Annotated in this window: 92 protein-coding genes and 1 riboswitch (2 of these 93 running past the window's edge); of the genes, 17 read left to right on the forward strand and 75 right to left on the reverse strand. The window is 44.4% G+C overall.

Annotation, left to right across the window (positions count from 1 at the left end; translation table 11 throughout):
- From DXA57_RS01865 to pcrA, 19 genes are all read right to left on the reverse strand, one after another.
- Positions 1-415 carry the start of an oligopeptide/dipeptide ABC transporter ATP-binding protein gene (locus DXA57_RS01865; RefSeq protein WP_117764194.1) on the reverse strand. It extends 1,334 nt beyond the left edge of the window, so the window shows 415 of its 1,749 coding nt (coding positions 1-415); it begins with the start codon at positions 413-415; the stop codon falls past the left edge of the window.
- Positions 416-426: 11 nt separating this feature from the next.
- The gene (locus tag DXA57_RS01870; RefSeq protein ID WP_117764195.1) at positions 427-1,395 is read right to left on the reverse strand and encodes an ABC transporter permease; all 969 of its coding nucleotides are present in this window, start codon (positions 1,393-1,395) and stop codon (positions 427-429) included.
- Positions 1,396-1,400: 5 nt separating this feature from the next.
- Complete coding sequence (locus tag DXA57_RS01875) at positions 1,401-2,972, reverse strand: ABC transporter permease (RefSeq protein ID WP_117764196.1); 1,572 nt, start codon at positions 2,970-2,972, stop codon at positions 1,401-1,403.
- 98 nt (positions 2,973-3,070) lie between these two features.
- On the reverse strand, positions 3,071-5,317 hold the full coding sequence (locus DXA57_RS01880) for an ABC transporter substrate-binding protein (RefSeq protein WP_117764197.1): 2,247 nt from the start codon (positions 5,315-5,317) through the stop codon (positions 3,071-3,073).
- A 771-nt stretch (positions 5,318-6,088) separates the two neighbouring features.
- On the reverse strand, positions 6,089-6,877 hold the full coding sequence (locus DXA57_RS01885) for a hypothetical protein (protein ID WP_117764198.1): 789 nt from the start codon (positions 6,875-6,877) through the stop codon (positions 6,089-6,091).
- A 62-nt stretch (positions 6,878-6,939) separates the two neighbouring features.
- Positions 6,940-7,650, reverse strand: a complete 711-nt coding sequence (locus tag DXA57_RS01890; RefSeq protein ID WP_147345644.1) for a hypothetical protein — start codon at positions 7,648-7,650, stop codon at positions 6,940-6,942.
- A 360-nt stretch (positions 7,651-8,010) separates the two neighbouring features.
- On the reverse strand, positions 8,011-8,880 hold the full coding sequence (locus DXA57_RS01895) for an EamA family transporter (RefSeq protein ID WP_117764200.1): 870 nt from the start codon (positions 8,878-8,880) through the stop codon (positions 8,011-8,013).
- Between the two features lie 125 nt (positions 8,881-9,005).
- Positions 9,006-11,966, reverse strand: a complete 2,961-nt coding sequence (locus tag DXA57_RS01900) for a response regulator (RefSeq protein WP_117764201.1) — start codon at positions 11,964-11,966, stop codon at positions 9,006-9,008.
- Positions 11,963-12,802: a substrate-binding periplasmic protein gene (locus DXA57_RS01905; RefSeq protein WP_243005684.1), complete on the reverse strand. Its 840-nt coding sequence runs from the start codon at positions 12,800-12,802 to the stop codon at positions 11,963-11,965. Before DXA57_RS01905 ends, DXA57_RS01900 begins: the two co-directional genes overlap by 4 nt.
- 405 nt (positions 12,803-13,207) lie before the next feature.
- A riboswitch (cyclic di-GMP riboswitch) is annotated at positions 13,208-13,300 on the reverse strand.
- Positions 13,301-13,621: 321 nt separating this feature from the next.
- Positions 13,622-14,050: a hypothetical protein gene (locus tag DXA57_RS01910; RefSeq protein ID WP_117764202.1), complete on the reverse strand. Its 429-nt coding sequence runs from the start codon at positions 14,048-14,050 to the stop codon at positions 13,622-13,624.
- A gap of 28 nt (positions 14,051-14,078) precedes the next feature.
- The gene (locus DXA57_RS01915) at positions 14,079-14,306 is read right to left on the reverse strand and encodes a hypothetical protein (RefSeq protein ID WP_117764203.1); all 228 of its coding nucleotides are present in this window, start codon (positions 14,304-14,306) and stop codon (positions 14,079-14,081) included.
- A 458-nt stretch (positions 14,307-14,764) separates the two neighbouring features.
- Complete coding sequence (locus tag DXA57_RS01920; RefSeq protein WP_117764204.1) at positions 14,765-15,802, reverse strand: helix-turn-helix domain-containing protein; 1,038 nt, start codon at positions 15,800-15,802, stop codon at positions 14,765-14,767.
- Between the two features lie 211 nt (positions 15,803-16,013).
- The gene (locus DXA57_RS01925; protein ID WP_117764205.1) at positions 16,014-18,458 is read right to left on the reverse strand and encodes an ABC transporter permease; all 2,445 of its coding nucleotides are present in this window, start codon (positions 18,456-18,458) and stop codon (positions 16,014-16,016) included.
- On the reverse strand, positions 18,455-19,129 hold the full coding sequence (locus tag DXA57_RS01930) for an ABC transporter ATP-binding protein (RefSeq protein ID WP_117764206.1): 675 nt from the start codon (positions 19,127-19,129) through the stop codon (positions 18,455-18,457). Before DXA57_RS01930 ends, DXA57_RS01925 begins: the two co-directional genes overlap by 4 nt.
- A 136-nt stretch (positions 19,130-19,265) precedes the next feature.
- The gene (locus tag DXA57_RS01935; protein ID WP_117764207.1) at positions 19,266-20,531 is read right to left on the reverse strand and encodes a sensor histidine kinase; all 1,266 of its coding nucleotides are present in this window, start codon (positions 20,529-20,531) and stop codon (positions 19,266-19,268) included.
- On the reverse strand, positions 20,507-21,196 hold the full coding sequence (locus DXA57_RS01940; protein ID WP_008120506.1) for a response regulator transcription factor: 690 nt from the start codon (positions 21,194-21,196) through the stop codon (positions 20,507-20,509). The genes DXA57_RS01935 and DXA57_RS01940 overlap by 25 nt, the downstream gene beginning before the upstream one ends.
- Before the next feature lie 277 nt (positions 21,197-21,473).
- A complete protein-coding gene (gene rlmD, locus DXA57_RS01945) occupies positions 21,474-22,829 on the reverse strand; it encodes a 23S rRNA (uracil(1939)-C(5))-methyltransferase RlmD (protein ID WP_199612653.1) in 1,356 nt (451 codons plus the stop codon).
- A gap of 77 nt (positions 22,830-22,906) precedes the next feature.
- On the reverse strand, positions 22,907-23,173 hold the full coding sequence (locus DXA57_RS01950; RefSeq protein WP_117764403.1) for a hypothetical protein: 267 nt from the start codon (positions 23,171-23,173) through the stop codon (positions 22,907-22,909).
- Between the two features lie 111 nt (positions 23,174-23,284).
- On the reverse strand, positions 23,285-25,501 hold the full coding sequence (gene pcrA, locus DXA57_RS01955; RefSeq protein ID WP_117764208.1) for a DNA helicase PcrA: 2,217 nt from the start codon (positions 25,499-25,501) through the stop codon (positions 23,285-23,287).
- A gap of 188 nt (positions 25,502-25,689) precedes the next feature.
- Between pcrA and DXA57_RS01960 the strand changes: the two genes are divergently transcribed.
- The gene (locus tag DXA57_RS01960) at positions 25,690-26,277 is read left to right on the forward strand and encodes a DUF1836 domain-containing protein (RefSeq protein ID WP_117764404.1); all 588 of its coding nucleotides are present in this window, start codon (positions 25,690-25,692) and stop codon (positions 26,275-26,277) included.
- 54 nt (positions 26,278-26,331) lie between these two features.
- On the opposite strand, the gene DXA57_RS01965 is transcribed toward DXA57_RS01960, so the two are convergent.
- Positions 26,332-27,135, reverse strand: coding sequence for an MBL fold metallo-hydrolase (locus tag DXA57_RS01965; protein ID WP_117764209.1), 804 nt, complete (start codon positions 27,133-27,135; stop codon positions 26,332-26,334).
- 51 nt (positions 27,136-27,186) lie between these two features.
- On the reverse strand, positions 27,187-27,552 hold the full coding sequence (locus DXA57_RS01970) for an ACT domain-containing protein (protein ID WP_117764210.1): 366 nt from the start codon (positions 27,550-27,552) through the stop codon (positions 27,187-27,189).
- Between the two features lie 147 nt (positions 27,553-27,699).
- On the opposite strand from DXA57_RS01970, the gene DXA57_RS01975 reads away from it, so the two are divergent.
- From DXA57_RS01975 to DXA57_RS02000, 6 genes are all read left to right on the forward strand, one after another.
- Entirely contained in the window at positions 27,700-28,701 is a 1,002-nt protein-coding gene (locus DXA57_RS01975; RefSeq protein WP_117764211.1) for an ABC transporter substrate-binding protein, read from the forward strand.
- Positions 28,702-28,826: 125 nt separating this feature from the next.
- Positions 28,827-29,549 (forward strand): phosphatase, encoded by a 723-nt coding sequence (locus tag DXA57_RS01980; RefSeq protein WP_117764212.1) that lies wholly within the window; start codon positions 28,827-28,829, stop codon positions 29,547-29,549.
- A gap of 112 nt (positions 29,550-29,661) precedes the next feature.
- Positions 29,662-29,955, forward strand: a complete 294-nt coding sequence (locus DXA57_RS01985) for a YerC/YecD family TrpR-related protein (protein WP_117764213.1) — start codon at positions 29,662-29,664, stop codon at positions 29,953-29,955.
- Positions 29,956-30,313: 358 nt separating this feature from the next.
- Positions 30,314-30,784 (forward strand): RNA polymerase sigma factor, encoded by a 471-nt coding sequence (locus DXA57_RS01990; protein ID WP_117764214.1) that lies wholly within the window; start codon positions 30,314-30,316, stop codon positions 30,782-30,784.
- A 6-nt stretch (positions 30,785-30,790) separates the two neighbouring features.
- Positions 30,791-32,035, forward strand: coding sequence for a hypothetical protein (locus DXA57_RS01995; RefSeq protein ID WP_117764215.1), 1,245 nt, complete (start codon positions 30,791-30,793; stop codon positions 32,033-32,035).
- Between the two features lie 180 nt (positions 32,036-32,215).
- Complete coding sequence (locus tag DXA57_RS02000) at positions 32,216-33,730, forward strand: polysaccharide deacetylase (protein WP_117764216.1); 1,515 nt, start codon at positions 32,216-32,218, stop codon at positions 33,728-33,730.
- Between the two features lie 22 nt (positions 33,731-33,752).
- Here DXA57_RS02000 and DXA57_RS02005 read toward each other — a convergent pair whose 3' ends face one another.
- Complete coding sequence (locus DXA57_RS02005) at positions 33,753-34,622, reverse strand: amidohydrolase family protein (protein WP_117764217.1); 870 nt, start codon at positions 34,620-34,622, stop codon at positions 33,753-33,755.
- A 90-nt stretch (positions 34,623-34,712) separates the two neighbouring features.
- Positions 34,713-36,845: an anaerobic ribonucleoside-triphosphate reductase gene (nrdD, locus tag DXA57_RS02010; protein ID WP_117764218.1), complete on the reverse strand. Its 2,133-nt coding sequence runs from the start codon at positions 36,843-36,845 to the stop codon at positions 34,713-34,715.
- A 260-nt stretch (positions 36,846-37,105) separates the two neighbouring features.
- Between nrdD and asnA the strand changes: the two genes are divergently transcribed.
- Entirely contained in the window at positions 37,106-38,116 is a 1,011-nt protein-coding gene (gene asnA, locus DXA57_RS02015; RefSeq protein WP_117764219.1) for an aspartate--ammonia ligase, read from the forward strand.
- A 71-nt stretch (positions 38,117-38,187) separates the two neighbouring features.
- Here the strand turns inward: asnA and DXA57_RS02020 are convergent, their stop codons facing one another.
- Both DXA57_RS02020 and dapF read right to left on the reverse strand, forming a co-directional pair.
- Positions 38,188-39,000, reverse strand: coding sequence for an alpha/beta hydrolase (locus tag DXA57_RS02020; RefSeq protein ID WP_117764220.1), 813 nt, complete (start codon positions 38,998-39,000; stop codon positions 38,188-38,190).
- 17 nt (positions 39,001-39,017) lie between these two features.
- Entirely contained in the window at positions 39,018-39,869 is an 852-nt protein-coding gene (gene dapF, locus DXA57_RS02025; protein ID WP_117764221.1) for a diaminopimelate epimerase, read from the reverse strand.
- Between the two features lie 232 nt (positions 39,870-40,101).
- Between dapF and DXA57_RS02030 the strand changes: the two genes are divergently transcribed.
- Positions 40,102-40,764, forward strand: coding sequence for a lysozyme family protein (locus tag DXA57_RS02030; RefSeq protein ID WP_158571208.1), 663 nt, complete (start codon positions 40,102-40,104; stop codon positions 40,762-40,764).
- 181 nt (positions 40,765-40,945) lie between these two features.
- Positions 40,946-41,884, forward strand: a complete 939-nt coding sequence (locus DXA57_RS02035) for a putative ABC transporter permease (RefSeq protein ID WP_117764223.1) — start codon at positions 40,946-40,948, stop codon at positions 41,882-41,884.
- Here DXA57_RS02035 and DXA57_RS02040 read toward each other — a convergent pair.
- The 6 genes from DXA57_RS02040 to DXA57_RS17430 all read right to left on the reverse strand — a co-directional run bounded on the left by DXA57_RS02040 (position 41,869) and on the right by DXA57_RS17430 (position 50,583).
- Positions 41,869-42,594 carry a polysaccharide deacetylase family protein gene (locus DXA57_RS02040; RefSeq protein ID WP_158571209.1) on the reverse strand — a complete coding sequence of 242 codons (726 nt, stop codon included), beginning with the start codon at positions 42,592-42,594 and terminating at the stop codon, positions 41,869-41,871. The two genes, DXA57_RS02035 and DXA57_RS02040, sit on opposite strands and share 16 nt — an antisense overlap.
- Positions 42,595-42,688: 94 nt before the next feature.
- Positions 42,689-45,205, reverse strand: coding sequence for an HD domain-containing phosphohydrolase (locus DXA57_RS02045; RefSeq protein ID WP_117764225.1), 2,517 nt, complete (start codon positions 45,203-45,205; stop codon positions 42,689-42,691).
- A 4-nt stretch (positions 45,206-45,209) separates the two neighbouring features.
- The gene (locus DXA57_RS02050) at positions 45,210-46,829 is read right to left on the reverse strand and encodes a GH3 family domain-containing protein (RefSeq protein ID WP_117764226.1); all 1,620 of its coding nucleotides are present in this window, start codon (positions 46,827-46,829) and stop codon (positions 45,210-45,212) included.
- Positions 46,826-47,410, reverse strand: a complete 585-nt coding sequence (locus DXA57_RS02055; protein ID WP_117764227.1) for a hypothetical protein — start codon at positions 47,408-47,410, stop codon at positions 46,826-46,828. The genes DXA57_RS02050 and DXA57_RS02055 overlap by 4 nt, the downstream gene beginning before the upstream one ends.
- Positions 47,355-47,549: a hypothetical protein gene (locus DXA57_RS17155; RefSeq protein ID WP_117764228.1), complete on the reverse strand. Its 195-nt coding sequence runs from the start codon at positions 47,547-47,549 to the stop codon at positions 47,355-47,357. Before DXA57_RS17155 ends, DXA57_RS02055 begins: the two co-directional genes overlap by 56 nt.
- 166 nt (positions 47,550-47,715) lie before the next feature.
- The gene (locus DXA57_RS17430; RefSeq protein WP_117764229.1) at positions 47,716-50,583 is read right to left on the reverse strand and encodes a hypothetical protein; all 2,868 of its coding nucleotides are present in this window, start codon (positions 50,581-50,583) and stop codon (positions 47,716-47,718) included.
- A 331-nt stretch (positions 50,584-50,914) separates the two neighbouring features.
- Here DXA57_RS17430 and DXA57_RS02070 point away from each other — a divergent pair, with 331 nt between their 5' ends.
- Genes DXA57_RS02070 through DXA57_RS02085 form a run of 4 tightly spaced genes read left to right on the forward strand, consistent with a single transcriptional unit; the run spans position 50,915 to position 53,766 of the window.
- Positions 50,915-51,853: a glycosyltransferase family 2 protein gene (locus DXA57_RS02070; protein ID WP_117764230.1), complete on the forward strand. Its 939-nt coding sequence runs from the start codon at positions 50,915-50,917 to the stop codon at positions 51,851-51,853.
- Positions 51,853-53,088, forward strand: coding sequence for an ATP-grasp domain-containing protein (locus tag DXA57_RS02075; RefSeq protein ID WP_117764231.1), 1,236 nt, complete (start codon positions 51,853-51,855; stop codon positions 53,086-53,088). Before DXA57_RS02070 ends, DXA57_RS02075 begins: the two co-directional genes overlap by 1 nt.
- Positions 53,085-53,435: an EamA family transporter gene (locus tag DXA57_RS02080; protein ID WP_117764232.1), complete on the forward strand. Its 351-nt coding sequence runs from the start codon at positions 53,085-53,087 to the stop codon at positions 53,433-53,435. The genes DXA57_RS02075 and DXA57_RS02080 overlap by 4 nt, the downstream gene beginning before the upstream one ends.
- On the forward strand, positions 53,428-53,766 hold the full coding sequence (locus DXA57_RS02085) for an EamA family transporter (protein WP_117764233.1): 339 nt from the start codon (positions 53,428-53,430) through the stop codon (positions 53,764-53,766). Before DXA57_RS02080 ends, DXA57_RS02085 begins: the two co-directional genes overlap by 8 nt.
- A 63-nt stretch (positions 53,767-53,829) precedes the next feature.
- On the opposite strand, the gene rpoD is transcribed toward DXA57_RS02085, so the two are convergent.
- From rpoD to rfbB, 20 genes are all read right to left on the reverse strand, one after another.
- On the reverse strand, positions 53,830-54,963 hold the full coding sequence (gene rpoD / locus DXA57_RS02090) for an RNA polymerase sigma factor RpoD (protein WP_117764234.1): 1,134 nt from the start codon (positions 54,961-54,963) through the stop codon (positions 53,830-53,832).
- A gap of 145 nt (positions 54,964-55,108) precedes the next feature.
- Positions 55,109-56,563 carry an ATP-dependent Clp protease ATP-binding subunit ClpX gene (gene clpX / locus DXA57_RS02095; RefSeq protein WP_117764235.1) on the reverse strand — a complete coding sequence of 485 codons (1,455 nt, stop codon included), beginning with the start codon at positions 56,561-56,563 and terminating at the stop codon, positions 55,109-55,111.
- A gap of 181 nt (positions 56,564-56,744) precedes the next feature.
- On the reverse strand, positions 56,745-58,250 hold the full coding sequence (locus tag DXA57_RS02100; RefSeq protein ID WP_117764236.1) for a S1C family serine protease: 1,506 nt from the start codon (positions 58,248-58,250) through the stop codon (positions 56,745-56,747).
- A gap of 159 nt (positions 58,251-58,409) precedes the next feature.
- On the reverse strand, positions 58,410-59,333 hold the full coding sequence (locus tag DXA57_RS02105) for a glycosyltransferase family 2 protein (protein ID WP_117764237.1): 924 nt from the start codon (positions 59,331-59,333) through the stop codon (positions 58,410-58,412).
- Complete coding sequence (locus tag DXA57_RS02110; protein ID WP_117764238.1) at positions 59,333-60,772, reverse strand: LCP family protein; 1,440 nt, start codon at positions 60,770-60,772, stop codon at positions 59,333-59,335. Before DXA57_RS02110 ends, DXA57_RS02105 begins: the two co-directional genes overlap by 1 nt.
- Before the next feature lie 25 nt (positions 60,773-60,797).
- Positions 60,798-62,198: an undecaprenyl-phosphate glucose phosphotransferase gene (locus DXA57_RS02115; RefSeq protein ID WP_117764239.1), complete on the reverse strand. Its 1,401-nt coding sequence runs from the start codon at positions 62,196-62,198 to the stop codon at positions 60,798-60,800.
- Positions 62,199-62,578: 380 nt separating this feature from the next.
- Complete coding sequence (locus DXA57_RS02120; protein ID WP_117764240.1) at positions 62,579-63,544, reverse strand: glycosyltransferase family 2 protein; 966 nt, start codon at positions 63,542-63,544, stop codon at positions 62,579-62,581.
- A 19-nt stretch (positions 63,545-63,563) separates the two neighbouring features.
- Positions 63,564-65,366, reverse strand: a complete 1,803-nt coding sequence (locus DXA57_RS02125) for a glycosyltransferase family 2 protein (protein WP_117764241.1) — start codon at positions 65,364-65,366, stop codon at positions 63,564-63,566.
- A complete protein-coding gene (gene rffA / locus DXA57_RS02130) occupies positions 65,359-66,486 on the reverse strand; it encodes a dTDP-4-amino-4,6-dideoxygalactose transaminase (RefSeq protein WP_117764242.1) in 1,128 nt (375 codons plus the stop codon). The genes DXA57_RS02125 and rffA overlap by 8 nt, the downstream gene beginning before the upstream one ends.
- Positions 66,483-68,918, reverse strand: a complete 2,436-nt coding sequence (locus DXA57_RS02135) for a YfhO family protein (protein WP_117764243.1) — start codon at positions 68,916-68,918, stop codon at positions 66,483-66,485. Before DXA57_RS02135 ends, rffA begins: the two co-directional genes overlap by 4 nt.
- Before the next feature lie 22 nt (positions 68,919-68,940).
- On the reverse strand, positions 68,941-71,355 hold the full coding sequence (locus DXA57_RS02140; protein ID WP_117764244.1) for a glycosyltransferase: 2,415 nt from the start codon (positions 71,353-71,355) through the stop codon (positions 68,941-68,943).
- Positions 71,352-73,850 (reverse strand): glycosyltransferase family 2 protein, encoded by a 2,499-nt coding sequence (locus DXA57_RS02145; RefSeq protein ID WP_117764245.1) that lies wholly within the window; start codon positions 73,848-73,850, stop codon positions 71,352-71,354. The genes DXA57_RS02140 and DXA57_RS02145 overlap by 4 nt, the downstream gene beginning before the upstream one ends.
- Before the next feature lie 2 nt (positions 73,851-73,852).
- A complete protein-coding gene (locus DXA57_RS02150; RefSeq protein ID WP_117764246.1) occupies positions 73,853-76,396 on the reverse strand; it encodes a glycosyltransferase family 2 protein in 2,544 nt (847 codons plus the stop codon).
- Positions 76,397-76,416: 20 nt separating this feature from the next.
- On the reverse strand, positions 76,417-77,709 hold the full coding sequence (locus DXA57_RS02155) for a hypothetical protein (RefSeq protein WP_117764247.1): 1,293 nt from the start codon (positions 77,707-77,709) through the stop codon (positions 76,417-76,419).
- Positions 77,706-78,635 carry an SAM-dependent methyltransferase gene (locus tag DXA57_RS02160; protein ID WP_117764248.1) on the reverse strand — a complete coding sequence of 310 codons (930 nt, stop codon included), beginning with the start codon at positions 78,633-78,635 and terminating at the stop codon, positions 77,706-77,708. Before DXA57_RS02160 ends, DXA57_RS02155 begins: the two co-directional genes overlap by 4 nt.
- Positions 78,636-78,649: 14 nt before the next feature.
- Positions 78,650-79,906, reverse strand: a complete 1,257-nt coding sequence (locus DXA57_RS02165) for an ABC transporter ATP-binding protein (protein WP_117764249.1) — start codon at positions 79,904-79,906, stop codon at positions 78,650-78,652.
- Positions 79,907-79,929: 23 nt separating this feature from the next.
- The gene (locus DXA57_RS02170; protein WP_117764250.1) at positions 79,930-80,754 is read right to left on the reverse strand and encodes an ABC transporter permease; all 825 of its coding nucleotides are present in this window, start codon (positions 80,752-80,754) and stop codon (positions 79,930-79,932) included.
- A 9-nt stretch (positions 80,755-80,763) separates the two neighbouring features.
- Positions 80,764-81,324 carry a dTDP-4-dehydrorhamnose 3,5-epimerase gene (gene rfbC, locus DXA57_RS02175; protein ID WP_117764251.1) on the reverse strand — a complete coding sequence of 187 codons (561 nt, stop codon included), beginning with the start codon at positions 81,322-81,324 and terminating at the stop codon, positions 80,764-80,766.
- 95 nt (positions 81,325-81,419) lie between these two features.
- Positions 81,420-82,289, reverse strand: a complete 870-nt coding sequence (gene rfbA, locus DXA57_RS02180; protein ID WP_117764252.1) for a glucose-1-phosphate thymidylyltransferase RfbA — start codon at positions 82,287-82,289, stop codon at positions 81,420-81,422.
- A gap of 15 nt (positions 82,290-82,304) precedes the next feature.
- On the reverse strand, positions 82,305-83,387 hold the full coding sequence (gene rfbB / locus DXA57_RS02185; protein WP_117764253.1) for a dTDP-glucose 4,6-dehydratase: 1,083 nt from the start codon (positions 83,385-83,387) through the stop codon (positions 82,305-82,307).
- Between the two features lie 221 nt (positions 83,388-83,608).
- Here rfbB and DXA57_RS02190 point away from each other — a divergent pair, with 221 nt between their 5' ends.
- From DXA57_RS02190 to DXA57_RS02200, 3 genes are all read left to right on the forward strand, one after another.
- The gene (locus DXA57_RS02190) at positions 83,609-84,898 is read left to right on the forward strand and encodes a fibronectin type III domain-containing protein (protein ID WP_117764254.1); all 1,290 of its coding nucleotides are present in this window, start codon (positions 83,609-83,611) and stop codon (positions 84,896-84,898) included.
- Positions 84,899-84,979: 81 nt separating this feature from the next.
- Positions 84,980-85,900 carry a nucleotidyltransferase family protein gene (locus DXA57_RS02195; RefSeq protein WP_117764255.1) on the forward strand — a complete coding sequence of 307 codons (921 nt, stop codon included), beginning with the start codon at positions 84,980-84,982 and terminating at the stop codon, positions 85,898-85,900.
- A gap of 21 nt (positions 85,901-85,921) precedes the next feature.
- Positions 85,922-88,006, forward strand: a complete 2,085-nt coding sequence (locus tag DXA57_RS02200) for a lectin like domain-containing protein (protein WP_117764256.1) — start codon at positions 85,922-85,924, stop codon at positions 88,004-88,006.
- A gap of 57 nt (positions 88,007-88,063) precedes the next feature.
- On the opposite strand, the gene DXA57_RS02205 is transcribed toward DXA57_RS02200, so the two are convergent.
- The 24 genes from DXA57_RS02205 to DXA57_RS02320 form a co-directional block, all read right to left on the reverse strand.
- Positions 88,064-88,993, reverse strand: coding sequence for a glycosyltransferase family 2 protein (locus DXA57_RS02205; protein WP_117764257.1), 930 nt, complete (start codon positions 88,991-88,993; stop codon positions 88,064-88,066).
- A gap of 15 nt (positions 88,994-89,008) precedes the next feature.
- The gene (gene rfbD / locus DXA57_RS02210; protein ID WP_117764258.1) at positions 89,009-89,944 is read right to left on the reverse strand and encodes a dTDP-4-dehydrorhamnose reductase; all 936 of its coding nucleotides are present in this window, start codon (positions 89,942-89,944) and stop codon (positions 89,009-89,011) included.
- Positions 89,945-90,063: 119 nt separating this feature from the next.
- A complete protein-coding gene (locus tag DXA57_RS02215; RefSeq protein ID WP_117764259.1) occupies positions 90,064-91,131 on the reverse strand; it encodes an acyltransferase family protein in 1,068 nt (355 codons plus the stop codon).
- A 12-nt stretch (positions 91,132-91,143) separates the two neighbouring features.
- Complete coding sequence (locus DXA57_RS02220) at positions 91,144-91,683, reverse strand: hypothetical protein (RefSeq protein WP_117764260.1); 540 nt, start codon at positions 91,681-91,683, stop codon at positions 91,144-91,146.
- Positions 91,680-92,978 (reverse strand): AAA family ATPase, encoded by a 1,299-nt coding sequence (locus DXA57_RS02225; RefSeq protein WP_117764261.1) that lies wholly within the window; start codon positions 92,976-92,978, stop codon positions 91,680-91,682. Before DXA57_RS02225 ends, DXA57_RS02220 begins: the two co-directional genes overlap by 4 nt.
- A 90-nt stretch (positions 92,979-93,068) precedes the next feature.
- Positions 93,069-95,498: an LTA synthase family protein gene (locus DXA57_RS02230; RefSeq protein ID WP_158571210.1), complete on the reverse strand. Its 2,430-nt coding sequence runs from the start codon at positions 95,496-95,498 to the stop codon at positions 93,069-93,071.
- Positions 95,499-95,505: 7 nt separating this feature from the next.
- Positions 95,506-95,868, reverse strand: coding sequence for a DUF2304 domain-containing protein (locus DXA57_RS02235; protein ID WP_117764263.1), 363 nt, complete (start codon positions 95,866-95,868; stop codon positions 95,506-95,508).
- Positions 95,869-95,886: 18 nt separating this feature from the next.
- Positions 95,887-96,582, reverse strand: a complete 696-nt coding sequence (locus tag DXA57_RS02240) for a glycosyltransferase family 2 protein (protein WP_117764264.1) — start codon at positions 96,580-96,582, stop codon at positions 95,887-95,889.
- 17 nt (positions 96,583-96,599) lie between these two features.
- The gene (locus tag DXA57_RS02245; RefSeq protein ID WP_117764265.1) at positions 96,600-97,385 is read right to left on the reverse strand and encodes a glycosyltransferase; all 786 of its coding nucleotides are present in this window, start codon (positions 97,383-97,385) and stop codon (positions 96,600-96,602) included.
- A 40-nt stretch (positions 97,386-97,425) separates the two neighbouring features.
- Positions 97,426-98,658, reverse strand: coding sequence for a lipopolysaccharide biosynthesis protein (locus DXA57_RS02250; RefSeq protein WP_117764266.1), 1,233 nt, complete (start codon positions 98,656-98,658; stop codon positions 97,426-97,428).
- Between the two features lie 39 nt (positions 98,659-98,697).
- A complete protein-coding gene (locus DXA57_RS02255) occupies positions 98,698-100,620 on the reverse strand; it encodes a DUF2142 domain-containing protein (protein WP_158571211.1) in 1,923 nt (640 codons plus the stop codon).
- Positions 100,601-101,254 (reverse strand): hypothetical protein, encoded by a 654-nt coding sequence (locus DXA57_RS02260; RefSeq protein WP_117764268.1) that lies wholly within the window; start codon positions 101,252-101,254, stop codon positions 100,601-100,603. The genes DXA57_RS02255 and DXA57_RS02260 overlap by 20 nt, the downstream gene beginning before the upstream one ends.
- Before the next feature lie 14 nt (positions 101,255-101,268).
- Entirely contained in the window at positions 101,269-102,576 is a 1,308-nt protein-coding gene (locus DXA57_RS02265; RefSeq protein ID WP_117764269.1) for a hypothetical protein, read from the reverse strand.
- Between the two features lie 79 nt (positions 102,577-102,655).
- Positions 102,656-103,612, reverse strand: a complete 957-nt coding sequence (locus tag DXA57_RS02270) for a glycosyltransferase family 2 protein (protein WP_117764270.1) — start codon at positions 103,610-103,612, stop codon at positions 102,656-102,658.
- A 56-nt stretch (positions 103,613-103,668) separates the two neighbouring features.
- Entirely contained in the window at positions 103,669-105,540 is a 1,872-nt protein-coding gene (locus tag DXA57_RS02275) for a DUF2142 domain-containing protein (protein ID WP_117764271.1), read from the reverse strand.
- Between the two features lie 129 nt (positions 105,541-105,669).
- Positions 105,670-106,854, reverse strand: coding sequence for a polysaccharide pyruvyl transferase family protein (locus DXA57_RS02280; RefSeq protein ID WP_117764272.1), 1,185 nt, complete (start codon positions 106,852-106,854; stop codon positions 105,670-105,672).
- Between the two features lie 23 nt (positions 106,855-106,877).
- Positions 106,878-108,101, reverse strand: coding sequence for a Coenzyme F420 hydrogenase/dehydrogenase, beta subunit C-terminal domain (locus DXA57_RS02285; protein ID WP_117764273.1), 1,224 nt, complete (start codon positions 108,099-108,101; stop codon positions 106,878-106,880).
- A gap of 27 nt (positions 108,102-108,128) precedes the next feature.
- Complete coding sequence (glf, locus tag DXA57_RS02290; protein ID WP_117764274.1) at positions 108,129-109,229, reverse strand: UDP-galactopyranose mutase; 1,101 nt, start codon at positions 109,227-109,229, stop codon at positions 108,129-108,131.
- A 12-nt stretch (positions 109,230-109,241) separates the two neighbouring features.
- Positions 109,242-110,462 carry a polysaccharide pyruvyl transferase family protein gene (locus tag DXA57_RS02295; protein WP_117764275.1) on the reverse strand — a complete coding sequence of 407 codons (1,221 nt, stop codon included), beginning with the start codon at positions 110,460-110,462 and terminating at the stop codon, positions 109,242-109,244.
- Positions 110,463-110,485: 23 nt separating this feature from the next.
- On the reverse strand, positions 110,486-112,309 hold the full coding sequence (locus DXA57_RS02300; RefSeq protein ID WP_117764276.1) for a glycosyltransferase: 1,824 nt from the start codon (positions 112,307-112,309) through the stop codon (positions 110,486-110,488).
- 37 nt (positions 112,310-112,346) lie between these two features.
- Positions 112,347-113,120: an ABC transporter ATP-binding protein gene (locus DXA57_RS02305; RefSeq protein WP_117764277.1), complete on the reverse strand. Its 774-nt coding sequence runs from the start codon at positions 113,118-113,120 to the stop codon at positions 112,347-112,349.
- 12 nt (positions 113,121-113,132) lie between these two features.
- Positions 113,133-113,924 carry an ABC transporter permease gene (locus DXA57_RS02310; protein WP_117764278.1) on the reverse strand — a complete coding sequence of 264 codons (792 nt, stop codon included), beginning with the start codon at positions 113,922-113,924 and terminating at the stop codon, positions 113,133-113,135.
- Between the two features lie 2 nt (positions 113,925-113,926).
- Positions 113,927-114,931: a glycosyltransferase family 2 protein gene (locus DXA57_RS02315; RefSeq protein WP_117764279.1), complete on the reverse strand. Its 1,005-nt coding sequence runs from the start codon at positions 114,929-114,931 to the stop codon at positions 113,927-113,929.
- Between the two features lie 391 nt (positions 114,932-115,322).
- Positions 115,323-115,343: the end of a glycosyltransferase family 2 protein gene (locus DXA57_RS02320; protein WP_117764280.1), read on the reverse strand. Its footprint extends 1,278 nt past the window's final position; 21 of the gene's 1,299 nt are visible here — the last part of the coding sequence; its start codon lies beyond the right edge, outside the window — the gene reads right to left on this strand; the stop codon is at positions 115,323-115,325.

Consider the following 115,343-nt stretch of genomic DNA (forward strand, 5'->3'; position numbering starts at 1 on the left):
CTTCTTTTTCCTTATCAGCGGCACTTAACGTACTTTTCTCCCGCATTTCGGATTCCAGCTCCAGCATTTTGCGGTAAGTTGCAGAACCAAGCTCCAGTCTGGAATTCTCATCCAGCTGTTTTTTATAGGAATTGATGAATTTCCAGGCTGTAGAATTTAATTTCACCACAGTATCGGAAAGCTCCGGATCGTTAAAAATAATAGAACCGTTGCTCACAAAACCATTGCTGTCCAGCATACCGGCAAAAGCTTTCGTAAATACCGATTTACCTGCACCGGACTCTCCTACGATGGCAATGGACTCATCTTCATAAATATCCAGAGAAACTCCGCGGATGGCAGAAAGGATCCTGCCGCGGACACGGAATTTCACTTCCAGATCTTTGACTGATAATAATACATTTTTCTTTTCCATTCTGCCACCTCTTACATATGTGTTCTCGGATCGGAAGCATCACCAAGATTCTGTCCGACCACGTACAGCACGATGGTAATGATCGATGCGACAGCTACCGGGCTCCAGAACTCAAAGCCCCAGCCCGGAGTCAGCATAGCACCCTCCGCCTCATAGATCAGACGGCCCAGAGACATATCGGAAAGTCCCATTCCGATGTATGCCAGGAATACCTCATAAGAGATATAGGAGGGGATCTCCGTTGCTGCCAGGGTCACGATGACAGAGGTCATGAACGGAAGGATGTTTTTCAGCGCAATCCGGAAAATCGAGGTACCAAGGCATTTGGAAGCCAGATTGTACTCTCTGTCACGGATGATGATAACCTGTGTACGGATGAAGTAGGCGATGGTCAGCCAGCCGGTAACGGTCAGGGCAAATACCATGGTCCAGAAGCTCGGGGTGAACAGCATCACCAGTACAGAAATCAGCAATACATAAGGGATATTTCCGATGATGTTGTAAAGGGCCATCATAAAGGTATCAAACTTTTTGGAGAAGCCCCAGAGAGCTCCGATCACAACACCTACGGTCATATTGATCAATGCACAGACAAATGCCAGAGATACGGAAATCCTTGCTCCTGTCCAGAGTGCATCGAATGTGGACTGGCCGCTGGCTCCTGATCCCAGGATCCAGTGGATACTCATTCCCATCTCTTTTAAAGCCTTGGACGGTGAGAGATGCTTGGCTGCGCTGCTTAAAAGGTTCGTGTAACGGTCATATTCCACCAGAAGCGGATAACCGTAAGTCATCAGAAGGATGACGCCCAAAAGGATCAGGATCACAATATTGATCTTTTTCTTAAAAAACACGCGGAATACGGAATGCCAGTAGGAATATCTGGGAGCCGTGATCTTCTCAGACTCCAGACTGCTGTGATCGACCCTGGCAAACAGTTCCTCTTTGGACAAACCATATTTATCTAAATCATAATTCATAACTTTTACCTGTCCTTCGTAGAGAATGAAATACGCGGGTCCACCATGGACATCAGAATGTCACCAAGAATGATCGCCAGAACAGAAAGCAGGGCATAGAACAGTGTCACACCTACGATCACTCCGTTGTCATACTGGTTGATGGCCTCAGTCAATAAGTTACCGGCACCGGGAACCACATACACACGCTCGGTGATGATGGCTCCGATCAGTGCACCCAGCACACTGGCGGGAACTCCCTGTACGATCGGGATCGCCGCATTTTTCAGGATGTGCTTCGTGAAGATCTCGTTCTCGGTCAGACCACCGGAACGGGCAAATTTTACATAATCGGAATTCATCTGGTCGATCATATAACGGCGCAGCCATTTCATCAGGTTTGCCACCTGCGGAAGGGCTAGGGAAATGATCGGCAGGATATACATCAGCTTGCTTGAGGACTCCATGTCAAAGGTCGTGGGAAGCCCCATGCTTCCACCGATGGCTTTAAACAGGAAAATATAAGCAAGGGACGGAACTGCGATGATGAATACAATATAGAGGGTTCCGATCTGATCGATCAGCTTGTCTTTCTTTCTCGCCATCAGGATTCCCAGCGGGATCGCAAGGACGTAAGAAAGAATCACTGCAATGATACCAATGGTAAAGGAATAGCCGATCTTGGATTTTCCGGCTTTTACCGTGTCCACATTGGTGTAGTCATCCACGAAACGGGTCTCATTTACCATGCTGGCTTCTCTGGAGTCTTTCAGATAAGTAGCTGTATGAAGATCATCTGCACTGTTTTCCGTCAGACCACTCGGATAAGTGATCTCCGATTTCAAAAAGGATCCCTGTGCGCGGCTCATGGTTGTAGCCACGTCAATGCCCTCATTGACTGAGTAGGATTTACCCAGATTGATTTCAATGATATTCTGGTGGATATACGGGAATTTGTTGTCAAAATACAACAGATATTTGTGTGTGGTACCGTTCCCGATGATCGCCGGGGAGAATTTTTCTCCGCCGTAGACAGGATCATGAAGGGTGAAGCTGATACCTCTCTCTCCTTCCACCTCCGGTACGTCATGAATGCTTTCTACTGTAATCAGGTTTGAAAAATATTTTGCCAGACGGGTCGTCAGCGGAATGTTCTTGTATGCAAAAAGCTGCTGCTGACCGCCTGCGGCATATTTCTTTTTATTCATCATAACGGCATCCAGACGGATTACCGTGTAACCCTTTGACTCATAAAAGTCAGTGAATTTCTGAACATATTCTTTTACAAGATCGGAATCTTTCTTTGCTTTTCTTCCGATGCTTACAGCGCTGGATCTGGTGTCCTCATCGATCTCTCCCTTTACGGTAAGATCGTTCAGATAATCTGCATAGGTCACATAGTCCAGATAGCCGTATGTTTCCCATTTTTCATAACGGTAAGCTACTTTCTGGTTGTTGCTCTGGTGGGAATAGTTGGTATCCTTCGCAAAGATCAGCGTACGGTCCATCAGGGAATAGATCATTACCATGACGCAGGCAACTACAATCACCACAGAAACCAGACCTTGCAGCAAACGTTTAAATAAATATTTTACCATATTTTTCCACTCATCAGATATGGCAGGGAGTCAAGAGCCACCCCCTGCCATTCTCTTATTTGCTGTCACTGATACCGGAGTATCCGGTCAGTTTCTGATTAATAGATACCGATGCATTTTACCATATATCCAGCATAATCCGGAAGGAAGGTATCCAGATATGTGGACGGATCACCGAAGTCAGGGCTCCATCCGGATACATCGTAAACATCGTAGTTTGCTTCGTAACCATAGTCAGTGTAGTATCCTGCATAATACCAGCCGTCGCTTGTTACGCAGTCAACAAGGTTTACGATTACTTTTCCACCGAGAGAAGCCTCGATGGACTGTTTGTAAGCGTTTGCCTGGTTGCTGTAAGCCTCAAGAGAGGATGCATACGGCATATCAATGTAGATCGGGTTCTCTTCATCAATGGTGATTCCGTCAGCAGAGAGCTCTTCGATTGCGGTATCCAGCTCTGCTACTGCGTTGTCTACGTTGTACCAGCCGTCGAAGCCATCGCTGCTGCCTGCTCCGTCGTTTCCGTCCGGATCCCAGACTTTGATCGCTACGCCGTCCGCATCAATCTGAGCCTGCTCGATTGCTCCGAAGTAGGTGCCTGCCGGGAAGGTGGTGTCAGTTCCGTTGATGGATACGGTAGTATCCTCTTCAAGAGCTACGAAGTTGCCCGGTACATAGCAGTTTCTCAGGGAGTTGACCTTCAGTTCCTCGCCGTTTACCTGTGCGTTGTAGGAAGCTCTGTCCAGACCGAAGGAAATGGCTCTTCTGAAATGAACGTTCTTCATGGCTGCAGCCGTTCTCTCCTGCTCTTCCTCGCTCTTTGTGGAAGCTCCGGTGGTGTTGTCGTTTACGTTTACATAAGCCTCACGGTTGAGGTTGTAGAAGTTCATGAAGGAAGTAGAAGTTGTATCACTCACATAAGAGTAGGTGTCAAACAGATCATCGTTCTTGGCAGTAACAGTGGTAGCCGGAGTCAGGGCAACCCAGTCAACGGTACCATTCTTCGCATCGTTGTACCATTTGGTCACATCGGAACCGTCATCATACAGCCAGTTAACGTTCTTAATGTTGATGTTGTCCTTGTTCCAGTAGGACTCATTTGCCTTGAATACGATCGTATTCTTTTCGGTAGCATTCGTCACTACATAGGGACCGCAGTATGCAATGGAATCCGGTCCTTTACCATAGAGATAATCAGATGCGGAAGAATCAAACTCTGCTCCGAATTTACCGCCTTCAGACTCATAGAAGTCTTTGCTCATCGGTGCAAAGATGCTGTAGCCAAGCATAGTCATGAAGTAGCTGCAGGGCTCCTCAAGGGTGTATACCAGTGTGTAATCATCCGCTGCCTCTACGCCTACCTGAGCGAAATCGGTAACACTGCCGTCAATGTACTGGGAAGCATTCTTGATCACACCTTCCACCAGATATTCCAGACCGCCCTGTGCATCCATCATGTGCTGCATTCCTGATACAAAATCATTTGCTGTCAGGTCAGCCACCTTTCTGCCCTGGGAATCTACCCATTCCAGACCCTGACGGATATGGAAGGTATAGGTCAGACCATCTTCGGAAACCTCATAGCTCTCTGCCAGTGCCGGCTGAAGAACGCCCTCATTGTCGTACTCTACCAGACCATCATAGGTATTTACCAGCGGACGCACCTCGGTTGCTCTGGAGCTTGCCAGAATATCCCAGGTAGCCGGATCTGCCGTATAGCGGTAGTTGTACTCATCTTTCAGAGTATAGCCTTTCTCTTCCAGATATTTTTTAGCCTCTGCCTCGTAAGTGCCGGTTCCTTTCAGCTCTGCCCATTTCTCTCTCAGTGCAGCTACATCCTCAGCTTTGATGAAATCGGTAGCGATCAGTGCCTGGTGGATACGATACTCATCACTTCCCCAAAGGCTGTAGTCGGTGGTATGCGGAGCCATTCTGCTCAGTCTGTAGTCACCGCCCTGGGTTTTGGTCGGAAGCATAACAGCAGACTCCATCAGTTTGGCTTCTGCCTGAGCCATCATGGCATATCTCTTGGAAACGTTGGTCTCCTCTTTTGCTTCGCTGTACAGGCTGTAGAACTCACCCAGCTCGGAATTATAGATTTCAGAAGAAGCGGTGGTATACTCATCGGAAACATCGTCCTCATCATCGTCTTCCTCGTCTGCGTCCTCGGCATCCGCATCTTCAGCGTCTGCCTCATCGGCGTTTTCTTCTTCTGCATCCTCAACGGCTTCGGTCTCGGCAACGGTCTCGGTGCTTTCCTCAGCAAAAACTGCCATGGTCGGAGCGCCGCAGGTTCCTGCAACAGTAGCTACTGCCAGAAGTATGCTTACTAACTTTTTCTTCATCTTTCTTCTCCTTTCGTTTTTCCCGGTTTACAAGTTACATTCTGCTGGCTCATGGAAATCGGTTCAGCATTCAACAAATGGCTGTCGTGCAGGTTTCTCCGACACACAGCTGTACAGCCATTTATTTTACGCTGTACCGGACAGTAGCTTTGAAAAGCATTTGTTTTTCAAGCTTTACAAAGGCTGTCATAAAACCTGTCAAACCTGTATTCTTACGGTGAAATTCTTCCAGAAACTATCTTTGCACCAGAAATAATATCTCAAGGTAAAAAAAATAGAAACTATTCCGAATCTTCCTGTCAGCTACCGTTCAGCATATTTTCTGTCTCAATCTCTTCTGCTTCATTGCGTCACTGCCTCAATGCGTTCAAGCCAAGAAAAAAGCCCCAAACGCAGTGGCTTAAATAAGAATACAGTTGTCCGTCTTCCACTTACAACATACATCTAATTATACACACTGCTGATAATTTGTCAATAGATTTTTGGCTCCTGGTCATAGCAGATATTGCCAGATGCCAGACCGCACTTCGACCGATCTTTTTGTGGCAGCTATATGAAAAGTTTTTTATGCAGGATTTTTCCTGTGTCCCGGAATTGTGAATTTGCCCCCAACTGATGTCTGCGAATTGCTCCGCTGCAAGCAGTCCTCACAAGGTCTCCGCTCCGCTTCAGTCAGTGCAAAACGTGTGTCACTGGCACACAGCACCTACAAACAGTAAAGCGGACATTCCATTACTCCATTCGATAGGGTTTGAAATCTGCTCAATTCTGTTACATCAGATATTTCTCTATCAGATTTTCAACTATTCTGAAATTCAAAGGACATTGTTCTGTCTCAAAGGTGAGAATCAGCCTGTCTCCCGGATAAATATGACTCGTTTGATAAGATTCTATTTTTTTTACTGCTGTTTTTGCATACTCCTGCCTGTCCATCATCCCTTCGTGCTCCCAATAGATTTCCTTTCCTTTTTTTCTGGAGAGAAATGTAAAATCCGGATACACGATACCATAACCTTTTAAATGGAGCGGTTTTTCATATTTGTACGGGATATTTTTTCTATAGAAAGAATCCGCAAGTATCTTTTCTGACTTGGAACGTACCCGTTCTCCTTTTTCCGTCAGGATCACTGCTGTTCCTTCTCTGAATTCTTTTCCATCGTATTCTTCTTCATACCACTTTTTTATCCGCTGATTCCACGTTGCCTCTATTGGAGTTACCAAGGCTTGCCGTTCTTTGTGCATGGATGTATAGATTTTTTCAATTTCATCATCCGAATAATCCTGCATTATTTTCTGAATTTGTTTGAGTCTTGTTTCTACTTTTTTTATCACCGCTTTGTTATAATCTTTCTGTGCCAGCTGTTTAGGCAGTTCTTTTTCGGTTCTTGAAATATAAATTTCATTACCGCCTTCCATACATTGATAGTAACGAGGGTTGTATTTACTTTTTGAAATCCGGAGACGCCCTTCTGGTACTATAAGTGAACTTTTTCTGGCAGCATCAGCAATTTTTTCCAGATATTTCTGCTCTTCTACAAGCATTTCTTTTAAACCTTGCATTTTTTATCCTTTCTGGTATTGGCCTGACTACTAAGTGGAAATCTTTTCAGACCTGCATTAACCTATATGAGACAATATGTTTGACTTGTTCTGCGTTTTGGGAGATTTGAGGCAACCATTTCCTGCCGGGTGATTGACTTGTTTTGCGATTTTGGAGATTTGGGGCAACCATTTCTTGCCGGGTGATTGACTTGTTTTGCGATTTTGGAGATTTGGGGCAACCATTTGTTGGCGCTTGATTGACTTGTTTTGCGATTTTGGAGATTTGAGGCAATCATTTCTTGACGCTTGATTGACTTGTTTTGCGGTTTTGGAGATTTGAGGCAACCATTTCTTGCCGGGTGATTGACTTGTTCTGCAATTTTGGAGATTTGAGGCAACCATTTCCTGCCACTTGATTGACTTGTTCTGCGATTTTGGAGATTTGGGGCAACCATTTCCTGCCGGGTGATTGACTTGTTCTGCAATTTTGGAGATTTGAGGCAACCATTTGTTAGCGCTTGATTGACTTGTTTTGCGATTTTGGAGATTTGAGGCAACCATTTCTTGCCGGGTGATTGACTTGTTTTGCAATTTTGGAGATTTGAGGCAATCATTTCTTGACGCTTGATTGACTTGTTTTGCGGTTTTGGAGATTTGAGGCAATTTCTTAATTTATTATACTTACCTTTTCCATAAATGTCTATTATTATTTTGCTTTTCTTATGAAGTCTTTTGTTTTTGCAGGCAGATGAAAACTCTCTAATCGTTTTTCCAGGGGCAGGCCTTCCCATTCCCGAGACGCGCAGGTGCCAGGGTAGTGTAAATTATTCGTAACTATTCAGCAGCCACTGTCCCGCAAGGTGTTTTGGCATGAATACGCCAAAATCCCGAAAGCTGCATGCAAAATCCCCATCGCCGAGGGCGATTTTTATTGGCTTTTTGCCCATAACTGTGAAGAACTTCCGTCTTTTTATTCAATGTGGAAAACGGATCATCCGTTGCTCCACTTCGTCCTCAAAACACACAGCCTTCAGATATGGCATTTCTCCTGCAAAACAGATCAATTTTCCACAGAAATACTCTCCAAAAAGCGCTTCCTATGGTCTTTTTCCCCAATGCACCCGTTCCTGTGACATGAAAATACAGCTCCTTCAGGCGGTAATTGCCAGCATCAACGTTCCCACTGTAATAAGTAAAACGCCAACCGCTCCTTTCTTTGTCAGCCTCTCGTGAAATACCAGCCACGAAAAAGCAATCGTTACCAGCATACTGAGTTTGTCAATCGGTACTACCACGCTTGCCGGTCCCTCCTGTAATGCCCGGTAATAACAGAGCCACGACGCTCCCGTTGCCAGCCCCGACAGGCTGATAAAACAGAATTCTTTCTTCTCTATCTTCTTTATTTCTTTCTGTTTTCCGGTAACAAACACCATGATCCACGCCATAAACAGCACTACCGTGGTGCGGATCGCCGTACCGAGATTGGAATCAATCCCTTCGATCCCAATCTTTCCCAGGATAGACGTCAGACTTGCAAATACTGCTGACAGCACCGCATAGATCAGCCATCCACCACTCTTTTTTCCCTGATCGGTCTCTATGTCTTTTTTCGTTATCATCATCATCGTGCCGCTTCCGATCAACACCAATGATACTATTTTTGCCCCGGTCACCCCTTCGTGAAGGAAAATAAGTGCCAGAAGAATCGACAATACTGTGCTGGACTTATCAATGGGCACAACCTTATTAATGTCTCCTTTCTGAAGGGCATGGAAATAGCACAGCCACGATGCGCCTGTCGCCATACCTGATAAGATCAAAAACAAAAGCGTCCTGCCATCGATCTGCATGATTCCTCCCCATGTTCCTGTGATCAGCACCATAAGCCACGAAAACAACAATACCACCACAGTCCGGATCGCTGTTGCCACATTCGAATCGGTTTTCTTAATCCCGCATTTTGCGAGAATTGCTGTGATTCCCGCAAAAAACGAAGAACCTATTGCATAAAATATCCACATACCGTAAATCTCTCCTGTTACATGAAAATGGTTATTGCCTACAGATGATTACATCCGAGCAAAACAGCTGTCACTACAAGAATCCTTTTCCTTCTTCTTTTCGGATAAAATCACAGAATCCGTTTTTATCTCCCGAAAATTTGATCCAGGTTTTCCAGGATCACATCCGCATTGATCGGTTTTGCAATATGACCGTTCATACCTGCCTTGATCGCTTTTTTACGGTCTTCCTCAAAAGCATTTGCAGTCATTGCGATGATTGGTATATTGGCACATTTCGGATCATTCAACGTACGTATCTCCCTGGTTGCCGTGTATCCATCCATCTTCGGCATCTGAATGTCCATAAAGATCAGATCATACTTTCTGCCTTCTGCAGATGACATGATATACACGGCATCTGTGCCATCCTCCACGCTATCCACATCCAGACCAATTTCTTCCATGATTGCGGTTGCGATCTCACGGTTCAGTTCATTGTCCTCTACAAGAAGAACTTTCTTCCCTTTATAACTCCTCCGGCTTTCTGCACAGGTCTTCTGCTTCTCATTCTTGAGAATTTCTCTTTGCTCCGAACTCATCAGGACTTCCCGCAGTTCTGAAAGAAACAGTGGTTTCGACACAAATGCAGTGACTCCTGCTTCCCTTGCCTCCTGCTCAACATCTGCCCAGTCATAAGCAGTCAGTATGATGATCGGATACTCTTCTCCAACCACCATACGGATTCTTCGGACTGTCTCGATCCCGTTCATATCCGGCATCAGCCAGTCAATGATGTATACTTTAAATTCCTGATTCTGCTCATAAGCTTCTTTTGCCCGGAGTACCGCTTCTTTCCCGGAAGTCGTCCAGTCTGCCGTCATTTCGATCTCTCGCAGCATCCTACTTACACTCATACAGGTTTCCGCATCATCATCTACCACAAGTACTCTGGCGCCTTTCAGTTCCGGAACAGGTTCCCGTTTCACGGTCTCTCCTGCTGCTTCACATTCCAGCATAACGGTAAATTCCGTTCCTTTTCCGGCTTCGCTTTCAACGCGGATCGTGCCTCCCATCATATCCACGATATTTTTGGTGATTGCCATTCCGAGGCCGGTTCCTCCGATCCCATTTTCCGTAACGGTATGTTCTCTGGAAAAAGAATCAAACACATGCTCCCGGAACTCCGGTGACATCCCGATCCCATTGTCCTTCACACGGAAGACTATCGTTGTATAGCCGGCTCTTCTGCATGTTTTCTCCGAAACACGAATGTTGACTGTACCGCCGACCGGTGTAAATTTCACTGCATTACTGCTGATATTCAGAAGCACCTGTGTCAGACGCAGTTTGTCGGTAATGACGTCTTCATGAAGTACATCCTGTGTATCAATATAAAGTTCCTGTTGTTTCGAATGTACATATCCCTGAATGATCGTTCTCAGATCGTGCAGAACATCCGGCAGATGTACCGTTGTATATTCAATCCGGACAGAACCACTCTCGATCCTGCTCATATCCAACACATCATTGATCAGGCTGAGCAGATGCTGACCGGATGTATGGATCTTTTTCAGATAATCCAGAACAAGCTCTTTACTGCCAATATGTGCTGTTGCAAGTGCAGTAAATCCGATGATTGCATTCATTGGTGTACGGATGTCATGAGACATATTATTCAGAAATGCTGTCTTCGCCTTGTTCGCATGTTCTGCAGCCGCAAGCGCATTTCTCAGATTCTTATCCTGCTCTATCTCTCGCTCTTTTTCTTCTGTCACATCACGGTTCGCAATCAGGACTGTACACAGCTTTCCTTCTTTATCATATCCCTGCGGCACAATGATGAGCGTCAGCCATCTTCCATCCACCGTCTGAGTTGTAAAACTCAGTGTCTCACGTTCCTCCAGACGCTTCGCCACCGTGCTCATATCAACGAATTCCCAATATGCTTCCTGAAATGGTTCTGCAATGACCTGCTGTATCACTTCTTCCAGGTGTGCTCTGGAAAGCAGATCTCCTTTCTGATCCGACTTCATGTATCTTGAAGATTTTACAATTTCGATTTCCTCTGTTTCTATGTTCACAAGGGAAATAAAAGCATAGGCATGACCAAGAGCATTGATCACTCGAAGTCTTTTCTGATCCTGAAGGATGCTTTTCTTTTCTGTTCTGCTCCTGCTTACCCGATAAAGGGAGAAAAGAAGCAGTGCAAGCAGCACATAGATCACACATACCGTATTTCGTGTGAGGTACACCTGATGCTCCGGAAAAAAGATATATGCGTTATAATCTTTGATTTTCTCCCGGCGCCCATACCAGTTTCCACTCTTTGAGTGAAGGTATACAATTCCATTTTTATCTGCCTTGAATTCATTTTCATACAAACTCTTTGAGTCTTCTACAGAACGAGAAGTGAGATCCTGTTTATTTGCGCTGACAACTTTATCCCCATCACAGATCGCAACACTTCCATTCATCTCAAAAGGAAACTCTGAAAATAACGATGCCATCGTCAGATCTCCGTTAAGCTCATTTACCTCCTCTTTCTGTGCATATGCAATCAGGATCCCAAGATCATCCTGTCTTGCCACCGCCGCAAAATCATAGATTTTTCCTTCATTTCTCAGTCGGGTCGTATAAGTCTTTTCCGGATGCTCTGCAATATCATGTACATAATCACTTTCAATCAGCTTCTGCCACAACGTCACTGTATTTCCATCTTTCGCAGTCTGTTCTATCACCTTCTGGTTCTGATCCAGTACCAGTATCCCTGTCAGCCGCTGTTCCCTTGCGTATTCATCCAGCATTTCCGCACTGAGATTTTTTTCCTGTGCTATGACCCTGCTCAGTTCTGTTGTTTTGTCCATAAGACGTACCAGACTCTTCACCTGATCATTCGTATTATAAATCTCATACCTTTCAATCCGATTTTTCACAAAATCAAAGGTCTCATCCAGCGTACTGTTCAATTTTTTATTATCGCTCGCTGTCAGCAGAAAAAATATCAGGATTCCGGAAAAAATCTGGATAAATACCAGCAAACATGCATTTTGGTCAAACTTCTTTTTCTGTGTCTGCGGCACCCGTGTCCTTATCTGTCTGCTCATTTACGTTCTCCTCCCGGCAGAATTTTGTCCGCATCCAGTCCATATTTTGTAACGATTTCTTTTGTGACGCCCTCATCCTGCATTTCTTTGAGCGTTTCTGTAAGATCTGCTGCCAGTTCCCCGTGAGTTTCTTTTTTGAAAGCAATTCCAAGCTCTGATTTATAAGGACTTTCCTCCAGCATACGGTAAATCCCCTTACCAGACTGCACCAGACTGCCCAGCATTGCTTCATGTCCCGCAATTACATCTACATAATTTTTTCTAAGTGCAGCATAAAGTTCATTCGTCGTAGAAAAGCAGTTCACCTGCTCCATCTGTGGCAGATCTGAGGCTATATTATGAAGGAAGAGATCCTCTGCTTTTGTGGTTGCCTGAACTGCAACCCGCTTCCCTTTCAGATCCTGAAGCGTCTGGATTTCGCTTTCGGCTTTTACAACCACCATCTGACGGCTGTACAGGTATGGTCCTGCCCACTGATATTTGTCTTCTCTTCCGTTCATGGAATAACTGCTCCACAGACAATCGATAGTTCCATCTGCCAGAAGTTCATCTTTGTCTTCCCAGACGATATTCTCAAACTTTGGCTGATACCCAAGTCTCTGCAATGCCTCTTCTGCAAGTTCCACATCAACACCTTTATACTCACCGTCACTCGTCTGATAACTGTAGGGTTCAAAATAATCCATTCCGATAACAAGCTCCGGCAGTTCACTGTCCGCAGCTTTTTCTTTCTTTTCTCCACATCCTCCCAGCACAAGACTGCCAGCCAGAAGAAATGCCATCCTGCAAATTCTTTTTCCACGGGTATGGGAGCTGTTCTTTCGATTTTTTCTCATATCCATTTCCTTTCCATTTTATCACTGTTCAATGGCTTGCATTTCGCCTCCCCCGCCAGATTTTATGATCCTTATTGTTTTTCCAGGGTCTTCATATTCAAAACAAGACATGCACTCACTGCCTTTTTCTTTTTCATTTTTCTTCCAGCGAACAAAAAAGTTCCACGTAAAAAATATTTACCGGAACTTTCATTGCAAATACAAGGTAGTAAAGCGGACATTCGCAATCCGCTTCGCTACTTGCTCATGAACGCAGTCGCTTCGCGATCTGTCAGTGGGAGTTTTCAACTCCCACTGACATAAGCATCCCCCCTCACCCGCCGCTTAGTGCTCCATGCACTTGAAGCTGGGGAATGCTTATCTGCGTTCAATCTAACATTTATCGTAATTGTTCAGTACCTTCAAAATGGCAACCGGCTGGCATGGTCAGATATCTGTCTAACTTTAGCTCCTTTGGCTTTGCGTCTCAGATTTTCATCTGATTTGCCCACAAATATATATTATACGCTTCCCCCTTTGTTATGTCTATAAAAATTCGTAACTGTTCAGGACAGTAAAGCGGACAGTAAAGCGGACATTCGCAATCCGCTTCGCTACTTGCTCATGAACGCAGTCGCTTCGCGATCTGTCAGTGGGAGCTTTCAACTCCCACTGACATAAGCATCCTCCCTCACCCGCCGCTTAGTGCTCCGCGCACTTGAAGCGGGAGAATGCTTATCTGCGTTCAAAATCTGGTCGGTGCCAAACGAGTCCCACCGGGACTCAGCGCCCAACGCATTACATGCGCTCTCGCTGCATTCTTCGAATGATATAAGTCCATCATTTCAGTTCCAGTGCAGAAAGGATTCTTTCCACTCTTCTTATTGCCTCTCCCACTTGTTCTCTCGCCCGATTGATTCTATTCTGTACCAGCCAGTCTACCGCAAACCCGTCAAAGAACCAGTCTGCAAATGTCAGGAAATCCGCTGTATTGATATGAAGATCCACACCTCGTTCCACATCCCGCAGTTCCTTACTGAAGTTTTGCAGATCATACCTTGCCTGCTCCATATGATTCTGCGCAGTGTTCATCTTTCCCTGTTTCAGCATAGAAGATATGAAACCGCCTCCAAACAGATCCACCAGCCCCCAGTTTCTGGCACTTTCCAGCTCTTTCTGTGCTGCACGAAGACTGTTTAGTGCCCTTTGTCCAGCCTCTATGGCTTCTCTTCTTTCTTTTTCATAATTGTAATCATATCTGTCATTCATTGTTTTTCCTCTTCCGTCTTTATATCTGTTACATTCTTTTTCCAAACAGCTCTTTCACTACGGTACAAATACCGATGATCACTAATAATGGCATCGTCAGCTGTATCATACCTACGATCAGAAGAATCACGATCATAACAGGCAGGAACACAACGGACAACAGGATTTTGAAGATCCCCCAGCCTGCTCTGATCGCAAAAACGGCCAGTTTCCACGTTACATACAACAACCATACAGAAAATAATAATGTCAGCATATTCATCTCTCCCTTTCTACTGACGTTTTTCTGAGATAAAAAAAGACCTATATCATGACCACTGTCACAATATAAGTCTTGCCTTCTCATTTGATACGGATGCCTCATCAGCATCGGCTGTCGATTTCAAACCTCATCTTTTCAGATGTTTGGCTACTCCCTCGTATTGGATTGGACTTATATTACCACCAGGCGGATCGAATGTCAATAGATATCGTAAAGCGGACATTCAACCTCCAGAAAGTCCCATCTTTTTTGCCTTCCGTTAAAAGAAAAGGACACTCACCTTCCAGAAGTTCTGAAAAAAAGTGTCCTCTCGGCTTTTATGCTATTGAATAAAAACTACTGATGCATTTTCTCACATTCTGCGAAGACAACAAACCGTCTCACAGAACATATTTTATCGCAAGGCTTTTAAAAATGGAATAGATTTTACCAAACGACAGTTTTCAAAAAACTTATCTGTCAAAAATTAATTTCTCCCACGGTTCATATCCTGCCATGTAGCCGAATTCTTCCTCATTTCTGAATCCTTCAAGAAGTTTTTCTTTTACACCATCTAATATAGCTTCATCAATATCTCTGAACTTCATATGCTTATATAAACCGGACTTTCTAAAATCATACATAGTACCCACATTATCAAGAAGATGTTTTACCACCTTATATGTTCCCTCTACATCTTTCCCTGCACATACAATATCAAGCATTGGCGAATACTCATTATATTTTCCCATTTCCAATGTATGTGCAACCGCCTGTACCTTCCCTGACAAAAATCTCGCATAACCGATATCATTTTCCCGCAATGCCAGTCCCGCCATTGTGGAAAGAACAAAATTAAGTGTACTAAAGCCGGAAAAAATAATATTTTCATATTTTTCATATGCTTCTTTGATTTTTCCCTGCTTCTGGAGTAATCTTCCCTGATAATAACTTTTCATAGGATCGTATTCTGAAAAATAGTCCAGATATTTTTCTGCCTTGGTGTAATCCTTCTTACGTAAATAAAATCCAAATAAGGAATCTGCTGCATGATGCTGTATCTCTTCATTCTCATCATGTAGTGCCAGCTCATACCATGCGTTAATCTGCTTATCATATTTTTCCGGATTCGTGCATTTATCCGTTATTCTTCTTGCATCAAGCATTACCGCAGTCTGCCAGATAAGCATGTTACAATTCGGATATTCCTTTATAAGTCTCAATGCCCATTCATAAGTCTTTTCATAGCCTTCTTCTGAAAACATCCTGTCCATCTTCCTGATAATTTCTTCGATTTCAGTATCTGAAAGTTTTTCATGAAAAGAAAGTAATGTATCAAGTGAAATATCAAGCAGTCTTGCAATTGGTGCCAGCAGTTCAATATCCGGCTTGGAATTACTATTCTCCCATTTGTTTACAGCCGGTGTCGTCACGCCTAATCTGTTTGCCATCTCCTCCTGCGTCATACCAGCTTCTTTTCTATATTTTTTTATAACAACGCCTATATCCATTTGCTTCATCTCCTAAAAAATTCAAAAGCTTTTGTATACTCAGCATATCAGATTCATATAGATTGCACAATTGAACAGTGTTTAATTTCTATTCAATTTAATTAACCAGTAGGAAATGTTGCTAAAATACTGTTTAGATTTATCATACATACAAAATGGAAGTTACCTATTTCTCCTCTTCGTTAAGACCTAGTTCATTACATATTACTTGCTATCCCTGATACCTTATTCTTTCTACCAGCGTTTCCTTTTTCAGATTACTGCTTAAAACGCAGGAAAGTACAATCTGCAACAGACCGACCAAAAAAATCATAATAAAAATTGGTACGATTGGAACATGATAGATATTCATTCCAAATATTCCATTATGTTTTGCATAGGAAAAAAGTGCATAGCCGAGCGGCAGACCAATGATCAAAGCTACGCATATGGTACCAACCGTAAACATCAGTCCCTGTAACTGCAAGCATAAATTTAATTGTTTATTTGTCATACCCACAGCCTGTAATATACCATATTCCTGCTTTTTTGTCGTAATATTCATGATCATGGTATTCGCCATATTCATAAACCCGATGAGTCCTACAATAGCCATAAACAGATAACAGCCAAGCTTCATCATGCTGCTTGCAAATTCGGCAGATTGTAACTGCGCATGATAAGTATCCATTTTTATATGCGAAGTATTAGAAATCAAAGTATTCAGACTTTGTTCTACAGATGCCACATCTTTTTTATCACAGTCCACCCACAGATAGCCATAGGCTGTTCCTCTCGGATTCATGGAACGATATACACCTTCCGGAATGACAAGATAAGTGTCCGCACTCACAAAAGATCCTGCAATCTTTCCCTGATAGGTATAGGTTCCACTTCCATTCTCAAAGTCAAATGCAATGGATTCACCCGGAGCATATCCATCTTGTTCCATCCACGTTGACCAGCCAAAAAAAATATCACCATTCTTTACCGCCTGATCATAGTCCATAGAGCCAATATCCCCTTCTTGGCGCATAGAATCAAAATCCTTTTTACTCACAATATCAGCCGGAAATCTTGTTCCGTTCAGATTTACAGAGACAATCTCTCTCGTCATGACATCTGTTACTCCCGGAATGCTTTTGATTTCTTCAATCAGCGAATCATTCAATGGATCATCCGTCAGAATCGTATCCAGATTATTCTCCGGATATCTTTCATCATACTCAGCAGAATAGTCAAGCTGCAGTTCAAATTGTCCATGATTAACGGAAAGACGTGCTTCATGCTCCGTGTCAATATTTCCCACATAATTAGAGATAATCACAAACAATACGCAAGAAAAACCCATTGTGAGGATAGTACCAATAGTTCTTTTGGGATTACCCGTTACATTTGCCATTGCCATAGAAAACACGGTGACATTTTTTCTGCCATTTCGTTTTCCTTTTTTTTGTGTTTCTGCATTTTCTAAATACCGTGTTGCTTCGATAGGTGAAATCCGTGAAACAATTTTCATTGGTTTACGCAGTGCCAAAGCAACGGTAAGAAATGATACGAAAATACAGAGAAGCATAACAGGCAGGGAAAACAGAGGCACCTGCTGATTTTGAACTCCCATAGAGCCAGTTCCGGTTGATACAAGGTTCCCCTGTTCTACCAGCCAGTTAAAACCGCATTTTGCAATCAGAAAGCCAAAAAGCAATCCAACTGGTATTGAAAAAAATGTCAAAAAAATGCCCTCTCTGAAGATCAGTTGTTTCATCTGCTTTTTTGTCGCTCCCAGAGCCTTGATTTTTCCATACTCCTGTATCTTGTTGGCAATACCGACCTGAAAAATATTATAAATGACCACAACAGAGAAAAGTACAATTGCAAGAATCAGCATTCCACATACCGCAATCGTTTCATAATTCGGCTGCAAGACCCATTGCAAATAGAGATCATTGACTATAACGTTTTTTTCTTCGATCCCACAAGCTGCTGCAATCTGCTTTATAACCGAATCAATATTATTCATAGATACATTTGCAGAATCATTTAAAGTAAAATAAATATTATACTGTCTGTCATTCTCTGCGACGTGCTCATCATAAAACTCCTGTGACCCGAAAGCAACATAAGATGCCTCGATGGTATACTCATCCCGATCATATAGGATTCCGCTGACAACAAATTCTTCCGGCTTATATTCTGACTGCATCCCTGCGCGGTAATCCAGTGTAACCGTATCTCCGACCTTTACATCATCATACCCCATTGCACGAAAAAATGCTCTTCCTGCGACAATTTCCTGCGTTCCCCCCGGATACTTTCCTTCCTTTAACTCATATTCCTTATTATAGGGAAGCATTTTTCTTGCAGTCTCATCCATGCAGACAAAACCACCGTTTTCGTTGCCTTTAATTATGCCTTCTGTACACATAATTCCTATTGCATCTATTTCCGCACGGCGGTTTACTTCTTTTAACTGCGATCCGTCTGCTGCGACAAACAAACCATAATTGCTTCCATATGAGCCTGCCGCCTGACTTTTCTGTAAACGGATCATTCCATTTCCCACAGTACTGATAATCACAAGCAGCATCGTAGTCAGACATATGGACATCATAATCAGTATGCTTCTTGTCTTGTTCTTTTTGTCATTGCTATATGCAATCCTGCTTATTGTCTTCATCTAAAATCCACCACCCGTCCATCCTCAATTACCAGAATACGATCAGCGACCTGTGCAATTTCGTCATCATGGGTAATCATTACAATTGTCTGTCCATATTTTTTTGCTGTCATCTTAAGCAGGGCGATTACCTCATCACTGGTCTTAGAATCAAGATTTCCTGTCGGCTCATCTGCAAATATAATTTCCGGACGATTCACCAGTGCTCTTGCAATTGCTACTCTCTGCTGCTGTCCTCCGGATAACTGATTTGGCAGATTATAAATCCGGTTTTCAATCCCCAAAGTTGCAATGATATCATTTACATACGCTTCATCCACTTTTCTTCCATCCAGCCCCAGTGGCAGTACAATATTTTCCCAGACATTAACAGATGAAACCAGATTAAATGCCTGAAAAACAAATCCGATTTTTCTTCTGCGGAAAACAGCAAGGGCATCTTCCTTCATCCTGTATAAATCTTTCCCGGCTAAAGTAACACTGCCTTTTGTCGGGGTGTCTAGCCCTCCAAGCATATGAAGTAATGTACTTTTACCGGAACCTGACTTTCCAACAATTGCGACAAATTCTCCCTGCTCAATCTGAATGTCCACCTGATTGACCGCTTTGACCTGATTCTCACCTGCGCCATAAAACTTACAAAGCTGCTTGGTTTCTAATATCACACTCATGTGTTGCCTCCTTTTCAATTCTGTAAAGCGTACCTTTTCAACCTACATCCAAATTATATCAGGACAATCTTTCATTTCACTTTCAAAAAACGAGCAGAAATCTTACAGAATTGTAAGATTTCTGCCCACTTAAAATTTAACCAACATATGGTAATTGAATCACAAACGTGCTTCCTTTTTTCTTTTTGCCGGAGGTTACCGTAATCGTACCTGCGTGTTTTTCGATAATTTCTCTCGATAGAAAAAGTCCGATTCCTGTACCACTCTTTTCCATGACCTCCTTGGAACTTCCTCTGTAAAATCGTTGAAAAATTTTGTGATACTCATTCTGCGGAATACCAATTCCCTGATCCTCAATTTCCATTCTTACAAGATCGTTTCTTTTTTGTAACCGGATAAATATTTTTGAACCACACGGACTGTACTTGATTGCATTATCCAGAACGTTGATCACAGCTTCACCAAGCCACCTTTTATCCTGCATAACCATGCATGTTTCCAGCTCTTTTTCATAGTCAAAAACGAATTCCATTTCTTTCTCATCCGCTTTAGGATAAGTGCGGTTCACAGCAGATATGACAGTATCCATAAGCGGAAGTTTTTTCTTATTAATCTGAATCAGTCCAGTTTCCATCTTGGATATTTCAAGAAGCGACTGCAATAATGTCTCCAGTCCATCCAGAGCACTCCGACAACGGATACGAAACTCCTCCTGTTCTGTGGCACTTAAGTCATTCTGCATCAGCACACTAAAACATGTATCCAAAGCTGCAACCGGTGTCTTTAACTGGTGAGAAATATCAGAAACCATTTCTTTCGTGTTCTCCTTTTCTGCCCTTGCTTCTTCCTTTATCAACTGAATATGATGTCCGATTGCTTCAAGCTGGTCATTCAATTTTTCCAGTTCTGCATGATTTTCCGTTTTCAGTAAATCATCAAATTTATTTTCACGGAATCTGATCAGAATTTCTTCCAACTGGTCTAAAATTTTCTGATGACACGCATCTTCTTTTTTCTTCCAATAAAGTAAAAAAGTCAAAAGAAGCACGCATATCACAGTGCTTACAGCACCGGTCACCATAACCTGATGCCGGAATTGCGAATAAAATGCATTCCCTTTATTCCCCCAGTATCCATATTGCTCCAATAATCGCCTTCCCTGTTCATTCGTTTCAATATCCTTATCCTTAAGCAATTCCGAAGCAGCATCCAGCCCGGAAAATTCTTCCTTTGCAGCAATCTCTGTCATAAGATTCATTTTATATTTATAATCTTCATAAAACACATATGTGGTAAAGCAATTTAATATTGCAAACAATACTATGACAGGCAAAACCAAGGAGAGCACTTCTGTGATCTTCTTGCGATATCTCTTTGTCACTGCCTTACCTCCTGATTCCATATATACCCAAGACCTCTGATATTCTTTATATAGACCGGTGCAGCCGGATTGTCTTCGATTTTCTCACGGAGTCTTCTGATATTGACAGCGATTGTATTTTCATCCACAAAATCCCCTTCCAGATCAAACACATTTTCCAATATTTGTGTTTTTGAAAGAATCTGTTTCGGATTCTGAAGAAAAAAAGTCAGCATTTTCAACTCCGTTTTTGTCAGACTGATTTCACGGCTCTTTATCAGGACTTTCATTTCTCCTGCGATAAATACGATATCTCCCGAAATCATCTTTCCGGCTTCCGTTTTCTCCTGTCTGCGGCGGAAATGTGCTTCTATTTTCAAAAGAAGTACCGAAAGACTAAACGGCTTTGTAATATAATCATCTGCCCCTGCTTCATATCCCATGACCTGATCCATCTCCTGATCTAGTGCTGTAAGACAAATAATGTATGTATTATAATTGCATCTCATCCACCTTACAAATTCCAGTCCATTCCCATCCGGAAGATTCACATCACAAATGGTAACATCCACATTATTATCACTTGCAATTCTTTTCGCTTTTTTCACTGATTCTGCTGAAAAAACCTCATATCCGGATTTTTTCAGCGAGAATGTAATTCCACGATTTAAATTTTCATCATCTTCAACCACGAGTATACCTGGCATAGCATCTGCACCTTTCTTTATTAACTATTCATCTTAAAATGCTTCAATGCCTCCACAATTGCACTCTCTTTATCTTCTGAACACTGCGGTTGTCTGCTATCTTCATTTTTAGGTAAATTAGGACTTGGAACAAGTTCCAAGTCTGTCGCGGCAGTCGTCGAATTGCCCTGCAAGCAGTCCATTCTCCTCGTTGCAACGCGCAAATTCTTTCCAACCTCAATTCTGCATTTTCTCTTTACCTGTGAGATATACAGATTGGAAACCTTCATGCCGGCTTTTATTTCAGTTGGGACAAAAGAACAACCGTCTCCACATGATAAGTTGACGGAAAAAGATCAATACAGCAGCATTTTTCCACCTGATAACCGCTGCTTTGAAGTGTGACCAGGTCTCTTGCGAGGCTGGTAGGTTTACAGGAAATATATACCATACGTTCCACTCCGAAGCGGATGATTTTTTCAAGGGCTTTGGGATTGATACCGTCTCTGGGCGGATCCAGGACGATGAGATCCGGAACTTCAGAAAGTTCATCAATGACCTTCAGCACATCTCCGGCATGAAAATCACAATTGTCCAGCTGATTCAGTCCCGCATTCACCTTTGCAGCCTCTACCGCTTCCTCTACGATCTCCACACCGACCACTTTTTTGGCCACAGGGGCCAGGATCTGTGCGATCGTACCGGTACCGCTGTAAAGATCATAGATCACCTTATCTTTCGTTTCTCCCACATAGGCTCTGGCTGTCTCATAAAGCACCTCCGCCCCAAAGGAATTGGTCTGGAAGAAGGAAAACGGAGAAATCTTAAAACGAAGCCCCAGCAGTTCTTCATAGAGGAAATCCCGTCCCAAAAGAATGCGGCTCTCATCACACTGAACCACATCTGCCAGGCTGTCATTGATGATATGAAGCACACCGACCAGAGAACCCTCCAGATCAAGAGCCTTGAGGTGTTCTGCCAGTTCCATCATATTTACCTGCGCCTGAGAACTCGTCACCACTGCTACCAGGACTTCTCCCGTTTTTAAGCCTTTCCGGACAAGCAGATGACGCCAAAAGCCAGTATGACGAAGCTTATGATAATATGGAAAACCTGTTTTTGCCGCAAAATCCAATACTGTCGTAAGAATTTTCCGGAAATCCTCATCTACGATCTGGCACTGATCCACCGTTACGATATCATAAAAGCTTCCTCTTTTATGCATGCCAAGAGCCAGCGGTCCATCTTTATAAGCATCTCCAAAGGAAAACTCCATCTTGTTGCGGTATTCTTTTTCTCTTGGGCTTCCCTTGATCCCTTCAAAATTCAGTTCCGGACATACCTCCCGCAGAAGGCGTTCCACCTCCATGCGCTTCATGGCAAGCTGCTGCTCATAAGGCAGATTCTGGTAAGTACAGCCTCCACAATCCTGAAAATGCGGGCAAGCCGGTTCGATCTCTCCTGGTGCTTTCTCCAGCACTTCCAGAAGACGGCCTTCTCCACGCCCCGAACGGGCTTTTGTCACAGAAAAACGGATTTTCTGACCCGGAACTGCATTTTTTACGATCACCGGTGCACCTTCGATCTCCAGGATTCCTTTATTCGGGAAACGGACATCCTTTACAACACCTTCTAAAATTTCACCTTTTTTCATCTGTTTACCTTTCTCTTTCATAAAAAAGGCAGGTGCCTGTCTGACAGACATCTGCCTTTTTTTCTCTTTTCCGGATATTATTCTTCCTCAGAAGCTTCCTCGTCCTTCTCTTCAGACTTCTTGTCTTCTTCTTCGTCATCGAAATAGTCATCGAAATCATCATCAAAATCGTCATCGAAATCTTCCAGATAATCCGGAGTAAAATAACGATATACTGCATATGCAATGGCTGCTACGGCTGCCACGGCACCGATCACTGCCAGGATCCAGAGAACCACGTTCTTTGGCTTCTCTTCTTCTTTCTTCTGAAGACTGTTTAATAATTCTTCTAATCTGCTGTTCATATTCGCCACGTCCTTTCGCTCCTTTTCACAGACATAATGGAAAACTCCACTGCCGCTTTTACTCTCACGAGTAGTATATCACTTTTCGACTGATAATACTATAACGTTTTTCTAAATTTTCTTCAGTTTTGCAAAACCGGCAAACATTTTTTTCACACCGTATTTGTCAAAATTTACCGTTACTTCAAAGTCTCTGCCGCCGTCTGTGATCGCTTCCACGATCCCCACACCGAATTTAATGTGTTTTACGCTGTCCCCTACCGTATAGTCCAGGCTTCCTGCCTTTTCTACCTTGAACTGTTTCGGATCCAGTGCCTTGCTCTTGAAAGCATTTTTTGCATCTTGATAAGCCATTTTCCTCTTAGTCGGCTGATTTACCTCTGTCTTCGGCTTTGCCGGCTGACCGATGCTCAGATACTCATCCGGGATTTCCTTGATAAAACGGGACATCCGGTTATACTGAATCTCACCTCTGGCCATTCGCTGGCGGGCACAGGTCAGGGTCAGCTGCTTCATTGCACGGGTGATCCCCACATAGCAAAGACGACGTTCCTCTTCCAGATCGGAAGGGTCTTCGGAAGAAACGGTCATATAACTCGGGAAAATACCATCTTCCATACCGGCCATATAAACATTTGGAAATTCCAGCCCCTTGGCACTGTGAAGCGTCATCAGAGTTACGTGATCGTCACTATCATCCATGGAATCAATATCTGCCACCAGAGCCACATCAGCCAGGAATCCACTTAAAGTGGGATTCTCTGTATTTTCCTCATAGGCAGCCACTTTGGAGATCAACTCATCAATATTTTCCAGACGGGACAAGGCTTCATCCGTTGCTTCTGCGCGAAGTTCCCGCATATAACCGGTTTCTTCAATAATCTCTTCCAGGAGTTCTTTTACAGAAACGTGTTCCACCTTACTCTTTAAGGTCTGGATAAAGGTCACAAAGGGTTCTACCTTCATATAGCTCCTTCCAAGAGAAGGGATCGCGGAAGCACCTTTCAATGCCTCATAAAAACTGATTCCATGTTCTCCCGCATATTCCTGCACCCGGTTCAGAGTCGTTGCTCCGATTCCGCGTTTGGGAACATTGATGATACGCCGTACCGCCAGGTCATCTCTTGCATTATCCACAGTTTTCAGATATGCCAGAAGATCCTTGATCTCTTTTCTGGCATAGAAATTGACGCCGCCGATGATCCGGTAGGGAATGCTAGCCATGAGCAGTTTTTCCTCAAACATACGGGACTGAGCGTTCGTCCGGTACAGGATCGCACAGTCTTTATAATGAAATTCCCCGGTCGAGATCCGCTTTTCAATGTTTCTTACCACATAATCCGCTTCCTCGTAACCGGTAGTAAACTGGCGGAGCTTGATGGGTGTACCCTCCGGATTATCCGTCCAGAGACTCTTGACCTTCCGGCTCTGGTTATTCTTGATCACGGCATTGGCCACATTCAGGATGTTCTGGGTGGAGCGGTAATTCTGCTCCAGTTTTACGGTATAAGCTCCCGGGAAAACATGTTCAAAATTCAGGATATTTGCGATATTGGCCCCGCGGAATTTATAGATAGACTGATCGTCGTCTCCTACCACGCAAAGATTTTTATATTTGGAAGCCAGAAGGCTCACCAGCATAAACTGTGCGGTATTGGTATCCTGATACTCATCTACCATGATATAACGCAGACGTTCCTGATATCCCTCCAGGACATCCGGATGATTTTTGAAAAGTTCTACTGTCAGACAGATCAGATCATCAAAATCCACGGCATTGTTATGTCTTAATACCTTCTGATATTCCTTATAAATAGCAGCGATCCGTTCTCCGTTCATATCCCCGCGGTGATCCAGTTCGTACTGCTCCGGCCCGATGAGTTCATCCTTTGCCTTGGAAATGGCTGCCAGAAGTGCTTTTTCTTTGTATGTCTTTGTATCCACACACAGACGCTTGCAAACGTCTTTCATCACACTCTTCTGATCATCTGCATCATAGATCACAAAATTAGTGTCATAGCCCAGACGGTCAATGTAACGCCTGAGGATCCGTACACAGGAGGAATGGAACGTGGATACCCAGATGCTCTCCGAACCAAAACCAACCAGCTTATCCACTCGTTCGCGCATCTCTCCCGCCGCTTTATTGGTGAAAGTGATCGCCATGATATTCCATGGATTTACGCCTTTCTCTTCAATCAGATATGCGATCCTGTGCGTCAGCACTCTTGTCTTTCCTGAACCGGCTCCTGCCAGAATAAGCACCGGTCCTTCCGTGTGCAGTACAGCATCTTTCTGCTGTTCATTTAATGTATCGTAGATACTCATGTATTCTTCCTCTCTCAATTATCCTAACTCCGTACCTCTTTCTGGCCGGAGCTTTTTTGCCAGCGTTTATTATATCGCAAAACTGCCGTTCTGTCATCCACCTTCCAACAAAACTCAAAAAAACTCTTGACATCTGGTTTTAAAAACCAGATAATGGGTTTATGAAAAAGAAATCCGAGGTGAATTCTATGACAGTCGATACATCTGACATGCTGAAAAGCATTTTTGATACTTTTTCCGGTCTGGATTATATCCGTCCGGAGGATATCCCGAATATTGATCTCTATATGGATCAGGTGACCACGTTTATGGAAGAGCACCTGAAAAAGACCAGGCGCCATCCTGGAGACAAGATCCTGACCAAAACCATGATCAATAATTATGCGAAAAATGATCTGCTCCCACCGCCCACCAAAAAGAAATATTCCCGTGAGCATATGCTGGTCCTGATCTTCATTTACTACTTCAAAAATCTTCTTTCCATTACCGATATCCAGGCACTCTTAAAACCGCTGACGGAAAAGTATTTTAAAAATGACAAAGATTTCGGCATGGAAGAAGTCTATAAAGAGGTTTTCAGCCTGGAAAAGGGTGAGCTTGAGAAGCTTCAGAAGGATATGGAAGAAAAATATGCCGTCTCCAAAGAGACCTTCAAAGGTGCACCGGAAGAAGACCGGGAATTTCTCCAGCTTTTCTCCTTCATCTGTATCCTTGCTTTTGATACTTACATGAAGAAAACACTCATCGAAAAACTTGTTGATTCTCTGAATTCCTGACGTAAAACTCCCTGACTCCTATGATGGTCATAGGAAGATCAGGGAGTTTCTGATTCAGTCCAGCTTCCACTCTTCCAGATCTTTCGGCACATATAAATTTCCGCTGTAGTATTGTCTGCCTTCTTCCAGATAAAGTTTTTTGCGTTCTGTGATATTCCGGTCCTCCGTATGATATAGCAGAAGATTTTCCACTCCGAGGCTTTCTGCCAGTTCACAGGCATCTTTTACGGTAGAATGATGTTTTTCATAGGGTTTGAAAATATCTGCCTGCGAATAGAGACAGAAGGCTTCATGAAAAAGCCAGGTGCTGTTTCGTGCGTATTTCTCCTCACATTCGTTGTAGGGCTCATCTCCGCAGCAGGTCAGTTTCTTCCCTCCGCTCAGTTCCATAGAAAAACCGAACTGTTTGGCCTTGGTAGAATGAATATCAAAAAAAGTCACTTTTTTCCCCAGGATTTCTTTTGACTCTCCGTCCTGAACGGTGACAAGATGCAGACGTTTGTCAAGAAATGCGGCTTCTTTTTTCTGCAGCAGGTTTTCTGCCATGCTGCGCAGAAGACCGATCACTTCCTCATGGGCATAGATCACCGCATCCCCTTCATACTGACCACGGCTGATGTTCTGACAGATCATACGGATCATCCAGACGATTCCCATGATATGATCCAGATGTTTATGTGTGACAAAGATGTTCCTTATCTGCTTCCAGTCGATCGCTGCATGCTTCAGCTGATGCAGAATCCCGTTGCCTCCACCACCATCTACCATAAAATATCCGTCATTTTCACTGAGCACAAAGCAGGTATTGTAACACTCCGTCACTGCTGCATTTCCTGTTCCAAGTATTGTCAGCTTCATCTCTTTTCCTCCGTTACCTATAAAAATTCCGTCTTGCGTCAACCGGTCTTATCACACAATTTTATACCCTTCCGCATCCAGAAGTTCAAGCGCTTTTTCATAATTTTCTTTTTTTATCAGTATGTAGTCCGTATGAAAAGTAGAAACAACACGCATGCTGATCTTGTTTTCTGTCAGGATTTCCACGATTTCAGAAAGAATGCCAACCATGGAAAAATCCAGGATTCCCTGAATGCAGCAGACCTTCCAGCCGTCATCCCGCTCCAATGTATTGGATGGCACGTCTGACGTAAAGCATACCAGTGAGTTTTCTTCATCCGTTTTTCCCGTAAAGCAGTATTCTGTCTCTGCATTTACTTCGGAATAATCTGCCACTTTGCAGACTGAAAAATCATACTCTATTTTTTTGATTTTCATGATCAAGATCTCTCCTTTTGTTTTTACAGCATTTTTAGCATCATTATAATTTTATTCCCTCTGAATACCGCCTGTCAATCCCTTCCATTCTTCACCTTTTTCTCTCTGTCTGCATACTCTGACAGTATCAAGATCAGGGAGGTTTTTATGAAAAAAAGCTGGAAAAAAATTGCTGCTGCTCTTCTTGCCGCAGCCATGCTTCTCACCAGTGGCTGTGGAAAAAAAGAAAACACGGAGGAGGCTGCCAGAGTCACATTAAACGAGGTAGCCCACTCCATTTTTTATGCACCGCAATATGCAGCCATTGAATTGGGATATTTTAAAGAAGAGGGCATAGATCTCACTCTCGTTACGGGCTTTGGAGCCGACAAAACGTTAACTGCCGTGGTGTCCGGTGAAGCCGATATCGGCTTTATGGGAAGTGAAGCTTCCATCTATGCCTACAGCCAGGGGGCTTCCGATTACGTCATTAATTTCGCACAGCTGACTCAGCGGGCCGGTAATTTTCTCGTTGCCCGCGAAGAAATGCCTGCTTTTACCTGGGATGATCTGAAAGGAAAGAAGGTACTTGGTGGACGAAAGGGCGGCATGCCGGAAATGGTGTTTGAGTATATTCTCAAACAAAAAAATCTGGATCCGGAAAAAGATCTTTCCATTGATCAGAGCATCGATTTTGGATCCACAGCTGCTGCTTTTTCCGGCGGGGCAGGTGATTTTACGGTAGAATTCGAACCGGGTGCCACTTCTCTCGAAAAAGAAGGAAAAGGCTATGTGGTGGCTTCTCTCGGTGTGGAATCCGGCTACATCCCCTACACTGCCTATTGTGCCCGTGAAAGTTACCTGAAAGAGCAGGAAGAAACCGTTCAGCATTTTGTCAACGCCCTGAAAAAAGGAATGGTCTATGTAAATACCCACACACCGGAGGAAATTGCAAAAACCATTCAACCCCAGTTTCAGGAAACAGAACTGGATGTGATCACCCGCATCGTCAGACGTTATGCAGAACAGGATACCTGGAAAAGTGATCTGAATTTTGAAAAGGAAAGCTTTGAGCTTCTTCAGGAGCTTTTGCTCGATGCCGGTGAGCTGAAAGAAAAGGTTCCCTATGAAAAACTGGTAACCACAAAATATACAGAAAAACAGAAATAATGACTGACAGAACTTTACTTTTTCTCCTATTTTGTTTATAATGGCTTTACAGAAACAAGGTTCCTGATGGGGTATTGATCACTGACTCATTGCCCACAGGATCAAAAAGAGAAGGTATGAAACTTATGAAAGACATTTTGGATTCACACACCCACACGACAGCCAGCGGCCACGCCTACAGTACGCTTCATGAAATGGCACAGGCAGCGGCTGACAAGGGGCTGGAGCTTCTGGGGATCACCGAGCATGCCATGGCCATGCCGGGAACCTGTCATGAATACTATTTCATGAACATGCGGATTCTTCCCAGAACCATGTACGGAATCGAAATCCGCCACGGTGCCGAAGTCAATATTCTGGACACGGAAGGGCGCCTCGACATGGATGACTACTTGCTGAAGCAGATGGATGTTATCATTGCCAGCCTTCACACGCCCTGTATGCAGAAGGATGCCGGAAAGGCCGGGAATACCAGGGCCGTCATCAAAGCTATGGAGAACTCTTATGTGAATATCCTCGGGCATCCGGATGACAGCCGTTTCCCGTTGGATTATGAAGCAGTTGTCCGTTCTGCCAAAGAGCAGGGGGTACTCCTTGAATTGAACAACAACTCGCTCCATCCACTGGGAGCCCGACAGGATCCACTTCCAAATGACATCGAAATGCTGGAATACTGTAAAAAATACGGTGCACCCATTATTCTTGGAAGCGATGCCCACACTCAGGAGGATGTAGGAAACCACACTTTCGTCCGGATCCTTCTGGAAGAACTGGATTTTCCGGAGGAACTCATTGTCAACCGTTCCGTTGCGGAATACCAGAAATATATCAACAGAAAGTGCGTTTAAAAACCTCACTTTACATCACTTCTGTGATGTGTTAAAATATAATATATGAAAAGAGAAGGCGTTTTCTGTATTCCTGCGGAAAGACGCAGCAAAAGGAGATTATAGGGGTAACATGAGCAAAAACGTAAGAACAAAAGAAGTAAATGATTTATTTGATGCAGTACTGAGCCTGAAAGATCGTGAAGAATGCTATCTGTTCTTTGGAGATGTCTGCACGATCAACGAATTACTCTCACTTTCACAGAGATTTGAAGTAGCAAAAATGCTCCAGGAAGGAAAAACTTATCTGGAGATCGCAGAGAAAACCGGTGCATCCACCGCTACGATCAGTCGTGTAAACCGTTCTCTGAATTATGGAAACGATGGCTATGCAATGGTTTTTGAACGCACGAAAGACAAAGAATAAAAAGAGTTTCACCAAAACTGCCGTATGGATTTCCATGCGGCAATTTTTATTTTAAAAAATTTCCAACACTTCCCCTTCTTCATTCGTTATATAAGTGAAAACAAAAAACAGAGGAAGAAATGGTACCTTTTCTCCAAAAATACTCTCTGTCAAAGAATTTTTTTGGAGGCTTATTATGAAAACAGATAAAAAATCCCTTGCGTCACAGCTCGGAAGCTTTTTCCGACCTTCACATTATGCTATTATTCTCAGAAAACATGAGTCAGACATACTTTCTGTTTCCAGGAATCTTTTTTATTTTTATTCCGCTTTCGGACAAACAGAAAACAAGAATCGTTTTTTATAGAAAGGACACTTTATGACCATGCTCGAAGCGCTTTACCGGGATTACCGGGATGAACTGATCCGTTGGTGCAGCACTATGACACAGGATCGTTCCACTGCGGAGGATCTGGTGCAGGAAGCCTTCTGGAAAGCTATGAATCATGAAGCTATGCTCCAGACTATGACCGTTTCCCAATGCCGTGCCTGGCTTTATCAGGTTGTCAAAAACCTCTTTATTGACCGTACACGGCATGCTGCCTATGAAGCAGTGATGGATGAACTTCCAGAAACTGCTGATGAAGTTTTTCCTTCCGCATACGATTCTGTTATCACGCAGGAACTGCTCCGCCGCCTGCCGGAAGAAGAACGTGTACTTTTTATTCTGCGCTATATCGAGGGCTATAATTCCACAGAACTTGGAAAGCTTTTTTCGCTTTCTCCCGGCGCTGTCCGTGCCAGGCTCTCTTCTGCACGCCATCATTTAAAGAAAGAATTGGAGGATTAAACCATTATGGATAAACAGGATCTTATCGTCAATTGTTCCATTTGCGATGCCAGAAACGTAACCGAAGAAACGCTTGCATCTTATCAGTCTCTCTCCATAAACACAGGAGTCCTTTTAAGCAGTGACAGAAGCCGTCAGCTTTTTGCTCGTTATCCGATCACTTTAAATTCTGCTACTGTTATTGACTGGAAAAGAACGGAAGATCCTGTCATTTCCACATACAATGGGACTTATGAACTAATGGCGGACAATCAGCCGGCTCAGCCCACGATCCTTATCGTAAATGGAAAACTGACCATTCATCCGGTTGCTGCTTCTGTCCTTGCTTCTTATGTCAAGATCATCGTGAACGGTACCGTTTACTGTCCGGAAAGCCTTTCTTCTTCTCTTGGAAATGCGGAAATCAATGGCAAACTGATTTCTTATCCGGATTCTTGTGTTCTGACAAAATCGGTATTTTTTCCCAATCGCTATTTTCACCGGACTGTCCGAAAGGAAGCTCTTTATTTTACTCCAAAGCTTCTGGTCCTTCTGGATCCACAACTGGAACTTTCTACACTTTTGGAAAAACAGGTTCGTTTTTCCTGTCAAAGAGTTCTTCTCCATGACAAGGATCTGGAACTCGTTCTGGAGCTCCTGGAGAACAAAGACACTGCTGATCTTGTGATCCTGCCTGATAACGGCACTTATGTGGAAGAAGACGCGGTACTGGATGAGGCTTTTTTCAAAAAATACGGTCCTTCTTTTTATGTAAACGGAAATCTAACTCTGAACCGCGATTCCACGCCCCTGATCTCCAGACTGATAAATCCATACATCAACGGAAGCGTTGCTCTGTCTGCTGAACAAAAAGATGCTTTTCTTGCCACCGGACCCGTTTACAAAAATCTGAAGATCCTGCGTGGTCAGATTTTTAAAGACCGCCTTTCTGTTACGATCGATCGAAGTCTTCTCTCTCACTCTACAGACGGTATTTCCTGTACAGACTGTGTAAAGGTTAAAATCGACCCCGACCTTACACCGGAAGAGATTCTGAATTATCTCCATTTTTCCGACTGCGTAAACATCAGTTGTACAGAAGAACAGAAAAGTGCAGTGATCTCTGTTGCAAAAGACTGTGTTTCCATCGGTTCATCTCTGACTTCACGGACCGGTTCCATACTCGGAAACCTTTTTGGAAAAAGCAAAGAGCCGGAAGAAAGCAGCCCCCGGCTCCCATGTATCATCAACACTACCACCTATGTTCTCTGATCCCATGTGATCCCCCTTCCCCGTTCTTAAAACGTGGAAAGGGGGATTCTGCGTTCAGAAAAATTGTGTGGTATTTTCTGGACAACGGCATAAAATGACATTATACTGAAGGTATTGGAATTTTCTGTCGGAGCAGATGAACTCCGTCATTCCACATTCATCCAAAGGGGGCTATAAATTATGAATCCATCCGATTACGAGCGCAGGGCCGCACGCCGCCGTGCACTCCAGAAAAAAAGACGCCGTCAGGTAATGATGATGAAGGGCATCATTCTGGCCATTTTACTTGTGATCCTGGCACTTTCCTGCACGGCTGCCTGGCGTATTTTTTCACCTTCCGGTGACGCCGGCAAGAATCCAAAAAACAAGGATCTGACTGCCAGTGCAGACACAGAGGCACCGGAAAAAAGTTCCTCCGTGGAGACGGAAACGGAATCCGAGACTTCAGCAGATGCTTCGGAGGAACTTCTGAAACAGGCCCGGCTTATGGCTGCCGGTTACGATTACGACGGAGCCATTGCACTTTTGAAAAACACAGCATCCTATGAGTCCAACGCTGAGATCATGGCCGCGATCCAGGAATTTGAGACCACAAAAGCTTCCTGTGTCGCTGTGGATGTGACAACCGTTCCTCACATCTTCTACCATTCTCTCCTCAATGATACGACCAGAGCTTTTGATGTTTCCGTTCTCGGTCAGAGTCAGGTGGATGGCATGAACGCCTGGATGACCACCGTAGAAGAATTTGACAAAATCACACAGGCGATGTATGACAACGGTTATGTCTTCGTCCGGCTTCGTGATCTGGTGACGGAAACCACAGATGAAAACGGCAATGTCACCTTTTCCCCCAATCAGAATCTGATGCTTCCTCCGGACAAGAAGGCCGTCGTACTTTCCGTTGACGACCTGAGCTATTATCACTCCTATCAGAAAGCCGGTTATCCGGACAAACTGATCCTGGATGAAAACGGCGATGTGAAATGTCATTATGTCACGGCTGACGGCACCGAGGAAGTCGGCGATTTCGATGTGGTCCCCCGGCTTAATACGTTCCTGAAGGCGCATCCGGACGGTGCTTACAAGGGAGCACGGGGGCTGATCGCTCTTACCGGATATAACGGTGTCTTCGGTTACCGGACAGACTCTGATTATGAAACAAAAACCAATCTCCAGGAAGACCAGGCCAAATGGCTGGAAGAACATCCTGATTTTAACCGTCAGACGGAAATCCAGGAGGCAACCGTGATCGCTGATGCCTTAAAGGAAGAAGGCTGGGAATTTGCAAGCCATACCTGGGGCCACTTAAGCGTTACGGATAAAAGTGTAGAAGGTCTGAAAAATGACAACGAAAAATGGGTTGCCAATGTGCAGAACATCGTCGGTCCCGTCGATACCATTATTTTTGCCCATGGGAACGATATCGGCGACTGGCACGACTACAGCGACAGCAACGAAAAATATCAGTATTTCAAGAGTGTCGGTTACAACTTCTTCTGCAACGTAGACGGTTCCCAGCCTTACTGGGTACAGATCCGCGAGCATTATGTCCGTCAGGGCCGCATTGACCTGGACGGTTACATGCTTTACAAGGCAAGTACTGGTCAGACCACCGTTCTGGACAACATGTTCAAGGCTTCCGAAGTCTTTGACCAGCGCCGTCCGACTCCGGTTGTCGCCCACGGACAATCCTGATCCGGAAAGCCAACAAAAAAGCTCAGGAACGCAAAAAGCGTTCTCTGAGCTCTTTTTCTCCTCTTTCAAGGTACTCATTCCATTCTTCAGATTCCCCGAAAATATCCTGAAACGTCCGGTATTCATCCTCCAGCCCTTTTCCGTGCGGCACCATGTAGGCTCCTGCATCACTTCCAAGTGCCAGTGTCACTCCTTTTTCTTTTCCAAGCCTGATATTCCTGCAGTCTGTCTCATAAATTTTCCGGACGATCTCATCCGGAAACCGCCCGCAGCCGATCAGGTTCCTTACCGTCACTACCGTCGGCACCCAGATCGTATGTGCCTCCGCCATGGCTTCTATGGCCTCTTTATCCACATAGCGGCCATGTTCTATGCTGTCTGCTCCACACTCCGCCGCATTCCGGACAGTTTCAGCTCCATTGGCATGGACCATGACTGCCATGCCTTCCTCGTGGGCGAACTGAAACAGTTCTTTCATCTCATCCCGGGAAAGAGGCGTGGACGTGATCACTCCGTATTTTGAAAAATCCACCAGACCGGAGACCATAAGTTTGATGAAATCGGCTCCCTGTCTCTTTGCTTCCCGCACCAGGTTTTCATATTCTTTCACGCTATCAAAGCCTTTTCCTACAATAGAGCCATAGTGTCCATTTTTGTGGATGGCAAAAACCGGTGTCCGGTAATCGATGCCGTATTCTGCCGCTATATTTTTCACAAAAGAAGAAACGCCCAGATTATCTCCTCCGTCTCTGATAAATGTAATCCCTCTTTTCCGGTATTCTTCCAGATAGCCCCGGAGAATATCTTCGCGTATATGGCCTTTATGCGTTTCTACTGCCTTCCGGTAATCATAGCCGTTCATAAAAAGATGCGCATGGCCTTCTCCAAACATGTTCCTTCCTTCTTTCGCTTTTCTTATCCTTTTCTGCAGATATTTTCACCAAAGAAACAGGCAGCACAAAGTCTGCCTGTTTCAAAATATTTACATTGATTTCCGCTCTGCGATCTCTGCCATTTTAGCTTCATTCAGACGGGTATCTCCATGCACACGGCTGTAGGAAAGATAGCCGTTCATCCGGTCGATCTTCGTCAGGTTGCTTGAACCGCAGACCGGACATACATCCATCTCCAGCTCCTGATGGCCACAGTCATCACAATATGCCAGGGATAGGTTGACACCCTCGTAATATCCGAGATACATGGCTCTGCGGATCAGACTCTTGATCGCTTCAATGTTATAATCGATCGGATAACGGACATACTGGATCTTTCCTCCATTGCAAAGCTCCCAGAAACGTCCCTCCAGATCCTGTTTTTCAATGGGAGTCAAATCTTCCGTCACATGACAGTGAAAACTGTTGCTCACATAGGGACGGTCGGAAACATTCTCCACGATACCGTACATTTTACGGAACTGCTCTACCTGAAGGCCGCACAGACTCTCAGCCGGTGTTCCGTAGATGGCATAAAGCCAGCCGTCTGCTTCCTTGAATTCATTGACTTTTTTGTTGATATATTCCAGTACTTCCAGCGCAAACTCTCCGTCCTCGGCGATCGATCTGCCATTATAGAGCTCCTGCAGTTCATTTAATGCGGTAATGCCAAAGGAAGCAGTCATAGGCTTCAGCAGGGGTTTGATCCGGTCTCCGGGTTTTAAATGACCGCCGTAGAAGCCTCCCTCACAGTAAGCCAGCGGATTGGTGGACGCTTTCATATTTCCAAGATAATCATAGGTCCTTTTATGGAGATTCCGGATCATTTCCAGATAATAATCCAGCACCTCGTAGAAATCCCTGCTTTCGGAACGGGATTTTGCCAGGATCATGGGCAGATGCAGGCTCACTGCACCGATGTTGAAACGTCCCACAAATACGGGCTTGTCCTCGTCATCTGCCGGATGCATGCCGCCACGCTCATACCAGGGGCTTAGAAATGCACGGCAGCCCATGGGGCTGATAACCTTTTTGTATCTTTTATACATACTGGAAATGTAACCTTTTCCACTCATGGACAGCCAGTCCGGATACATGGTCTTGGACGAACAGGCCACACCGGCTTCAAAAACATCCTCACAACATTTTCCGGGTCCATGGATATTTTCATCATACAGGAAAACGATCTTTGGGAAAAGTACAGGCTTCTTATTTCCGGGTTTTCCCTGGCCTCCCATGTGCACATTCAAAAGTGTGACGGAAGCCATTTTCTCAAAACGCTCCGTACCCAGACCGATGGTCACTGTGACAAAGGGATAGTCTCCTCTGGAAGAACCAACGGTATTGAGCTTGTACTCGATCCCCTGCCAGCCCTGGTCAAAGTCTCTTTTCACCTTATCCATGGCATACTGTTCTGCCTTTTCCTTTGTTCCCTGCCAGGACGGATCTGCGTATTTCAGGAACTCTTCCTTATATTTCTGATAGCTTTTCTCCGCATAAGGAGCCAGAACCTTATCCGCCTCCGGCACGGTAAAGCCTCCGTACTGCTGTGCTGCTGTACTTAGAATGATATCTCCCATCACATCAAAGGCCGTGTCCAGCGTCTTGGGCTCATTATACCAGACGTTTCCCATCTCAAAGCCACCGCTTAACACATTTCCGATATCAAACAGACAGCAGTTCATGGTATCCAGCCGCGCAGACTGGTCATGGATATAAATATAACCGTCCTTGCATGCCTGAAGCTCATCCCGGTTCATGAAAAACTTGCGGTAAAGCTCCTTGTTCAGCTCATTGAAGATCAGACTTCTCTTAGTCGCCACCAGCGCACTGTCCGTGTTTGCATTGCTTTTGTCGCCAATGTAGCGGATCGACTGGCTCTTTGTGTAAACCTCATCCATCATATGGATAAAGTCTTGCTTATAGTTCCGGTAATCCCGATAACTTTTGGCCACGGAAGGATTTACCTGATCAAGCGCACCCTCCACGATATTGTGCATCTCCGGGATCGTGATGCCGTCCTCACTTCTCTCCTTTGCCTTCTCCTTGGCATACTCACAGATAAAAGATATCTCCTTCTCTGTAAAACGGTACATGATACGGCTGGCAGACTTATTCACAGCGGCAATGATCTTGTCCACATTAAATTCTTCTTTTGTGCCGTCTTTCTTGATAACGTACATGGCAATCTCCTTCAATTCTACTATATCTTGTGTATTTCAAGTATATTTTACACTAATTCTTGAACAGTCTTCTATATCATATAACAAAAACCCTCTATCGTAAAGAGGGTTTTTTTAAAAAAACATCTCGACGATTTTGAAATTTCCGGTTTACACCTTTTTCCTGGTATGCTAACATGTACTGTAGCGGTTCAGAACGTCAGCGAACGCAAGTATGCTGCCGTCTCTACCTTTGAAAAAGAAAACAAAGGAGGGATTTTATGAGCAAATCCATTTATCCTGAAAACTACCATTCCGATCTGAATCTTCACGATACCCAGGTTGCCATCAAAACCGTAAAAGATTTTTTCCAGCGTGCACTCACCGAGCGGCTGAACCTCTTACGTGTGACGGCTCCCCTTTTTGTTGAGCCTTCTTCCGGTCTGAACGATAACCTGAACGGCGTAGAACGTCCGGTAAGCTTTGATATCCGGGGCATAAAAGGCTCCAATGCCGAGATCGTTCATTCTCTTGCCAAATGGAAACGTTATGCGCTGAAAAAATACGGTTTTTCTTATGGAGAAGGTCTTTACACCGACATGAACGCCATCCGCAGGGATGAAGAGACCGATAATATCCATTCCATTTATGTAGACCAGTGGGACTGGGAGAAAATCATCACCAAGGAAGACCGCACAGTGGATACCTTAAAGCAGGTGGTCCAGGAAGTCTATCAGGCCCTGAAAAAAACCGAGAAATATATGGCCATCGAATATGATTACATCGAAGAGATCCTGCCGAAAAATATCTTCTTCATCACCTCCCAGGAGCTGGAAGACAGGTATCCGGACTGTACGCCCAAGGAACGTGAATATAAGATTGCCAAATTGAAAGGTGCCGTCTTCATCATGCAGATCGGCGGAAAGCTGAAATCCGGTCTTCCCCATGACGGCCGTGCACCGGACTATGATGACTGGTCCTTAAACGGTGACATCATCGTTTACTATCCCGTTCTCGATATCGCCCTGGAGCTTTCCTCCATGGGTATCCGTGTGGATGAGGATTCCCTGAAAAAGCAGCTGGAGCTTGCCGGCTGTCCGGAGCGGGCAGAGCTTCCTTTCCAGAAGGCCATTCTGAACAAAGAGCTGCCCTACACGATCGGTGGCGGAATCGGTCAGTCCCGTATCTGTATGTTCTACCTCAGAAAAGCCCATATCGGCGAGGTACAGGCTTCTCTCTGGCCCGAAGAAGAAACCAAAGCTGCCGCTGAACACGGCATCGAGCTTCTGTAAAGCAAAAAAGCTGCGGTCTGTCAGTTTCCTGACACCGCAGCTTTTTTATCTTTTGACAGGCAGAACATCCATCAGAGCTTTTTCATCCAGGTCTTGGCATGCTCGATCCAGGTCGCACACTCCGGCTGGATCCCAAAACCGTCCCCGCCAGCAGTCAGCTCATTTGCAAGCCCCAGTCCATGGGGACCATGAGGATAAATGTGCATTTCCACAGAAATCCCCTGATCATGAAGTGCCTGATAGAACAGCAGAGAATTCTCTACCGGTACACAGTCATCTTCTGTCGTATGCCACAGGAATGCAGGCGGTGTGTCCGCATCTACCTGATTTTCCAGTGACATTTCCTCGATCAGTTCTTCATAACGATCACCAAGAAGATTTTCAAAAGAACCTCTGTGGGCTTTTGGTCCGGAAGTGATGACCGGATAGCTCAACATCATGCCGTTTGGCTTTAACAGTTCCGGAGTGGTATGAAGCATCTCTGCCAAAAAGGTCTTTTTCTTCCAGAAAACACCATAGGAAGCTGCCAGATGTCCGCCTGCGGAAGCGCCCTGTATCACGATCTTGTCCGCATCAATATGGAATTCCTTCGCATGCTCTCTTAAATATTTAAAACCGGCTGCCACCTGAAGAAGTGCCGTCGGATAACGGGCCGGAGCCACACTGTAACGAAGGACTGCCGCATGAAAACCGGCTGCCAGAAACTGCAGGGCAACAGCTTCTGCCTCACGGTCAGAGGTCATTGCATACGCACCGCCGGGGCAGATAAAGATCAACGGTCTTTTGTCAATAGCGATCTCCGGAGATTTTTCCTGAAGATAGAGATATAGTTTTGCAGGCTCTTCATACGTTTCTGCTTTGATGTCCATTACCTGATAATTCATGATTTCCTCTCCTTTTCTTATGCGATTTCTTCCGGCAGGCGGATCTCTCCGTCAAAAACAGTAGTTGCCGGTCCGGTCATATAAACCAGATTTTCCTTTCTGTCCCAGAAGATCTTCAGATCTCCACCCAGAAGTTTTACCGTCACTTCCTCTTCCGTAAAGCCATTTAAAATGCAGGCCACTGCCACAGCGCAGGCTCCCGTCCCGCAAGCCATGGTTTCTCCGGAACCTCTCTCCCATACACGCATTTCCACTGTTTTCCGGTCCAGTACACGAACAAACTCCGTATTGACCCGGTCCGGAAAGCACTTATGATGTTCAAAAGAAGGTCCGATCTTTGTAAGATCCAGTTCCTTTGGAGAATGATCCAGAAAGACCACTGCATGAGGATTTCCCATGGAAACACCAGTTATACGGTATTCTTTTCCATCCACCTCGATCGGCTCATCGATCACTTTTTCTTTCCCGGAAAGGATCGGGATATCTTTTGCATTCAAGATCGGTTCTCCCATATTGACCCGCACTTCCGATACTTTTCCGTCTTTCAGTGTCAGATGAAGGTATTTCATGCCGGCCTTCGTTTCCACTGCAATATCCGTTTTGTCCACAATCCCATAATCGTAGGCATATTTTGCCACACAACGGATACCATTTCCGCACATGGCTCCCTGAGAACCGTCCAGATTGTACATATCCATGGTGCAGTCTCCTTTTTCAGAAGGACGGATCAGGATCAGACCGTCGGAACCGATCCCGAAATGCCGGTCACTGACAAATCTAGCCACAGCCGCCGGATTTTTCACCTCTTCTTTAAAACAGTTGACATAAACATAATCGTTGCCGATGCCATGCATTTTTGTAAATTTCATCTTCTGCCTCCTACATCTGCCGTGGTACGATATCACGATACCGGCCATTTTTCTGTTCTCTTATTTTACCACGACTGTTTTTATTTGGGAATCCTGATTTGACATTTATCTCTTCTCTGTTATACTGATATAGCGTTTTCGAGATGCCCAGACCATTGACTTGTCTGAAAATCCGATCGCACGGTTGAAAAAAACGGATCCCGTGAAAAAAAATCTGACAATGAGGAAATTTATGACAACTGACAAAAAAAAGAGAAAAAAACAACCCACCAGGCGAAAGCGGCGCACGCTTACACAGGCAGAACGGAAACGACAGCTTCATTTCCGTATCGGACTTTCCGCTGCCGGGATTTTTATCGTATTTCTCCTGTTTTTCGCGCCTTTTGGCCCACATCTGCTCTCCGGCTCCGGAAAAGGCAGGGCGGTGGATCTCTCGGATTCTGTCCTGCAGTATCAGGAACAGGTCCTTCAATATTGTGAAGAGTATTCCATTCCTGCTTTTTCACAGATCGTTCTGGCCATCATGCAGCAGGAAAGTGCAGGTTCCGTGCCTGACGTCATGCAGGCCTCGGAAAGTCCCTTCAACACCTGGTATGCCAATACACCAAACAGCATCCCGGATCCGGATTATTCTATCCGTGTTGGAGTGGAAACCTTTGCTTATTGCCTGGAGGAAGCCGGCTGTGCAGCTCCAAACCAGAAAGAACGGCTCAAACTGGCCCTTCAGACTTATAATTACGGAAATTCCTATGCCTCCTGGGCACTCACCAATTACGGCGGCTATTCTCCGGACAACGCCCTGGAATTTTCCGAGAACATGAAGATCAAACTGGGATGGAATCAATACGGCGATCCGGAATATGTTTCCCATGTGCTCCGCTATTACCGCTCCTGAAGATCTCACGGTCCGGAGTGCTTTCCCGGTGTCATCGCAAATATAACTGGATTTTTTTTCATTTATCCACTACAATACAGATTAGGAGCAAAATTTTTTACGCCGGCAGTCATCTTTGTCTTGCTTTCCTGCAAGGCAGCTTGCAAACTTTCGCCACTTATCATTCAAAAGGAGTCATTTTATGAACTATGAAATTTATACCACCGTGGACTGGCTGATGTTTTTTTACATCTATTGCTTTCTCGGCTGGTGCTTTGAATCTACCTACGTTTCTCTTCATCAGAAAAAATGGGTCAACCGCGGCTTTATGCGTGGTCCCTTCCTTCCTCTCTATGGTTCCGGGGCTGTCATCATGCTTTTCGTGACCATTCCGGTTCGTGACAATATCTTTCTGACCTTCCTTTTCGGCGCCATAGGAGCCACGATTCTGGAATATTTTACCGGAGCTGCCATGGAAGCACTCTTCAAGGTCCGCTACTGGGACTACAGTGATCAGCCTCTGAACCTGAACGGACACATCTGTCTGGGCACCAGTATTGCCTGGGGCTTTCTCACACTGGCCATGGTCCATGTCCTGCAGCTGCCGGTGGAAACGGTCGTAAATGCCATTCCTCAAAAACCAGAAGGGATCCTGGTTCTTGTGCTGTCCATCTACATTGCAGCTGATTTCTCCCTTTCCTTCAAGGCTGCTCTGGATATCAAGGATGTGCTGACAAAGATGACCGCTGTCAGAGAAGAGATGGAAAAGGTCCAGTCCCGTCTGGATGCCATCATCGCTTTCACCGGTCAGACCGCAGCTGTCCAGACACTTTCCAATTCCAAAGACCGCCTGTCCGGCACTTTGCAGGCAGTTAAATCCAAACTGGATTTCCTGCAAAAGCATGAGCCTACCGAAGAAAACCGCTCCGGCAGACAGCTGACCGGTTTCCGCGAAGAACTGGATCAGCTGAAAACCCGTTATATCGTGGATAATGAATACCGCAAAGCACTGGCAGAGCGTTTTGGCTCTTTCCGCAAAGCAATGCTGGAAGCGCATCCGACCATCTCTTCTCCGAAGTTTCAGACTGCTCTTAACGAATTAAAGGAGATCATGTCTGAAAAATCTCATAAAGAAAAGTGAAAAAGCCCCCCGACGGGCACCATGTCATATCCCATGGCTCCGAGCTTTGGAATCAGTTTTTCCAGAGCCGGAGCCATATTTTTTGCCCCGGTATGGAAAAGCAGTAAAGCTCCCGGGCAGAGTTTTTCATTTCCGGCCACCATCTGAAAAATAACATCACTGTCATAATCTTTCCAGTCTTCTACATCTACAGACCAGCCCACAGGAATTGCTCCGGCCATCTGAACGGCATTTAAAAGGCCTTCCCCGTAACGGTTGCCTCTCTCCTGAAACAACTGGATTTTTTTCCCGGTAAGCCCCATAAGCCGTTCTCCCGCCTGTTCCAGCATACCGGCTGCCTCTTTCCTTGTAAGCAGGTCCGAGCGTTTGCCTTCCTGGCTCAAAATCCCCAGCTCATGTCCTTCCTGTACGATCTCCGTTACCAGCTCCGGCCATTGCTCTCCCCAGGCTTCTGTCACGAAAAAAGTGGCTTTTTTCCCTTTTTCCCGAAGGATTTTTAAGACCTCTTCCGTCTGTGCTCCGCTTCCTGTCACCTGAAAAAGCAGGCCGATCTTCGATTCTTCCGTATCAACCGCATTCACCGGCCCTGTGTTCCCAACCGTTCTCACTGCCACGTTCTGACTGGTCTGGCGAAAATTCCAGATCCCTGCCGCCGTCAACAACAGACAGAGCAGCAGCACTCCTGCTCCGCGGAATTTTCTTACATCCATTTGATCCGCTCCCTTTTTATTTCTTCTCTTACTCATTTTATGAAAAGCAGAACAAGATATGCGGTTTCTGTATAAAAGAAGAGCCCTGCGTTTTTTACACACCGGACTCTTTTACTACACGGATCGTTCCATTCTCGATCAGTTCTTCAAATGTTCTGGCCAGTTTCGGATCAAACTGGTGCCCTTCTTCTTCCCTGAGGATCTTTAAGACCCGTTCCAGAGGCATTCCTGCTTTATAGCAACGTCTGGATGTCATCGCATCAAAGGAATCTGCCACACAGAGGATTCGGGCTGTCAGAGGAATATCCTCTCCTGCGATCCTTCTGGGATACCCTTTTCCATCATAACGCTCATGATGACCGATGACGGCCGGGATCACATAATCCAGAGACGGCAGATGACGGATGATACCGATGGAAGCTTCTACATGACCTTTGATGACCTCATATTCCTCATCCGTAAGCTTTGCCGGCTTATTCAGGATCGTCTCCGGAATACCGATCTTTCCGACATCATGGAGAAGAGCCGCCTGACGGATCACCTCTATGACATCCGGATTCAGATGCAGTGCCTTTGCAAGCTCGGTAGCATAATACGCCACATTTTTGGAATGTTGGAAGGTATAATGGTCCTTTGTATCAATCGCTGCTGTCAGGGCATAGATCGTGGATTCATATTCCTGATAAATATGCTCATGGTCGGACTTGCCTTCCTTTCCCGACAGTTCTTCCTGTACCAGCGTATCAAAAACTTTGATGCCGTTTTTGCCGTTCCGCTTCACATGGTAAACTGCCATATCCACATTTTCCAGAAGTTCCTTCACATTCCTGGCCGCATAGGGAGCCGCACTGATGCCGGCACTGATGGTCAGTACCTTCAGCTTACAGTCTGCCGAATCACGGTTCATGTTGAAAATCTGTTTCTGAATGGCTTCTGTCAGCCCTCTGGCAGCATAGACATCATATTTCGGAAGAAGAATGGCAAATTCTTTTCCTGTGTAGCGTGCCACATAACCATTCGCACCTACGCTGGCGCGGATGATATCTGCTACCCGTTTTAAGGCCTGATCGCCCTGACGGGTGCCGTAAAGCTGGTTATAAAGCTTAAAATCATCCAGATTGATGATAATGAGTGCCAGCGAACCTTCTTTGTTTTTCTCAAATTCTTCATTCAGTACTTCCGTAAAATACTTCCGGTTCAGAAGACCGGTAAGTTCATCCGTTCTCGCCTCATGATAAGCCTGTTCATAAAGCCGGGCGTTTTTGATGGCAATGGAAGCAACAGATGCGATGGAATTCAGAAGCTTCAGATCGTTATTGTCCAGCTTCTTCTTTCCTTTTTTCTCTCCGAGAAGAAGTACACCAACCAGCTGATCGCCATCTTTTAACCCAATACAGGCTTCGACCTTTTTCTCTTGCAGCTGATTTTTTTCCTCTTCCCACATTGCCTTATATTCTACTGTTGTGCGGAATTCCTTCATAAGGATCCCTTCTCTGCTTTTCAGCCAGCGGACCAGAGGATTGTCTTTTTTCATGAAAAAGGACAGGTCATTCAGCGGTCGGTCACTATGCTCCGTCCGATAGTCACCATTCGTCTGCTGGATGCAGATATAAATACCCTCCACCTCCACGGTACGCTGGATCACCCGGACGATCTCTTCCAGGATATCTCTGACACAGAGACTCTTTGATACCGCACTGCTGAAATTTTTCAGATCTTCCGCCTGCTGAAGCTCTTCTTTTACAAAAACGTTTTTCATGATCTCTCTCCAGACCAGAGCCAGCACCATGGCTGTTCCCAGGAAACAGATGGAAAAGACCAGGGAATAATAGCTTGAAGTCTGAGGAAGGATCTTGTTCATCGCCTCCGTGATATAGGGCGAAAGATTAAAATAAAGGACAAAGTTCAAAAGAAGACCAACGCCGTAACACAAGCCCTCAGAGGCAAGCAGCCGAAGCTGGAACAGCCTTCTTCTCATCAGGGCATACATGATCAGACATGCATTGACCAGTCCTCCAAGAATATCGATGGGGAACCCTTCAAAAGCAGGGATCAGCAGTGCCAGCTGACCGGCAAAAAGGAAAAAGATCCCCACAACGATCGGCTGAAACTGTTTGCCCATGGTCCTGTTTTTCCTGCTGAAGTGCAACAGAACACTTAAAACATGAATCACCGTAAATCCTCCTGCCAGAAACAGAAGGATCGTATGCCAGTTCATGTGATACACAAATGACACCGTTCCATTATGATCCAGAAGCTCCGGCGGAGCTAGGAAAAAGCCACCGGGTACATTGAAAACAAACAGAAGCAGATAAAACAGACCGTAGAAAATACAGCCTCCCGTCTTCGGCTTTCCCGCAAATTCTGTAATGAATCGGTAATATCCGAGCGGCAGGGCAAACAGTCCAAACAGCGATACATGATACCAGAACACATAGCCCGGCCAGATCAGATTTCTCATGAGCAGAGAACCGCCCGTCCAGCAGATCATACCGATGAGAAGGATCAGAAAGCTGTTTGCGATCCGGTTTCTCCGTGCCGCCAGCATAAGCAGCAGCATGAAAATATAGCAAAAAAGTGCAATACACGAAATATATCCATAAGTTCCCATCTTTTTATCTCCATCCGTACGTTTCTGGCCGCTCCTGCATCCGAATCAGTTCCGCAAGTTCTCTGCGTGACGGATTCATATGCCGGAGTGTTTTTCCATATTTTTCACTATAAGCATCAAAACTTCCGCATTTCAATATGGTAACCACCAAAGGATCCATACCCAGGATCTTCTTGAGATCCCGGTAATCCTGATCAATATATTTAAAATACGTGGAAAGAATCTCTTTTAAGATTTCGGAACTTACTGCTCTTTCTGCAAGTGCCCCTTTTTCCACTTCTACATACATATGTAAAAATGGGCGGTTGTTTTCATTGAATTCCTTCGCTGCCGCCCAGTTGTGGACAGGCAGGCCGGAAAGCCGGATGGCACTTGTGATCCCGTTTTCTGAGATCCTGGTAAAACCGGCAATATCAATAATCGAAGGAACTCTGTCAATATATTCAAAGCGCGGGATCCTGGTTCCGTCCTCCCGATTGCTAAGCCCAACGCAGCGATACATATCTCCGCAACGGTATCTTGCAAAGGCTCCTCCCTTGAGGACAGTCAGCACCAGTTCATAAATTTCTCCCGGTACTACTTCGTCCATCAGAAGCGTATGCGGTACAAAAGAAGGATTTTCCTCATTTTTTTCCATATCCGCTTCTGTGATAAACTCATAAAAACAACTGTCCGGGAAGAAATACATCCCTTTCCGCGTCCAGCTCTCTGTTCCGATCAGGGAAGGTTCCGTCCCGGCAAAAATCTCCATGGGACGGATGCCCCAAAGCTCCTCCAGTTCATCCTTATAGCAGCGGTTATCCGTTCCTGCCACCATAAAGCCCTTCAACCCAAACAGATCCTTCGGGCGAATGGGATGGTTTTCCTTCTTGCTGAGGCGTTTTGCTTTCGCCATCCGGTAAAGCATATGCGGGTCGCACTTCAAAAGACTGGCCAGATCCTTACTTCCTGCCCCGGAAGAAGCCAGGCTCTGACTCACGGCATAAGCGACACTCCCCAGGCCGAAAAAGAGCTCTACGTCTTTTTGCAGAGCCAGCTTAAAGCCCAGCTTGTTCCTCTGGCTGAAGCTCATATTCACTGCTTCTTTTACTTCCGGAAGGAAACGGATATCTGTTTCTTCTCCCAGAAGTAGTGGAAGAAGCCCCGTTGCATAGGGAAGCGGCGCCAGACCATAAAGCATTTTGTCTCCTTCTTCATAAGAAAACTTTCCTTTTTCCTGGCTGGTCGCCAGAAGAAGGCAGGCTACCACATTATTCCTGAAGGTATCCAGCATACTCCGGGTATAAGGTGCCACTTTGATGGGATGTTTTCCTCCTTCCCAGGTCGTCTGAATCCAGATCACCGGATTGCCCGGAAGACTATCTCCATCTTTCCGGAGAAGGATATCCGCATAATCTTCATAATCAGTCAGCGGCACCATTTCCCGGAATTCTTCTATGTTTCCGGGAGTTTTCCCTTTCAGGATCGTTTTTCCAATGATACTGTTGCTCCAGAGGGAGATCTGTTCTTCCATCAGCCGCTTCTGAATATTCATATACTCTTCCATATTCAGATCCAGGAAACCACAATACTGATTCCAGATTTCCTGATACTGCTGTTTCTGCAGTTGTTCACTGAGACTCATGACCTACCTCCTTTCCCTTTGAAAAATCGCAGGCATCGCCCAAGACTTTCCCTGTCAGGAAACAGAAAAGGCGTTGTCTCTCTGTACTTGCCATAATCAGAAAATGTCTGCGGAAAGATCACCCGATCCTGCAGACAGATATAAACGGTATTCCAGAATATCAAAAGACAGCTGTCCCCTGCTGCGCGCAGAGTTCCGATCATTCCGGCCAAAGCCAGATAAAGCAAAGCAAACCAGAGAACCCCCGGATGACGGCACAATGCATACATGCCCTCCGTATAGGTTTTCCTCTCATGATTTTCTTCTACGTAAGTTTCTTCAAATGGCAGTGCAAAAAACAACGTATAGACCAGCAGGCAAAAAAGCACCAGTGCGGCGGTTCCGAACAGGACCGCCTGCAGAGGATGGCTTACAATTGTCTTCCAATCGCGGACAACCATACCACCTGTAGCAAACGCTACCAGCAGTGTCCCGACAAGAAAAAAGCGCTGCAGGAATTTATTTTTCCATGTCACGCTGTTGATATCATAAAGGAAGTAACAAAAAAATCCCATACTTCCGATGATTTCTGTCCAAGTCATCGATCATTCTTTCCTTTTCATCCAGATAATGTTCTAAAAAAAACTCTTTTTCCGGAACATTTTTATTATATAATACTCTTTTTCCTTCCGCAAGCGATATCCTGTTCATTTCTTCTGTTTTTTTGATACTTTCTTCCATTTTTTTCTTTTTTTCTTTTCTTTACTCTTTCTTCCTCTGAAAAATCGTCTATTAAAGCCGTTTTACGAAAGAGTTGACAAAAGCGTGTCTGTTAACTACGCACAAAAAGAAGCCGGACATTTTTCTTTCAATGTCCGGCCTCTGTCGTTTCAGATCCTGTTACTTATTATTTATTTTTTTTCTTGCGGTATACTCCCAAAATGATCAACAGTGCTGCTGCAATTACCAGAACGGTAACCAGTACTGCGATCGGAGAATCATCTCCTGTCTTTACTCCACCGCCAATAACTTCATCCGGATTCTTGGTGTTTCCTGTACCATTTCCGTTTTCATCCGTAAACTGACCTTCTCCTGCAATGGTAAAGTCCTGCGTGCTGACAACAGTTTCTCCGGAATCCACCCAATTGCTACCATCATAGACCTGCTTCATAAAGGTAACCTTCAGTGTGTAGTTTCCGGCTTTGGTAATACGGAAGCTGGCTGTATAACCGTTGTTGCCCCATTTATAATCATTGACCAGATTCCATGTGGATGTCGGTACATAACGTACATCTCCGCTGATCGGCTCTTCATTATCTGTGCCGTCGCCAATGGCTTCAAAAGTGATCACGGAATTTACCGGATATTTTGCCGGATTAGTAAAGCCCCAGATATAGTTGTTGGAAGCATTGCCGATGATATTCAGACGCTGGATTTCCTTCGTTTCTGTCGTTCCGCAGCGTTTACAGGTACGTTCCTGTTTTCCCTTGCTGGTGGTCGTCGGCTGAACCGTCGTCTTCCAGTCACTCCAGTCATGACCGAGAGCCTCGAGTGTTTTCTTATCTTTGATCTCGCTGCATCTCGTACATTTCTTGTATTCTTCTCCAGCCTCGGTACAGGTAGGCTCTTTGGTAATGGTCTCCCATTCATGGCCAAGTGCTTTGATGGTCTTGGTATTTACAACCTCTCCGCAGACGGTACATTTCTGTACTTTTTTTCCTTCCTTGGTACAAGTTGCTTTCTTGGTCGTTACCCATTCCTTGCCAACAGTATGACCTTTGGCCGGGATCTCTTTTGTTTCCACGGTTCCGCAAACACTGCAGGTTCGGCTCTCCTCACCTGCTTCTGTACAGGTAGCCTCTTTGGTCACTGACCAGTCACCAAAGCTGTGAGCAGCCTTTGTAACGGTTACCTGATAGGTTTTCACAGTAACACCGTCCTCTGCAGTAACCGTAATGGTCTTTGCAGCACCATCAGAGAAATCCATGACAGTTCCAGATGCGGGACTTACGCTTGCTTTTTCGCTGACTGTGATCACCGGTGTGATATTTGCCACATCTAATGCAGAATTACAGGGAAGTGTGATATGGATTTCACCATTCTCCGGTACTGCACTGATATCTCCCACTGCAAAACTTAACAGCTCCGCTGCACTGCTTCTGGCAGAGGTATAAGAAACGGCTGCCGAAGTCAGTCCGTCAAGACTTACCTGAACCGTGAAGCTTCCTGCTTCTTTCACACGCAGGAGCTGGCTTCCGTCTTCTGCTTTGACGATCTCTGCAAGGTTTGTATCTGATACGCTGTAAACTGCAGACACGCCCTGAGGGATCTGATCCTGCAAAACAGCAGAACCATCTGCAGCTGTCAGAGTGTAACCAAGAGGATAATCCGTTCCCACTGCCAGACTTCCTTCACCGGATCCCGGTGTACTGATGGCAAGTGTCATACCGTCATACCAGTGTGTTTCCGGGGTTGCTGGGGTTGTAGGAGCTTCCGGCGTCGTCGGAGCCGCTGGATTTTCCGGTGCTGCCGGAGCTGCTGGATTTTCCGGTGCCGCCGGCGTCGTCGGAGCCGCTGGGTTTTCCGGTGCTGCCGGGGTTGTCGGATTTTCCGGAGTCGCCGGATCTTCTGCTACCGGCTTCTGGTCATCGCCATCCATGGGCAGTGCTGTCGGATCATCCGCAATCGAAGGATCCTGTTCATCCGGAACTTCTGTTGCAGGAGTTTCTGCTGCTTCTGCCGGAACGGTCTCGCCCTGAGCATATGCCTGAAGCTCTGTTCCGTTTGCAAGAACAACATTTACCTGAAAAGCCACGGTTCCTGCACCAAGTACGGTAAAGTTTCCGCTCTGATCCGGCATATCCACAAATTCGCTGCCATCCTGTACACTGTAGCTGACACTGGACTCACCGGCAGCTGCCAGTTCTTCGTTGGAGATCTTGTACTGGAGCTGATAAGCCTTGCCCACTTCCATTTTTTCCGGAAGTACCAGACTTACCATCGGTGCATCGTTTAAAGCCCCCAGATCGGAAGCCGGAGTTTCCTCTGTATCCAGGACCTCCTTTGCCGGTTCTGTCACTTCTTCAGTTGGGGCTTCCGTTGCCGGTTCCGTCACTTCCTCAGTTGGAGCTTCCGTTGCCGGCTCTGTCACTTCCTCGGTCGGAGCTTCCGTTGCCGGTTCTGTCGCTTCCTCGGTCGGAGCTTCCGTTGCCGGCTCTGTCACTTCCTCGGTCGGAGCTTCCGTTGCCGGTTCTGTCGCTTCCTCGGTCGGGGCTTCCGTCGCCAGTTCTGTCACTTCCTCGGTCGGAGCTTCCGTTACTTCTTCCTTCGGATCAATGGTCAGATCCACTTTCGGAAGTTCCTTTTCCTCACTGTCCTCTGCGGGTACAAATTCGTACTCATCAGAAAGCTTTAAGGTGAAAATGTATTCGCCCGGTTCTGTAACCAGCGGATCGTATTTGACTGGTTCTGCATCCATGTCTTCCTTTCCGTCCTCGGCTTTTACCGGACGGATCGTCCATTTCAGCTCCGTCAGTTCATACTCCGTTCCTTCTGCATCGTATGCCTTGATCTTTTCCGGAAGACTCAGATCCTTTTCTTCCGTTCCCTGTTCAAAATGGTCTTTTTCTGGTTTTTCCAGTTTTTCAAAAGATGTAAGAACGATCTTTCCGCTGCCGTCTTCTGCCGCAAAAGCAGTGGCTGACGGAACCATTGTCATAAGAAGTACCAGTGACATCATCATAGAAAGATACTTCATCCAGTTCTTTACTTTCATAAAAATCCTCCTCCCATAGATTCTGTTGAAACTTGAACGGCCGCGCGGGATATACGACCTTTTTCTGACAATATTATAGCATGAGGGATTGCAAGTTACCACTTAATTTTTTCTTATGAAAACCTGCTTAGAATATATGTTTTCTCTTATATTTTTGTAAGTATCCGGAATATTTGCAAGAAAACGACTCTTTTTTTTTCCAACAGTTTGTAGTATGATAAAAAGATGTTGGGTGAAAATTTTTTGCCCACAACGGATGCTTACGAATTGCTCCGCTGCAAAGCAGCTCTCGCAATTCTGCATTTATAGAAATATATAAAGGAGAAAGACCATGCTGATTTCTGTTGTCGTTCCCTGTTATAACTCGGAACACACCATCACGGAGCTGGTGGAGCTTACTTTAAAAGAGATCCGGAAATCTCCGGAATATGAAGCGGAGTTCGTTCTTGTCAATGATTATTCCAAGGATAATACCTGGGATGTTCTCTGCAGTCTGGCGGAAAAATATCCCTTCGTCAAAGCCATTAACCTGGCCAAAAATTTCGGTCAGCACAATGCCCTTATGGCAGCGTTCCACTATGCGGACGGTGATCTCATCGTGGGCATGGATGATGATATGCAGACTCATCCCTCACAGCTTCCTATTCTGCTGGAAAAGATGAAGGAAGGCTACGATGTGGTCTACGGCCAGTATCCTTACCGGAAAAATTCTTTTATCAAAAATCTGACCAGCAAGTTCAATGCCTATACCTCCCGTGTTCTTTTAGGACGCCCCAAGACTATCGTATCCAGCAACTACTGGGTCATTACCCGCATGGTGCGGAATGAGGTCATCAAATATACCAGTTACAATCCATATGTGGACGCTATTTTTTACCGTGTGACACACAATATTGCAGACGTTCCGATCGAGCATTTCAAGCGTGAATATGGAAGTTCCAATTATACCTTCCGTAAACTGGTGCGCCTGTGGCTGGCTTATTTTAACTTTTCCACAATTCCTTTACGGATTTCCTCCTATCTTGGAATCCTGTTCTCTGTCACTGGTTTTATAGGAGCCGTGGCTGTGATCATCCGCCAGATCATTGCCCCCTCAGCTCAGATCGGCTGGGCTTCCCTGATGTGTGTCATGTGCTTTTTCTTCGGCCTTTCCATGCTGGCGCTCGGAATTCTGGGCGAATACATGGGAAAGATCATGCTGAGCATCAGCCATACACCTCAGTACATTGTCCGTGAGGTCAGAAATACGGAAAAAAAGGATGAACCCTGATGAAAAAGATCATGATCCTGGGAGCCGGTATCTACCAGGTTCCCCTTATTTTAAAAGCAAAAGAAATGGGGCTTTACACGCTGGTCGTCAGCTACCCGGGCCCCTATCCGGGCTTTGCCCTCGCTGACGAATGCCTTTATCTGGATACCAGAGATGAAGCCGGTATCTTAAAGGCAGCCTGCGAAAAAGAGATCCAGGGCATCTGCACCACCGGAACAGATGTTGCCATCCGTACGCTCGGACGTACAGCTGAGCTTCTTCATCTTCCCGGTCTCTCTCTGGCAGCCGCAGAACATGTAACGGATAAACTGACTATGCGGGAAGTTTTCCGAAAAGCATCCGTAACAGGAAGCATCCCCTTCTGCCGTGTCACTTCTCTTGCGGAAGCCCGGGCTTTCTTTCAGGAACAGGCTTCTTCCATTATGCTGAAGGCCACAGACAGTTCCGGAAGCCGCGGCATTGTAAGAGCAGATTCCCTGGAAGAAGTAAAGGAAGCTTATGAAGCTGCCTGTTCCGTCACTCATCTTCCTTATATTCTGGCTGAAAAATATGTAGCCGGAGAGGAGATCGGTGTAGATGGTTTTGTCTTGGACGGCGAAGTAAAGCTTCTCCTTCCTCATAAAAAATTCGTGGTCACTGCCGGTCATACGACCCTGCCGGGCGGTCATGCTTTTCCTTATGAAGCAGACACAGTTCTTCTGACAGCCATTACTGAGGCTATTACAGAAGCGATCCGGGCTACCGGGCTGGATAACTGTGCGTTCAATGCGGATGTTATGATTTCTGATGGTGTTCCGTATATTCTGGAGATCGGAGGGCGCTGCGGTGCCACCTGTATCCCGGAACTCATTTCCATGTACTGTGGCTTTGATTATTACCGGAAAATGCTGGAAGCCGCCCTGAGTGAAAAGCCCGATTTTTCTTACGAACATACTACGCCCTGTATGGCAAAGCTTCTCTTTTCCCCGGTAGATGGCATCATTACTGCGATGGATGAAGAGCGGCTTCACAATCTCCGAAATGAAGGGATTTCCTTCTCTCTCGATTACGGAGTTGGAGATTCCGTTGAAAAAGTCAAAAACGGTACCGACCGCATCGGACAAGTGATCCTTGCTGCTTCCAGAGAAGCAGAACTGGATACTTTGATCACTTCTATCCAGGATGCCATTGAAATCAACGGAACATCCCTTTCCCGCCTTTGGGAGAAGGAAACTTCAGAAAGGAATCTCTCATGAACCGATGGAAAAAATATCTGCAGCTTCATCTGAATGTTCTCCTGTTTTCTTTGACAGGAGTTTTCTCCAAGGCTGCATCGATCCAGTATAATCAGCACGGACTGCAGGCACCGCTTCTTTACCTTTTTTTGTTTCTGATGCTTTTAAACTGCGGTATTTACGCGATTGCATGGCAGATGGTCATGAAAAAATTCGATCTTTCCACTGCCTATGCTAACAAAAGCGTTTACCTGATCTGGTCACAGCTCTGGGCTGTGCTGATTTTTAAAGAGTCCCTGTCAATCAACAATATCATCGGCATGCTGGTGGTATTTCTCGGAGTAATGGTGGTGTCCGGCGATGAATAATCCTTTTATCCTGATCATGGCAGCGGGAGCCTTTCTCACTGCTGTTTCCCAGCTTCTCTTAAAAGAGAGTGCCAACCGGGAGCACAAAAATTTCCTGGCGGAATATCTGAACTGGCGGGTGATTCTGGCCTACGCTATCTTTTTTGGTGTACTGCTTTCCAACACTTACGCCTATACCAGAGTCGATATGAAATATGGTTCCATTATTGATACTCTGGCTTATGTTTTTGTTTTTCTTCTCTCTGTCTTCATTCTGCACGAGAAGATTTCAAAAAGGAAACTCATCGGAAACCTGCTGATCATTGCAGGCATTCTGATCTACAGTCTTTAAGAAAAAAACAGGCTATGGCAAATTGCCACGCCTGTTTTTTATTTACGATCTGAGCAACACCTGTCAGATCAGAAAATCTTTCAGTCTCTTACTTCTGGAAGGATGTCTCAGCTTCCGGAGTGCCTTCGCCTCGATCTGACGAATACGCTCACGGGTAACGTTAAACTCCCGGCCAACCTCTTCCAGTGTACGGGCTCTTCCATCTCTTAAGCCGAAACGGAGTTCCACCACCTGACGTTCTCTGTCTGTCAGAGATTCCAGAGCGGTATTCAGTTCCTCACGCAGCATGGAGAATGCGGCGGAGTCAGCCGGAGACAGTGCGGAATCATCCTCAATGAAATCACCTAAATGGCTGTCATCCTCTTCACCGATCGGTGTATCCAGAGATACCGGATCACGGGAAATCTTCAGTACTTCTCTTACACGGCTCACTGGAACATTCAGACGTTCTGCCACCTCTTCCGGGGTTGGTTCACGTCCCAGCTCCTGCAAAAGTGTTCTGGTCATACGAAGAGTTTTGTTGATGGTCTCTACCATATGTACCGGCACACGGATGGTTCTTCCGGTATCCGCGATTCCTCTGGTGATTGCCTGACGGATCCACCAGGTCGCATAGGTACTGAATTTATAGCCCTTGGAATAATCGAACTTATCCACGGCCTTCATCAATCCCATATTTCCTTCCTGGATCAGATCCAGAAACGGCATGCCGCGGCCCACGTATTTCTTTGCAATGCTGACGACCAGTCGAAGGTTTGCTTCCGTCAGCTTTTTCTTCGCTGCCTCGTCTCCTTCTTCCACTTTTTTCGCCAGCTCGATCTCTTCTTCGGTGCTCAGAAGCGGTACATTACCGATCTCCTTTAAATACATGCGGACAGGATCCTCGGTGCTGACACCTTCCAGTACGTCCACATCATCGATGATTTCCACCTCATCCTCTTCGCTGAGAATGATATCATCCTCGTCGCCAAGAAGCAGATCATCTTCTTTTCCAGTTTCTTCAATACTGGAATTTACCACATCAATATTGGCCTTCTCCAGGTACTCCAGGATCAGATCCATTTTATCTTCTGTCAGGTCAAAGCCCCGGAATGCATCATTGATCTCATTGTACTCCAGGACATTTTTCTTGGTCTTTGCCAGTTCTACCAATCCGGTCAGAGCCTTAGTAAACTGTTCCTGCTGCATTTCATCCATAATTATTCTCCTCACCATAATCTCGTTGATAACATACCATCTTGGGTGTTTTCTGTCAACTTTCGCGCATAATTCCGGAAGAAGTCCGGTTTTTCTGCTCTTTTGTACTTATATGGCAGCTTTTTCCGCGCAGACGAAAGTTCTGTCAGTTCCTGCTCTCCAGAGCCGGAATCCCCCGCATGGTAATCATCGGGCCGCCTTTATGCTCGATGTAATCGCTGGTAATGGTTACTTCGCCGATATTGTCATCCTTTGGTATCTCATACATGATGTCCAGCATGAAATCCTCGATGATAGCACGCAGTGCCCGGGCTCCCGTCTTTTTCTCCATCGCTTTCTTCGCGATCGTATGGAGCGCCTCCTCATCAAATTCAAGCTGTACCTCATCCAGCGCCAGAAGTTTCTGATATTGCTTCAGGATGGCATTTTTCGGCTCCTTCAGGATCTTGACCAGCATATCCTCATCAAGTCCCCGAAGGGTAAATACGATTGGAAGTCTTCCGATAAATTCCGGTATCATGCCGAAATTCCGGATATCCTCCAGAGTCACCTTCTCCAGAAGATTCGGATCCGCATCGTATTTATCCTTCAGATCTGCCTGGAAACCAATAGAAGCCTGCTTATTCAGCCGTTCCTTAATGATATCCTCAAGGCCTGGAAATGCACCTCCGCAGATAAAAAGGATGTTCTTTGTATTCATAGTTGTCAGAGGTACCATGGCGTTTTTACTGTTTGCTCCTACCGGGACTTCCACTTCACTGCCCTCCAGAAGCTTCAGCAGACCCTGCTGTACGGATTCGCCGCTGACATCTCTCTGACTGGTGTTTTTCTTCTTTGCGATCTTATCAATCTCGTCGATAAATACAATGCCTTTCTCCGCTTTCTCCACATCGTTATCCGCTGCAGCGAGAAGCTTGGAAAGTACACTCTCGATATCATCACCGATATACCCCGCCTCCGTAAGAGAGGTGGCATCCGCGATTGCCAGTGGCACATCCAGAAGACGGGCAAGTGTCTTTACCAGATACGTCTTGCCGGATCCGGTCGGACCGATCATGAGCATGTTGGATTTTTCGATCTCGATCTCGTCCATGGTATCTGTCTCCACCCGTTTATAATGGTTATAGACAGCTACGGAAATAACCTTTTTGGCATATTCCTGTCCGATGATATAATCGTCCAGCTGAGCTTTGATCTTATGCGGTGCCGGTATAGACCGGATATCGAACGCTTTCTTCGGTGCCTCTTCTTTCTTTTTCTTCTTGATCTTCTGACGTTCCGGAATCTGCTGGTTCATCAGATCGGAAAGATTGATCATACTGATATTCGGCATATTGGACGTCAGGTTTTTCAGATCCTCCGGTCGGATATTCATCATCATATCCCCATAAGGAAAGGCCCCATTGTTCATGGTATCAAAAGCCTTCTGCATACAGTCGGAGCAGACACAGATATTCTGCGGAAGATGTACCATCTTTCCGGCCTTACTCTCAGGCCGGTGACAAATAAAGCACACATCCTCATGGATATCCTGATCCTGATTCTCTGTGCTTTCGTTCTTTTCTCTATCGTCAACTAAAATTTCTTTATCGTCTGACATTCATTTCTCCTTCATTTATGACAGCCGTCCTGTCACAGACGACTGCAAAAATCTGCATATGTTCTAATTATATCCCAGAATCCGTCAACACACAAGTGAAGATTTTGTAAACATGCAAAAAAGAGGCAGGGATTTTTGCATCCCCGTCTCTTTTTGCTTCTATTTTCTTTCGTTTGCCGGATTATCTTCTGAAATATTCCGGGAAGATCTGGCTGAAGGGATCCTGCATGGAATCGTCTCCGCTTTCACCCTCGCTGTCATCACCATTCTGATCATTGTCATTCTGACCATTTCCGTTCTGACCGTTATTTCCCTGCATATCCTGTCCACTGGTGGAAGTCTTTGCGGATTCCGGTTTTTCGTCAAGAGTCAGTGTAAACTCCTGCTCTTTATACTCGCCGCCCTCAGCTCTTTCGACTGTCAGCTTCATCTCATCACCTGCTGCATAATACTGCATACGCTCATACAGATCCTCAGCAGAAGAAATGATCACACCATCCATCTTTGTGATGATGTCGCCTTTCTTTAAGCCTGCTTTCTCAGCAGCAGAATCATTGGTCACTTCATATACGAAAGCACCGGATGGCATGTTATAGATCTGTTTTGCTTCGCTGGTGATGTCCACCGGTTTGATACCCATGAAACCACGTTTGTCTTCATCCACAATATCTCTGCTCTGGATCTCTTTCAGTTCTTCGAAGATCGGCATTGCCGTATCGATCGGAATGGCATAACCCATACCTTCCACGCCGGTAGCAGATGCTTTTACAGAGTTGATACCAATCAGCTGACCCTTCATATTCAGAAGTGCGCCGCCGCTGTTGCCCGGGTTGATCGAAGCATCCGTCTGGATCATATTATTGGTAACGGTATTTCCGTCATCTGTCTCAACAGTAACCTCACGGTCCAGAGCGCTGACGATACCGGTCGTAACAGACTGACCATAGCCAAGCGCATTACCGATGGCAACTACCTGCTCACCAAGAGCCAGGTCATCCGAGCTTCCGACCTCCATCACTTTGATCTTACTCTTTACATCATCCGAAATATCAGACATTTTTACGGTAACGATTGCCAGATCATGGTTCGGATCGGTACCCTTTACATCAGCAGATACCACCAGGTCATCACTATCCTCCGCATCAACGGAAAAGCAGACAGACAAGGTCTGTGCTCCGGATACTACGTGATTATTCGTTGCAATGAGAAGTTCATCATCCGTCTGGCCGATGATCACACCGGAACCTGTGCTCTCGGTTTCCTGCTGATAGGTCTGTCCGTAGAAGTAGCTCTGTACCTCCTGAACGCCTTTATTTGTAATAGCTACCATGGACGGCATGGCATTTGCCACGATCTCCTGTACACTGTAGGTCGTTCCATCTGCTGCACTGGCGGTTGCCACGGTGGAAGCCTCTGTTCCTTCGGTCTCGCTCTCGCTTTCCGTCTCAGATGCCTGGGCTACTGCACCGTAATGAGTGCTTACATAGCTGCCTGCTCCGAAAGAGCCGCCTACCAGAGCAACTGCAAGTGCAATGGCAGCTGCACGTTTCATCATTTTTCTCAGATCCTTGTCATGCTTCGGGCTCTTTCCAAAATTGCTGCTTTCACTGTTGATATAATTGTAATGGTATACAGAACCGTTCTCCTCAAGGTTCTCATCCTGGTTGTTTCTGAATTCTTCTGACATGGTCAATTCCTCCTCTGTTTTCCTTTATATCAATCTTTGTTATTGTTTTGATCTTTTATAGCTTTTCTTTTTTGCTATGACTAGAGTGTACCAAGGAATTGTGTTTATTCTGTGATAAGTGTTTTAAGAAACTTTGAAAAACCCTTGTCGCTTCTGTGTTCATTTTTCCCAGTAGCTCTTGTTCATGGAAAGTCTTTTTACCAGGCTTTCCGGCAGCTTCCGGTATTCTTTCCCGAGCCGGTAGCCGATAAATTTAAAACCGCTTTTGACTACCAGTTCAGGAAGCAGCCAGGGATGACCACTTTTCACCAGATACTCTGCCGTCTGTTTTACCAGTTTCATACCTTCACTCTCAGAGCTTGCCAATGCAAAAATCTCCGGATGCTCTGCCTGGGAAACTGCCAGATCAAAGTTCCGGCGAAGCTGCTCCAGATTTCCATAATTATGAGAATGGATGACCCTGGCGGCTGGCACATAAGCGATGCTGCCGCCGTTCAGGATGATCTTTCCAGCAAAAATCATGTCTTCATTAAAAATAGTCTTTTTCTCAAATCCTCCAAGCTTCTGATATGTGGATGCCCGGTACATGGCACAGACATTGGAACAGAAAAAGGTCTTGATCCCATACTTTGGAAGATCTGCCTTTGTCTTCACTGACGGCGTATCCGGATAGTTGAAGCTTCTGGTATAACGCTCAATCAACGCACAGTCCGCTGCCGGAAGCTGCCTTGCATAAGCTGCATCGATATCCGGAGATTCAAAAGCTGCTGCCAGATTTTCCACCAGATATTCATCTGCCGGCACCGCATCCTGCGTCATAAAAAGAAAAAAATCCCCGGAAAGAAGTCTGGCAGCCTTGTCTCTGGTGCCGCCGTGGTCGAACTCCTCCCGGGTCACATGCTCCACACGCACGTTCGGAAGCCCCGCAACGGAGGCCTCCGGAAAATATGCTTTCTCTGTATTCATGATCAGGATCTCATGAACCGGATATGTCTGCTTCTGAAGCATTTTTATGAGTTTTTGAAATTTTTCTCCCGGCTTGTAAGCCGGGATCACAACATCAATTTTCTTCTGTTCTGTCATTATTGCGCCCCTGTTTCGTTGATGATACGGTCGCTGATCTCCTGCACGGTACTGGAAACACTCTCATAGCTGTCACTTCCGTACATCCACTGATGAAGCTGCAGAACATTGTTTGCCAGATTGACCGGAACCACACAGTCGCCTCCTGTAGGAAGCGTCATCGGTGTGCTGTTGAAGGGGAAGCCGGTCGTATCAACCAGATTATAAGAAGCCACATCCTTTGCAAGATCTATGATCTCCGTCAACGTCAGTGAGGTACTGATGTGATCGAACATGTCATTGACAATGCCGACAAGCGTGGTCACCGGCATAGTCTTCACCTTCTCCAGGATCCTGTTCAGCACATCTCTCTGACGCTCCGTTCTCTTATAGTCATCACCTGTCGTGAAACGGATACGGCAGTAGGAAAGCGTCTGCAGTCCATTCAGGGTCTGCGGACCGGACTGTGTCACTTCTACGATCTCCTTTCCGGTCACCTGGGATCCTTCCGTCTGATAACCATTGATCCACTGGATCTCCTCCGGCTGTACATCAATCTCGAGACCGCCGATGGCATCCACCACATCTGCCACTACGTTAAAGTCTACGGTTACGTAATCCTGGATATCCAGGTCCAGATTCTTGTTCAGCATGCTGATGGAACGTGTGGGACCGCCAAAGAAATAACACTCCGTAGCCTTCCGGTATTCACCGTTGGTATTATCCAGATACGTATCACGGTAAACAGACAACAGTTTGATATCTTTTGTCTTGTCATTGATGCTTGCCACCATGAGCGCATCACTATGCGCATCGATGGTGAGCTGTCCTTCACGGGAGTCCACACCATAAAGTGCAATGTTCGTATAACTGTTTGCTACTTCCGGCTCTTTTTCCTGTACTTCTTTGTTGACGATCACATCACCGGGTTTGATATTTACCTGCTGCATTTTATTCAGTTTGGAGAAGACATAGAGACCTCCTGCAAGGATTACCAGTACCAGTACTTCCAGTACAAAAAACAGCTTTCTGTGACCCTTTTTCTTTTTCTTCGGAGGCATCTGTCCGGGATAAGGAGCCCCCTGACGGTTCTGATAATAAGGATTCGGTCCGCCCTGACCGCGATAAGCTCCCTGTTGGCGCGGCTGTCCATACCCCGCTCCTGCCTGACCACGGTTCTGTCCATACCTCGGATCCCCCTGAGGTCCGCCCTGTGGTCTGCCCTGACGGTTCTGATTCGGATCGGCGCCATAAGCATTCTGACGGTTCTGGCTATACGGTCCCTGCTGATAACCATTCTGACCTGCGTAGGGATTTCCCTGCTGCGGATGACCATAAGGACCATAGTTCTGACCGTTTGGTGCTCCCTGCTGGTGATAAGCTCCGTTTCCTTCCTGATTTGCCGGTGTATAATTCTGGCCGTTTTCTGTTGTTTCTCTTTGATTTCTTCTCTCTGACATAATATCCCCTTTTCGATGGATGTTTTCAATACGCGTTTTTATTGATAAAGCCTTTAAAACAGGTCAGAAACAGGATTTTAAGATCCAGTCCAACTGTCCAGTTTTCAATATAATAAAGATCATACTCGATCCTCTTCCGGATCGAAGTATCTCCCCTGTAACCATTGATCTGTGCCCATCCGGTCATGCCCGGACGAACCTGGTGTTTCACCATATACCGCGGAATCTCTTCCCGGAACTTTTCCACAAACTGAGGTCTTTCCGGCCTCGGTCCAACAAGACTCATATCTCCTTTCAGCACATTAAAAAGCTGAGGAAGCTCGTCAATGCTGGTTTTTCGCATAAATTTTCCGATTCCTGTCACTCTTGGGTCATTTTTCACTGTCCAGCATTTCTGTTCATCCCGTTCTTTCTGTACTTCCATGGAACGGAACTTATACATCTGGAATGGCCGGTTATGAAGGCCGACTCTCTCCTGTTTGAAGATCAGCGGTCCCGGTGAGGTCAGCTTGATGAGCAGTACCATCAGAAGCATCACCGGCGAAAAGACTACGATCGCCGCCAGGGAACCGCAGACATCCATACAACGCTTTACCATCATATTGAAGGTGTTGCTTAAAGGCACATGGCGGATGTTGATGACCGGAAGTCCCAGAAGATCTTCTGTATAAGGCTTGGTCGGAATGATATTGTTATAATCCGGAATGAATTTTGTGTGGACTCCTGATTTTTCACAAAGTCCCACGATCCGTTCCAGCTTGTAATACTCGTTCAGACCAAGGGTAATGGCGATCTCATCCAGATGATTCTGCGGCAGGATCACCAGCAGATTATCGATCCTGCCGATGACCTTCACTCCTTTGTACATCGTTCCCCGTTCAATACTATCATCCAGGATTCCCCGGACCACATACCCCCACTGGGGATTGGAATTGATCCGGTCGATGTATTCCTCTGCCGCCCGGCTGTATCCCACCAGCAGGATCCTTTTCAGGTTCATGCCGTTTTTCCGCATCCTGACCAGTACATAACGGATCAGAAAACGAACGATCACCTCCAGCACGGTGTCGATCCCGTAAAACAGGAAAACCAGCTGACGTGAGAAATCGTCCATGTGGCTCAGCATCAGAACAGAAAGGAAGATCAGAAGCATCAGGGAATTGGCTTTTACAATGTTTCCGATCTCCAGACGCCGTCCCTGGATCCGCTTTGACGTATACAGATTAAATGCATAATAAAGCAGAAGAAGCCCCGGTACCACGAAAAGCAGCGGCAGAAGGTATTCCTCTGTGGTCAGACGTCCGATGTCTTTTTGAATGAAAAAACCCAGCTGCAGGAAACACGCGAAGAGATAAGATAATGCGATCACAAACGCATCAATGACAACGTGGATACGGTAAAAAAACCGCTCGTTATCTTTTATCATTCCCGTTCCTCCCGTATATTTCTACATTTTATTGTAACAGTTCAGAACATCAGCAAAATGAAAAATCAGACTATGCAAACTCGTTTGCAATAGAATGAATTTTCATTTTGGAATGGGCGGAACGGCGCTGAGTCCCAGTGGGACTCGTTTAGCGCGGACCGAAATGGCAATGTAGACCCATTAGCCTCAGACAGAAGCTGCGAACGCAGCGATAGCGCATGCAATGCGCGTGTCTGTGGCCTGTTGGGCTGAACGTCCTGAACAGTTACCATTTTATGATGATGCCAGAATTGTGATAGGCTGCTTTGCCGCGGAGCAATTCACAGGCATCCGTTTTTCTGTTATAATACACTAAAATACCGCAAAGGGCAACCTATATTTCATCGAAACTCCATGGCTCTTCTTATAATATTCCCCCAGAGTTCCATCTGAATCCGTACATAGTGAGGAAAATTTTCAGGTCGGAACCGTACTTTTTTTTCCGGTTTCATCAAAGGAAACGCTTCTCTCAGGCCACGGAAGTACTCACCGCCCATCTCTCGTTTCCGGAAAAAGAAATATTTAATGATACCGCCCGCCAGAAGAAACGGAAGATTCAGCAGCAGCTGAAAAACAGGCATATTTTTATAAACCACATAAAGATTATTCCTGGCAGAATAACGTACCTTGAACTCATTGTAGCGGGAACCGGTCGTTCCGCTTCCCATATGATATACAATGGCTTTCGGCTCATAGCGGTTCTCATAGCCGAAGATCCTTGCCCGGTAGCCAACATCCAGATCCTCCAGATAGGCAAAATGGATCTCATCAAAATATCCGATCTTTTCAAAGACTTCTCTTCTGTAGATCGCAGCTCCGGCGCAGGAGAAGAAGATTGCTCCCGGCTTTGTGTATTTCTCATAGGGCTTGTCTTTTCCTCTGGCAAAGGCCCAGCCAAGCGCACAGTAAAAATCGCCTCCGTCATCCATCCGGGACGGATCTGTCATTTTTCTCATCTGGGATGCGCAGGAAAACACTTTTTCTTTTCCTTTGATCGCCTCATAAAGAGTTCCCACAAAATCCGGATCCACCACGGTATCATTGTTCAGAAGAAGCACAAACGGAGCACGCGAGGCTTTGATCCCCTCATTCACAGCCCGGCAAAAGCCGAAATTTTCAGAAAGAAGGATTTCTTTGATCGCCGGACAGAGTTCTTTTGCCAGCGACAGGCTGTCATCTGTAGAGGCATTATCCACCAGGATCACTTCAAAATCCCGGAAATGCTGCTGATTCAGGGAAGCAAGGCAGTCCTTCAGATAATCTCTCCCGTTGAAATTTGGAATAATGACAGATACTTGTTTCTTCATGCTTCTCTCCATTCTGCTGTCAGCTCCGAAGGGAATAATCACTGGCCTTCAGAGACAGATTCTCATTATAGTAGGGATCTCTTAAAATATCCGGCATCCAATGGCAGCGCATATACTCAATCTCCTCCTGGAAACGGCGCTTTTTGGCTTCCGTATTTTCATAGCCTCTGGTCTTGGATTCATGGTGATAAAGCTCTGCATAAGGATCATAAACCACAAGATAACCGGCATGGCGGACCTTCAGGCAGAAATCCACATCATTGAAGGCTACCGCCAGTTTTTCCTCAAAGCCTCCTACTTTCTCAAAGACTTCTTTTTTTACCATAAAGCAGGCTGCCGTCACTGCACTCAGATCCTGCTGGAGTGCTGCCTTGTGAAGATAACCGCCTCTGCTTCTCGCCAGACCAACAAAAAGACTTCCCGCACAGCCGCCCATGCCGAGAACAATGCCTGCGTGTTGGATCGTATTGTCCGGATAATAAAGCCTAGCTCCCACGATCCCCACCTCCGGCCGCTGGCAGTTTGCCAGAAGTTCTTCCAGCCAGTCCGGAGAGATCACCGTAATATCATTGTTCAGACAGAGGATATACTCGCCTTTTGCATAGGAAATGCCAAAATTATTGATCGCAGAATAATTAAACTCTTTGTCCCAGTATACAACCCGTACCCGTTCCTTGCCATCCAGTTCTTTATAGTAGTCCCGGATTTCCTGCGTCGTACTGTTGTTTTCCACCAGAATGATCTCATAGTTGGAATAGGAGGTCTTCTGCCAGATCGATTCCAGGCATTTTTTCAAGGTTTCTTTTTCATCCTTATTCGGGATCACGATGGACACCAGTGGATTTCCCTGGACCTGATATTTCACCCGGTAAAAGCCAAGATCCTTTGTATGGCTGACCTCCGCTTTTGCTCCGATTCTTGCAAGGTGAGCCTCGATGGCCCTTTTTCCCGCATCAAACGCATACAACTTACTGGAAGGATTGTCCGCTGTAGAAGCCTGATGTACTCTCCAGTGATAAAGAATTTTAGCAACATGGACGATTTTTTCCGCATTTTCCGTACAACGGAAAATGAAATCATAGTCCTGTGCTCCGTCATAAGCCGGATCCTGACCGCCCAGCTTCAGCGCAAGGCTTCTTTTCACTACAAAAAGATGACAGATATAATTGTTTGCACAAAGAAGATCCGGATTGAAATCCGGCTTGAAATGCGGCTGAAAATGCTCTTTCAGATCGGAAGTCACCTTGTCTTCATCCGTATAAATCACATCGGCTTTTTCTTTTTCAATGGCAGAAGCCACCTCAAAAAGCGCATTGGGAGAAAGAAGATCATCATGGTCAAACAGTGCCAGATATTCTCCGGAGGCCATTTCGATCGCTGCATTGGTATTTCCTGCAATGCCTTCGTTTTTCTCCAGACGCCTGTAGCGGACCCTGGGATCCTTTTTCTGATACTCTTTCACCACCTTTTCCACAGAATCATCCGTTCCGCTTCCATCGGCAATGCAGAGTTCCAGATAAGGATAGGTCTGAAGCAGCACCGATTCCATCATCTGCTTCAGAAAAACCTCCGGTGTCCGGTAAGCCGGCACCAGTACGCTGATGACCACAGGATCTTTCCACTTTTTCTTTCGCTGGCGGGCTAGCTCTTCTTCGGAAGGCTTATTTTTCTCATACCACTCCTGATATTCCACTTCCCGCTCTTCAAAGCGCTCCAGAAGGCGGGCGTAAAAACCTTTCACTCCGTAATGTTTCAGATAACGGACGCCTTTTTTGATATTATAAGGTGTCAGTCGTTTAAAAATCTGTCCTGCTTTACTCATAAAATTCCTTTACGGCCTTTACGACCTGTTCCTGATCTTCTTCTTTCAGCTGATAATACATGGGCAGACGCAGCAGACGTTCGCTCTCCTTCGTCGTGTACCTATCCTCTCCATGGAAACGGCCAAACTTCTGTCCGGCAGGTGCCGAATGAAGAGGTACATAGTGGAAGACTGTATGGATCTCCCGTTTCGCCAGAAAATCGATCAGTCTTCCGCGAGTCTCCAGATCCTTCGTCTTGATATAGTACATATGTGCATTGTGTTCCGCATAATCCGGGATAAACGGCTGCTCGATATAACCGGCATCTGCCAGTGAACGAAGCTCCTCATGGTAATAGTTCCAGCTTTCCAGACGGTCTTCCCGGATTTTTTCTGCCATTTCCAGCTGTGCCCAGAGATATGCTGCATTCAGATCGCTGGGCAGATACGAGGAACCGTAATCCATCCAACGATATTTATCCACCTGACCACGGAAGAATTTGCTGCGGTCTGTTCCTTTTTCCCGGACGATCTCTGCTCTCTCCAAATAATCATTGTTCTGGAAGACCAGTGCACCGCCCTCTCCCATAGAGTAGTTTTTCGTCTCATGGAAACTATAGCAGCCGAAATCGCCGATCGTGCCCAGTGCTCTTCCTTTATAGTATGCGTAGACACCCTGGGCTGCATCCTCCACCACCATCAGATGATGGCGTGCTGCGATCTCCATAATTTCATCCATGGCACAGCCGACTCCGGCATAATGCACCGGAACGATGACTTTTGTCTTCTCTGTAATGGCGTCCTCGATCAGTCGCTCATCCAGGTTCATGGTTTCCGGACGGATATCCACAAACACCAGAGTTGCTCCTCTCTGGACAAAAGCATCCGCAGTAGAAACAAAGGTGTAGGAGGGAAGAATGACCTCATCTCCCGGCTTCACCTGGGTCAATACCGCAGCCATCTCCAACGCATGGGTACAGGACGTCGTCAGAAGTACATGGTTTGCCTGAAATTTTTCTTCCATCCAACGGCTGCATTTCTTGGTAAACGCGCCGTCTCCGCAGATTTTTTTATTTTTTATCGCCTGCTGCATATACTCCAGTTCTTTTCCGGTAAACGGTGGGATATTAAAATCGATCATGATATGTTCACTCCTCTTTTGTTTTTTCTGCTGTTTCGTGCTCCTGCTGCCAGATATGATAAATAGATCAGCCAGCCGATCAGGCTGAGAATGCAGCCTTCCTTCAGAAGCGGCGGATGGTAATCCAGGGAAAAGGTATGGCTTCCTGCACGGACACGAACCCCCATAAATCCAAGATCCGCTTTGAGAATTTCCTGCTTTTCTCCGTCCAGTGTCAGTTTCCAGCCGCCCTCATAGGGAACGGTGATGAGAAGATAACCGTCAGAAGGCACCTCTGCTGTTCCGGTCAGATGGGAATCGTTCCCTGCTTTTTCCAGGGTAAAGGTTCCCCGGTCTCCTGCATAGTTGTCTTCCGCTGTCTTTTTTACCGGATCGGTGGAGCCTTTCGCCTCAGCCTCAGCCTGATAAGCAGCTATCTCTTCCTGCCTTTCTTCGATACCAAGCCTTGCAAGCAACACCTGATTCAGACTCTTCTGATTTCCACGGCTCTTGCACTTTGTCTTAAAGTCTTCATTTGTCATGGCCCGGCTGGCATTGTAGAAGCTTACGATACCGGCGTACTCTTTTGCCTGATAGACAGAGATTATACCGAAAGAGCGGACAAACACATACGTATCCGGTACCGGATCGCCTTCTTTGGAAAGAAGATACCGGACTCCCAGAAAAGCCGGAAGTCTTCCATCCCCCGGATGTTCACTGTAGCAGTAGTAATTCAACCCGTCAAAAAGAAGATCCGGTGCACTGCTGAAAACAAAGTTCTTCACATTACCGTTCTGCATGGAATTGTAGGTACTGATGCTGCTGTAATCCTGTGCAAGCGAAGTCATGGAAGCAATTCCTTCCAGATATGTTTTTTCCACCCGGTAAAAGCCGGTGTCTGTTTCCTTCAGCCAGGCAAGGGCATTTTTAACATCCTCGTTGTAAAGATCCAACAGGCAGGTGGTATCGTTCTTCTCCACAGCTCCGCGGTCGGTGACGGTTCCTTTTCCTTCCATACACATATCGGCCACTGCCAGAAGAAGCAAGACTGTACAAAAGCCCTTCTGGTATTTCGGATCTTTCAGCCACTGCCCGGCCAGAAGGACAGCCATTGCCAGCACGCTCACGGCCAGCATCCCAAGGATCAGCTGCTTCTGCGGCGGCTGACTGGTCAGCTTCCAGCCGCTTATGTAAATACAGACACTCAGAGCTCCCGTAGCGATCAACGCCGGAATACAGAGCTTCTCTCCTGCCAGAATAAAATCGGTCATCCAGGCAATGAGCAAAGCAACGAACGGCAGGAAAACAAAGGTAAAACGGCTCATATATCCGCTGCAGCCGTTAAAGATGATACCAGCCAGTGGAAAGAGCAGACAAAAAGCGATCAGAACTGCTGCTCCGTAAAAAACACACTTTTTGTAGTGGCTCATCCGGCTTCTCCATAGCACACAGAGATACTGCACGCCAAAGATCACCAGGAAAATCGACGCAAATACCGAAGGATCCTCATAATAATTGCTGTAGCCCTTATAATCTCCGTTCTTGTTCAGCAGATTGGCGGAGAAAAAGCGATAGAGCAAGGTCAGATAACTGTCTTCCTGCATCGGCCGGAATCCCTCTAAAAGACGCTGCACCAGCGTACTGTCACTTTCCATACGGGATGTCACACCAAAGATCACATAAGCAGACGGAAGCAGCACACAAAGCCCCATAAGAACGCCAAGGAACATCCCGAGACACACTCTCAGAAAGCGGTTCAGCCGTTCCTTTACCGGAAGTTCCGTCACCAGAAGCACCCGGAAAATAAGATAAACGCCCGTCGTCAGACAACTCATGTAAGCAAGGTATGTACTGTCGATCACTGTCAGAAAAACGATCAGCGGCAGCAGGCTCCGGTATCTCTTTTTCCGGAAGGTCCGTTCTGCAAACAGCAGCAGCAGCGGCAGATAGATGGTGATGATACCAAACTGGTAATGCTGTCCCCATACCATGAGAAACCCGTTAAGTCCGTAGATATAAGCTGCCAGAAGCTTACTTCGCTCAGAAAACTGAAATTCGGAAAGAAAAAGATAACCAGCCAGGCCAGCCAGCAGAATTCTTAATATCTGCACATAAACCAGTGCTCCCCAGATGTGATTGGCTCCGCGGATAAGGCCGATGAGGTAAAGCAGGATCAACGTCGGATCAAACAGGTTCATCTGAAATACATTAATGCCAAAACCATTGTTAAAGTCCCAGAAACTCACGTTTCCATTCCGTATATGATTGACTACGGAATGATAATGCATCAGATACTGCTGCACCGTATCGCTGCCCACATCCGCAAAGGTTCCGAATGCCAGAAAATGATTACCGAAAACATAATCCCAATAGACCAGAAATCCACTGAAAAACAGCAACACTTCCAGAATCAGTACGGTCCTCATCTGCTGTACATGATCTTTTTTTTCCATAAATCCCAATTACCTTTCTGCCTTAATTCCTTTTCAGGGAGAAATCTTCTTTCTCCAGTGTCAGATTCGGATTATAAAAAGGATCGCCCTTTCGTATCAGCTCCGACCAGCGTTTTTCAAAAAGTGCAATGGCCTGATGAAATTCTTCCAGTTTTTCTTCGGCTTCCCTCTGTTTTTCCTGTCTGTCCCCATAATGATAAAACTCTGCATATGGCTCGTAAACAACCCGTTTTCCGTTTTTTCCTGTCCTGAGACAAAAATCCAGATCAGCAAAGGCTCTTCCGAATTCTTCTGAAAAACCACCGACAGCTTCAAAAATACTCCTTTTTACCAGCATACATTTTCCGGTTACAGCACTGTAGCCTTGACGGCAGAGGATCCGGCTGTAAACATCCTCTTCTGTCTTTGGAAAACCGGAAAAGGCATCTCCGGCAATGCGGTGAATACCGATGATCACACCGGCATGGGCGATCCGCTTTTCTCCGTCATAAAGCCTTGCTCCCACAATACCGTTTTTCTCTCTCATGCAGCAGCCCAGCATTTCTTCCAGACTGTCCGGCTCAATGAGTTCGGTATCCACATCCAGAAAAAGAAGGTATTCTCCACCTGCACGCTGAACCGCACGATTGCGGCAGGCTGCCGTATTTTCACCTTCCTCACAGTGGATCATCTGAAGTGTTTTTTCTGTCAGCCCCGTTTCCAGTGTCTCTTCCTCTGTCAGGATCAGGTATTCATAGTTCTGATATGAGGATTTCCGGTCGATAGATGCAATGCAACGCTTCAAAGCTTCTTTTTTCCCACGGGAAAGGATCAGGATCGAGATCAACGGACTTTCCTTCCGTACAAAACGAGTCCGGAACAGTCCCGGATGTTCCCCTTTCTGTACCAGAGCTTTCTCGCCCAGACGCTCATAATGCGCCTGCAAAGCCAGTCTTCCCTTCTCCCATTCTTCCTCTGCTTCGATCAAAGCTCCCTCCGACATCCGTATATGACAAAGGATCCGTGGAATATGCACGATTTTCTCCGCTTCCGCCGCTTCTGTCAGCCGAAGAAGGAGATCATAATCACAGGCTCCGGAAAAATCCGTATCCACTTTTCCCTCTTTTTCAAAGAAGGAACGTTTCACCATAAAGAAACGGCCCATATAATTGGTGCTTTCCAGAAGCTCCGGATCAAAATCCGGTTTCAATTCCGGCTCAAAAAAGTGATTGCCGTCCGGTGTCATCCGGTCATTGTCCGGATAAAACAATACGCCCTCCGGGTGCTCATTGACCGCCTTGGCAAAAACAAACAAAGCATCCGGTGTGGGAAGATCTTCCTGGCGCAAAAAGATCAGATACTCTCCTTTCGCTAGGGAAAGTTCTGCCTGAACGCCTTCTGCGATCCCGGTATGCTCCGGCTGCTCCGTCACATGAAGACGTTCTTCCTCTTTTTCAAAGGTATGCAGCACTTCATGAAGGCGCAGATTCTCCGTTTCATCCGCCAGACAGACTTCAAAATTCCGGTAGGTCTGGTTTTCCAGATTCCGGAGAAGCTGCTTTAGCTGCCGTTCTCCCATATCTTTTACCGGAAGGATCAGACTGAACTTCGGCATGGCAGGAAGCACCGTGTTCCGCTGGCGTTCCAGTTCTCCCGGTCCGGGGATATGCCTCTGGATCCATGCCGGATAATCCACAGCTGCTTCTTCCGACGCCGGGAAAAATTCCTTTGCCACCCGGGCAGTCAATGCCTGCATTCCGTGGAGCTTCCAATAATCCATGCCGCGTTTTACATATTTTTCCATTTTTTGTTTCAGGATCATGGCCGGAGCCAGATTCACGGGATACACATTTTTCCCTTGTGCGCCGACTACCACCAGATAGGCGACTCTCCCGGAAACCCCTTCCGCTTCGATCGTAAAACCACAGTTTTTCTCAATCTCCGTTTCAAAATATACGGCCTGTATATCCAGTCTGGCGTTCCTTCTGAGCTTACACGGAAGCTTCTTCTTTTTTTGATCAAAAAGCCCGATCTTCAGAAGCTCTGTATCGGCTGCCCAGCCTCGAAGATAAAGAGTTCCTTTTTTATTGTCTGCAAGCTCTTCTTCCAGATAAATGGCAGGTCTCTGTCTGGCCTCCTTCAGGCGTTTCACAGAGCTTTCATACCAGAGAAGTCTTTCTTCTCCTGCTCTTGCAAAAACACAAAGATGATGATGCTTCTCCCAGTTTTCCGGAAGCGTCAGAAACACGGTAACCTTTTCCCCCTTGGAAATTTCCGTGTTCCCAGACATTTCCAATGCTCCATTATACTCCCAGTTTTCCATTTCCGCAGAAATTTTTTCCTTATCCAGAAAAACTTCTATGCTGCGGCCGCTCGGAAAAATCCCCTGAAGGATGTAAACCTGCTCATCTTTCAGGCTGAATCTGGCCCGTTTTACTTCCCATTCCTGTACTTTCATTTTTCTGCTTCCTCACCGTGTGGAAAGAGTTTTTTCCATTCCACCGGAACTTCCTTCTCTTTACGTAACTGACATTCGCCGTTCATCAATGACAGATTCGGACTGTAATAAGGATCTCCCTGATCCAGAAAAGACTTCCAGCGTCTTCGGAAACGAAGGATCTCCTGTTTAAAACGTTCCTTCTTTTCCGGTGTATTCTCATAACCTCTGGACTTTGATTCATAATGATAGAGCTCCACATTCGGATCCTGCACGATGAGTTTGCCGGCTTCACGGATCCTCAGACAGAGATCCACATCATTTAAAGAAACCACAAAGGACTCATCGAAACCGCCGATGGCATCAAAAACAGATTTTTTCACCAGCATGCAGGCTGCTGTCACCGCACTGATGTCCTGTACCGCCTTTAGCCTTCCGAAATAGCCTGCATCCTGCCGGGTATGGAAATTCTGAACATGACCTGCAAAATTTGCGATTCCGACCACCACCCCACAGTGCTGGACCAGACCGTCCGGATAATAAAGTTTCGCCCCCACAGCGCCTGTATCCTCTCTCTGGCAAAAGCCCACCATTTCCCGGATCCAGAAAGGACTGATCACCTCGGTATCATTGTTCAGAAGCAGGAGATAGTCGCCCTTTGCATGGCGGGCGCCGAAATTGTTGATCGCAGAATAGTTAAATCCGCCCTCATAGCGTACCACCCGGAAATTTTCGTGTTCTTTTTCCATTTTTTCATAATAAGCAAAGGTTTCCTCTTTCTCACTGTTGTTCTCCACAATGAGGATCTCAAAATGAGGATAATCCGTTTTTTCGTAGATGGATCTCACACAGGTATCCAGCGTTTCTGCCTGATCCTTATTCGGGATCAAAATTGTCACCAACGGCTCTCCTTTGACCTTCAGACGCATTTTATAAAGGATAAAAATACCGGTGTATTCCACCTCTGCCTCATATCCCAGACGGGCATAATGCTCTGTAAGTGCCTTTTTTCCTGCCTCTATGGCATAGGTTTTGCTGTCCTGATTACCTGCTGTAGATGTTTCGGAAGCTCTCCAGTGATAGAGGATCTTCGGAATATGGTAAACCCGGTCGGTCTTCTCGATACAGCGAAGCAGAAAATCATAATCCTGTGCTCCGTCACATTCTTTACGAAGAAATCCCACTTCCTCTGCCAGACTTCTTCTCACCATCGTCAGATGGCAGATATAATTGATGCATCTTAAGAAATCAGGGTTGAAATCCGGCTTCATCCTGGGTGAAAAATAGTGTTCTCCGTTTTCATCTGAAAGGTCCTCATCGGTATAGATCAGATCCAGCGTCGGATCCTGGTTCAGTGCCTGCACCATCTCAAAAAGTGCATTCGGCTCCAGAAAATCATCATGATCCGAAAACAAGAGAAACTCTCCGGAAGCCATGCGAATGGCTTCATTGGTATTCTCGGAAATCCCTCCATTCACTGTCAGCCGTTTCAGACGGATCCTTTTATCCGATCCATACTGTTTTTTCACAAAAGCCGCCGTCTTTTCGTCCGTGCTTCCATCTGCCAGGCAAAGTTCAAACTTTCCATAGGTCTGTACCGTGATGGAATCGATCAAAGCTTTCAAAAAAGGCTCCGGCGTATTATAAAGCGGCACCACAATGCTGATCAGCGGCTGATAATCAAAAACTGTTTTTCGTTCCCTCTCCAGCTCTTTTTTATCTGCTGCATGAAGACGGAACCATTTCCCGTACTCGATCGGACGCTCCTTTAAGGAGCGCAATTTTCCGGCTGTTTTCGAGACAAAGGCCTCTGTACCGTGAGCCCGCCAGTAGCTGAGTCCTTTTCTGGCATATTTTTCCACTTTGTTTTTCAGGATTACCGGTGCTTTCAGACTGACCGGATAGACATTTTTTCCGTTTTTTCCGGAGAATACCAGATAAACGGCATCCCCGCAAAGATCTGTGGCATCCAGAGAAAAACCACAGTTTGCTTCTACGGCGCATTCCCCGTACATACTCACCACATCCGGTCTTGCATTCCTGCTGATGCGACAGGGAAGTTTTCTCTTTTCACGGTCAACAAGTGCGATCTTCACCGGTCCCTGATCCACCGCCCAGCCACTGATATGAATCCTTCCGGCCCTGGCATCGATGACCTCCTCATCCAGATAAAACTGAGGATTTTTCTGTTTTTTCTTCAGTTCCCGCACGGAAATCCGGAACCAGATGTTTTTTCTGTCTTTTTCCACCGCATAAACCGTCAGCTGTCGGGCTTTCTCCCAGCCTTCCGGCAGCTGGATCGTAAGGATCTTTTTTTCACCGAGAAGACGGATTGCTTCTTCCGAACGGCTCAGTTCCTCTTCTTTTTCCCCGCTCATAAGCTCTGCCTGGATCCTGTGCCTGTCCAGACAGACTTCCGAAGCCGCTCCGGAAGGCCAGTTTCCTTCCAGGATATAGGTATTTTTTGCTCCGAGCAGAAAGCGTTCCCGTTCCGCTCCAAGTACCTGTGCCAGCATCTTCAAACCTCCTCTCCGTCAGGGAACAGTTTTTCCCATTCCTCCGGGATCTCATGTTCCTTTCTCAGCGTACATTCTCCATTCATCAGCGTCAGATTCGGACTGTAATAGGGATCTCCCTTTTCCAGAAAAGCTTTCCAGCGCTTCCGGAAACGGATGACTTCTCCTTTGAATCTGGCCAGCTTCTCCGGCGTATTCTCATAGCCTCTGGATTTGGATTCATAATGATACAGCTCCACATTCGGATCCTGCACGATAAGTTTTCCGGTTTCCCGTATCCGGAGGCAGAGGTCCACATCGTTAAAGGCTACCTCAAAGCTCTCATCAAAACCGCCAATCTCTTCAAAGACCGAACGTTTCACCAGCATGCAGGCCGCCGTCACTGCGCTGATGTCCTGCACCGCACGAAGTCTGCCAAAATAGCCGTTGTCCCGTCTGGTTTTAAAGTTCTGTACATGACCGGCATAATTGGCAATGCCAACCACCACGCCGCAGTGCTGCACCAGCCCATCCGGATAAAAAAGCTTCGCTCCTACTGCTGCCGTGTCCTCACGCTGACAAAAGCCCAGCATTTCCCGGATCCAGAAGGGGCTAATGACTTCCGTATCGTTATTGAGAAACAGAAGATACTCCCCTTTTGCATGGCGGACACCAAAATTATTGATCGCAGAATAATTGAACCCTCCCTGATAGGTTACCACATGGAAGTTCTCATGCTCCTGCTTCATTTTTTCATAATAAGCAAAGGTTTCCTCTTTCTCACTGTTGTTTTCCACCACAAGGATTTCAAAATACGGATAATCTGTCTTTTCATAAATGGAAGACAGACAGTTCGCCAGGGTTTCCGCCTGATCTTTGTTCGGGATCAGGATCGTCACCAGCGGCTGGCTTTTCAGTTTCAGACGCATGCGATACATGATAAAGATCCCCGTATACTCCACCTCTGCTTCATAACCAAGTCTCGCATAGTGCTCGGTAAGTGCCAGTTTTCCGGCATCAATGGCATACGTTTTGCTGTCCTGATTGCCCGCCGTGGAGGTTTCTGAAACTCTCCAATGATAAAGCACCTTCGGGATATGATACACCCGATCGGTCTTTTCGATGCAGCGGAGCAGGAAATCATAATCCTGGGCTCCGTCACACTGCTTCCGAAGAAGTCCGACTTCCTCCGCCAGACTTTTCCGTACCAGGACCAGATGGCAGATATAGTTGATGCTCCGTAAGAAATCCGGATTGAAATCCGGCTTCATCCGTGGAGCAAAGAAGCACTCTCCCTTTTCATCACAGAGATCTTCATCCGTATAAATAAGATCCAGCTCCCTGTTTTCGTTCAGTGCCCTGACCATCTCGTAGAGGGCATCCGGCTCCAGAAAATCATCGTGATCTGCAAACATCAAGAACTCACCGGTAGCCATACGGATCGCTTCATTCGTATTCTCGGAAATCCCTGCATTGAGCTTGAGATGCTTCAGCCGGATCCTCGGATCATTGCCGTAAAACTTCTTCACAAAGGCGGCAGGTCCTTTTTTCGTGCTGCCGTCCGCCAGACAAAGTTCAAACTTTCCGTAACTCTGTGCAGTAATGGACTGCAAAAGCTTCCGCAGATACTCCTGCGGCGTATTATAAAGAGGGATCACGATACTGATGAGCGGTTCATAATCAAATGTTCTTTTACTCTGCCGGTGAAGTTCCCATGCAGAAGGTCTTTTCTTCTTCAGCCACCGCTGGTACTGTTCTTCGTCTGTAAAATAGTTGTCCTTTACATGATCCAAAAGACCGGTAATCCCGCGTTTTTTCAGAATCTCTTTATTCTCTGCCAGTTTTCCCCTGCCGATGGCTTTTTTCAGCCTTCCGGCCTTAGAATATTGGAAATCAATTTTTTTCATGGAGATCTCATGGCATTTCTCGACAAGCGTATTTTTCATATGAAAAACCAACTTTTTTCCCTGAAACTCAGATCTTGGACAGGAGAAAACAAAACCACTTTCCGTATTTTCCGGCACCCTTCCTTCCAGGCCCAGATTTTCCGCCACATCGGGACGAAGGGAACGATTCAGCACGCCAGGAACCTCATTCCCATTCTCGTCGGTAACTGAAAGATCATTTTCTCCGGTGAGATCAAGCATCCATCCCCTGATCATGATCCTTCGATCCTCCAGCCCGCAGAAGTCCACATAATACTGGATGGAAGCTGCTTTCCAGCCTTTTTCAAGCTCTGCCGCATCTCTTTCCAGAAGAGTTTTTTCTTCATTTCCGGCTTTCAGAAGGATTTTTATGCCTTTCCCGGCTTTTATGAAATTCTCAAGTTCATCAAGCTTCACACGAAAACCCAATTCGTCAGCCTGCGCCGCATAAGCCGGATAACGTTTTACCACATCCGGCCGCAGAAAAAATGTCACCTCGGTCTTCACCGGCTCCCCTTTGTCATCCAGAACCTCAATCGCGGCTTTCTCTCCCTCAACGGCCTTCCAGCCCTGCACCGTCAGGCTTCCTCCCGGAACCCACTGATACTCTTCCCTGTCCACTACTACTTTTTGAATGCTCATCGATACTCCTCTAGCTCTTCTTATTTCTGATGCTGTTCTCTGTAGCCTCTGTATTTCTCATATGCTTTCCATACTTTCGTATGCTTCATCGCGCTGATCGTATTCTCGGCCTCGCGAAGCTGCTCCCGTAGCTTTCTCAGTTCCTCGCTCCGGCTCACATAAGCATCTGCCAGCATACCAAGTTCTTTTCTGGAGCCCTCATCAAACGGGAAAACAGCCAGGTCCACCTCAAGCTTCTTCGCTCCCTCGGGAATCTCTGTCACATAAAAGTTCGGATCATCCTCCGCTAAAAAGAGCCAGTTTCCCATGGAACTTCCTTTTGCCAGGGTCACAGGCGCCTGCCCGCTCTGTTTGTCGAAAGAAAGCTTTCGGATCTCCGTCATGCAGGCCCTGTAACCGGGATCCAGACGGAGACTTTTCACTCCTTCCGGAAGCGGAATTTCTTCTTCCAGCTGCCAGCAGTCTCTGTGCTTCATCTGGAAAAGCCTGGAATTTTCTTCCGTATAGCCATTTCCACAATTAAAATAAACCTGCAGCATCTCCTGAGGGAAACGATCTGCCACCCGAAGAGAACCGGCGCTGATATCCTGATAAAGATCCCGGATGGGCGTATGCCTCCGACAGACATATTTCTGAAAAGAAGTTTCCATGGCTTCATAAGCTCGCCGTTCTGCTTCTGTAATTCCCATTTTTCCATAGAAATCAAAAGGCTTGAACTCCTCGCCACGATCCGCATGATCCGTAAAGTAAAAAATGATCCGGTAGAGGATAAAGTTTACCGGAATCGGGAAATCAAAGCTCCACTCATAGTCAATGGCAGTCCATATTTCTCCGGTGAGAAGTATATTCCCGCAGACCAGATCAATATTGGAAAAAGGTGCACAGATCGTCCCTTCTGGAAGCTCTGGTTCACCAAAAATCTCCCGGAAGCCTTCCGTGATCTCAAAGACCGCCCCTTTGTGCAGAGACTTTACAAATTCAAGATACTCCAGAAGCTCCTCCGCACAAGAGCCGATACCCTGTTCCTTTTCCACTGATAAGAGATGCTCCTCCAGTGTCTCCCCTGTCAGGTATTCCAGCTCTACACCACCGGGAATCAGGCTGCACACATTATAGGAAAGCTTCGTTCCTTCCAATTCTCTCGAAAATGCCTGATACCAGTGATAGATTGCCTCCACATGGAGCTTTCCCTCCGGGAATTCCGGAAGCTTCTGCACATAGCGGACACCGTCCTCGTCCTGCAGAATGTCCGTGCGGATAGCGAGACAGTGATTTCTCTCATTCGAATATTTGGAATAAATAACCTTCTTCATGACTCCTCCTTCCCCAGCAGTACCAGAAAGGAATTGGAAAATTCCGGAAACAGACCGTTGTCGATGATGCTGTCAAACACCTTTGATTCATCGAAAAGCAGAAGCCGCCTCTGGTCATAATTGCAGATATTTTCTTTCAGATCTCCTTTTCTCGGAAGGTAGGCATCCGAATAGACAGAAAACGGGAATTTATAGTCCGGATATGGGTAGTAGAACTCCGGTCGGAAATTTCCCGCCTCATGGAAGAGACGGATCAGCTCCGTTCTGGAAAACGTATGGACGTCTTTTGTGTTCGGATAGCCTTCCAGTCCCTCAAAGAAACGACCCACATGATCCTCTGCACAGCCTGCCCAGTATTTGAGACCCAGACGGTTCTCTATGGCAATGACAATCTTTCCGCCGGGAGCCAGATGACGTTCAACCAGCTGAAGCATATAGACAAAGGGGTTCTCATTGTCCGTATAGCAGGCCGCATACTCAAAGACACCGATAAAAGTGATGTAATCATACTTTTCCGTCAGTGTCTTTTCCACTTCTTCAAAGGCACCCAGAAGGATTGTCACATGATCGCAGTCCTGGTTCCGGTAAGCATTGATGAGACTCCGCTGTCTGGAAAGTTCCACACAGGTCACGCTCCCTGCTTTCTTCGCCAGTGCCCCGGTGATGGCACCGCAGCCGGCTCCGATCTCCAGGACTTTATCCTCCTTTGTGATGGGCAGCCAGCTCACAATATTCCCACGGATATGAGAAAAATGGTACATCACCGGCCAGCTTTTTCTCTCCGCAATGACCTGATTATACTCTTCCGGCGTGTGACAGCTTTTCGCAATCTCCAAAAGTTCTTCTTCCACAGGTCCGTCACTGTACAGGTCGCTGCCTGAATAACAGGTGTCGTCCAGTGTGATTTTTCCGATCTTCTCCCTCATAGAAATATCCTTTCTTATTTCGTTACCTCTACCTGAATTCTGGAATTCATGTCATAGAATCCCACCGTATCTTTCATGGAGACCACATTGACGCTACAGGCATCATAAAGGCGGTGGAACACATGGAAATCTCCCTCCATATAGCCGGTACAGCCAAAAGAGAGCAGATAGCTTCCACCCTGAAGATCCATCTTCTGGGTGAAAGAAACCTCCACCACTGTGTCCTTTTTCGCCGGAACCTCGATCTTCTCGTACATGGTGTTGGTCCCTGTGATCTCCGTTCCCTTCATATCCTTGATCGTGAAGGCTACGATGGGCTCCTGGAGATCTTTATGAAACTCGATCTTCATCTTGAAGGTACAGGTACTTCCTTTTTCGATCGTGTTGGTCAGCTTTCCATTCTTATCCGCCACTGCAAAATCAATGATCTCCGCCAGTTTTTCTCCATACTCCAGAAGGTTGGGATTGACCTGGATCTTGCTTCTCCATTCGCCCTCTCTGGCGATGTGCTTCTCCGGCTCCCCTTCCTGATGGACCAGGAAACGCTTATAGAGATCCACCATGGCTTTGGGAGTGCCTTCGTCTACTTTCACTCCCTGATTCAGCAGCACAACCCGGTCACAGTATTTGCTGATACTGCTCAGGTCATGGCTTACAAAGAGGATCGTCTTGCCCTGTTTTTTGAATTCTTCAAATTTGTGATAACATTTTGCCTGGAAAAATACATCTCCTACGGACAGGGCCTCGTCCACGATCAGGATCTCCGGATCGATATTGATGGCCACGGCAAAAGCCAGACGGACAAACATACCGCTGGAATAGGTCTTCACCGGCTGATTGACAAACTCGCCGATATCGGCAAATTTCAGGATCTCCGGAAGGCGTTCTTCGATCTCCTCTTCCGTAAAGCCGAGCATCGTACCGTTGAGATACACATTCTCCACACCGGTATACTCCATATTAAAACCGGCACCTAACTCCAGAAGAGCAGAAATCCTGCCGTTTACCTCCACATTTCCGGTTGTCGACTGCAGAACGCCGGTAATGATCTTCAGTATCGTGGATTTACCGGAACCATTGGTTCCGATGATGCCTACGGTCTCTCCTCGGTGCACATCAAAGCTTACCTGATCCAGAGCTCTGTGTTCCCGGTATCTTTTTTCTTTCGTAAACCCAAGCGCCTCTTTTAAGCGGTCTGAGGGTTTGTTGTATAACCGGTAGATCTTACTTACGTTATCTACACGGATCGCAATGTTCTTATCCTTATCCAAAAATCCATCCTCCTGCTCTTCTCTTACAGTACATCAGCAAAGTGGCCTTTCAGCCGGTTGAACACCCAGGTGCTGAACACATAGCACACGATCAGAAATGCCCAGAAATATATGGTCAGGAGCTTATCTTCCCAGAACCAACGCTGCTCGATAAAGGCATTCCGGTAGCCGTGAACGATGTAATAAAACGGATTCAGCTTCAGGATCCGCATAACCGTGCTTCCCCAGGAATAACCATTGAGGAAAGAAAGGTCCCACATAACCGGAGTCAGCCAGACACCGATCTGCAGAAGAATGGAGACGATCTGTCCCATATCCCGGAAAAAGACGATGACAGAGCTCGTCGTATAAACGATAGCCAGGATCAAAAAGAAGAGACAGATCATGTAATAGAGAATTTCCAGATAATAGATGTCCGGATAGTACCCATAGCAGGCAAACAGTATCATCGCAAAGGCCACGAAAAACAGATGGATGACCAAAGCTGAAAGAAGCTTTACCACCGGCAGAACACTGATGTCAAAAACTACCTTCTTTACCAGATAACTGTATTCCAGAAAGGCATTGGTCCCGTTGATCAGCCCCTCCTGAAAATACATCCAGGGAACAATACCAGAAACCAGATAAAGGACGAAAGGCGTTCCGTCTCCAGAAGCAGCTCCTCCCCGCATGGCGATGCCAAACACGAAATAGTAGACCAGAATCGTCACGATAGGCTGTATAAACGCCCATACGGTTCCGAAATAAGAACCTGCAAAGCGGCTTTTCAGGTCATTTTTTGCCATTTTTTTAACGAGCCGCCGGTTGCGATACAAGGCAGACGGCAAAGTACACAGTTCTTTCAGCATATGATTCTCCTACTTATTTTTCTCCTGGTATTCTCTGAAGGAACCCCAGTTCTGATCTTTCTCTGAAATGGTCAGCTCCATGCCCTCCGGAATGGGCCACTGTACGTTGATGTCCGGATCTTTCCAGGAAAGTCCGCCCTCATCGTTCGGATGATAAAAATCGGTACACTTATAAACAAACTCCGCATAATCGGAGAGCACCAGAAAACCATGTGCAAAATTCTTCGGAATAAAGAACTGCTTTTTATTCTCTGCGGAAAGCAGGACACCAAACCACTGTCCGTAGGTTTTGGAGCCTTTTCTCAAGTCTACCGCCACATCATAAACCTCACCGGAAACCACGCGCACCAGCTTGTCCTGCGGGTAATTGATCTGAAAATGAAGACCGCGGAGCACGCCTTTTTTGGAAGCGGACTGGTTGTCCTGAACGAACTCCATATCAATACCGGCTTCCTTATAATCGTTATAATTATAGGTTTCCATGAAATAACCTCTCTCATCCCCGAAAACAGTAGGGGTGATGACCTTCAGACCTTCGATTGCACAAGTTTCCACTGTAATTTTTCCCATTTTTTTGTCCTCCTGATTTTATCATAATTTTTCCTTTATAACGTTGAAAACCAGAAGGTCCCAGTCTCCTGGTCCCTTCTGGTCACTGAAGGCTCTCAGAGTCCTTCTGCTATCTCTACCAGATACTGGCCGTAAGCGGTCTTCATCAGCGGTTTTGCCAGCTCCAGAAGCTGTTCCTTATTGATAAAGCCCCTGCGGTAAGCGATCTCCTCGATACAGGAAATGTAGAGTCCCTGGCGTTTCTGGAAGGCCGCCACAAAGTCAGCCGCATCCAGAAGGGAGTCATGATTTCCGGTATCCAGCCATGCAAAGCCTCTTCCCAGAGTCTCTACATGAAGTTTGCCCCTTCTGAGATATTCATTATTCACACTGGTGATCTCGATCTCACCTCTTGCGGAGGGTTTTACATTCTTTGCGATCTCTACCACGTCATTGTCATAGAAATAGAGTCCCGGTACTGCATAGTTGGACTTCGGATGCTCCGGTTTTTCCTCGATGGAAAGAGCCTTTCCGTTCTCGTCAAACTCTACCACGCCGTATTCCCGCGGATCTCTTACATAGTAACCAAAGATGGTGGCTCCGTCTTCTCTTGCAGCCACACTCTGAAGCACCTTTGAAAAACTCTGTCCGTAGAAAATATTGTCACCGAGGATCAGTGCCACACGGTCATCGCCGATGAATTTTTCTCCGATGATAAACGCATCTGCCAGTCCTCGCGGGCTCTCCTGAACCGCATAGGAAAGCTCCAGTCCCAGCTGTTTTCCGTCTCCCAAGAGCTCTTCAAATACCGGAAGATCTCTCGGAGTGGAAATGATCATGATCTCTCTGATGCCGGAAAGCATCAGGATAGAAAGCGGATAATAGATCATGGGCTTGTCATAAACCGGCATGATCTGTTTGGAAATGGCCTTGGTCAGCGGATACAGACGTGTTCCGGAGCCTCCGGCTAAGATAATACCTTTCATAAGTAATTACTCCTTTTATCTATGGCTGTACATGTCCTCATAGTATTTCTGGTAGTCACCGCTGGTGATGCGCTCCATCCAGTCTTCATGCTCGAAATACCATTTGATGGTCTTCTTGATCCCTTCTGCAAAGCAGGTCTCCGGATACCAGCCCACCTCGGCTTTGATCTTGTCCGGTGCGATGGCATAGCGGCGGTCATGACCCTTCCGGTCTTCCACATAGGTGATCAGATCCTCACTTACGAGTGCTTTTCTCGGATCTCCCTCCGGAAGCATCTCCTGCAAAGTATCCAGAATGATATGAATGATCTCAATGTTCTGTTTCTCGTTATGTCCGCCGATATTGTAGGTTTCAAAAAGACGGCCCTTCTCCTGTACCATATCGATTCCCTTTGCATGGTCTTCCACATAGAGCCAGTCGCGGACGTTCTTACCGTCGCCGTATACCGGCAGTTTTTTGCCATGAAGGGCATTGTTGATGATCAGCGGGATCAGCTTCTCTGGGAACTGGTAAGGTCCGTAGTTATTGCTGCAGTTGGTGATGTTTGCCGGGAAATGATAGGTATCCATGTATGCCTTTACCAGCATATCTGAAGAAGCCTTACTTGCGGAATAAGGGCTGTGCGGTGCATAGGGCGTGGTCTCATAGAAATAGCCGCCGTCCTCGCTGAGAGAACCGTACACCTCATCGGTGGAAACATGAAGGAATTTTTTACCTTCTTTGAACGTGCCGTCCGGCAGCTCCCAGGCATTTTTTGCCGCATTCAGCATGTTCAGTGTTCCCAGAACGTTAGTCTTTACAAAGACGTCCGGATTCTTGATGCTGCGGTCTACATGGCTTTCCGCTGCGAAATGAACCACACGGTCAATATCGTTCTCCTCAAAAATCTGAATCATCTTCTCTCCATCGCAGATATCCGCTTTGATAAAGGTATAGTTCTCTTTCTCCTCGATATCCTTCAGATTCTCCAGATTACCTGCGTAGGTCAGGCAATCCACATTGATGATGCGGATGGTGTCGCCGTATTTTTTAAACATATAATGGATATAGTTGGATCCGATAAATCCGGCACCACCGGTAACCAAATAAGTTTTCATTGTTTTCCTCCTGTTTTTTCTGCACTTGTGCAGACTTTTGGGATATTATATCAAATTTCCTGTCCATCAGCAAGCCCCAGTGGACTGTTTTTCCGTTTTTGTCCGTTTCTTTGTCTGTTTTGTCCGTTTCTTTGTCCGTTTTGTCCGTTTTTTCATCTCCGGTTTACAGTTTTCAGCAAATATGATAGACTGGATATATCTATGTCAAGGAGGAAGACATTATGAAAAAAGTCAGAAATTTTTACGCTTCCCTGCTTCTTTTTACCGCTGCCCTTTGTCCCTTATCCGGTAATCCGGATTTCGGCGCAGGTCCGGCAAAAGCTGCGGAAGCCACCGTTTCCGTTCCAAAAAAACTCCAGGCAACAGTAAAAAAAGGCTATGTGAAGCTTCGCTGGACGAAGACTGCCGGTGCGGACCACTATATCATCTATCGAAGAGCCGGTTCCGGCTCCTACCGGAAGCTCACCACCGTCAAAGGTACCGTGACCTCCTGGATCGACCGGACTGCTCCGGGCGGCGGAAAATATACCTATGCGGTTTCCGCTGTGAAAAACGGAAAGACAAGTCAGAAAAAAACGGCAACCAGAACTCTGGCAGCCCGTCCCTCCCAGCCGAAGCTTAACAGCCTCATCTACACGAACAACGCACTGAAGCTTACCTGGAAGAAAGCTACCAATGCTACCGGTTACCTTGTTTACCGGAAAACCAGCGGTGGCAGATTTGTGCAGGTGACAAAAACACCTTTGGACGCTTCGATCCTTTCCTATACAGATTATAACGTCCAGAAAAACAAAACCTACAGCTACACGGTTCAGGCGGTAGCCGCCGGTGTCCGGAGTACCTACAGCAAGACCGGCCTCACGCGGACCTGTTCGGGATATCGGTCCATTGAGAATACAGCTTCCTCTTATTCCATCGAGGCCGATGTAAAACTCACCGGAACCGGCAGCGGCTACCACGCCAAGCTCGTGGCCTGTACGCCGACTTCCGCCGTCAGCTTCGGGATCCAGTTCGATGAATTCGGTATCCCTCCCTACACAAATGAGACCACTTTCATTGTAGAAAATGTGATTTCCAACAGCCCCGGTGACCAGGAATACTTCCGCACCGGCTACGCGGCCCGCAATAAGACCTTTCATCTGATGCTCACGATCCGTAAAAACGGTCTCTGTGAGTTTTATGTAGACGGTGTCCGGGTCGGAAAAACCACAAATAAAAAGCTGGCCAACCAGGAGGACATTGCGCTTCGCATCGAGGGCTCTGCCCGCTTAAACGGAGACAGCGTCAACGCCAGGTTCAGCAACATCCGCATCAAGAAAAACGGAAAATACGATGCCGGGCGGATCTGGAACACCCATCCTTTCATTACAAACAAAGGGCTCAAGGCTGATACCAGCCGTTTTGATACCGCCCGTACCATCACCATCAGCGGAAAAATCAAAGGGCTGACCAAGGATCAGGACTGGGACAGCGCTTACGGCGATGTTTCCGGCATCATTCAATTCTGGTAAAAAATTCCGTATCTCACGGCTTTTTTATATACAGCGGAAACTATTTTCCGCAAAATCATTCAAAAAAGGAGAATTTCTGTTATGAAAGATACTGCATTAGTTGTCATGGCAGCCGGTATCGGCAGCCGTTTTGGAGGAGGCATCAAACAGCTGGCTCCGGTTGGACCCAATGGTGAAATCATCATGGATTATTCCATCCACGATGCCCTGGAAGCCGGTTTTAGCAAGATCGTTTTTATCATCCGAAAAGACATCGAAGAGGAATTCCATACTGTCATCGGAAACCGCATGGAGAAGATTGCAGACGTTTCCTATGTATTTCAGGATATGCATGACCTCCCGGAAGGCTTCACCTGCCCGGAAGATCGCAAAAAACCATGGGGAACCGGCCAGGCTGTTCTTGCCTGCCGCAAGGCCCTGGACATTCCCTTCGCCGTGATCAATGCCGATGACTACTATGGAAAAGAAGGCTTCCGAAAAATCCATGAGTTCCTCGTTTCCGAACAGCCCAAAGATGGCAAAGCCCATTATTGTATGGCCGGCTTCATCCTCGGAAATACCTTGAGCGAAAACGGTTCCGTTACCCGCGGTATCTGCAAAGCCAACGAAAGAGGCCATCTGACCCATGTCGTGGAGACCCACGATATCTACAAAACCGCCGAGGGTGCCGGTGTCCCTGATGGAGCAGGCAGCCTGACTCCCGTAGACGTAAACAGTCTCGTTTCCATGAATATGTGGGGCTTTACCCCAGACATCCTGAACGTTCTGGAAAAAGGCTTTCCGGAATTTTTAAGCCAGATCCAACCCGGTGATATCAAAGCCGAATATCTTCTTCCCACCATCGTGGATCAGCTGATCCAGTGCGGACAGGCTGATGTAACGGTTCTGCCCACCCACGACAAATGGTTCGGTGTTACTTACAAAGAAGACAAAGATTTCGTTATCCGTTCCTTCCAGGAGTTGATCAAAGCCGGCGTTTACCCTGAAAAACTTTACAACTGACAGAAAAGAGCTGAGCGAACTATGAGAACATATTCTTTTTCTTTCCACAAGGTTCTCAGCGCACTGATTCTGGCCGGTGCCTGCCTTCTGGCAGGCACTGCCGTTTCTGCGGCTGATATTCCTTCTGCCCTGCCTTCTGCAGAGCTTCCCTCTCTCCCGGACTACGGAGCCTCGGATGCCTATTCCCGCTCCTATGGTACCCTTCCGGAGAGTTATGATTCCCGCAAACTGGGACTGATCACTCCCGTCCGCAACCAGAATCCCTGGGGAACCTGTTGGGCTTTTGGAGCTCTCGGTGCCGGAGAAGCCAGCCTGATCAAAAAAGGTCTGGCTGACCCTTCTGTTGATCTTTCCGAACTTCATCTGTCTTACTTTTTCTTCCACGCTCCCACCGATCCTCTTGGCAATACAAAAAACGACTCTGTCAGTCTCCCTGCTACCGCCGCTAACTATCTGGAATCCGGTGGAAACAACCTCTTCACCATGTTTGAACTGGCTAGCTGGGCAGGTGCTGCTTCGGAAACCATCGCTCCTTATGAAACTGCTTCCACGGTTCCTTCTCTGAATTCCTCTCTGGCTTACGAGGATACTGCCCATCTTCAGAATGCCCGTTTCGTCAGCACTGCAGATCTGAACAGCGTAAAAAAACTGATCATGGAATATGGAGCCGTTTCTTCTGCTTTTTATTATGACAGCCGTTATCTTTCCAACAGCAGCAGTTATTATTATCCCAAGGTTGCTTCCTACAACAACCATATCGTAACTCTGGTCGGCTGGGATGATAATTATGCCGCCTATCATTTCAACGAAGGCAGCCGCCCTTCGGCTCCCGGTGCCTGGATCGCCAAAAACAGCCATGGAACCAGCTTCGGCGATGGCGGTTACTTCTATATTTCCTATGAAGATAAGACGCTGAATAACCGGAAAGACGCTCTTTCCTATGCCTTTGATCTGGAAAAAGCCGATAATTATGATCATAATTATCAATACGACGGTTCCTTTGGTGCCTCCACCCTGAATCTGGACAACGGAGAATGTCTGGCAAATATTTTTACCGTCAGTGGAAATCCGTCCGGCAGAGAACAGCTGAAGGCCATTTCCTTCGCCCTTTATACTCCGGATGTCTACTACAGCATCCAGGTCTACAAAAACCCCGATCCCGGGGAACCGGAAAGCGGAACGGCCATGTTTTCTTCCAAGCAGTATGGAAGTACCACCTACAGCGGTTACTATACAATCCCGCTGAAAACCCAGCCGGTCTTCCAGGAAGGTGATACCTTTTCCGTTGTCCTTACCTTCCGCGGAAAAAGTCAAAGTTATGTAGATACCTTTGTGGATTATACTTCCAACACGGCAGGCATCCAGTTTCAATCCTCCGCCACCGTAGGTCAGAGCTTCTATAAAAGCAGCGGCACCTGGAAGGATATGACAAGAATCGGAAACAAAAGTGCCGTGGCCCGCATCAAAGCCTTTACAAAAGACACAGCTGCCGCCGCTACTTCAGGTACCGGCTCCGGCTCTTCTGGAACGGTCAATATTTCCACACCAAGGATCCGTACCTACCGCTGCCCGGGCTACAACAGCGTTTATCTTTCCTGGACAGCAGTCAGCGGTGCTACCGGCTATAAAATCTATCGAAGCACCTCACCAAACGGTACTTATACACGGCTCCTTAACACCAGACGCACCAGTTTTACCGATACGAAACGGCGGACCGGAACCAATTATTACTACCGGATCCGTGCTTATAAAACCTCAGGCAGCACGACGATCCACAGCGGCTATTCCAACACGGTCCGCGTCCGCGTGATCCCGGCAACGCCTTCGATCAAGAAGATCCGTTTAGCCAACAACAAAAAGAATCTGCTGATTACCTGGAATGCAGTCAACGGAGCCACCGGTTACTCCATTTACCGCAGCACCAGCAAAAATGGTACTTATCGGAGGATCAAGATCATCACCTCCGGCCGTACCCTTTCCTATCTCACAAATCTTCCGAAAAAAGGAAGTGCTTATTATTACAAGGTACAGGCCTACCGCACCGTCAACAACAAACGGGTCTGCGGTTACTCTTCTTCACCCAAAGGCTATTACCGGCAAAAATAATTATTTCTGAAAAAAGACGTCTCACGCTCATCCATCCGGTGAACGCGAGACGCCTTTTTAATTGTCTTTTTTCTTTCCGCTGATCTTTCTTGCAATAAAATACCGTGGTCTTCCTTTGACCTCCTCATAGATCTTTGCAATGTAAATTCCTATGATCCCAAGACTCAGCATGATCAGGCTTCCTATGATCAGAAGCAGCAGGATCACCGTGGTAAAACCTTCCAAAGCATGACCACAGAAATATTTTACCAGAGACTGGATTCCCAATACGATCGCAAAAAACAACGTCAGGACACCGGCCACCGTGATCATCTGTAAAGGTGCAGACGAAAAGCCCACAATATTCCTTACCGCATACTTGATCAGAGACCAGGTAGACCACTTGGATTCTCCCTCCGTCCTTTCCTGCACATCAAATTCCACACTGGTCGTCAGATATCCCACCCAGGAAGAAAGTGCCCGGAAAAAAGCATTTCTCTCCGGCATGGAGAGCAGTGCCTCCACTGCTTTCCGGTCCATCAGTTTGAAATCCGAAGCCCGGGACATATCGATCTGCACCGCTTTACTCATGATCTTATAAAACATCCCGGCACTTGCTCTGTGAAGAACACTTTCCTTTCCACGGCTTCTTTTCACGCCTTCTACGACTTCATAGCCCTGCTCCCAGAGACGGTACATCTCCACCAGAGTCTCCGGCGGATGCTGCAGATCACAGTCCATGACAGCGATACAATCGCCTTCCGCATTGGCAAGACCTGCAAAAATAGCAGATTCCTTACCAAAATTTCTGGAAAAACGGATCCCCGTCACATGCGTATTCTTCTCTGCCGCTTTCTCGATCATTTCCCAGGTCTGATCTCTGGAACCATCATTTACAAAAACCAACTCAAAAGGTATTTTTTCTCTTTCCATAATCCCGCTCACAACCTCTGTTGTCTTCCAGATCATTTTCTCTTCATTATAAGCGGGGATTACAATTGATAACATCCTGTCTGTTCCTCTCTAAAAGTCAATTTCCTTCAGATAACGGCCAAGTGCGTCCTGCCAGGTCGGAAGAGGCTGGAAACCATTCTCCACCAGTTTACTCTTGTCCAGTCTGGAGTTGAAGGGACGTTTTGCCTTGGAAGCGCCGTACTCTGCGGTTGTCACCGGTTTTACCTCTACTTTGGCATATTCCGGATGTCCCTGTTCAATGGCCTGCCGGAAGATTTCTTTCGTGAAATCATACCAGCTGATGTAACCGCCCTCATTGGTCGCATGATAATAACCATACTTCTCCGTCTCGATCATATCCACCAGGAGGCGTGCCAGATCATAGGTGTACGTCGGGGTTCCGATCTGGTCACAGACAACGGTCAGCCTGTCATGTGTCTTACCAAGATTCAGCATGGTCTTGATAAAGTTCTTTCCATTCACACCAAATACCCAGGCGATCCGGACAATGAAGTATTTCTCCAGATTTTCAGATACAGCCAGTTCTCCGCCAAGCTTTGTCTCACCATAAACATTCAGCGGTTTATAAGCCTTGCAGTCCGGCTGCCAGGGCTCCGTGCCCATTCCGTCAAAAACATAATCCGTAGAGATGTATACCATCTTGCAATCCAGCTTCTTGCAGGCAAGAGCAATATTCTCGGTTCCGGTCACATTGACTTTGCGGACCTTCTCCACCTTGTCATCATCTTCTGCCAGATCCACGGCCGTCCAGGCTGCACAGTGTACCACCACATCCGGCTTGATCTCCGTCAGCGCCTTCTCCACGGCCTCTTGGTCCGTGATATCCAGCTGGACATACGGCATCGTCGTCACAGCGCTGCCGTCTGCTGCTCCGCTGTATTCCGGAGCGATATCAGAACCAATGCCCTCATAGCCTCTTTTTTCCAGTTCATTCATCACGTCATGGCCCAGCTGTCCGCCGACGCCTGTCACAAAAATCTTCATAATATTCATTCTCCTTTTTCTTAGTTTTCTATATGCGTTAAATAACTTCCAAAATCCTTTTTATTTTACTATAGCTGTAAGCATTTCGCAAGACTACCGAAAATCCTGTCTCACATTTCTTATCGGATCAGAGCCTTCTTTGTAAAACGGGCATTCAAAATTTCTATCATTTTTACATAGACATACGCCATCAGCAGTCCCATCAGGAATACGCAAACGGGCTTTGTAATATGATAAAAAGATATTGCAAAGGTTCCTGCATTCTTATCCGTCTTTAAGATCAGTTTTACTGTTATGGAGCAAAGTTTAGCTGCTATTCCCTGAAACGCATAAATATATAAAGAATACTTTCTTCCGATCACTGCCAAAATATGATTTTCCGAAACCTTAATCTGAGGATCATGAGTCGCATAATATATCACAAGAAATGCGAACACGGTATTAAAAATATAATTATTTGCTCCCTGAATCGATGAATTCGCATGAAAGGCCATGCTTTCTGCAAAAAGCAAACATACTGAAAGAAAAGAGAATACCATGATAGTCCGATCAGTCAGCCATTTGATATTTATCTTTGGCATGTTAAAACCTATGGTAAACATGGGGATTGCGGCAAAAAGAAAATTTCTGCTCCAATAGTACGGTAATTTCGCATCAAAAAAAATCACACTATATTTTCCCAGGAGATAATACAGTAATAACAGTACCGGAGAGATCGCAGTAAGAAAATGGTAACCTCTTTTAAAATAAGAAGCTATGCCATAGATCACCAGGCAATAAGCATAAGCCAATAAATACCATAAAATCCCGGAAAATAACGGTACATTAAACACTACTAATTTCCAAATTGCCTCGCCATTGAGTGAAAAAGTACCTGTTTCCGCAAGTGATGCAAAACCGTTCAAACAATAGCATATAAGAAAAATCAGTTCAAAAATCACAAACTGCTGCAGCATTTTTACAGCTCTTTTAAAAAACCATCTGCTGCTACTCGGATCCTTTTCTACATGCTTTGCTGCAAAATAACCGGATATCATAAAAAACAGAGGAACACCACAACGTCCCAGCATATCCTGGATATCTATGATTTCTTGTTGAAATTTTACGGCAGGCATATGCAGCATGACAACGCCAAAACAGGCCAGACACTTGATCGCATCGATTAGATGGTTTCTTTCTTTTTCCATTTTTTTATTTCCTTATATTTTAGCAAGATCCACATCTTTCTCTGTTAATTGCTTTTCTGCAATCTTCAAGTTACCATGAAATTCTTTTTCTAATCTTTTTCTTAAATTTACATAAGATGGACTAGCTTTTAAATTAGGAGTTGACGATGTAACTACAACTCTTCCATAAACATGCGCTGTTGTTTTGAAAAAGTCTTTAAACTGCTCCAATGCTCCATTTATCTGTTTTAAAGAATGTGCGATATCTACCCCTTTTAATTCCACCAGTACTGCATCTCTCGCCGCCGTATTTAAAACAAACAGATAATCGCACTTGCAAAGACCTGCATCAACTGATTTATCCAGAGAAATAATTCCACCATCCATTTTATACAAAATCACATGATTCTTGTTTGTATTTTCAAGAATGTACTTCTTTTTTCTCTCCTCGCATTTCACATTTGACCTTTTATCTGAAGATGTTATACAGTTTTTGCTATCATTGACACATTTTTTTACTTTTTCTCCATTTAACTGACTCTCAACACATTCCGTTAAATGTCTACATTTCATCCTTCCATCTCCATAAGTTCTTCTAATTCTCTATTGGTAACCGAAGAAACTTCATCAATATAATCTGTATCTATCATGTGACTTTCCGAATCCATCAAACTTATCGGAACATCTGATTCACTAGTAAGTTTAAAAGCTGCAAATTTTTCAAAGGAAAGCCGTAAACTTTTAGGAATAACGGTTCTGTTTTTTCCTTTAAAGCGAGTCTCTATCTTATCTGAATACAGTAAAATATTTAATGAAGTCAAAATATAGGGGCTATGGGTTGTAATAACCACACTGCTGCCCGTCGAATTTGACATTAACGCCAGTAAATCAACAACTTTCTTCTGGGCCAAAGGAAATAAATGTGCTTCCGGTTCTTCTACTATAAAGAAGCATTTTCTCTTTTCCAATATAAAAATAAAAGAAAGCATTAAAATCCATAATACTTCTTGCTGTCCAGAAGAACTATACATAAGTTTTACCCAATGATACTCATCAAAGTAAACTTTTTCACCATCTGTCTCGCTGGTATAATCCGCTTTAAAAATTTCATGAATCAACTCATAGGCCATATCCAGAGAGCTGTTATTGATCTGACCACTGACCGTTTTTGTATATTCTTTCACAATGTCGGGAATCTTACTGCCAAAACGGTTTTTTGTATTTCTGATCAAGGTTATAAATTCCTGCATCGTCAAATCCATATCTGCAATGGAAAAGTCATGCAGCTGCTCTGACATCATTGCCAAAAGACTCCTGCCCGCCGGAACATAAACAATATCACGGTCATTCTCAAACAGTTTTTCAAGTCTTGCGCTTATCTGTTTTTTTAGCATAGCAAGTGCCGTCATGCTGTCTAAAACAGAGCTTATCTCCTTACTTTTCAGATCAACCAGATACATTTTCGCTGACTCATCAATAAGACCCTGTATGCTTTTTTTCAGAAAATCATCAAACAGAAAACGAACATAACCATCCCGATTTAATTGTATTACTACTTTCTTATCATTAAATATATATGTGATTTTAAATCGTGGCATATGAGTTGTCTTTCCAAAGCATCCCATAAACTGCCTGGTCAGATATTTTAAGTAAAGACTGTAATATTCATTTTCGTGATTATAAGTAAACTGATTTGCATCCATCAAGAAATCCAAAGTATAATCTCTGATTTTCTGACAAAAATAGACGACTTTACAGATAGTACTTTTTCCAGACGCCTGTGCTCCTATAAAAAGCTGCATTTGTTTTTCCAAAGAAACCCTTGCTTCCTTTACAGGTCCAAAATTTTCTATATAGATTTCATTCATGCCACATCACCATCCTTCTAAGCCTGGAATCTTTTTTATTCTACTATACAGTTTTTTTCGCAACTACAAGGCTTCGCTATATCAATCTTTTTATCTCATAACCGCCACCAGATTTGTCTTATCAAAAATATTATTGTACTGGATGGTCTCATATTGTTCTAATATTTTTTTGTAGTCCTCCGGCAAATTTTCATCAATGGCAAACCATTGACCATTTTTATCCTGCACATTACCTCTATTGATAACTGGCAATGTTTCTTTGATTGTCAAAAGACTTTTTTCATATAAACTCATCTTCAAACCAGCTTTTTGAAGAATATAAGAACCAAAATAATTAGAACTCATATTTTCTTCTGTTGTCTCACAGAGATAATTACACCAGATTATATATGGGGTCATATATTTCTTTTCTAATTCTTCTATTGTTAAATTTTCTTCCTTTTTCCCAAATAATTCATCATAAAATTCATCTTCAATAGCAGGTTGATGATCTCCGAACATAACTACCATTGTGGTTTCATTGAGATTTTTAAAATATTCCAGTAATCTTTTTAATTCTTGATCAGACACATTAATTGCTGAAAAATATGTTTCCGCAAGCGGATATTCTTTATCATAGTTTAAATCCACCGTAGGCACAAAATCACCAGAACTATCCTTATCATAACTCCCATGGTTTTGCATCGTAACACAAAACTCGAATAAACGCTCACCTTTATTTTTTGCTTCAACTTGTTGTATTATTTTATCATATGCACTTTTATCATCCGCACACCATCGCAGACAGCTAATTTTATCTTCCCAATTTTCCAGACAAAAGAATTTATCAAACTGCATTTTTTGATATGCCACATTTCTATTCCAGTTTGTCCCATCAAATGGATGTAGAGCAATTGAGTAATATCCCTGCTGTCGCAACGTATACGTCAGTCCATACTCTGGATCGTGTGTATAAAATCCATATGCTGAACTTCCCGCAGGAAGAAATTGCTTTGAATTTCCAGTAAGAACTTCGTATTCTGTTTCTGCTGTTCCTCCTCCAAAAACAGGTACATAAAGATATCCCTTGCTGACATTATCAAGGCTTTTAATATATTGCAAAATAGAATCCTCAGTAGCTATTTCATTTATAACTTCCAAATTTGCAAAGCTTTCATTCATAATAACTATTATATTTTCAGGAACTATTAAGGTTTTCTCTTCCTTATCACTCGTTAGATTATCAACAATCTCTTCAACATTTTTTATAGAATAACTTTTCGGTCGTTTTACCTTCATGTAATGTCCTTCTGCAAGAAGCGTATATATATACCCTTTTTCGTTATAATCACTAGAAATATCCCATAAATTCAGTTCGCTAAAAATTCCAATATTATTAAGATTAATCCCTACTATAACCAGAATCAAGCTATATCCAGACCACAACAGATAACGTACCGTCCGCCTCTTATTTTCACTGATTTCCCCTTTTTGGAATAGCAACTGTAACACAATAAAAAACAAGAAACACAATATGTAAATACATACTTGTAGTGAAATATCATAATTATAAGAACCTGCGACTGTAGTTGCTGTTTTTATATTCACAATATCAAACAGTGTAATTGCTTGTCCTCTAAATTTCATTACAAAATATTCAGCCAGTGCAAGAATAAGCATACAAGTATCCATAATTATAATGGATATTTTTACTTTTTTAAATAGAATCGCCAACCAACTGAAAAACACATAATATATCAAAAGATTTAACCATACATATTCTTTTCTTACACTAGCAGATTCTGTTGCAATAAGTTGTACCAAAAAAAAGACAGCTGGGACATTTACAATCCACAAAGCAGCGTTTATTTTTTTATTTATCTTTTCACCGTACTTATTATAGCTATTTTTCAAGATAAGTAGCAACAATATTAAAACCCCTTCAAATATCAAAAAATAAACGAATGGAGTAAGATTGCTATAATTATATACGTAGGTCAGTTCAATATTTCCTTCTTCTTTTTTTCCATTAAATGTATAACATATATTTTCTCTGGCACTCTCCGAGGCAATAAAACATTTCATATAAACCTTGTTTTTTCCCTGTTTTATTCCTGACTGAGTAAATTTCAGCTGATATCGTTCTCCAACATTTACCTTCGTTCTTACTGAAAATACATACTCATGCCAATCTTCAAAACTGTCTGCTCCAATTTCCTCTTCATATAATAGTTCTTCATTGGAATCACACAATTGAATTTTCAGTTTTAAACTTCTATCATCATCTTGTGGATTATTTATCGCAAAACGTATTTGAATTTCTTCTAGCTTCTCTTTCTGCGGAACAAAAAACTGAACCATTTCATCTGAACATTTTGTGAATTCTTCTGTAAATTTACAGTCTGGATTATCTTGATAAAGCATTCCTGACGAAAAAATATAATTCTCATTCATTTGTGATTTCAATGCACTGATATTAACAAAAAGTACAAGTACTAAAAGTATAGCAGCTTGTACTTTTTTACATGGGATCTTGCTCATTTGAGAATCAATCCTTTTTTTCACTATTTTCCTTCGCATCATTTTCCTTCTCTTCTAAAGCAATATGCTGTACTAATTCTTTTAGTTTTGTTTCAAGAAGAGATAACTCAATTGTCATAAAAAACACTTTGATCAATAAAACAAAAATAATGAACGCAAACACAAGATTTGCAGGTGAATAAACGCCTAATATTTTCGAAAACAAATTAAAAACTTCAGGGAAAATTGCTGAAATAACCAAAAATGCCGAAAATACAATCCAAAAGATTGCATATTCAATCTGAAGTTTAAATTTTTTTATTCTCTTTAACATAGAATATGTACTTAATATCGCAATTAAAACCAGTAAGATTCTCAATGAAATTGACATAGCGCATTCTCCTTCTTTTTATTTTTTTACAGGTCTTTCTCTGAAATTCTGCATAATTAAAATAGACAACATCATTCTTAACATATATAAAATAGATTTTGTAAAATTCAAGTAACTTTCTCCAGCTTCTCTTTCATCCATTGATACTTGTACTTCTGATATTTTTACTCCTTTTTTTATCAAGAAAGAAATCGTATCTGGTTCCGGACCATAATTGATATTATAGGCAAACTCTTGCATAACATTTCTTCCAAAAAGTCGCATTCCCGACGTTGGATCTGTAATTATTTTTCCTGTTGTGATTTTTATTGCCAAACTAATCAAACGGTTTCCTATCATCCTTGCTGAAAATGGTTTTTTCTCTGTTACAAATCGAGAACCAATTACAACGTCATACCCCTTAACAATTTCTTTATACATTTTTTCAATATATTCTGCTCTATGCTGTCCATCAGCATCAAATTGGATTGCATAATCATATTTATTTTGATATGCATACTTCATTCCTGTTTGAAAAGCTCCTGCCAAACCTAAATTTACCGGTAAATCTATAATATTATATCCGTTTTTGTGACATATTTCGGAAGTGCGATCTTTTGATCCATCATTTATAATTACATAATCATATTGCGGAAAATTATTTTTAATATTATCTACTACATTTTCTATAGATGCTTCTTCATTAAATGCGGGAATAATTAGTAATACACTCATTTGTTTTTTCCTCCGTTTTATGCATTATTAGATTCTTCAGATTTTTTGTAAACCTTTCCAATTGCTTTTGCTATTTTTTCCGGCCAAAATTTTTTTAAAATTTCTACATCTTCCAGAGTCCTAAGATTAGAACCAATAATTTCTGTGGTAGTTGACTGTTCATGAACTCTGTGTCCCATCAGGCTTTTGGGATGATAAACAAATGAACCATTTTTCCTTGATAAAAGTTCCCAGGCTTCCCAGTCAATATTACTTTTATATCCTTGCTTAAATAACTCTTCAGGCAGATTTTCTTTTACATAAGTAACCGCCGGACAACAAATAGGATTTCCAAAAGCTAAGGCTGTTCTTTTTACTATTTTTCTACTCTGAAGTACTTTCGCTCTTAATGGATAAAGCAAAATTCTTTTTATTTTTAGATTCTTTGTAACAGCAACTTTCATTCCATTCTTTATTTCATAGTAATCCGAGAAAAATATTAATGGTTTTTTATTTTTTTCAAGCATAGAAATTGCTGTTTTGGCATAATCTGCATCGTATATATCATCTTGATGAGCAATAGTAACATACTTTGTATTTGCTTTTTTATATGCAAAATTCCAGTCTTTTGCTATATCTGATTTATGCTCGGCTACATACAAAGGAATATCATATTTTTTTGCCATCTCTCTTATAAATGGAATGTCGGTAGACGTTGAAATAAGTACATTACTTTTTATTGTCTGTTTCAAAATAGAGCAAATACATTCCTCAAGATACTCACTTTTCTTATATGCACATATTACAAAAGTATGTTTCATCATCCTATTTTCCTTTCCTCGTATTCTTCTTTAGAAGACAAAGTCATTTTTCACTTTTCATAGTTCTTTTTTCAGAATGTCTCAATCCAATCGATAAAATGATCATATCAATAAATAATGATAGAATTAAGATGTAATTTGCTCCCTGCATATTATACTTACGAATTAAGACAGGTGCAAATATAACATTTAGCAAAAAACCGACAAGATTTCCAAATACCAGAATTTTCATATTTCGAACTACAATAAGCAACATTGACAAGAACAATATAACAGCCATTAATGCTGTTGAAATAACTATTGGCTGCAATAGATAGGAATGTTTCAAAATTTCTTTACCAAACAACAGCTGTAATCCCCAATCCCCAAGATATTGACAGCAGACCAAAGCACACACAATAAGAACTGAAACCAATCCAAGGCATTTTATTATTAATTTATCAAATTTTCTTTTATCTCCCGTTCTATAAAGTTCGGCAAAAACGCCCACTAGTGGTGTAAATATATAAGTTGCTGCGACTTGCACAATTACCGCAGGGGAAGAAATAGATGCATAATATCCCAATAATTCTTCACCACAAATAGCTTCTATATAATATCTTGTAACTACAGTAATTGCGTTTAACAATGTGGAATATATCGTCAGCGGTATTGAATAAATCAGAAGCGAAATAATGTCATTTTTATTTACTTTCCTTATAATCGAATCGACTTTTTTGGTTTTTCGTAATTCAAATACGATAAACTCTGCAAAAGATACCACTGTCATTCCAATAATAGCCAACAGTAAACCTTTCCCTATAGAAAGAATAGTTATAAATATGGATACGATAAGAACACCTCTAATAGCAAGAGCTTTTCCTACAATATCCAACCTCCATTTTTTCTGCAATATTCCATGATAGACATCTGTCAGAGCATCAATCATTCGATATACAGACATACCTATTATGCACAGTGCCTGATATCTACTATAAGCATTGAGCAACAGAAAAAAAATACACCCTGCAAATGCAATAGAAGCAGTAATATATCTTACGCAAATATATGTATAATTCGAATATCGTTCTTTGACATCAGAAACTTGATAATTTCGTATTCCCGCCAGTGAGACACTTTGGACTACATTTGCAATTGAAATAGCTAACGATAATATTCCTGCTTCTGAATAACTGCCAAAACGTACAACCAGTATATTTAGGAGCCATAAACAGCCTAAATAAACACCACTACCTAATGTATTCCAGATGAATGCCTTACTTATATTATTATCCATTCTAAAATCCTTATCAACGATACCTTTCCTTTAAATATCTTATAAATAATGCGGAATAAGACACAATTTATAGATGCATTGAAACAGCAGCCACGCAATTCCTGTAAAAATAATTCTATTATAGACAAGTGAATTCATTCTGCTTATTATTTTATTATTCCAACAAATATATGCGCCCAACATCAAAATTGGCAAATAATATCTAGCTTGTACCCCTGTAATATAATCACTGCCTACCGGCGTAAAACCAAGATAAAGGGCAACCCATATTAAACCTATCACCATAAATAAAACCAAGCCACAAGAGATTCTTGTTGTAAATTTTATTTTCACACTAGCATTCTCATTTTCGGAATCAACAAAAAACAAAAGAAATAATATTGGTAATAACAAAATGCTCCACTTTTCATGAAGACATCCAAAAGATGATAAATTCAAAAATAATAAATTTGTCATCATCTCATTATTATCTACAAGTATTGATTCTCTATTTCCCATATTTTCGAGTGAAAAAATATTAGCAAAAAACAATTTTATTGCAGAAACTGGATGACTCAAAAGTGATATCAATTGCCTTACTGTACTTGTATCTCCGCCTCTACTGTCTCCACCATATGAAAGATTACCAGATACTGTATTGGAAATAGCCGGCAAAACAAATGTTCCCATAAGTAGAAGAAACACTCCGATTACTCCAATTTTAAATAATACTACTTTTTTTCTAGAGATACAAAATCTATCTGCTGGAATTATTAATAATAGCAAGATAACAGGTATATAGACAGCCTTAGAAAAAGATCCCCAAACAAATAGCACTATAATAAATATTAAATTTTTAGTATCTACTTTTCTGTCACTCTCCATTTCATTCATCCAAAGAACAAAGCCTAAAATCAAGCTCGCAATTATCGTGCCATCGTATGTATAGGTGCTATTTAAAAAAATAACTGTAGGCATCATTCCAATTGCAGCAATAAATGTTTTTTTCCTAGTTGCAATTTTTATGGCAATATAAATAAGTAATGTAGTGAACAAAAGATTTCCTAGTTTTCCTAGCATATATACATAGGTGAATGGAAGATTCAAAATTTTTCCAAGTTGATAAAAAACTGCCATAAATATAAAAGGTCTCTTTGCATATTCTACAAATAAAGACTCTTTATCTTCTACTTTTTCCCAATTACAGCCTTCGCTATTTAAATAGTTCCGAATTTCTGCTGCTTCCAGCTTTGTATTAGAGTCTGGCACATTTTTAGTTGCTACCATATATGCCGCTTTATTCCAATTAACTGTATAATCTGAAGCCAATTTATATACACTCGAAAAATGAATTTCTTCATCCCATGCAACATATCTTCCACCTGCAAATAGAATCATCAAACATCCTACCGATAAAGAAGTTATGACATAGAAAACTGCTATTTTTTCTTTTAACATACTTGGAACAAATAAAATCAAAAGAAAGAGTACACAAAACACAAAACTTAATAGGCACCGATATTTATTTACCTCAAATGAATTTGAAATAATAATATCCTGAATTTCAGTTCCCTGATCTTCGCCTATTTGAATCTCTAAAGAAGATATCTTTTTATTGATATTTGTTGAGGCTATCTGATATGCAGCATTAAAATCATCCACTTCTTGAGATTTTATTTCTTTTCCAAACATATTTTGCTCATTTAATAAAAGCGTATATGCTCCACTTTTCTTAAAATCTCCCATTATAGAAATTGATTTTATATATATAGGCTCTTCCAACTCCAACTTATATATATTAATACCAAAATCATTTCTTTCCTTCATAGAAGATAAAACAGATACTGCTTCATAACCTTCCAATATAGAATGTATATTAAACAAGACTTCTAAGCTTGCTGTTATCAAGAAGCAACAGATAAATCCTATACACCATTTTTTTATCTTTCCAATCTTCCCTACTTTATTTATGAGGCAATTCATAATACCTTTTCTCCTTAAGTAATACAATCCAAATTCCATTGATGGTCATTATAAGTAATAAATCCCATTGATATGGGTAACTTTTTTTGTATGTATTTAACTGAAAAACTGGAACTTGATATCTATTTATACTCTCATCATTTAAATTCACATAACTTTGTCCATTTAAATTGTCAATATACAAACCAACTTTTACATTTGATGAAATATCCGATCCTTTAAAAATAATTTTTATGCCCTTTGTATTTTCTATATTAACAGGTATCTTGCTTAAATACGGCGAACTACCATCATTTATTAAATTTTTCAATTCAAACACACCATCAGATATTTCATCCTCCCCATGAAAGACCTGATATATAATTTCTCCTGATTCAAAATCTTGTTCCATATAAAAACTGACCATAACGCTTGTGAGTTTTTTCCCATCTGCCTGAATTGAAAGTACATTCGTCCTACTATTTGTTATTACTCCTGCTTTCCCAATGTTTTCAATGTTATCTGTATTAAAATAGTAAGCATTTTCTTCTATAACTGGAAATGCCAGAAAATAAAAGAATAACATAACTTCTATCACAAATGTTAGCCAACCAATTAAATATTTTTTTTTATATTTTCTCACGTCAATCCTCATAAAACAAATACCGCCTAATTTGCTTCTACAACAGATACTCTCGGCATTAATAAATAAAATGTTTTAATTTCCTTTTCATCATAATAAAGTGTTTTATAATTTCCTTTTAAAACTCCCTTTATTTTTATTCGGTTACCTACCACAGGGATTTTAGTTTCATCCTCAAAATAATATGTAACATAATAGAGTTCATGCTTATCTGTCTCTAATAAAAACGCTGCATATACCTTTTCTTCATCTGCATAATTAATAATTTCCTGTCTTACAACTCCCTCAATTTGTTTCTTATTTCCACTGTAAAGATATGGAAATTCACAAATCTCCTTATAGTCCAGTGATAATTCTTTTTTATTTATATCTTCAAACCCATTTTTCTCAGCATAAAATAATTCTAATTTTGGACAAGAATTATAGAAATCTTTGTCTAGCACAGCAGTATTTCTATCTCCCTGATCAGAATCTTTATATTGCAACATACTACTGTAAGCCATTGCTATTGAAACAGAATCAAATCTTTTAGGGTTTAAATTTAAAATGCTTTTTGTATTATACAAAGCATCTGTTGATAATAAACATACTTCTTCAAACGTCCCATAAAAATCTCCCATCTCTCCTATTTCAAAATTAGGAACTCGGGCTTGTTTATAATTATTTACAAGTGTATTTTTATAATATCCCCAATATATGTTTCCATCTTCTCCTAAAATTTTTAAATACGCTTCCCCGTCTGTATTATAGACAGCAACGATTTCTCCGGTTAACTTCATTATTCTTTTTTTATAAGTTTCTGGATCCTGAAGTAATTCTTCATAAGTAAACTCTGATGCTTTTTCAGTTAAAGAACTAATCATTTCATTCTCATATATCCAGTCTCGCCTTATCAATTCATTGTTTGGCGAGTATTCATAGACGCTTCCATATTTTTCACCTTGATTACATTTATACACCTTGTAGCTTCCATCTGCTAAAACTTCTTTTACTCCTCCATTAACCACCCCTTCCTCATATGTTACATATATGATTGCTCCCTCCTCGTTTTTTATCTCAGCATCTCCTTCGAGTTTTCCATTTTCCCATTCTCCAGAAAGACTCCACTTCTCTTCGTTAAATTCTATCTCTACGCTTCCTTTTCCTTCTGGCATCCCATTCTCTTCTTTTCCTGAAAATATTCCAGAATAAATTTTATCAAAAACTTGAACGGTTATATAATTTGTATTTTTTTCTGCATATGCCGTCTGGCTTCCTAAAGTTTCCAGACTTAATACAAATACAATATTTAATAATAATCTTCTACTCTTTTTCTTTCTTATATTAAATAGCATAATTACTCGTTCCTTTCTGACTTTTTAAAAACACATTATTATATTTTCAAACTAAGTTTTCAGAAATAGCAAACGTCATCTAACTTTTACAAAATATAGAAGCAAACAAACCAACTAAATGTACTTTATGTAACATCAAGAATATTGCAACACTGAGTCTTACGCTTATTCTTTCCCCTTTAAGTTTAGAAGAATAAAATGGATATTTTATAGGAATTTTCTTTTCTGTTAACCATCTGAATTCTCGCACGTATTCATTCATAAAATCCTCTTTTGAAGCAGTTTTTCCTGAAAATAATAAATACCATACTAAATACCTTACATAAAAGTACTGAAAATACTCGTCTTTATTCTTTCCCACACTATAAAGCTTATCCATAAGTTCTACTACATCAATTTTTTTATTAAATCCTTTTTGAATTGTATTTGAAACACTTTCTTCATTGTAGAACCAATTATATCCAATATAATCAATTACTTTTATCTTATCTGTTTTCGCAAATAAATCAAGACAAAAATAAATATCTTCACCTGATTTATAATTTAAAAACTTTATTTCATTTTTGAGAAGAAATTCTTTCCTATAAATTTTTGCCCACGGAGCCGGCACTGTAAACTTAAACCATTTTGAATTGACTGGTTTCACCACAAACTTAATTTCTTTTTTCCCTACTCTTCTATAACCTCCCATAACCAAATTCATTTCTGAATTTTTTATAGTATTTAAAAATGTAGAAAAATACTCTTTATCTACATAATCATCATTATCTATAAAACAAATAAATTCTCCCCTAGCTTCTCTTATTCCAAGATTTCTGGTTTCTGCTACTCCAGTATTTTCTTTATCAATAATTCTTATAGATTTTGGTTTTTTCTTCTGATATAACTCTAGTATATCCATTGATTTGTCTTTGGAACCATCATTTATTAACAAAAGTTCATATTCATCTTTTAATTGTGGCAAGATACTATCTAAACATTTCGCAATGTGATTTTCTGCATTATATACTGGAACTATAATTGTTAGTTCTTTCATTCCTTATCTCCCCTCTAATCTTGAAACCTTTTACTCTTCTTATTTACGACACAATTTTATTGTGCAAAAAAATTTCCATACATTCCCACCAGCATCAACACAAGTGGTACAACTATTGCAATTCTTATATAACCATCTTGAGAAATATCAATTACACATCGTTTATTCCCCAAAAGCAACATCAATGGCAACATCAGCGGATAATAATATCTCGGCTGAACACCGCTGATGTGGGTAGCACCTACTGGTGAATAAGAGAGATAGAGTGCACTCCAGATCAGACCCAGTACCACAAAGAGAATCACTCCAAGAGAAATTTTATATTTCTTCTCCAATACCCAACAGTCTTCTTTCCTGGAAAGGAAAGTCATACCAAAAATCCATGGAATTAGTATATAATTCCATCTGGAGGGAAGTTCGTTCATACGGCCAAAGAATGCCAACCCCGGTGTACCGGCAAAGTAACGGCCAAATTCTCTGAACACTTCTTTAAAAAACAGCCTGATATATTGTAGCGGATAAGCCATAATATTCCGAAGCTGCAGGACCACGTCCGTATCGCCGCCTCTTGGATCACCTGTGGTTCCAATCTGGTCGGTTGCGTTCCAAATTAGTGTGGGAAGGACAAAGGTCATAAGGACCGTAAGCAGCACTACACTAACAAGAATAAAAAACGATCTTTTTTGTTTTTTATCCTTGAAAATCTTCTCCGGTATAGAGAAACATACCGCGATCATAGGAATATAAACTGCTTTTGAAAGAGAACCAAAGCCAAAAGCCAGTACACTTCCAAGAAGGTATCTGATGGCATTTGTTCTTTCTTCCAGAACCGCTTTCAGCCACAAGACCATTCCAAGCATCATAAATACATTCAAAGTCACATCATAAGTGTAGGTTGTAGCAATATAGACCTGTGTCGGCACCATGGCCAATGCTGCGATTATTTCCTTTTTCCTCGGCATCAATCGGATTGCAAAAAACATTCCTATGACATAGAGCAGCAAATTCATGAACTTTCCGAGCATATACATTCGATTGAAAGACAGATTCATCAAACGTCCAAGCCAGACGCCAAAGGCTTGCAAAAGATAACCTGTATAGGAAGGTTTGAAACCGACACTATTTTCTATCATTTCTTCATTGGAATGATATTTATCATTCAGGTACTGTGTCAACAATTCTTTTTCTTCTGCCGTATTATATCTGTCCTTGGTCAGACGGTCACACATTAGCCGATACGTATCATTGCTTTTGATTTCTCCACCGACAAATGACAGTTGATAAACATTTTTAAAATGGATCTGTTCATCCCAGCCGTTTTCACTGATTCCCTGTGAAAAGATTGTAAAAGAACCAAGAATCAGGATTGCAGCCGCCGTAATCCAGTCTAACTGCCTGCTAAACCATTGTTTTTTTGTAAAAATCACATAAATAAGTAAAAGAGTGATCATCAGAAACAGCAGTCGATATTTATTCATTGCAGTAATACTGTAGAGATGAATGCTTTTCAGTTCCACTCCTTTTGGAAAAGCAAGCGAAAGTACTTTCACATCCTTGTCTATATTTGAAAAGCCACTTCCCAGTTCCGGCCAATAAGCATCTGTTACTTTTTCCAATTCCTCTGTTTTAAAGCTATTATCATACCGCACATAAAAGGTGTAATCTATTTTTTCCGGAGTATTTAAAACCACCTGCAGTTTCTTAATGTAAGTCGGTTCCTTCATCACCAACCGGACACCATGAGCCATTTCTTCCACTGTTTCCAGACTTTCCGGTGTTTCGCTACCTTGCTGATAGAAAATATCTGCTTTTTCACCTTTTACAAAGGTGCGGTAATTGAATACCAGCAGTTCGATTCCAAAAGACGCAGCGATAATAAGAAGCAATACAAGTATTTCTTTCAGGATTTTCTTTAAAATATCCGGCATATCAGATAAACCTCTTCTGTTTCCATAATACTTAACTGTTACAACTGAATTTTGTCACCCTTGCAAACGAGAAACCTTCAGAAAGTTTCTCTGAAAGATTTAAAAATTTCCGAAAATACACCCGTATGACTATCCCCGTCTCAAAATCTTCTTCGCCACCCGTTTCACCAGATACTTCCCGCTGGAGACTTTCCGGCCAAGCCAGCTTTTTGCACGATAGCTGAGGGGAAGGAGGACGCTGCCGCCTTTCTGCTCCAGGGCGTTTTTGAGCCAGGCAAGGGAGGTTTTTCTCTGAGCCTCGATGGCTGCGTTCACAGGTGCATAATCGACAGGCTTTAAGAAGGCATCGTTTTTCAGGATGTCTTCCGGCCGCTCTGCATAGCGGTTCCAGAGGTTGAATGCTCCCAGGAGAGATTCAAAGCGAGAGCTGCCTCTCGCCGGATTTCCGATGGCGATAAAGGGCTTGTTAAAAAGGATCGCCATGCAGGTTCCATGGAAGGAGTCGGTAATGACAAAATCGCTGTTTTTGAAATAGTAAAGCCACTGTTCCACCTGGAGATTTTCGACGGTGTTGGGCAGATTCAGTTTTTTCTTATTGGCCGGGAACTTATTGTACCAGCCATCCAGCATATTGATGAGCTTCCGATCCAGTTTTTTGGATACATGAAGAAGTGCCTCTCGTTTTTCCGGTGTCGGATCCAGAATATAAGTAGCAATATAGGGTTCTTTTTCATCGAGACCGCAGTTGTCAGCAAGATCGCCGAGAACATGAGGATCAGCCATAAGCACCGGATCCAGCACATGATCGGCTTTCACGCCAAACACACGGCGGCAGATATCCACGCCCTCTTTTTCCCGGACGGAAACGGCATTCATCCGGCGCATGCAGCGGACCGCTTTTTCCGTAAAATCTTCAGGTGCCTGGAAGTCTCCGCTTCCGAAAGAGGTCGCATAAGCGATCTTTTTCTTGTCATCTCCGGCAAAATCCAGAAAATAGCTGTGACCGAAAATCTTGGTCACTCCGTAGTTCCAGAGCTGGTCAGAGCCGAGGACAAAGGCATCACAATATTGATTCAGCTCGCCGATCTCAGACACATGGTAGGACGGACTGATGTCGTAATGCTCCTCCGCAAAACGGATGGAATGACGGCCTTTCATACGCCCGTCATCGGGTTTCAGCCGGGGATAATGTACCATCAGTGTGCTGTAGCCCAGTTTTTCAATGGTCTGCTGCAGCGCATAGTAAGTGGCGATGCTGCCGTAGTTACAGCCGTACCAGACGCCTAAAATTCCCACATCATAATGATCTTTCATATCTCTAACCTGCACTTTCCTGTTTATCGAATCTTTCTCAGAACCTTCTTTGCCAGCTGCTTTACCGGAGCCGGTGTCAGTTTTTTGATGGTTCCCTTGATCTTTGCCTTTTTTCTGGCTTTTTTCACTTCTTCCAGGGAGCAGTTTTCAAGGACAGCATCCACTACCACGGAAAGAGGTGCCTGCCCCCGGAGTTCAAAGAATTTCGCCCGGTCCGGATGGATCCTTGTTTTTGCCCGATAACGGTTATGTTTCACAGCAAAATCCACAGGAACCGGCTCGTCGAATTTGAGTTTCGGCTTGATCTCAGCCCAGATCCGGTCCGCTTTTTCATTATTTAAGAGTACCTCAGAAACGCCCAGAGGATCCTTATAGTCCGGATTGTACTTTTCCAGTCCCCAGAAATCGCCGATGGTAAAATCTCCCTGCCGGGGCGGTGCCGCGAAATGACACTGCGCGCAGGATTCTCTTAAAAACAGTGATTTATGGAAGCCTTTTTCAAACGCATCCTCGCTGATATCACTGATTTCCCTGCTGCCGTTCTTTCTGGTTGCCAGACAGACCATACAGTTCTGACCGGCATCCTTGGTACGGAAGAGAAATTCTTTCAGATCGCCTTTCGGGAAGCGTTCTTTCAGATATTCGTTGAAAACACTCTGAGAAGGAACGCCGTGACAGACGATATCGACCAGGATAAGATTTTCCGTATCTGTTTTTCCAAGATACTTTCTCAGTCCCGCATTCTGGCAGGGTGTTCCGGAAAAGAGTACCGTCTTTCCGTCTTTGAGGTCCTGTTTTACCTGACGGTAGGAAAGTCCCACACGGCTCTGAACGTATTTGGAGCGCCGGAGAGCTGCCAGTTCTTCCATGGAGGTGATCCGGCGATGCTCGATCTCAAACGCATCATTCAACGCCACACCATAGACCACGCCATCCTTCTGGAAGACAGACTCTGCAAGCAGGGTAAAGACGGCTCCCGAAGAGCTGACTCTCCGGATTTCGTCTTGTCCATAAGCTGCCCGGCAATCCGGCTCTTTCCGGTTTGGCCGGTCGATCTCCAGTACCGGACAGGTTTTTACACATTTTCCGCACTGGATACAGGTGTTTAAATCCACCTTCGGAAAAACAAAGCCTTCTTTTCCTTCTTCCATGCGGATGGCATCCACCGGGCAGGCATTTGCGCAGGCGGCACAGCCGCAGCACTCTGATTCCGGCACGATGCGGATATCTTTAATTTCTTTTGACATTGGATCTACCTCCCGGGGTGTTTTCGTTTAGTTCAGTTCTTCTTTTACCAGTTCCAGAGCTGCTGCGATCACCTTATCCATATCGTAATATTTGTAGTTACCCAGACGACCGCCGAAGATCACGTTCTTCTCCTGGTCTGCCAGTTCCCGGTATTTTTCAAAAAGCTCATTGTTCTTCTCATCATTGATCGGGTAATACGGCTCGATACCCGGTTTCCATTCAGAAGAATACTCTCTGGAAATGATGGTTGTCGGCTGTTTGCCAAACTCAAAATGTTTGTGCTCGATGATACGGGTATAAGGAACCTCACGATCTGTATAGTTTACAACCGCATTTCCCTGATAGTTCTCCATTTCCAGTTCTTCTGTCTCAAAGCGTACGGTACGGTACTGAAGAGTTCCCAGCTTATACTGGTAAAACTCATCGATCATACCGGTAAACAGTGTTTTTTCCGCAATCTCCGGATTCTCTTTGATAAAATCAAAATAGTCGGTGTTCAGCTTCACATCTGCACCATCCAGCATTTTCTCCACGATCTTCGTGTAACCGCCCATAGCAATCCCCTGGTAACGGTCATTGAAATAATTGTTGTCATAGATAAAACGGAACGGAAGACGTTTGATGATAAAAGCCGGAAGCTCGGTACAGGGACGGCCCCACTGTTTCTCGGTGTAGCCTTTGATCAGCTTCTCGTAAACATCACGGCCTGCCAGAGAAAGTGCCTGTTCTTCCAGATTTTTCGGTTCTGTAATGTGGAGCTCTTTTCTCTGCTCTTCGATTTTTGCCTGTGCCTCTGCCGGTGTACGGATCCCCCAGAGCTTGCTGAAGGTATTCATATTAAAGGGCAGGTTGTAAAGCTCGTCTTTATAGACAGCCACAGGAGAGTTGATGTAATTATTAAATTCTGCAAACTGATTCACATAATCCCAGACCTCTTTGTTGCTGGTGTGGAAAATATGAGCACCATAGCGGTGTACATGAATGCCATGCACATTTTCCGTATAAACATTTCCCGCGATATGATCTCTCCGGTCGATGACCAGTACACTTTTTCCTCTTTTTTTTGCTTCATAAGTAAAAACTGCGCCGAAAAGCCCGGCACCTACTACAAGATAATCGTATTTCATGTTCTTCTCCTTTTATTTCCTTCGGGCCATTGCTTTCAGTCTGGCCTTGGTATTGTCGCTGATCAGTGGCCGTACTGTTTTATAAAGCTTCAGTACCGCCTTCATCGCCAGTGATTTTTCCGGCTCCTGATAAGCCTCATTCCGCACAGGCGCCTCCAGCATCTCTTTCAGCCATTTCTTTGCGTGCTTCCGCTCTCTTTTCAGGATTTCATGCGCTTCTTTATAATCGACAGACTCCAGAAGCTCCGGCCGTTTCTCGATTTCTTCCGCATCATAGACAAAACGGTCTTCCAGATGGAACAGTCCTGCCAGGGATTCAAACCGCGGCAGTCCTCTGCCCGCATTTCCGATACAGATGAACGGCTTGCCGAAAAGAATCGCAAAGCTGGCTCCATGACAGGAATCTGTGATCAGAAAGTCACAATGGTAAATGTAATAAAGCCAGTCCTCTACCTTCAGATCTTCTACGACCCCGTCCAGATGCATGGCCTTTTTATTTGCCGCAAAATTCTCCGTGTAGCCGTCCAGCATATGGACCATGGGCAGATTTTTCTCTCCTGCCACATGGAGGATCGCTTCCCTTTTTTCCTCCGTCGGATCCAGGATATAGGTACAAAGGAAGGGTTCTTTTTTCTTCTCCCGTTCTTTCGCAGCCCGGGAGGTCTTCATCAGATCCTCAAAAATCTTCGGATCCACCGTAAACACCGGATCCAATACCCGTTCCGGCACGATGCCGAACGTATCCCGCATCAGATCCACAGCTCCGCTCTCCCGGACAGAAATCCCGTCAAAGCGTTCCAGAAGATGTTTGGTCTCTTCTATGGCCTCCGGCGGTGCAAAAAACCCCGGATGGCCAAAAGAAGCGGCATAAGAAAGCTTTTTCTTATTATCCGCTGCAAATTTCAAGAAAAAGGCTCCCTGATATTTTTCGCAGATACCAAAATTCCAGACCTGGTCAGATCCCATCACAAAACAGTCTGCATAGTCATTGAGTTTTCCCAGTTCATGGAACTGAAAGACCGGTGTCACCGGAAAATGTTCCCGCTGAAATCGTCTTCCGTCTGTGGTAAACAGGAAATCATCCGGTCCGATTCCCGGACGGTCGATGATCACGGTCCGGTATCCATAAGATTCTATTAAACGGTAAAGAGAATAGTAGGTCATGATACTTCCGTAGTTGCTGCTCCACCAGAGCCCTAAAACCGCCACATCGTATTTGGTTGTCTCTGCCATTCGTCTCCCCTCTTTTTTCCTCTTTACAGCTCCAGATATTTTCTCCAGAAGTTCATACTTGTAAGCTCGTTATAACGTTTTGCATAAGTTTCTTTTGCTGTATCGTAATTTTTATCAATAAACCGCCACATTTTAAACAGACCGATAAAGCAGGAGATCATTCTTCTGGCACTGCGTTTGGTCAGGATACAGTTTCCGTTGGCATCCGTATAGATCACCTCGGGGATCCGGTACATCTTATACATGTTGTTATAAGGAGGCATTACCAGCACTTTATCCTTTTTCGCCGGCAGGAAATAGCCGTTCAGTGTCAGGATCTGGAAATATTTCTTTCCTTTTTTCACTGCCGCCAGCTGCTCCGGATCAGAAAGGACATCCCAGTCAAAATCGGATTCTTTAACTCCCTTATAGCCGTAAAACTCTTCTTTTTTCTGGCCTTTGTAATTCATGGCTGCGATCTCTTTATGCAGCGGTTCTGCTTCCTGCTGGATGAACCAGTCCATACCCTTACAGAAATCCTCCACTGCACGGAAGTTCATATCCACGTAGTTGTAGCGATAGCGGACAATGTTGTTGATAACCCAGCGGGTAAAGATCTTTTTAAACTCCTTGGGACCGTAATCCGGATGATGGATGGCATTGACAATAGCAAGGTTCCGGATATCATAATATTCCAGAGGTCCCTGCATCTTATTCTCGAAAGCCTCATGCCATACGCAGAGTCCGTTCATAAAGATGAAATGACCATTTCCGATACGCATACCATACTCTACATCATCTCTGTGGATGAAAAGAGGCAGCGGCAGGTTATTTTTATCCAGTGCACTTAACGGATAGCAGGTATACCACCAGCCGGTGTATTCCGCCGGCTCCTGCTCTTCTTCATTCCAGAGCAGATTCTTAAGTTTTCTCATATCCATGTAATGGCGCTGAGCCACGATATTTCCGCGGTTCCAACGTGCTCCCAGCTCATACTGGACATTCGGTTCATCGATACGCATGATAGAACCGGCCATGACATAATCCTTGTACTCTTCTTTGATCAGAGACAGGAATACATAGTTGACCTCCAGACTGTGCGGCTGGATCACCGCATCATCATCCATCAGAAGCACATGGCTGATATCCTTTGCACTCTGCATCTTCATTGCTTCGATGATCCCACGGGTGAAACCACCTACACCGCCCACATTCCTGTTTGGATTGATCTGGATATAGGGACTCTCGCCGATGATCTTCTCCTGATCCAGAGTCTTGGCATTATCGGAGATCAGCACATAAAGATGGCGGTACAGAGGAGAATCCGGATTTTCCAGAATGGTCTTTTTCAGCACATTCATATTCCGTTCCACATACTCTTCCCGTTTGAAGGTACAAATATCCACCGCAATGTTTATGTTCATATTCACCGGTACACGGACTTCTTCAAAATATTTTCCCTCCCAGAAGCAGGAACCGTGTGCATTGGATTTCAGACTGAAGGAATAAATGCCTTTGTCCTGTCCGTCACCGAAATCAAACGTAAAGACCTTCGGCTCTGCACTGAGGATCGTCTGCTCTTCCAGGATCTTGGTTTTCACCTGACCTTTGCTTAACACATGATGTTTCAGATAAACCGTAAAGCTTCCCTGAAGCTTCAAGCTTAATGAAACGGTCTCAAGAACGGTATATTTTCTCCACTTTCCAATGGAAAAACTGTTGAAAAACGTATTAAAATCAGCTGCTCCTCCCTTATGGAAGATCAGGCTTCCGTCCTTTCCGGTCTCTACCAGCTCTTCATCCTTCCGGTAATACAGAAGTTCATCGGTATCCATCTCCTCCGGTAACAGTACCTGCTTAATATCCATACCTTGTTTTTCTCCATTTCTCTTCAATCAATTCTGTTTATTTTTTACTCTTTGTTTCCTTCGCGTCTGCCGCGTCCATTGCTTCCATATATTTATTGCAGACCTCTTCTGCAGGTCCTGCCATCACAGTATCTCCATGATCCAGCCAGAGGGCATGCGTACAGAGGCTCTTTACCTGCTCAATGTTATGTGAAACGAAAAGCAGCGTAGTACCGCCTCCCAGAAGCTCTTCCATTCGTTTCATACATTTCTTACGGAAACGGACATCTCCTACTGCCAGCACCTCATCCACGATCAGAACATCCGGTTTCACTACGGTTGCCACGGCAAAACCGAGCCGCGCTTTCATACCGGAAGAAAAGTTTTTGATGGGGGAATCCAAGAATTTTTCGATTCCTGCAAACTCCACAATCTCGTCAAAATGTTCTGCCATAAATTTCTTGGAATGACCAAGCACCGCACCGTTCAGATAAATATTTTCCCGGGCTGTCATATTCGGATCAAATCCGGCTCCCAGCTCAATGAGAGGAGAAATACTTCCCCTCACGGTTATCGTTCCCTTATACGGCTTCATAATACCACTGATCGCCTTCAAAAGCGTGGATTTTCCGGAACCGTTGATACCGATGAGCCCCCAGGCTTCTCCCGGACGGATCTTCAGGGAAACGTCCTTTACTGCAAGAAATTCCTGGAACATCAGCTGGTGCTTCAGAAGACGGATCACATACTCCTTCAGATTGTCCACTTTTTCGCTGGCCAGATTGAAACGGATCGTCACATGATCCACATCTACGATATATTCTTCACTCATGCTGTTCCTCCGTCAGATATAAAGGATAAACTTATCCTGTACTTTCTTGAAATAGAAAAGGCCGATGCCAAGAGCCAGAAACGCAATGATCCAGCCTCCCCAGAAAATCCTGGGTCCCGGAAATCTTCCGTAATACACCAGATCACGGAAGCCTGCCACATAGTAGTACAACGGATTGAATGCTTTGATCGCAAGTACCACCGTTGTATTTTTGATACTGTCAAGATCATAGAACAGCGGAGTTGCATACATCCAGGCCGTGATCACAGCCTGATAGATATGCTGCATATCACGGAAAAAGACATTGATCGCTGACAGGAAAAAGCCTGCTCCCAGACTGAAGATATAGATCTGAACCAGGATGATCGGAGACAGAAGAAGATACCAGCTGATCTTTGCTTTGGTGCAGACGATAACGATGAGCATGGCTCCCAGAGAAAAGAAACAGTCCACCAGAGAACTGGTTACTTTTGCCAGTGGGAAAATGTATTTCGGTACATACGTCTTTTTCAGCAAGGTTCCATTTCCCAGGATCGACCTCATAGCCGCCTTCGTTGAAGTGCTGTAAAATTCAAAAAGTGTCCGGCCTGTGATCAGATACACCGGATAATTTGTGATTTTCCGTTGGAACATCGTGGAAAACACCACAGTCATGACCAGCATGATCAGCAGCGGATTTAAAACACTCCAGACATAACCGAGAAAACTTCTACGGTATTTCAGTTTCACATCTCTTTGTACCAGCTGAAACAGAAGGTCTTTATACTGAAAAAAGACCTGCAGCCGTTCTTTCCAGATACTCATATTTATTTTTTTATCCTTTCTTTCCAGTAAAATGCCAGATGTGCTGCCGGATAAAGAAGATAGCCGCTCTTTCGTAAAAGAAGAACCGGCTTATTGATCACAGCCGCATAGACTCTGGGATAACATTCCTTTAAGTTTCTATCGAAAGCTTTCATTTTTCCGGGAATGCCCTTGTCATAGGGAAAGCTTAAAAAGATTTTAAAACGTGTGGCTACCATCCGCCCCAGACTGTTTTCCAGATAAGTCAGGCAGTAGGCCGGTATCCTTTTTTTCTGCTGCTCATCATAATAAGCCAGCAGACGGTTTAAGACTCTGTTATAATTGACCTCATTTTTCTGCATGCTCTTCATATCCATGCTCTGTCCGGCAAGACCGATCCGGTACTGATAGACGATCTCTTCCAGAAAAGTCACCGTCCGCACATAAGGAACCGGAAACAGGACATATTCCATGTCCACATAAAAACAATGCTCATCGATCTGAGGCATTTTCCGCAGCAGTTCTGTTTTTATGGTCAATGCATGCATTTTCAGGAAGGTCTTACTGCTGACCTCCGAAAAAGCATACTCTCTTCCATAGTTGACGCCCGGAAAAGGTTCTTCAAATTCCAGCTTTTTCTCTCCGGTCTGATTGTGCACCCAATAATAGCGGTTTACGACAAAGTCCGACTTTGTCGTATGAAGAAAACGCACCAGCCGGGCAAAAGCTGTGCCATCCACCCAGTCATCTCCGTCTACCACTTTAAAATACGTTCCGCGGGCTTCCTGGATTCCCCGGTTAATGGTAGACCCATGTCCGCCGTTTTCTTTACTGATCACCCGGAAGATCTCCGGGTATTTCTTTACATAGCCCTCTGCGATCTCAACGGTCCGGTCAGAAGAACCGTCGTTAACGACCAGTACTTCGATCTCCGGCAATGCTTTGGGCTTTACAAAGGAACTTAAGCACTGTTCCTCATATTTTTCAATATTATAAGCAGGAATGACCACTGTCAGAAGTTTATCCATTGGTACTCCCTTTCGTTCTTTATATTAGTATCATTTGATGTTGGGGTCAAAAGTTCTTTTGCCCCCAACTGATGCCTACGAATTGCTCCGCTGCCAAGCAGCTCCCGCAATTCTACAAACATTCGAAATCCGCTGATTTACTGCGTAAATCGCTACTGTCTACGCTCCGCTTCGGTCGGTGCAAAACGAACATCCACTGGATGTTCTGCACCTCATGTTTGGCGGGTCCCAAATTCAAAAGCCTTATCATGCAAGCATGAACGTCTTTTGAACTTTTACCCCTAGTATCATCATATTTTAACATATCTGTAAATATACTGTCAAGGAAACGCAGGCTGTGCGCATCTACGAACAAAACAGACCGGGCAGTTATCTTCTCCCGGTCTGTTTTTTATTTTCGCCTGTTATACTT

The organism is Blautia sp. OF03-15BH (assembly GCF_003463065.1).
GTDB lineage: Bacteria > Bacillota > Clostridia > Lachnospirales > Lachnospiraceae > Limivivens.

Coding starts and splice junctions, on each gene's coding strand:
- DXA57_RS02215 (WP_117764259.1), bottom strand. CDS start 91,131: ATGGAAAAAGAAAGAAACCATCTAATCGATGCGATCAAGTGTCTGGCC.
- DXA57_RS02080 (WP_117764232.1), top strand. CDS start 53,085: ATGAACCGATGGAAAAAATATCTGCAGCTTCATCTGAATGTTCTCCTG.
- DXA57_RS01960 (WP_117764404.1), top strand. CDS start 25,690: ATGACAGTCGATACATCTGACATGCTGAAAAGCATTTTTGATACTTTT.
- DXA57_RS02315 (WP_117764279.1), bottom strand. CDS start 114,931: ATGGATAAACTTCTGACAGTGGTCATTCCTGCTTATAATATTGAAAAA.
- glf (WP_117764274.1), bottom strand. CDS start 109,229: ATGAAATACGATTATCTTGTAGTAGGTGCCGGGCTTTTCGGCGCAGTT.
- DXA57_RS01985 (WP_117764213.1), top strand. CDS start 29,662: ATGAGCAAAAACGTAAGAACAAAAGAAGTAAATGATTTATTTGATGCA.
- DXA57_RS02100 (WP_117764236.1), bottom strand. CDS start 58,250: ATGTCAGAAGAATTCAGAAACAACCAGGATGAGAACCTTGAGGAGAAC.
- DXA57_RS02235 (WP_117764263.1), bottom strand. CDS start 95,868: ATGTCAATTTCATTGAGAATCTTACTGGTTTTAATTGCGATATTAAGT.
- DXA57_RS01870 (WP_117764195.1), bottom strand. CDS start 1,395: ATGAATTATGATTTAGATAAATATGGTTTGTCCAAAGAGGAACTGTTT.
- DXA57_RS02050 (WP_117764226.1), bottom strand. CDS start 46,829: ATGAGTCTCAGTGAACAACTGCAGAAACAGCAGTATCAGGAAATCTGG.
- DXA57_RS02005 (WP_117764217.1), bottom strand. CDS start 34,622: ATGTTTGGAGAAGGCCATGCGCATCTTTTTATGAACGGCTATGATTAC.
- DXA57_RS02280 (WP_117764272.1), bottom strand. CDS start 106,854: ATGAAAGATCATTATGATGTGGGAATTTTAGGCGTCTGGTACGGCTGT.
- DXA57_RS01885 (WP_117764198.1), bottom strand. CDS start 6,877: ATGCAAGGTTTAAAAGAAATGCTTGTAGAAGAGCAGAAATATCTGGAA.
- DXA57_RS02275 (WP_117764271.1), bottom strand. CDS start 105,540: ATGCCGGATATTTTAAAGAAAATCCTGAAAGAAATACTTGTATTGCTT.
- DXA57_RS02220 (WP_117764260.1), bottom strand. CDS start 91,683: ATGAAATGTAGACATTTAACGGAATGTGTTGAGAGTCAGTTAAATGGA.
- DXA57_RS02195 (WP_117764255.1), top strand. CDS start 84,980: ATGAAAGATACTGCATTAGTTGTCATGGCAGCCGGTATCGGCAGCCGT.
- DXA57_RS01950 (WP_117764403.1), bottom strand. CDS start 23,173: ATGAACAGCAGATTAGAAGAATTATTAAACAGTCTTCAGAAGAAAGAA.
- DXA57_RS01990 (WP_117764214.1), top strand. CDS start 30,314: ATGACCATGCTCGAAGCGCTTTACCGGGATTACCGGGATGAACTGATC.
- DXA57_RS02085 (WP_117764233.1), top strand. CDS start 53,428: ATGAATAATCCTTTTATCCTGATCATGGCAGCGGGAGCCTTTCTCACT.
- DXA57_RS02205 (WP_117764257.1), bottom strand. CDS start 88,993: ATGTTATCAATTGTAATCCCCGCTTATAATGAAGAGAAAATGATCTGG.
- rfbD (WP_117764258.1), bottom strand. CDS start 89,944: ATGAAGATTTTTGTGACAGGCGTCGGCGGACAGCTGGGCCATGACGTG.
- DXA57_RS01900 (WP_117764201.1), bottom strand. CDS start 11,966: ATGAGCAGACAGATAAGGACACGGGTGCCGCAGACACAGAAAAAGAAG.
- DXA57_RS02230 (WP_158571210.1), bottom strand. CDS start 95,498: ATGAGCAAGATCCCATGTAAAAAAGTACAAGCTGCTATACTTTTAGTA.
- DXA57_RS01975 (WP_117764211.1), top strand. CDS start 27,700: ATGAAAAAAAGCTGGAAAAAAATTGCTGCTGCTCTTCTTGCCGCAGCC.
- DXA57_RS01890 (WP_147345644.1), bottom strand. CDS start 7,650: ATGGGAAGGCCTGCCCCTGGAAAAACGATTAGAGAGTTTTCATCTGCC.
- DXA57_RS02190 (WP_117764254.1), top strand. CDS start 83,609: ATGAAAAAAGTCAGAAATTTTTACGCTTCCCTGCTTCTTTTTACCGCT.
- DXA57_RS02155 (WP_117764247.1), bottom strand. CDS start 77,709: ATGAAGAAGGTTATTTATTCCAAATATTCGAATGAGAGAAATCACTGT.
- DXA57_RS01930 (WP_117764206.1), bottom strand. CDS start 19,129: ATGAGTGTGATATTAGAAACCAAGCAGCTTTGTAAGTTTTATGGCGCA.
- DXA57_RS02270 (WP_117764270.1), bottom strand. CDS start 103,612: ATGAAAGAACTAACAATTATAGTTCCAGTATATAATGCAGAAAATCAC.
- clpX (WP_117764235.1), bottom strand. CDS start 56,563: ATGTCAGACGATAAAGAAATTTTAGTTGACGATAGAGAAAAGAACGAA.
- DXA57_RS02250 (WP_117764266.1), bottom strand. CDS start 98,658: ATGGATAATAATATAAGTAAGGCATTCATCTGGAATACATTAGGTAGT.
- DXA57_RS02070 (WP_117764230.1), top strand. CDS start 50,915: ATGCTGATTTCTGTTGTCGTTCCCTGTTATAACTCGGAACACACCATC.
- DXA57_RS02030 (WP_158571208.1), top strand. CDS start 40,102: ATGACAACTGACAAAAAAAAGAGAAAAAAACAACCCACCAGGCGAAAG.
- DXA57_RS02140 (WP_117764244.1), bottom strand. CDS start 71,355: ATGAAAGTACAGGAATGGGAAGTAAAACGGGCCAGATTCAGCCTGAAA.
- DXA57_RS01905 (WP_243005684.1), bottom strand. CDS start 12,802: ATGAGAAAAAATCGAAAGAACAGCTCCCATACCCGTGGAAAAAGAATT.
- DXA57_RS02225 (WP_117764261.1), bottom strand. CDS start 92,978: ATGAATGAAATCTATATAGAAAATTTTGGACCTGTAAAGGAAGCAAGG.
- DXA57_RS01980 (WP_117764212.1), top strand. CDS start 28,827: ATGAAAGACATTTTGGATTCACACACCCACACGACAGCCAGCGGCCAC.
- DXA57_RS02040 (WP_158571209.1), bottom strand. CDS start 42,594: ATGGATGTAAGAAAATTCCGCGGAGCAGGAGTGCTGCTGCTCTGTCTG.
- rffA (WP_117764242.1), bottom strand. CDS start 66,486: ATGATCGATTTTAATATCCCACCGTTTACCGGAAAAGAACTGGAGTAT.
- rfbA (WP_117764252.1), bottom strand. CDS start 82,289: ATGAAAGGTATTATCTTAGCCGGAGGCTCCGGAACACGTCTGTATCCG.
- DXA57_RS01920 (WP_117764204.1), bottom strand. CDS start 15,802: ATGGATATAGGCGTTGTTATAAAAAAATATAGAAAAGAAGCTGGTATG.
- DXA57_RS02305 (WP_117764277.1), bottom strand. CDS start 113,120: ATGAGTGAAGAATATATCGTAGATGTGGATCATGTGACGATCCGTTTC.
- DXA57_RS01935 (WP_117764207.1), bottom strand. CDS start 20,531: ATGGAATCAGGAGGTAAGGCAGTGACAAAGAGATATCGCAAGAAGATC.
- rlmD (WP_199612653.1), bottom strand. CDS start 22,829: ATGAAAAAAGGTGAAATTTTAGAAGGTGTTGTAAAGGATGTCCGTTTC.
- DXA57_RS02200 (WP_117764256.1), top strand. CDS start 85,922: ATGAGAACATATTCTTTTTCTTTCCACAAGGTTCTCAGCGCACTGATT.
- rfbB (WP_117764253.1), bottom strand. CDS start 83,387: ATGAAAACTTATTTGGTTACCGGTGGTGCCGGATTTATCGGATCCAAC.
- DXA57_RS02310 (WP_117764278.1), bottom strand. CDS start 113,924: ATGAGTATCTGGAAAGAACGGCTGCAGGTCTTTTTTCAGTATAAAGAC.
- DXA57_RS02285 (WP_117764273.1), bottom strand. CDS start 108,101: ATGTCAAAAGAAATTAAAGATATCCGCATCGTGCCGGAATCAGAGTGC.
- DXA57_RS01940 (WP_008120506.1), bottom strand. CDS start 21,196: ATGCCAGGTATACTCGTGGTTGAAGATGATGAAAATTTAAATCGTGGA.
- DXA57_RS02150 (WP_117764246.1), bottom strand. CDS start 76,396: ATGAGCATTCAAAAAGTAGTAGTGGACAGGGAAGAGTATCAGTGGGTT.
- DXA57_RS01925 (WP_117764205.1), bottom strand. CDS start 18,458: ATGAAGACAATAAGCAGGATTGCATATAGCAATGACAAAAAGAACAAG.
- DXA57_RS02135 (WP_117764243.1), bottom strand. CDS start 68,918: ATGGAAAAAAAAGATCATGTACAGCAGATGAGGACCGTACTGATTCTG.
- DXA57_RS02000 (WP_117764216.1), top strand. CDS start 32,216: ATGAATCCATCCGATTACGAGCGCAGGGCCGCACGCCGCCGTGCACTC.
- DXA57_RS02295 (WP_117764275.1), bottom strand. CDS start 110,462: ATGGCAGAGACAACCAAATACGATGTGGCGGTTTTAGGGCTCTGGTGG.
- DXA57_RS01875 (WP_117764196.1), bottom strand. CDS start 2,972: ATGGTAAAATATTTATTTAAACGTTTGCTGCAAGGTCTGGTTTCTGTG.
- DXA57_RS02300 (WP_117764276.1), bottom strand. CDS start 112,309: ATGGATATTAAGCAGGTACTGTTACCGGAGGAGATGGATACCGATGAA.
- DXA57_RS02110 (WP_117764238.1), bottom strand. CDS start 60,772: ATGTCAGAGAGAAGAAATCAAAGAGAAACAACAGAAAACGGCCAGAAT.
- nrdD (WP_117764218.1), bottom strand. CDS start 36,845: ATGTACGTTATCAAGAAAGACGGCACAAAAGAAGAATTTAATGTGGAC.
- DXA57_RS02115 (WP_117764239.1), bottom strand. CDS start 62,198: ATGATAAAAGATAACGAGCGGTTTTTTTACCGTATCCACGTTGTCATT.
- DXA57_RS02120 (WP_117764240.1), bottom strand. CDS start 63,544: ATGAAGAAACAAGTATCTGTCATTATTCCAAATTTCAACGGGAGAGAT.
- DXA57_RS02245 (WP_117764265.1), bottom strand. CDS start 97,385: ATGATGAAACATACTTTTGTAATATGTGCATATAAGAAAAGTGAGTAT.
- asnA (WP_117764219.1), top strand. CDS start 37,106: ATGAGCAAATCCATTTATCCTGAAAACTACCATTCCGATCTGAATCTT.
- DXA57_RS02170 (WP_117764250.1), bottom strand. CDS start 80,754: ATGCTGAAAGAACTGTGTACTTTGCCGTCTGCCTTGTATCGCAACCGG.
- DXA57_RS02265 (WP_117764269.1), bottom strand. CDS start 102,576: ATGCTATTTAATATAAGAAAGAAAAAGAGTAGAAGATTATTATTAAAT.
- rfbC (WP_117764251.1), bottom strand. CDS start 81,324: ATGGGAAAAATTACAGTGGAAACTTGTGCAATCGAAGGTCTGAAGGTC.
- DXA57_RS17430 (WP_117764229.1), bottom strand. CDS start 50,583: ATGAAAGTAAAGAACTGGATGAAGTATCTTTCTATGATGATGTCACTG.
- DXA57_RS02035 (WP_117764223.1), top strand. CDS start 40,946: ATGAACTATGAAATTTATACCACCGTGGACTGGCTGATGTTTTTTTAC.
- DXA57_RS01895 (WP_117764200.1), bottom strand. CDS start 8,880: ATGTGGATATTTTATGCAATAGGTTCTTCGTTTTTTGCGGGAATCACA.
- DXA57_RS02260 (WP_117764268.1), bottom strand. CDS start 101,254: ATGAGGATTGACGTGAGAAAATATAAAAAAAAATATTTAATTGGTTGG.
- dapF (WP_117764221.1), bottom strand. CDS start 39,869: ATGAAATTTACAAAAATGCATGGCATCGGCAACGATTATGTTTATGTC.
- DXA57_RS02105 (WP_117764237.1), bottom strand. CDS start 59,333: ATGACAGAACAGAAGAAAATTGATGTTGTGATCCCGGCTTACAAGCCG.
- DXA57_RS01965 (WP_117764209.1), bottom strand. CDS start 27,135: ATGAAGCTGACAATACTTGGAACAGGAAATGCAGCAGTGACGGAGTGT.
- DXA57_RS01880 (WP_117764197.1), bottom strand. CDS start 5,317: ATGAAGAAAAAGTTAGTAAGCATACTTCTGGCAGTAGCTACTGTTGCA.
- DXA57_RS02125 (WP_117764241.1), bottom strand. CDS start 65,366: ATGAGTAAAGCAGGACAGATTTTTAAACGACTGACACCTTATAATATC.
- DXA57_RS02020 (WP_117764220.1), bottom strand. CDS start 39,000: ATGAATTATCAGGTAATGGACATCAAAGCAGAAACGTATGAAGAGCCT.
- DXA57_RS01995 (WP_117764215.1), top strand. CDS start 30,791: ATGGATAAACAGGATCTTATCGTCAATTGTTCCATTTGCGATGCCAGA.
- DXA57_RS01910 (WP_117764202.1), bottom strand. CDS start 14,050: ATGAATGACAGATATGATTACAATTATGAAAAAGAAAGAAGAGAAGCC.
- pcrA (WP_117764208.1), bottom strand. CDS start 25,501: ATGAGTATCTACGATACATTAAATGAACAGCAGAAAGATGCTGTACTG.
- DXA57_RS02075 (WP_117764231.1), top strand. CDS start 51,853: ATGAAAAAGATCATGATCCTGGGAGCCGGTATCTACCAGGTTCCCCTT.
- DXA57_RS02145 (WP_117764245.1), bottom strand. CDS start 73,850: ATGCTGGCACAGGTACTTGGAGCGGAACGGGAACGCTTTCTGCTCGGA.
- DXA57_RS01915 (WP_117764203.1), bottom strand. CDS start 14,306: ATGCTGACATTATTATTTTCTGTATGGTTGTTGTATGTAACGTGGAAA.
- DXA57_RS02055 (WP_117764227.1), bottom strand. CDS start 47,410: ATGACTTGGACAGAAATCATCGGAAGTATGGGATTTTTTTGTTACTTC.
- DXA57_RS02255 (WP_158571211.1), bottom strand. CDS start 100,620: ATGAATTGCCTCATAAATAAAGTAGGGAAGATTGGAAAGATAAAAAAA.
- DXA57_RS01970 (WP_117764210.1), bottom strand. CDS start 27,552: ATGAAAATCAAAAAAATAGAGTATGATTTTTCAGTCTGCAAAGTGGCA.
- DXA57_RS02045 (WP_117764225.1), bottom strand. CDS start 45,205: ATGGGAACTTATGGATATATTTCGTGTATTGCACTTTTTTGCTATATT.
- DXA57_RS17155 (WP_117764228.1), bottom strand. CDS start 47,549: ATGGAAGAAAGTATCAAAAAAACAGAAGAAATGAACAGGATATCGCTT.
- DXA57_RS02240 (WP_117764264.1), bottom strand. CDS start 96,582: ATGAGTGTATTACTAATTATTCCCGCATTTAATGAAGAAGCATCTATA.
- DXA57_RS02160 (WP_117764248.1), bottom strand. CDS start 78,635: ATGAGGGAGAAGATCGGAAAAATCACACTGGACGACACCTGTTATTCA.
- rpoD (WP_117764234.1), bottom strand. CDS start 54,963: ATGGATGAAATGCAGCAGGAACAGTTTACTAAGGCTCTGACCGGATTG.